The 115,343-nt window shown below is 70.4% G+C and carries 97 protein-coding genes and 1 pseudogene (2 of these 98 cut by a window edge); 59 read left to right on the top strand and 39 right to left on the bottom strand.

The window, feature by feature from the left end; translation table 11 throughout:
- A protein-coding gene (locus QQ657_RS21060) for a CHAT domain-containing tetratricopeptide repeat protein (protein ID WP_284743903.1) crosses the window boundary here: on the top strand, window positions 1-3,424 show its 3' portion. 425 nt of this gene lie to the left of the window's left edge; 3,424 of the gene's 3,849 nt are visible here — the last part of the coding sequence; the start codon falls outside the window, past its left edge; its stop codon occupies window positions 3,422-3,424.
- Window positions 3,425-4,181: 757 nt separating this feature from the next.
- Here the strand turns inward: QQ657_RS21060 and QQ657_RS21055 are convergent.
- Window positions 4,182-5,375 (bottom strand): serine/threonine-protein kinase, encoded by a 1,194-nt coding sequence (locus QQ657_RS21055; RefSeq protein ID WP_284743902.1) that lies wholly within the window; start codon window positions 5,373-5,375, stop codon window positions 4,182-4,184.
- A 225-nt stretch (window positions 5,376-5,600) separates the two neighbouring features.
- Here QQ657_RS21055 and QQ657_RS21050 point away from each other — a divergent pair, with 225 nt between their 5' ends.
- The 4 genes from QQ657_RS21050 to QQ657_RS21035 are packed head-to-tail and all read left to right on the top strand — an operon-like array spanning window position 5,601 to window position 14,431.
- Complete coding sequence (locus tag QQ657_RS21050; RefSeq protein ID WP_284743901.1) at window positions 5,601-7,049, top strand: PD-(D/E)XK nuclease family protein; 1,449 nt, start codon at window positions 5,601-5,603, stop codon at window positions 7,047-7,049.
- Window positions 6,995-8,131, top strand: coding sequence for a pPIWI_RE_Y domain-containing protein (locus QQ657_RS21045; protein ID WP_284743900.1), 1,137 nt, complete (start codon window positions 6,995-6,997; stop codon window positions 8,129-8,131). Before QQ657_RS21050 ends, QQ657_RS21045 begins: the two co-directional genes overlap by 55 nt.
- Entirely contained in the window at window positions 8,124-11,600 is a 3,477-nt protein-coding gene (locus QQ657_RS21040; protein WP_284743899.1) for a pPIWI_RE_Z domain-containing protein, read from the top strand. The genes QQ657_RS21045 and QQ657_RS21040 overlap by 8 nt, the downstream gene beginning before the upstream one ends.
- Before the next feature lie 2 nt (window positions 11,601-11,602).
- Window positions 11,603-14,431: a pPIWI_RE module domain-containing protein gene (locus tag QQ657_RS21035; RefSeq protein ID WP_284743898.1), complete on the top strand. Its 2,829-nt coding sequence runs from the start codon at window positions 11,603-11,605 to the stop codon at window positions 14,429-14,431.
- Window positions 14,432-14,436: 5 nt separating this feature from the next.
- Here QQ657_RS21035 and QQ657_RS21030 read toward each other — a convergent pair whose 3' ends face one another.
- Window positions 14,437-17,175 carry an NB-ARC domain-containing protein gene (locus tag QQ657_RS21030; RefSeq protein ID WP_284743897.1) on the bottom strand — a complete coding sequence of 913 codons (2,739 nt, stop codon included), beginning with the start codon at window positions 17,173-17,175 and terminating at the stop codon, window positions 14,437-14,439.
- A gap of 129 nt (window positions 17,176-17,304) precedes the next feature.
- Between QQ657_RS21030 and QQ657_RS21025 the strand changes: the two genes are divergently transcribed.
- On the top strand, window positions 17,305-18,429 hold the full coding sequence (locus QQ657_RS21025; protein WP_284743896.1) for a hypothetical protein: 1,125 nt from the start codon (window positions 17,305-17,307) through the stop codon (window positions 18,427-18,429).
- Window positions 18,430-18,781: 352 nt separating this feature from the next.
- Here QQ657_RS21025 and QQ657_RS21020 read toward each other — a convergent pair whose 3' ends face one another.
- From QQ657_RS21020 to QQ657_RS21010, 3 genes are read right to left on the bottom strand one after another with little or no spacing between them, the layout of a single operon-like run.
- Complete coding sequence (locus QQ657_RS21020; protein ID WP_284743895.1) at window positions 18,782-18,985, bottom strand: hypothetical protein; 204 nt, start codon at window positions 18,983-18,985, stop codon at window positions 18,782-18,784.
- A gap of 36 nt (window positions 18,986-19,021) precedes the next feature.
- Entirely contained in the window at window positions 19,022-20,239 is a 1,218-nt protein-coding gene (locus QQ657_RS21015) for a sensor histidine kinase (RefSeq protein ID WP_284743894.1), read from the bottom strand.
- Window positions 20,236-20,892, bottom strand: a complete 657-nt coding sequence (locus tag QQ657_RS21010) for a response regulator transcription factor (RefSeq protein ID WP_284743893.1) — start codon at window positions 20,890-20,892, stop codon at window positions 20,236-20,238. Before QQ657_RS21010 ends, QQ657_RS21015 begins: the two co-directional genes overlap by 4 nt.
- 86 nt (window positions 20,893-20,978) lie before the next feature.
- Here QQ657_RS21010 and QQ657_RS21005 point away from each other — a divergent pair, with 86 nt between their 5' ends.
- A complete protein-coding gene (locus QQ657_RS21005) occupies window positions 20,979-22,118 on the top strand; it encodes a serine hydrolase domain-containing protein (protein WP_284743892.1) in 1,140 nt (379 codons plus the stop codon).
- A gap of 79 nt (window positions 22,119-22,197) precedes the next feature.
- Here QQ657_RS21005 and QQ657_RS21000 read toward each other — a convergent pair whose 3' ends face one another.
- Entirely contained in the window at window positions 22,198-23,109 is a 912-nt protein-coding gene (locus QQ657_RS21000; RefSeq protein ID WP_284743891.1) for a LysR family transcriptional regulator, read from the bottom strand.
- Window positions 23,110-23,231: 122 nt separating this feature from the next.
- Here QQ657_RS21000 and QQ657_RS20995 point away from each other — a divergent pair, with 122 nt between their 5' ends.
- Genes QQ657_RS20995 through QQ657_RS20985 form a run of 3 tightly spaced genes read left to right on the top strand, consistent with a single transcriptional unit; the run spans window position 23,232 to window position 25,512 of the window.
- Window positions 23,232-23,852, top strand: coding sequence for an NADPH-dependent F420 reductase (locus QQ657_RS20995; protein ID WP_284743890.1), 621 nt, complete (start codon window positions 23,232-23,234; stop codon window positions 23,850-23,852).
- 35 nt (window positions 23,853-23,887) lie between these two features.
- Window positions 23,888-24,829 (top strand): SDR family oxidoreductase, encoded by a 942-nt coding sequence (locus QQ657_RS20990; protein ID WP_284743889.1) that lies wholly within the window; start codon window positions 23,888-23,890, stop codon window positions 24,827-24,829.
- Window positions 24,763-25,512: an NADPH-dependent F420 reductase gene (locus QQ657_RS20985; RefSeq protein WP_284743965.1), complete on the top strand. Its 750-nt coding sequence runs from the start codon at window positions 24,763-24,765 to the stop codon at window positions 25,510-25,512. Before QQ657_RS20990 ends, QQ657_RS20985 begins: the two co-directional genes overlap by 67 nt.
- Before the next feature lie 40 nt (window positions 25,513-25,552).
- Here the strand turns inward: QQ657_RS20985 and QQ657_RS20980 are convergent, their stop codons facing one another.
- Window positions 25,553-26,146: a TetR/AcrR family transcriptional regulator gene (locus QQ657_RS20980; protein WP_284743888.1), complete on the bottom strand. Its 594-nt coding sequence runs from the start codon at window positions 26,144-26,146 to the stop codon at window positions 25,553-25,555.
- Between the two features lie 116 nt (window positions 26,147-26,262).
- Here QQ657_RS20980 and QQ657_RS20975 point away from each other — a divergent pair, with 116 nt between their 5' ends.
- Together QQ657_RS20975 and QQ657_RS20970 are read left to right on the top strand one after the other, a co-directional pair.
- Complete coding sequence (locus tag QQ657_RS20975) at window positions 26,263-26,997, top strand: SDR family NAD(P)-dependent oxidoreductase (protein WP_284743887.1); 735 nt, start codon at window positions 26,263-26,265, stop codon at window positions 26,995-26,997.
- A 29-nt stretch (window positions 26,998-27,026) separates the two neighbouring features.
- Window positions 27,027-27,650, top strand: coding sequence for an NADPH-dependent F420 reductase (locus QQ657_RS20970; protein ID WP_284743886.1), 624 nt, complete (start codon window positions 27,027-27,029; stop codon window positions 27,648-27,650).
- Window positions 27,651-27,655: 5 nt separating this feature from the next.
- Here QQ657_RS20970 and QQ657_RS20965 read toward each other — a convergent pair whose 3' ends face one another.
- The gene (locus QQ657_RS20965; protein WP_284743885.1) at window positions 27,656-28,606 is read right to left on the bottom strand and encodes a quinone oxidoreductase family protein; all 951 of its coding nucleotides are present in this window, start codon (window positions 28,604-28,606) and stop codon (window positions 27,656-27,658) included.
- Between the two features lie 130 nt (window positions 28,607-28,736).
- Here QQ657_RS20965 and QQ657_RS20960 point away from each other — a divergent pair, with 130 nt between their 5' ends.
- The gene (locus QQ657_RS20960) at window positions 28,737-29,585 is read left to right on the top strand and encodes a helix-turn-helix transcriptional regulator (RefSeq protein ID WP_284743884.1); all 849 of its coding nucleotides are present in this window, start codon (window positions 28,737-28,739) and stop codon (window positions 29,583-29,585) included.
- Window positions 29,586-29,892: 307 nt separating this feature from the next.
- A complete protein-coding gene (locus QQ657_RS20955; RefSeq protein ID WP_284743883.1) occupies window positions 29,893-30,891 on the top strand; it encodes an ABC transporter substrate-binding protein in 999 nt (332 codons plus the stop codon).
- A gap of 78 nt (window positions 30,892-30,969) precedes the next feature.
- Here the strand turns inward: QQ657_RS20955 and QQ657_RS20950 are convergent, their stop codons facing one another.
- Window positions 30,970-31,749: a class I SAM-dependent methyltransferase gene (locus QQ657_RS20950; protein ID WP_284743882.1), complete on the bottom strand. Its 780-nt coding sequence runs from the start codon at window positions 31,747-31,749 to the stop codon at window positions 30,970-30,972.
- Window positions 31,750-32,065: 316 nt separating this feature from the next.
- Between QQ657_RS20950 and QQ657_RS20945 the strand changes: the two genes are divergently transcribed.
- The 3 genes from QQ657_RS20945 to QQ657_RS20935 are packed head-to-tail and all read left to right on the top strand — an operon-like array spanning window position 32,066 to window position 35,690.
- Window positions 32,066-33,808, top strand: a complete 1,743-nt coding sequence (locus tag QQ657_RS20945; RefSeq protein ID WP_284743881.1) for a non-ribosomal peptide synthetase — start codon at window positions 32,066-32,068, stop codon at window positions 33,806-33,808.
- Window positions 33,805-34,512 (top strand): thioesterase II family protein, encoded by a 708-nt coding sequence (locus tag QQ657_RS20940; protein WP_284743880.1) that lies wholly within the window; start codon window positions 33,805-33,807, stop codon window positions 34,510-34,512. The genes QQ657_RS20945 and QQ657_RS20940 overlap by 4 nt, the downstream gene beginning before the upstream one ends.
- The gene (locus QQ657_RS20935) at window positions 34,512-35,690 is read left to right on the top strand and encodes a cytochrome P450 (RefSeq protein WP_284743964.1); all 1,179 of its coding nucleotides are present in this window, start codon (window positions 34,512-34,514) and stop codon (window positions 35,688-35,690) included. Before QQ657_RS20940 ends, QQ657_RS20935 begins: the two co-directional genes overlap by 1 nt.
- 7 nt (window positions 35,691-35,697) lie before the next feature.
- Here QQ657_RS20935 and QQ657_RS20930 read toward each other — a convergent pair whose 3' ends face one another.
- On the bottom strand, window positions 35,698-37,176 hold the full coding sequence (locus tag QQ657_RS20930; RefSeq protein WP_284743879.1) for an MDR family MFS transporter: 1,479 nt from the start codon (window positions 37,174-37,176) through the stop codon (window positions 35,698-35,700).
- An 85-nt stretch (window positions 37,177-37,261) separates the two neighbouring features.
- Here QQ657_RS20930 and QQ657_RS20925 point away from each other — a divergent pair, with 85 nt between their 5' ends.
- Complete coding sequence (locus QQ657_RS20925) at window positions 37,262-37,858, top strand: TetR/AcrR family transcriptional regulator (protein ID WP_284743878.1); 597 nt, start codon at window positions 37,262-37,264, stop codon at window positions 37,856-37,858.
- On the opposite strand, the gene QQ657_RS20920 is transcribed toward QQ657_RS20925, so the two are convergent.
- Complete coding sequence (locus QQ657_RS20920) at window positions 37,842-38,735, bottom strand: helix-turn-helix domain-containing protein (protein ID WP_284743877.1); 894 nt, start codon at window positions 38,733-38,735, stop codon at window positions 37,842-37,844. The genes QQ657_RS20925 and QQ657_RS20920 overlap by 17 nt on opposite strands.
- A gap of 138 nt (window positions 38,736-38,873) precedes the next feature.
- Between QQ657_RS20920 and QQ657_RS20915 the strand changes: the two genes are divergently transcribed.
- Both QQ657_RS20915 and QQ657_RS20910 read left to right on the top strand, forming a co-directional pair.
- Window positions 38,874-39,779: an MBL fold metallo-hydrolase gene (locus tag QQ657_RS20915; RefSeq protein ID WP_284743876.1), complete on the top strand. Its 906-nt coding sequence runs from the start codon at window positions 38,874-38,876 to the stop codon at window positions 39,777-39,779.
- A gap of 34 nt (window positions 39,780-39,813) precedes the next feature.
- Entirely contained in the window at window positions 39,814-41,265 is a 1,452-nt protein-coding gene (locus QQ657_RS20910; RefSeq protein WP_284743875.1) for a carboxylesterase/lipase family protein, read from the top strand.
- Between the two features lie 104 nt (window positions 41,266-41,369).
- Here QQ657_RS20910 and QQ657_RS20905 read toward each other — a convergent pair whose 3' ends face one another.
- On the bottom strand, window positions 41,370-41,933 hold the full coding sequence (locus QQ657_RS20905; RefSeq protein WP_284743874.1) for a TetR/AcrR family transcriptional regulator: 564 nt from the start codon (window positions 41,931-41,933) through the stop codon (window positions 41,370-41,372).
- 110 nt (window positions 41,934-42,043) lie between these two features.
- On the opposite strand from QQ657_RS20905, the gene QQ657_RS20900 reads away from it, so the two are divergent.
- Window positions 42,044-42,400 (top strand): muconolactone Delta-isomerase family protein, encoded by a 357-nt coding sequence (locus QQ657_RS20900; RefSeq protein WP_284743873.1) that lies wholly within the window; start codon window positions 42,044-42,046, stop codon window positions 42,398-42,400.
- A gap of 1 nt (window position 42,401) precedes the next feature.
- The gene (locus QQ657_RS20895; protein ID WP_284743872.1) at window positions 42,402-42,815 is read left to right on the top strand and encodes a DUF6640 family protein; all 414 of its coding nucleotides are present in this window, start codon (window positions 42,402-42,404) and stop codon (window positions 42,813-42,815) included.
- A 210-nt stretch (window positions 42,816-43,025) separates the two neighbouring features.
- Here QQ657_RS20895 and QQ657_RS20890 read toward each other — a convergent pair whose 3' ends face one another.
- Entirely contained in the window at window positions 43,026-43,643 is a 618-nt protein-coding gene (locus QQ657_RS20890) for a stage II sporulation protein M (RefSeq protein WP_284743871.1), read from the bottom strand.
- A gap of 116 nt (window positions 43,644-43,759) precedes the next feature.
- On the opposite strand from QQ657_RS20890, the gene QQ657_RS20885 reads away from it, so the two are divergent.
- The 4 genes from QQ657_RS20885 to QQ657_RS20870 all read left to right on the top strand — a co-directional run bounded on the left by QQ657_RS20885 (window position 43,760) and on the right by QQ657_RS20870 (window position 46,776).
- A complete protein-coding gene (locus QQ657_RS20885; protein ID WP_284743870.1) occupies window positions 43,760-44,365 on the top strand; it encodes a TetR/AcrR family transcriptional regulator in 606 nt (201 codons plus the stop codon).
- Between the two features lie 121 nt (window positions 44,366-44,486).
- Window positions 44,487-45,215 (top strand): dihydrofolate reductase family protein, encoded by a 729-nt coding sequence (locus tag QQ657_RS20880; RefSeq protein WP_284743869.1) that lies wholly within the window; start codon window positions 44,487-44,489, stop codon window positions 45,213-45,215.
- 5 nt (window positions 45,216-45,220) lie between these two features.
- Window positions 45,221-45,574: a YciI family protein gene (locus QQ657_RS20875; RefSeq protein ID WP_284743963.1), complete on the top strand. Its 354-nt coding sequence runs from the start codon at window positions 45,221-45,223 to the stop codon at window positions 45,572-45,574.
- Window positions 45,571-46,776 (top strand): RNA polymerase sigma factor, encoded by a 1,206-nt coding sequence (locus QQ657_RS20870; RefSeq protein WP_284743868.1) that lies wholly within the window; start codon window positions 45,571-45,573, stop codon window positions 46,774-46,776. The genes QQ657_RS20875 and QQ657_RS20870 overlap by 4 nt, the downstream gene beginning before the upstream one ends.
- A 19-nt stretch (window positions 46,777-46,795) precedes the next feature.
- On the opposite strand, the gene QQ657_RS20865 is transcribed toward QQ657_RS20870, so the two are convergent.
- Window positions 46,796-50,704, bottom strand: coding sequence for a family 78 glycoside hydrolase catalytic domain (locus tag QQ657_RS20865; RefSeq protein WP_284743867.1), 3,909 nt, complete (start codon window positions 50,702-50,704; stop codon window positions 46,796-46,798).
- Between the two features lie 236 nt (window positions 50,705-50,940).
- Here QQ657_RS20865 and QQ657_RS20860 point away from each other — a divergent pair, with 236 nt between their 5' ends.
- From QQ657_RS20860 to QQ657_RS20850, 3 genes are all read left to right on the top strand, one after another.
- Window positions 50,941-52,485, top strand: a complete 1,545-nt coding sequence (locus QQ657_RS20860) for a family 43 glycosylhydrolase (protein ID WP_284743866.1) — start codon at window positions 50,941-50,943, stop codon at window positions 52,483-52,485.
- 133 nt (window positions 52,486-52,618) lie between these two features.
- Window positions 52,619-53,275, top strand: coding sequence for a lytic polysaccharide monooxygenase auxiliary activity family 9 protein (locus QQ657_RS20855; protein WP_350310689.1), 657 nt, complete (start codon window positions 52,619-52,621; stop codon window positions 53,273-53,275).
- Window positions 53,276-53,679: 404 nt separating this feature from the next.
- A complete protein-coding gene (locus tag QQ657_RS20850) occupies window positions 53,680-62,004 on the top strand; it encodes a SpvB/TcaC N-terminal domain-containing protein (RefSeq protein ID WP_284743864.1) in 8,325 nt (2,774 codons plus the stop codon).
- Window positions 62,005-62,100: 96 nt separating this feature from the next.
- Here QQ657_RS20850 and QQ657_RS20845 read toward each other — a convergent pair whose 3' ends face one another.
- Window positions 62,101-62,754, bottom strand: coding sequence for an HAD family hydrolase (locus QQ657_RS20845; RefSeq protein ID WP_284743863.1), 654 nt, complete (start codon window positions 62,752-62,754; stop codon window positions 62,101-62,103).
- Complete coding sequence (ribB, locus tag QQ657_RS20840) at window positions 62,754-63,416, bottom strand: 3,4-dihydroxy-2-butanone-4-phosphate synthase (protein WP_284743862.1); 663 nt, start codon at window positions 63,414-63,416, stop codon at window positions 62,754-62,756. The genes QQ657_RS20845 and ribB overlap by 1 nt, the downstream gene beginning before the upstream one ends.
- 293 nt (window positions 63,417-63,709) lie before the next feature.
- On the opposite strand from ribB, the gene QQ657_RS20835 reads away from it, so the two are divergent.
- Complete coding sequence (locus tag QQ657_RS20835) at window positions 63,710-64,465, top strand: ATP-binding protein (protein WP_284743861.1); 756 nt, start codon at window positions 63,710-63,712, stop codon at window positions 64,463-64,465.
- 76 nt (window positions 64,466-64,541) lie between these two features.
- On the opposite strand, the gene QQ657_RS20830 is transcribed toward QQ657_RS20835, so the two are convergent.
- From QQ657_RS20830 to QQ657_RS20800, 7 genes are all read right to left on the bottom strand, one after another.
- The gene (locus QQ657_RS20830) at window positions 64,542-65,981 is read right to left on the bottom strand and encodes an MFS transporter (protein WP_284743860.1); all 1,440 of its coding nucleotides are present in this window, start codon (window positions 65,979-65,981) and stop codon (window positions 64,542-64,544) included.
- 456 nt (window positions 65,982-66,437) lie between these two features.
- Window positions 66,438-67,676 carry an RNA polymerase sigma factor gene (locus QQ657_RS20825; protein ID WP_284743962.1) on the bottom strand — a complete coding sequence of 413 codons (1,239 nt, stop codon included), beginning with the start codon at window positions 67,674-67,676 and terminating at the stop codon, window positions 66,438-66,440.
- A 2-nt stretch (window positions 67,677-67,678) separates the two neighbouring features.
- On the bottom strand, window positions 67,679-68,008 hold the full coding sequence (locus tag QQ657_RS20820; RefSeq protein ID WP_350310692.1) for a YciI family protein: 330 nt from the start codon (window positions 68,006-68,008) through the stop codon (window positions 67,679-67,681).
- Window positions 68,009-68,125: 117 nt separating this feature from the next.
- Window positions 68,126-69,517: a hypothetical protein gene (locus QQ657_RS20815; protein ID WP_284743858.1), complete on the bottom strand. Its 1,392-nt coding sequence runs from the start codon at window positions 69,515-69,517 to the stop codon at window positions 68,126-68,128.
- Between the two features lie 132 nt (window positions 69,518-69,649).
- Complete coding sequence (locus tag QQ657_RS20810) at window positions 69,650-70,780, bottom strand: PrsW family intramembrane metalloprotease (RefSeq protein WP_284743857.1); 1,131 nt, start codon at window positions 70,778-70,780, stop codon at window positions 69,650-69,652.
- The gene (locus QQ657_RS20805) at window positions 70,777-71,418 is read right to left on the bottom strand and encodes a hypothetical protein (protein ID WP_284743856.1); all 642 of its coding nucleotides are present in this window, start codon (window positions 71,416-71,418) and stop codon (window positions 70,777-70,779) included. The genes QQ657_RS20810 and QQ657_RS20805 overlap by 4 nt, the downstream gene beginning before the upstream one ends.
- A gap of 104 nt (window positions 71,419-71,522) precedes the next feature.
- Window positions 71,523-72,203, bottom strand: a complete 681-nt coding sequence (locus QQ657_RS20800) for a TetR/AcrR family transcriptional regulator (protein WP_284743855.1) — start codon at window positions 72,201-72,203, stop codon at window positions 71,523-71,525.
- Between the two features lie 68 nt (window positions 72,204-72,271).
- On the opposite strand from QQ657_RS20800, the gene QQ657_RS20795 reads away from it, so the two are divergent.
- Together QQ657_RS20795 and QQ657_RS20790 are read left to right on the top strand one after the other, a co-directional pair.
- Window positions 72,272-73,381, top strand: coding sequence for an FAD-dependent oxidoreductase (locus QQ657_RS20795; RefSeq protein ID WP_284743854.1), 1,110 nt, complete (start codon window positions 72,272-72,274; stop codon window positions 73,379-73,381).
- Window positions 73,382-73,511: 130 nt separating this feature from the next.
- Window positions 73,512-74,750, top strand: coding sequence for a cytochrome P450 family protein (locus QQ657_RS20790; protein ID WP_284743853.1), 1,239 nt, complete (start codon window positions 73,512-73,514; stop codon window positions 74,748-74,750).
- 10 nt (window positions 74,751-74,760) lie between these two features.
- Here QQ657_RS20790 and QQ657_RS20785 read toward each other — a convergent pair whose 3' ends face one another.
- Window positions 74,761-75,141, bottom strand: coding sequence for a winged helix-turn-helix transcriptional regulator (locus QQ657_RS20785; RefSeq protein ID WP_284743852.1), 381 nt, complete (start codon window positions 75,139-75,141; stop codon window positions 74,761-74,763).
- A gap of 98 nt (window positions 75,142-75,239) precedes the next feature.
- Here QQ657_RS20785 and QQ657_RS20780 point away from each other — a divergent pair, with 98 nt between their 5' ends.
- Window positions 75,240-76,058, top strand: coding sequence for an alpha/beta fold hydrolase (locus QQ657_RS20780; protein ID WP_434056761.1), 819 nt, complete (start codon window positions 75,240-75,242; stop codon window positions 76,056-76,058).
- 110 nt (window positions 76,059-76,168) lie between these two features.
- Here the strand turns inward: QQ657_RS20780 and QQ657_RS20775 are convergent, their stop codons facing one another.
- Entirely contained in the window at window positions 76,169-76,801 is a 633-nt protein-coding gene (locus QQ657_RS20775) for a dihydrofolate reductase family protein (RefSeq protein ID WP_284743850.1), read from the bottom strand.
- Between the two features lie 103 nt (window positions 76,802-76,904).
- Between QQ657_RS20775 and QQ657_RS20770 the strand changes: the two genes are divergently transcribed.
- Entirely contained in the window at window positions 76,905-77,774 is an 870-nt protein-coding gene (locus QQ657_RS20770; protein WP_284743849.1) for a LysR family transcriptional regulator, read from the top strand.
- Window positions 77,775-77,784: 10 nt separating this feature from the next.
- On the opposite strand, the gene QQ657_RS20765 is transcribed toward QQ657_RS20770, so the two are convergent.
- The gene (locus QQ657_RS20765) at window positions 77,785-78,831 is read right to left on the bottom strand and encodes a T6SS phospholipase effector Tle1-like catalytic domain-containing protein (protein ID WP_284743848.1); all 1,047 of its coding nucleotides are present in this window, start codon (window positions 78,829-78,831) and stop codon (window positions 77,785-77,787) included.
- Between the two features lie 221 nt (window positions 78,832-79,052).
- Here QQ657_RS20765 and QQ657_RS20760 point away from each other — a divergent pair, with 221 nt between their 5' ends.
- Entirely contained in the window at window positions 79,053-79,247 is a 195-nt protein-coding gene (locus QQ657_RS20760) for a hypothetical protein (RefSeq protein ID WP_284743847.1), read from the top strand.
- A gap of 135 nt (window positions 79,248-79,382) precedes the next feature.
- On the opposite strand, the gene QQ657_RS20755 is transcribed toward QQ657_RS20760, so the two are convergent.
- Window positions 79,383-79,937 carry a hypothetical protein gene (locus QQ657_RS20755; protein ID WP_284743846.1) on the bottom strand — a complete coding sequence of 185 codons (555 nt, stop codon included), beginning with the start codon at window positions 79,935-79,937 and terminating at the stop codon, window positions 79,383-79,385.
- A 460-nt stretch (window positions 79,938-80,397) separates the two neighbouring features.
- Between QQ657_RS20755 and QQ657_RS20750 the strand changes: the two genes are divergently transcribed.
- The 6 genes and pseudogenes from QQ657_RS20750 to QQ657_RS20725 all read left to right on the top strand — a co-directional run bounded on the left by QQ657_RS20750 (window position 80,398) and on the right by QQ657_RS20725 (window position 84,907).
- Window positions 80,398-81,063 (top strand): DUF4097 family beta strand repeat-containing protein, encoded by a 666-nt coding sequence (locus QQ657_RS20750; protein WP_284743845.1) that lies wholly within the window; start codon window positions 80,398-80,400, stop codon window positions 81,061-81,063.
- A gap of 93 nt (window positions 81,064-81,156) precedes the next feature.
- A pseudogene (locus tag QQ657_RS20745) lies at window positions 81,157-81,492 on the top strand (IclR family transcriptional regulator domain-containing protein); the annotation flags it as partial.
- A gap of 83 nt (window positions 81,493-81,575) precedes the next feature.
- Window positions 81,576-82,607, top strand: coding sequence for an aromatic ring-hydroxylating oxygenase subunit alpha (locus tag QQ657_RS20740; protein WP_284743844.1), 1,032 nt, complete (start codon window positions 81,576-81,578; stop codon window positions 82,605-82,607).
- Window positions 82,604-82,768, top strand: coding sequence for a hypothetical protein (locus QQ657_RS20735; protein ID WP_284743843.1), 165 nt, complete (start codon window positions 82,604-82,606; stop codon window positions 82,766-82,768). Before QQ657_RS20740 ends, QQ657_RS20735 begins: the two co-directional genes overlap by 4 nt.
- Window positions 82,765-83,697, top strand: a complete 933-nt coding sequence (locus QQ657_RS20730; RefSeq protein WP_284743842.1) for a PDR/VanB family oxidoreductase — start codon at window positions 82,765-82,767, stop codon at window positions 83,695-83,697. Before QQ657_RS20735 ends, QQ657_RS20730 begins: the two co-directional genes overlap by 4 nt.
- A 55-nt stretch (window positions 83,698-83,752) precedes the next feature.
- The gene (locus tag QQ657_RS20725) at window positions 83,753-84,907 is read left to right on the top strand and encodes a DMT family transporter (RefSeq protein ID WP_284743841.1); all 1,155 of its coding nucleotides are present in this window, start codon (window positions 83,753-83,755) and stop codon (window positions 84,905-84,907) included.
- On the opposite strand, the gene QQ657_RS20720 is transcribed toward QQ657_RS20725, so the two are convergent.
- Window positions 84,904-85,857: a zinc-binding dehydrogenase gene (locus QQ657_RS20720; RefSeq protein ID WP_284743840.1), complete on the bottom strand. Its 954-nt coding sequence runs from the start codon at window positions 85,855-85,857 to the stop codon at window positions 84,904-84,906. The genes QQ657_RS20725 and QQ657_RS20720 overlap by 4 nt on opposite strands.
- A 52-nt stretch (window positions 85,858-85,909) precedes the next feature.
- Complete coding sequence (locus QQ657_RS20715; RefSeq protein WP_284743839.1) at window positions 85,910-86,527, bottom strand: ScbR family autoregulator-binding transcription factor; 618 nt, start codon at window positions 86,525-86,527, stop codon at window positions 85,910-85,912.
- Between the two features lie 138 nt (window positions 86,528-86,665).
- Here QQ657_RS20715 and QQ657_RS20710 point away from each other — a divergent pair, with 138 nt between their 5' ends.
- From QQ657_RS20710 to QQ657_RS20700, 3 genes are all read left to right on the top strand, one after another.
- The gene (locus QQ657_RS20710; protein WP_284743838.1) at window positions 86,666-87,790 is read left to right on the top strand and encodes a serine hydrolase domain-containing protein; all 1,125 of its coding nucleotides are present in this window, start codon (window positions 86,666-86,668) and stop codon (window positions 87,788-87,790) included.
- A gap of 39 nt (window positions 87,791-87,829) precedes the next feature.
- Window positions 87,830-87,976 (top strand): hypothetical protein, encoded by a 147-nt coding sequence (locus tag QQ657_RS20705; protein ID WP_284743837.1) that lies wholly within the window; start codon window positions 87,830-87,832, stop codon window positions 87,974-87,976.
- A 111-nt stretch (window positions 87,977-88,087) separates the two neighbouring features.
- Entirely contained in the window at window positions 88,088-89,755 is a 1,668-nt protein-coding gene (locus QQ657_RS20700; RefSeq protein ID WP_284743836.1) for an alpha/beta hydrolase, read from the top strand.
- On the opposite strand, the gene QQ657_RS20695 is transcribed toward QQ657_RS20700, so the two are convergent.
- Complete coding sequence (locus QQ657_RS20695) at window positions 89,752-90,645, bottom strand: SDR family oxidoreductase (protein WP_284743835.1); 894 nt, start codon at window positions 90,643-90,645, stop codon at window positions 89,752-89,754. The genes QQ657_RS20700 and QQ657_RS20695 overlap by 4 nt on opposite strands.
- Before the next feature lie 107 nt (window positions 90,646-90,752).
- Between QQ657_RS20695 and QQ657_RS20690 the strand changes: the two genes are divergently transcribed.
- Window positions 90,753-91,340, top strand: coding sequence for a TetR/AcrR family transcriptional regulator (locus QQ657_RS20690; RefSeq protein ID WP_284743834.1), 588 nt, complete (start codon window positions 90,753-90,755; stop codon window positions 91,338-91,340).
- On the opposite strand, the gene QQ657_RS20685 is transcribed toward QQ657_RS20690, so the two are convergent.
- On the bottom strand, window positions 91,316-92,077 hold the full coding sequence (locus tag QQ657_RS20685) for a class I SAM-dependent methyltransferase (protein WP_284743833.1): 762 nt from the start codon (window positions 92,075-92,077) through the stop codon (window positions 91,316-91,318). The genes QQ657_RS20690 and QQ657_RS20685 overlap by 25 nt on opposite strands.
- Before the next feature lie 164 nt (window positions 92,078-92,241).
- On the opposite strand from QQ657_RS20685, the gene QQ657_RS20680 reads away from it, so the two are divergent.
- From QQ657_RS20680 to QQ657_RS20670, 3 genes are all read left to right on the top strand, one after another.
- On the top strand, window positions 92,242-92,631 hold the full coding sequence (locus tag QQ657_RS20680; RefSeq protein ID WP_284743832.1) for an STAS domain-containing protein: 390 nt from the start codon (window positions 92,242-92,244) through the stop codon (window positions 92,629-92,631).
- Complete coding sequence (locus tag QQ657_RS20675) at window positions 92,621-93,409, top strand: GAF and ANTAR domain-containing protein (RefSeq protein WP_284743831.1); 789 nt, start codon at window positions 92,621-92,623, stop codon at window positions 93,407-93,409. Before QQ657_RS20680 ends, QQ657_RS20675 begins: the two co-directional genes overlap by 11 nt.
- A gap of 99 nt (window positions 93,410-93,508) precedes the next feature.
- Window positions 93,509-93,946, top strand: a complete 438-nt coding sequence (locus tag QQ657_RS20670) for an Hsp20/alpha crystallin family protein (RefSeq protein ID WP_284743830.1) — start codon at window positions 93,509-93,511, stop codon at window positions 93,944-93,946.
- Between the two features lie 124 nt (window positions 93,947-94,070).
- On the opposite strand, the gene QQ657_RS20665 is transcribed toward QQ657_RS20670, so the two are convergent.
- Window positions 94,071-94,433 (bottom strand): STAS domain-containing protein, encoded by a 363-nt coding sequence (locus QQ657_RS20665; RefSeq protein WP_284743829.1) that lies wholly within the window; start codon window positions 94,431-94,433, stop codon window positions 94,071-94,073.
- A gap of 165 nt (window positions 94,434-94,598) precedes the next feature.
- Here QQ657_RS20665 and QQ657_RS20660 point away from each other — a divergent pair, with 165 nt between their 5' ends.
- The 4 genes from QQ657_RS20660 (at window position 94,599) to QQ657_RS20645 (ending at window position 102,522) form a co-directional block, all read left to right on the top strand.
- Complete coding sequence (locus tag QQ657_RS20660) at window positions 94,599-96,581, top strand: APC family permease (protein WP_284743828.1); 1,983 nt, start codon at window positions 94,599-94,601, stop codon at window positions 96,579-96,581.
- A 291-nt stretch (window positions 96,582-96,872) separates the two neighbouring features.
- Window positions 96,873-98,375, top strand: a complete 1,503-nt coding sequence (locus QQ657_RS20655; protein ID WP_284743827.1) for a phosphodiester glycosidase family protein — start codon at window positions 96,873-96,875, stop codon at window positions 98,373-98,375.
- Between the two features lie 269 nt (window positions 98,376-98,644).
- Window positions 98,645-101,074 carry an N-6 DNA methylase gene (locus QQ657_RS20650; protein ID WP_284743826.1) on the top strand — a complete coding sequence of 810 codons (2,430 nt, stop codon included), beginning with the start codon at window positions 98,645-98,647 and terminating at the stop codon, window positions 101,072-101,074.
- On the top strand, window positions 101,071-102,522 hold the full coding sequence (locus QQ657_RS20645; RefSeq protein ID WP_284743825.1) for a restriction endonuclease subunit S: 1,452 nt from the start codon (window positions 101,071-101,073) through the stop codon (window positions 102,520-102,522). Before QQ657_RS20650 ends, QQ657_RS20645 begins: the two co-directional genes overlap by 4 nt.
- A gap of 135 nt (window positions 102,523-102,657) precedes the next feature.
- Here QQ657_RS20645 and QQ657_RS20640 read toward each other — a convergent pair whose 3' ends face one another.
- Window positions 102,658-102,852 (bottom strand): hypothetical protein, encoded by a 195-nt coding sequence (locus tag QQ657_RS20640; protein ID WP_284743824.1) that lies wholly within the window; start codon window positions 102,850-102,852, stop codon window positions 102,658-102,660.
- Between the two features lie 18 nt (window positions 102,853-102,870).
- On the opposite strand from QQ657_RS20640, the gene QQ657_RS20635 reads away from it, so the two are divergent.
- The 3 genes from QQ657_RS20635 (at window position 102,871) to infA (ending at window position 104,655) form a co-directional block, all read left to right on the top strand.
- On the top strand, window positions 102,871-103,491 hold the full coding sequence (locus tag QQ657_RS20635; protein WP_284743823.1) for a TMEM175 family protein: 621 nt from the start codon (window positions 102,871-102,873) through the stop codon (window positions 103,489-103,491).
- Window positions 103,492-103,661: 170 nt separating this feature from the next.
- Window positions 103,662-104,444: a GNAT family N-acetyltransferase gene (locus QQ657_RS20630; protein ID WP_284743822.1), complete on the top strand. Its 783-nt coding sequence runs from the start codon at window positions 103,662-103,664 to the stop codon at window positions 104,442-104,444.
- Window positions 104,434-104,655, top strand: a complete 222-nt coding sequence (gene infA / locus QQ657_RS20625) for a translation initiation factor IF-1 (RefSeq protein ID WP_284743821.1) — start codon at window positions 104,434-104,436, stop codon at window positions 104,653-104,655. Before QQ657_RS20630 ends, infA begins: the two co-directional genes overlap by 11 nt.
- Window positions 104,656-104,697: 42 nt before the next feature.
- Here the strand turns inward: infA and QQ657_RS20620 are convergent, their stop codons facing one another.
- From QQ657_RS20620 to QQ657_RS20595, 6 genes are read right to left on the bottom strand one after another with little or no spacing between them, the layout of a single operon-like run.
- Entirely contained in the window at window positions 104,698-106,140 is a 1,443-nt protein-coding gene (locus tag QQ657_RS20620) for a UbiD family decarboxylase (protein ID WP_284743820.1), read from the bottom strand.
- Window positions 106,137-106,907: an alpha/beta fold hydrolase gene (locus tag QQ657_RS20615; RefSeq protein ID WP_284743819.1), complete on the bottom strand. Its 771-nt coding sequence runs from the start codon at window positions 106,905-106,907 to the stop codon at window positions 106,137-106,139. Before QQ657_RS20615 ends, QQ657_RS20620 begins: the two co-directional genes overlap by 4 nt.
- Entirely contained in the window at window positions 106,904-107,383 is a 480-nt protein-coding gene (locus QQ657_RS20610; RefSeq protein WP_284743818.1) for a (2Fe-2S)-binding protein, read from the bottom strand. Before QQ657_RS20610 ends, QQ657_RS20615 begins: the two co-directional genes overlap by 4 nt.
- The gene (locus QQ657_RS20605) at window positions 107,380-109,704 is read right to left on the bottom strand and encodes a xanthine dehydrogenase family protein molybdopterin-binding subunit (protein ID WP_284743817.1); all 2,325 of its coding nucleotides are present in this window, start codon (window positions 109,702-109,704) and stop codon (window positions 107,380-107,382) included. The genes QQ657_RS20610 and QQ657_RS20605 overlap by 4 nt, the downstream gene beginning before the upstream one ends.
- Window positions 109,661-110,545, bottom strand: a complete 885-nt coding sequence (locus QQ657_RS20600) for an FAD binding domain-containing protein (protein WP_284743816.1) — start codon at window positions 110,543-110,545, stop codon at window positions 109,661-109,663. Before QQ657_RS20600 ends, QQ657_RS20605 begins: the two co-directional genes overlap by 44 nt.
- Window positions 110,545-111,114 (bottom strand): SRPBCC family protein, encoded by a 570-nt coding sequence (locus tag QQ657_RS20595; protein WP_284743815.1) that lies wholly within the window; start codon window positions 111,112-111,114, stop codon window positions 110,545-110,547. The genes QQ657_RS20600 and QQ657_RS20595 overlap by 1 nt, the downstream gene beginning before the upstream one ends.
- A gap of 113 nt (window positions 111,115-111,227) precedes the next feature.
- Here QQ657_RS20595 and QQ657_RS20590 point away from each other — a divergent pair, with 113 nt between their 5' ends.
- The 4 genes from QQ657_RS20590 to QQ657_RS56975 all read left to right on the top strand — a co-directional run.
- Entirely contained in the window at window positions 111,228-111,992 is a 765-nt protein-coding gene (locus QQ657_RS20590) for an IclR family transcriptional regulator (protein ID WP_284743814.1), read from the top strand.
- A gap of 149 nt (window positions 111,993-112,141) precedes the next feature.
- Window positions 112,142-113,464 carry an MFS transporter gene (locus QQ657_RS20585; RefSeq protein ID WP_284743813.1) on the top strand — a complete coding sequence of 441 codons (1,323 nt, stop codon included), beginning with the start codon at window positions 112,142-112,144 and terminating at the stop codon, window positions 113,462-113,464.
- 20 nt (window positions 113,465-113,484) lie between these two features.
- Entirely contained in the window at window positions 113,485-114,795 is a 1,311-nt protein-coding gene (locus tag QQ657_RS20580; protein ID WP_284743812.1) for an MFS transporter, read from the top strand.
- Window positions 114,792-115,343, top strand: the 5' portion of a protein-coding gene (locus tag QQ657_RS56975) for a UbiX family flavin prenyltransferase (RefSeq protein WP_284743811.1). The gene runs 441 nt beyond the window's last position; the window shows 552 of its 993 coding nt (coding positions 1-552); it begins with the start codon at window positions 114,792-114,794; its stop codon lies beyond the right edge, outside the window. The genes QQ657_RS20580 and QQ657_RS56975 overlap by 4 nt, the downstream gene beginning before the upstream one ends.

Here is a 115,343-nt window from a genome sequence, read left to right as displayed (position 1 = left end):
ACCCGATCATGGCCGACTGGCACGCTACCTTTCATTCCTGGGGTACGTCCTACTCCTGCATTACAATTACACTGGAGAACCCGCGGACCTGGATGAGACGATCAGGATACGGCGGTCGACGATCAGTGCCGCATCACCCTCGGATGCCGATTGGGCACTGTACCTGAACAACCTCGGCGCGGCCTTGCTGACTCGCGTCGACCAGAGCGCCCGGCAGGCGGATCTGGACGAAGCACTGGGCATTCTGACGAAGTGCCTGAATGTCGAGTCCATTGATGGCACGACCCGAGCGAGGTGCTTGACCAACCTTGGAAACGCACTGGAAATCCAGTTCGCGCGAGAGGGCGACCTTCACGACATCGACCGGTCCGTCGATTACCGGAGGGCCGCGGTCGAGATCGCTCACCATGACGATCGGAGCAACCGTGCCGCCAATATCGGCAACCTCGCGAGCGGCCTCATCGCGCGACTCAACGCGACCGGGTCGCCGGCCGATCTCGACGAAGCCATCGACGTCATGCGGATGGCCGTGGCGGCGACGCCGGTCACACACGACGTACGCATCGAACGCCTGTACACGTTGAGTGGCATCCTGAAGATGCGATACGACCGCAACCACCTTCGTGTCGATGTGGATGAAGCCATCGAGGCCGCGCGCATCGTCAGCAGGGAAACGAAAAGCGATGATCGCCGTCCGTCACGACTGCTAGATCTGGTCCTCCTACTGGAAAGGCGTTTCGAGCGTTTCGGCACACTCGCGGATATCGACGAGATGGTCGACGCGTGCCGTACGGCGCTCGCGCGGAGTCACGAGGAGGCGGACAAGACCGCCGCACTCATCAGTTTGAGCAGCGCGCTCCACACCCGATTCGAGCACAACCGGAACGAGGCGGATCTGAACGAATCGATCGATGCCTGCCGAGCGGCGATCGACGACGCACACGCTGATCAAGCTCGGACGCACGCCAGCAACCTCCTGGGAAACGCGCTGTATTCCCGGTATGAGCATACTGGAGATCTCACGAGCCTCGACCTGGCCATCGATCTGTACATCACTGTGGTCACCGAACACAGCGATCACACCGATCACGCTAAACACCTTTCCAATCTCGGAAACGCGCTGCGGAGTCGGTTCCTTCGGACCGGAGCCCGCTCAGACCTGGACAAGGCCGTCGACTTCGGCCGCGCCGCGGTTGAGGCCACCCCCGAGGGCAACGTGGACCGACCGCTCCGCGTGCTCAACTTGGCAGCTGCACTCCGGAGCCGGGTCGACGAAACCGGCGCACGCACGGATCTGGACGAAGCGATCGACAGCCTGCTCGCTGGACTCGGAGCGATCCCGGATGATCACCGTCTTCGATCCATGTTCCTGAACAATCTCGGAGGTGCGTTGTGGAACCGGTCCTGCATCACCGACGCCAGGGAAGACGAGGACGAGGCTCTCACACACCTACAGGCCGCACTTGACGCCAGCCCCGCCGACGGCGTCACGCGGGCACCGATCATGGCCAATCTCGGTGCCGTACTGCTTTCAATGTACGAGCGTTCCGGCACGCTGGAGGACCTGAACAACGCGATCGAGTTCGGCCGCGCCGCGTTCGCCGCCAGCCCCGCCGACCATCCCAGTTGGTCGACGGCTTCGCGCAACCTGGCCACGCTGCTCCGTACCCGGTTCGAATCCACCGCGAAACACGCAGACCTCGACGACGCGTTGTCCGCCTACGGTCAGGTCCTTGCTTCGGAGTCCGTCGCCGCGTCGAGCCGGGTGGAAGCTGCTCAGGCCGCGGCATCGCTCACCGGCCCGACTGAGCCGAGTCGCTCGGCGGACCTGCTGGAAGCGGCGGTACGGCTCCTACCAGAGGTGGCTCCGCGCCGGCTCGACCTCGCTGACCAGCAGCACGCGCTCGGCGGATATGTCGGACTGGCCGGCGACGCGGCGGCCTTCGCACTCACCGACGATCAGGGTGACGATCACCTCCGAGCGACCAGAGCTCTGCGCTTGTTGGAGGCTGGCAGGACGGTCCTGCTCAATCAGGCTTTGGACACCAGAAGTGACCTGAGCGAACTGGAGACCCGACGTCCGGACCTGGCGGCACAGTTCGCCGAACTCCGTGATCTTCTCGACCAACCGGCGGACACCGCCACGCCGGCGAGCAGCTCGGTCTCTCACACCGTCCAGGACCGACATCGGATCGCCGACCGGTTCACGGCAACGCTACGGGAGATCCGCGCGTTGGACGGGTTGGAGTCCTTCGCACTGCCTCCCACGGCGGACGAGCTTCTCGCCGAGGCCGCGGACGGTCCGATCGTCGTGTTCAACGTCAGCAAGCACCGCAGCGACGCCTTGCTGCTCACCGACTCCGGGATCACCTCGTTGCGGTTGCCCGGACTCGACCACGGGCTGGTCATCGATCAGATCAACGTCTTCTATCAAGCGCTGGCGGCTGCCACCGACCCCGACCCGACTGCAGGCCTGGTACGCCGAGAAGCTCACTCCACGTTGAACACCGTCCTGACCTGGCTGTGGGACGCTGCCGCAGAACCGGTCCTGAACGCCCTCGGCCTTCACCGTCAACCCGCACCTGGCACACAGATCCGTGACTGGCCTCGACTGTGGTGGGTACCCGGGGGTCTGCTGGGCCTGCTGCCGCTCCATGCCGCCGGTCACCACGCTGACCCGCCTGATGACCCGGCCCGTCGCACGGTCATCGACCGGGTCGTCTCCTCGTACACTCCGACGATTCGTGCGCTGCGGCACGCCCGACAACGCGCACGCCAGGCGGGCGAGCCGGACCGGGCACTGATCGTCGCGATGCCCACCACACCCGGGATCGCCGATCAGGGGCGGCTGCACCATGTCGCAACGGAGGTCGCGATGCTCGAAGCCCGGCTACCCCAACCTGTCCTGCTCATCGAGCCCGACGTTCCCGGCGAGCTCGACTCCGTACCCACGAAGGCCAACGTACTCGCGAATCTACCGAACTGCCCGATCGCGCACTTCGCTTGCCACGGCTACAGCGACCGCACCAACCCCTCCGAGAGCCATTTGCTGCTCCACGATCATGTGACCGAGCCACTCACCATCGCGAGCCTCGCCTCTGTCCGGCTCGATCAAGCTCAACTGGCCTACCTGTCAGCTTGCCAGACGGCCTCACACACGACCTACGCCGTCATCGACGAGGCCATCCATCTCACCTCCGCGTTCCAGCTCGCCGGTTTTCCCCACGTCGTCGGCACACTGTGGGAAATCGACGACGAGACCGCCGTCCGTGTCGCCGACAGCTTCTACACGAATCTCCGCACCGCTGACGGAACGCTGTCCGTGAACCGCTCCGCCCATGCCCTGCACGCCGCCGTCCGCGCGGCCCGGGACAACCTTCCCCTTCCTTTTCTGTGGGCCTCCTATCTTCATGCCGGAGCGTGATCGAGGCCGGGCAGCCTCGGCGGGACGTGTTGCAAGTTGAGCAAGAGGCCCGTCCCAGCGAATGTGACGTTTCCAGGGCGGGGATAGGTGCCGGTCTGCTCATGGACCTGACGTCCATCTCGCGGCATGGGCACTTCGACAATCGCGACTCACGTTACGCCCAAAGCCTCATCGAAGGCAGCTTCGCCACGTCATGCGTAAGAGTCAGTATGCAGAGGTTCCCGACTTTTACGCTAGAGATAACTGCAAGAAATTGGGCATCGAAGTCTATGGCTTATGGCCGGTTGGACCGCCAGGCAGTGTTACTGCGTGGCAGCGTCACCTGGGCTGTCGTGTAATGGTCGCAGCTCCATCAGCGCAGTATACTGCTCGACGACGAGCGCGAACTGGTGCCGGAGTTCGACCGGGCAGCTTCCTCGCATTGGCGACGCCTACCGAAAGCGCCGATTACAGTGATTACGTTAACTGGCCCGGCAGAACTTGTCGCCCGGCAGCACACCGCTCAGTTCGAAGTCGCACGGAACCAGTTGATCCTCGCGCAGCACACGAAGGCGGACCGTAAGACGAGAGGGCAGAGTGATCTGACGGCTCACGTCAGGGACCGCTGTGTCTTGGGATTCGCAGACAGCCGCGTCGCCGATGCCGAGTGCGTCGGTCAGGTCGTTCCGATCGTGAAAGTGCTCGAACCGGATGGTTAGCGCGTCGATTAGCCGTGATCGACGAGATGGTGGTCCGCGGATGCCGCCGTCCGCCCGCTTCAGCGGTGCTCGATCCGCGCCCAGGCTTGTTCGATCGGCTCCAGCTTGGGGTTGCCCGCCCCGAAGGTCTCGATCGCCCGGTGGCGCAAGTCGGTCAAGGTACGGGCCGCGGCTTCGCCATTGCCCTTGTCGTGCTCGGCGGCGGCCAGCCGCAGGGTTTCCGTGATGTCGGCTTCGGTCAGGAAGTCGCGTCGCCGCCGGGCCCGGAACGGCCGTACGGAAGCCGGACGGACCCGGGCAGGCGCTTCCGGCGGGCCGACGGCGGCCGGGGTGCGGTACGGGATCGTCACGTCGGGCCGGGACACAGGATTGGGCTCGGGCGCACCGAGCACCGGAAGGTGCGGTCGCAAGACCGCACGCAGCTCCTCGATACCCGGCCGGTCCTCGACGTTCTTCTCCAGCAACGCGAGGGTGAGCTCCTCGAACTCCGGAAGGACGCCGGCAGCGAACCGCGACGGCGGCTCCGGCCGGTCCTCCAGGTGCTGCTTCTCCAATGTTTTTCCACCATCTGCGACGAACGGAGGCCGGTCGGCAAGCAAGTAGTAGAACACGCACCCCAGGCTGTACAGGTCCGACTGCGTGACCAGCTCACCACCCCGGAACCGCTCCGGCGCCGCGTAGGCGTCGGTCCCGACGAAGCTCCTCGTGTACCGCGAGGTGTCCGTGTTCCGCGGCAGCGCGATCCCGAAGTCAATCACGTAGACCGCGCCGTTCTCGCCGACCAGCAGGTTGTCGGGTTTGAGGTCGCGGTGCACGACTTCTTCAGCGTGACAGGCCGACAGCGCGTCCGCCACGGACGTGCCGATCGCCGCGAACTCGGCCGGACGGGGCACGATGGCCTGGCGGTACTGGCCCAGCTTCGATCCGTAGATGTAGGTCATCACCAGGTACGGGACGGAACCGTGCTCCCCCACGCAGACCACCGCGGGGATGTTCCGATGCTCGAGCTTGCCCAGGAGCCGCCCCTCCCGGGCGAACCTCCCCATGACCCGGCGCCGGGCCTCGGGGTCCAGCTCGGCCGTCACCGGCAGCTGCGGGACCTTGACGATCACCCGCTTGCGGGACTCGAGGTCGAGCGCGAGGAAGGCCAACCCCATTCCGCCTTCGCCCGCCGGCCGCTCCACCTGGAACCGCTGACCGAGAACCGCGCCGGGCATCAGCGCGGCACCGGTTCCGTCCGTCGTGCTCGTCACGGCGCGAAGGCTAACCCACCGGATATTGCGACCCCACGCCGCCTCGCGGTTCTTCCCGCGATTAAGATTCGCCGCGGCCGCGATTTCGAAACGGGAGGGGAAACGGGAGACGTGCCAAATACTGGACAGATTGTGCGCGTCGGCCCGACCGACATCGGCTCGGCGGGCTGCCCTCGGGCGCTGGCGCACAAGGTGCGCCGGAACACGGTTCGTCAGGCGGCGACCTTGACCGACTTCACCCTGGGCCCGCTCATGGCCGCCGTGGACCGCGCCGAATTCGACGGCCGGACCGACGACGACGTCGTCGAAGAGCTGCTCCGAACCCGGGGAATCTTCGGACGCGACCGGCCGCCGGCGCACGACGGGCTGCTCCGGTGGTCGATCGAAGCGTTCCGGAACTACCGCGCCGCATGGCGGGCCCACCAGGACGCCGTCGACGGCCCGTGCCCCGTCCCGGTCCGGGCGCCGTGGACGATCTCGCACGAGCGAGACCCGGTGGACCACCGCGGAGTGCACCGGTACGACCAGACCTGCTGGGGACGCCGCTATCGGTCCGAAGACTCTTCCCGCCGGGAAATCTGGCTGCTCGGCTTCACCGCACCGGTGGAACGGCCCGGAATCGTCACGGCGGCGGCCGCCAACGTGGCCGCATTCGGCGCGGCGGAAATCGCGGACCGGGTGCGGGTCGTCCTGTTCGGAGCCACGTCCCCGGTCGCCGGTCCGGTGCGGGAATGGACGTCCGAACAGATCCGCGCACAGGCCGGGGAAAGCGTCACCCCGAGGCTCCTCGAAATCGTCGACGGGACCGCGCGGCACCCGGGCCGCGACTGCGCTTCCTGCGTCGAAAGCCCCTCCTGTGCGGCGCTTCCCGCGGCCGACCTCCTTCCCGGAGTCGCGGCGGTGCCCGGGCCGCGGCGGACCGTCTCGGTCACCGATCTGCGGTACCACCGCGACTGCCCGGCGCGCTATCACCTGCGACGGCAACTGCACCTCCGCGACACCGGGCTCGCCGAGAGCCCGCCGGTCATGATCGGCCGCGCGGTGGACGCCACCTTGCGGGACCGGCACACCGGCCGCCCGCGCCGCTGCCGACCCGGCGATCCGGTGGGCGAAGAGCTCGCCGCGCTCCCGGCGGAGGATCGGCGGACCGCGCAGGCGATGCTGGCCCAGCACACGACGCTCTGCCCGTTCCCGGACGTCGACGAGGTGCGGGCCGAGCGCCACCGGTTCGTCGTCGCGCGCGACTCCCGGCTGGACGTGATTTTCGGCGGCACCCCCGACCTGCTCTACCAGCGGGCCGGCGGCTGGGTGTGGCGGGAGACCAAGACGTCGGGACACAGGGTGCGGCGCGACCGGCCGTTGCTGCGACAGTTCCCTCAGCTGGCGCTGGCGGTCCTGATCCTGTCCGCCGGCGCCGCGAAGCGCACGGCCGTCGCACCCCGGATCGAGCTGGAACACCTTCGATCCGACGGATGCGCCCTCGAAGAGCTGGACCCCGGGGCCCCGGCGGTCATGGCCGAGGCCCGGGAAGTCATCGGCGAGCTGGTGGGCCCGCTGCTGCGTGACACGGCTTGCGCGCCGTCTCCGGGCCGCGACTGCGCGGAGTGCGAGGTCCGCCGATGGTGCACAGCCGGTGCCGAGTACCTCGCCACGGTCCGGCGGCCCGCCTCGTGATGGCCGGTGACGAGGACGAGCAGCTGCTCGGCGTGGTCGCGAGCGCGCTGGTGACCCTCGAAGAACTGCGTGACCTGACCGCCTTCCGGATGCCCTATCCGGCGCCGGTCCAGGGTGCCCTGGACCGGCTGGCCCTGCATTGTCTGCGCCGGGGCGCGCGCCCGCCGTCGTCCGTGCCCGGCCTGGTCCGCTGGGGCTACGAACGCCCGCTGGGCGCCTGGCCCCTGGTGCTTCCCGCCGCCGGCTACTCCCCGGACGACCTGCTGCTCGACGAAGACTCGGGCGCACCGACCGCGCTCTGCCACGAGATCGCGCTCTGCGCGGAAGTCTCGAATCCGTTTCTGGAGGTGTCCCGCCGAATGGCGGCGATGGCGGCGTTCGCCTCCGAACGCAACCGGGCTTCGACGTACCGCGCGATGCGGGATCTGCTGACCACGTACCAGGTCCTCGGCAACGACCGGTACAACGAGGTGCGGTTCGGCGCCAGGATCGGCCCGCTGGACGACTTCCTGGGCGAGTTCTTCGTGCCGATCGGTCCCGGTTACGACGTGGGCGGCGAGATCCACGCGTGCGCCAGCTGCGGTGGTCCGTTGCTGGCAACCGGGGAAAACGCCTGGTGGTGCGAACGGGACGAGTGCAGGGCCGCGGGGGTCGTGGTGCCGGGGGAGCGCTGGGATCACGAAGACCAGGTGAAAGTGCAGGGAGACCGCCGGCACCGGCAGTTCGTCGCCGGTCCCGGGCGGGTGGTCCGGCACTTCGGCACCGCGCTGGAGCGGTCCGGGGCCCAGGTCGGTTACTGGCCGCTCACCGGCCCCGGTGAGCTGCGAGTGACCGTGCCCGAGGGGCGAGCCCGGACGGTGAAGATCGTCGACTGGCACAGCCCCGCCCTACTCGGCCGGGCGATCGCCGCGTCGGTGAGCGGTTCCAGCACCGACGCCGTTTGCTGGGTCGTGGCCCGGTACCGGACCGGCGCCGACCCGGCCTATCTGCGAGTCGCCGAGGAGTACGCGAACTCGCCGATGGTCTTTTCCGAGGACGGGTTCCTCGACCTGATCCGGCGCGAGGTGACCGGCGATGCGTAGCAAGAAGTGGTACGCCGAGCTCACCGAGGAAGTCAGCCGGTCCGGCGAGACTCTGCCCCTCGACGTGCTCTGCCCGGTGGAGCTGGGCTTGACCCTGTTGTCGCGGCTCGACGACACCCAGCCGCCGACGTCGGTCTGGCCGCTGCTGGGCGGATACCCATTCGCCGAGGCGAGCGGCCTGGCGAGTGACCCGGTCCGGAACCGGATGATCACCTGCGTCCGGCACCGCCTCTGGCCGCTGCGCCGGCCCGAAGCCTGGCTCGAGGCCCTGCGCGACTACCGGGACGTGCGTGCCGACCTGTGCGCCTTCCGGATCGAGGAGGACCTCGGGTCGTTCGCCTGGACCGGGACGACCTCCCTCGAGAAGCGGTTCGCGGTGTACGAGCGGGCTCTGGTCACCCTCCCGGACTTCGTCGACGCCGAGCTCGCCCCGGCCGCCGCGGGCCCCCACTTCTACTTCGACCGCGACCAGCGCGTCGAGGTGGAGATCCCCGACGACATCGCGGACCGGGCCCGTGGCCTGCCGGGACACGATCTCGTCGCCCGCACGGTATGGAACGGCGCGCCCCGGGACATCACCTGGGCGGCGCTCGGGGAAACCGCCGCGTGGATGGACGCCTCCGCGGTCGCGGGCGAGCGTACGAACTGGCAAGCCAGTATCGCGTCGACGCGGCTGCTCGTCCGGGACGTCCATGGGCACGACTTCGTGGACGGTGACCGGCTGCGGCTCGACGGGCTCCTCCACGCGGTGGGCGTCGTCGGCGTCGGCAAGAGCACGCTCATGAAGGTGCTCGCGGTCTGGGCCGCACGCCAGGACGAACCGCTGCGGATCACACTCGTCGTGGGGGACGTCGCCGAGCAGCTCGCGATCGCGCGGGAACTGCGGCACTTCCTCGGTGACCGGACGGTGGTGCCGATCATCGGATCGGCCAACCGCGAGCAGCACGTCGAAGGGCTGCACCGCCGGCTCGCCGCGAACGGGCACGTGCGGCTGGTCGGCCACCACGAGGACGAGGGCTTCGCCGACCTCGGCACCCCGTGCCCGATCGATGCCCTGCGGGCGTCGGCCACGCCGGTGCGTGCGGTCGACGCCCCGTGCTCGAACCTGTATTCCGGCGGCGGCCGGGCCGGTGACCGGAAGCGCTGGAGCTGTCCGCTGTGGCACGAGTGCCCGCGGCACGGGAACGCCCGGGCCCAGGTGGACGCGCGCGTGTGGGTCGCCACCATGGCGTCGCTGGTGGCGAGCCCGGTGCCCGGGCAGCTGGGCGGGGTGCGGCTGCGCCAGCTCGAGCTGGCCTGCCTGCGCAGCGATCTCATCGTCGTCGACGAGGCCGACCGCGTGATGATGAACCTGGACATGGTGTTCGCGCCGACGGCCACGCTCGTCTCCCGAGAGCCCCACTCCTGGCTGGACTCCCTGTCCACGCACAACATCCGTGAGCTCTCGCGGGCGGGGCGGCTCCAGCTGTCCGACCGCAACGTGCGGAACTGGGAGGTGGCCCTCTCCGTCGTGACCGGGGCCACGAACCAGCTCTACTCGATGCTGATCGCGGACGAGAAGCTGCGGGACTGGGTCGGAATCGAGTACTTCAACTCCTGGACTTTGCAAGGGAAGCTGCTCACCGAGCTGTACCGGACCGGAGCCGCCGAGCCCGACGTCGAGGAGGACGAGGAAGCCTTGGCGGACGAGCCGGGAGTCCCCCGGACCGCGGCCGAAGCGGTGTTCGACCAGTTCCGGGACGATCCGCTGGGGGACAACGGGCCCTACGGAACGCCGACCGACCGGCTGACTCGGACGACCCAGGACCTGCTGCAGACCCTGAACCGGAAGGCCGTCGCGCGCCGGCTGGCCGCCGTCGTCGGCGAACTCCGCGTGCTCGGCACCCCGGACGAGCCGGGCCGGGTCGCCGAGGACGACCCGCTCGTGCGCAAGCTGGAGTTCGTCCTGCTGCTCTCGGCGCTGCACCACCGGCTGGACCGGCTGACCCGCCTCTGGCCGCTGGTCGAGGACGCGATGCGGCTGGAATCCACCGAAAACGAGCTGATGCGCCGGCCGCCGATGGACTACCTCCCGCTCGTACCCGAGTCGCCGATGGGCAACGTCCTGGGCTTCCAGTACGTCGTCGACGAGAGGGAAGGCGGGCGGGACGGCGTGACCGGCACCCTGCGCTTCTTCCGGTGCACCGGCGTCGGCCGGGAGCTCCTGCTGTCCCTGCCTTCGCTGGGAGCGGACCCCTCGACCGGCCGCAGCGGGCCGCACGTGCTGCTGCTTTCGGGCACCAGCTGGGCCGGCACCTCGACGCGCGCGCACGTGGTCGCGCCGGTCGGCGCGGTCCTGCGGCCGTCGGACAAGGCCGAGCAGCGGGTCCGGGAGACCGTCTTCACGATGCGGTTCTTCCACGACGAGAGCGGAAACCCCATCAGCCTGTCCGGGCAGTCCTCGCGGATCCGGCCGACGCTGCTGCGCACGCTCGTCGACCGGCTCGGCAAGCCGGGGCCGAGCGGAATTTCGCCGCTGGAGGAAGAGATCCGGGCCGTCGGGGACCCGAACCGCCAGCGCGCGCTGCTCCTCGTCGGGAACTACCAGGATGCCCGCGACGTCGCGAACCAGCTGAACAAGGTGCCCGGCTGGCGGGGTCACGTCAAGGCACTGGTCCGGGACAGTGAGGACCTCGACGCAGCCCTCGCCGACGGGACCGACAACCTGGCCGGAACCGTCCGGCGTGGCAACGCGGGCCTGTTCGCCACCGACGCGATGGCCCGGGTGCTCGTCGCGCCGATGCTGGCCATCGAACGCGGGTACAATATCCTGAACCGGGACAACGACGCGGCGCTCGGCGTGGCGCTGTTGCTGACCCGGCCGCACCCGGTGCCCACCGACATCGGGCTGTCCGTGCTCGCCATCAACGCCTGGGAAAGCCGCTACACGCGCGGCCTGCCGACCTCCGAAGACACCGTGCTGGCGTCGTTCGCCGACCTGGTCGCCGCCCACGGCTCACTCGACGCCGCCGGCCGGGCGTTCCGCGCGCTCGCCCGCAGCAAGTGGGGCCGCCTGCTGATCCGCAAGTACGCGTACTCGGTGCTGAGCGACGACGAACGGCGCTCGTTCGCCTGGGATCAGCTGGTCGTGCTCTGGCAGGTGATCGGCAGGCTCGTCCGGGGCGGGGTCGCCGCCCGGGTCGTGTTCGTCGACGCGAAGTTCGCACCGGCGGCAGCCGAAGCACAGTCGCCGAACGCTTCGCAGCGCCCTCGGCGCAGAAAACGCGACAGCGCTCGGTCCAGCCTGCTCCACGGCATCCGGGACGCCCTGCGCCCATACTTCGCCCCGCGGCCGGACGACGAGCCGGTCGCCCCCGCGGACGCCCGGCTCGCGGAACTGCTCTACGAACCCGTCTACTGGGCGTTGTGCCGGATGCTCGACGAAGCCGAGCCCATCGCGCTGGACGCCCCCGGCTCCCGGAGGACCTGACCATGGCGCCGCGCTACACGACGATCCGCCGGGCCGCCTACGAGCCGGCCGATGACGACCTCACAGCCGGCTTCCACACCCTCGAGTTCCCCGAAGCTCTCGCCACCCGGGTGCTCGACCTCGCCAACCTCGGCCGGACGGACCGGAACCGGCTGCAGGCACCGCCGACGTACCGGCTGGACTCCCTGCTCCAGGCGTTGGACGTGCGTCTCGGCGTGCTGCCCCGGCAGGTCGCGGCCGGCGAAGGACCGCGGACGTGGCTGTACTGCCCGGCCGATGGACGTGAGCCACTGCCGGTGCCGATCCTGCAGCGCCTGCTGGAGTTCTGGATCGAGGACATCGGCCGGGAGCATCCGGAAGAGGCGAGCCGGGTGTGCGAGGCGTTGGACGACCACGTCCCCACCTGGCGGCGCCAGGAGGTGTCACTGGCGTGGTGCGACGTCAGCGGCGGCGGAACCGCACGGCCGACGAGCCACAAGTACCTGCTGACGACGCAGCACTTCGCCCGCCGGATCCAGGAAGCGGCGCCGTACGACTCCGGTGGCCAGGTGCTGCACTTCCGGCCCGTCGCGCGCCGAGCGCGTCAGCAGGGTGCGGAGCTGATGTCCCAGCCGCTCTTCCACGACGACGACCACGGCCGGTGGTGGTTCTCGGTCACGGTCGCCGTCACCCTCCACACCGTGCCGTTCCACTCGCGGCCGCGGGTGCACCTGCACTTCGGGGTACGCCGCTGGGCCACGCACCCCGACCCGGACAGCGGGCTGGTGCGGCTGGGCCACCGCCGCGACAGCGCCGTCTACCTGCGTCCGGTCACCGCCTGGCTGCCCGGCGTTCCCGTCAGCGACCGCTACAGCGTGGCGTACGTGACTCGCCGAGGAGACGAGCCCGCGTGGCGGCACGGCGGTCCCGCCCGGCTCATGGCGAAGCTCGCGGGTGCCGCCAGGGCGTTTCCGGAGCCGGCGGACCTGCTCGGCGAACCCGAGCGCTGGTTCACCGGAGAACGCAGCGTCGACGCGCTGATCGCCTACAGCACGCCGATGGGCAAGCACGGCGTGGGCGCTGGCTTCATGTCCCACGAGCGGTCTCGCCTGGTCGAGTGGGCCGAAGCCGCCCTGCCGGGGCTGGCCCGGGTCCCCGATCTCGTCCGATCGGCCCTGCCCGTGAACAAGCCCGCCAACGTCCGGCTGGGCGGCTCCGAGGTCAGGACGGCGGCCGCCAAGGTAGCGCTCCACCACGCCAGGCGTGCCTCGTTGGCCGGGCTGTACGCGGATTGGTCCGGTACGCCGGAGTTCACCGCTCGGCTGCTCTGGCGCACCGAGCTGACCCGCGACGAGGCGATCGTCGCACTCACCGAGGTGCTCGGCCTCGACGGCGACGGCGGCGCCGGTGAGGTGAGCACCGAGGCCCACGAGCGCAGCGGCCGCGGGGAACCCGTGGTGCTCCGCTGGCGGACCCCGGAGCTGGCGGTGACGCTGAGCTGCCTGCGCCTGGACAACGGACTGACGGACAGCCTGGGCGTGCCGTGGGAACCGGCCCGGGACCGGGCGGACCGCGCGGCGCGCGCGCTGGCCAAACGCCGGGCCGACCTGGCCGAGTTCCTTGCCAAGAACGGCGCGGACGCGGCGGTTCCTTCGGTCGCGCTGGTCGAGATCCACGGCCGCACCGTTTTCCGCGGCCGGAACGATCCCAAGTTCGCGCTGCGACTGGGCGCGGCCGACAGCGGGGTGGTCACCCAGTTCATCACGACACCGACTTCGCCGCGGGCGGAGAAGAAGCTGGCCGACGCGGCCGAGTCGTCCTGGGTGGACGCGCTGCGGCAACTGGGCGCGACCGTGGTCCCTCGCACGGACGTCCCGGCCGGCCTGCCCGACGGCGTCCAGTACCTCGCCGTCTGGATGGCGACGAAAGCCCGTGGCGCGACGGCCCGGTCGGCCAAGGGCAAGTTCCAGGTCGCCGTCCTGGTGCGCCCGGGTACCGATGGTCCGGACGAGGTCGTGGCCTGGGACGGCGAGGCGCTCGAAGGTCTGGGAGCGTGGATCGCCTACCCGCGTTACCTGGCCCGGCTGCCCGCGCTCGCGGCGGTCTCCGCGCACGACCTCGCCGACCCAGGCGAAGGTGGCGAATCGGGGTTCGACTGGCCGCGCACCCGGGACGACCAACAGGCCGCCACGGAGGAGTTCCTGCACCGGGCGCTGTCCTCGGCCGAGGTCCGGGGCAAGCCGACCGTTCTCCTGGCCGACGCGCAGAACATCCGGCAGCTCTGGACCTGGGTCCAGGACGGGGAGGTGCACCGGGACCTCATCCGCACGGGCGTCGCTCCCGCCGGGCGGCCGAATCCCTGGCTGCGGTTGGTCCGGGTGCGTACCGGCGATCGACGGGAGACCCCGCAGTGGTGGGGTCTCGCGGAAGGTGACGGAGTGAACGGGCTGCCGGCCAACCTGTGGGAGGTCCCCGAACCGGTGGACGGCCGGGTCTTCTACAGCACCACCCCGAAAGCCTCCACCGCGCAAAGGGCCGCGGTGGAGGCGCACAAGCTTCAGCCTCGCGAACTCCGCAAGGGCAAGCGGGCCGGCGAATCGACGATCGACGTGGACCGGCCCGCGTGGAATCCCAGGCTCGTCGAAATCGCGGTGCTCGCCTGTCACCCCGATGCCGGGGACGAACCACGGGCGCTGGCGATGGCCGTCCACCAGCTGAGGCAAGCGCCCGACTACCGCGACGCGCTGGGCAGGCCGTTACCCCTGCACCTCGCCCGGAAGGCTCAGGAGTACATCCTGCCAATGCGGGACGCCGACGAGGACGACGAACCGGAGGAGCACAGCGGAGGCTGACGGGTTCAGGCGCCCAACGCGGCCAGGCGGCTCTTCACGGCGATGTGCAGCTTCCGGTCTTCGGGTTCTCGTTGCTGCAGCCGGCCGTAGCAGACCGCGAAGTCCTGTAGCGCGCGTAGCTCGTCCTCGGGCCGTCCCGCCGCGGCGTACGCGTCGGCCAGCCCGGCCAGCACCCGGACCTCGTTGGTCGGTGCCCCGGACTCGGCGTAACAGGTGCGCGCGGCCTCCCCATGGATGACCGCTTCGGCGGGTTGCGCCAGCCTCAGGTGACAGTCCATCAGCACGCGGTGCAGTGCCCCGCGGTTGTACTGCGTGCTCGCCCGGGTCATCAGCTCTAGGGCGAACGGTGCACGTTCCAGGGCACGTGCCGGGTCTCCCAGTTCGAGGTGGCAGTGGATTTCGGTGGGCAGCGTCGCTGCCACTCCCCGGTCGTCAGCAAGCGTCTCGTACAGAGCCCCGGCGATCGTCGCGTGGTCCCGCGCGGCCGCCCACTTGCCCTGGTCTTCTTGCAGAACGCTCATCTGCTGGTGCCCGTTCGCCCGATCCAGAGCAGCGCCCGCCTGCTCCGACAAGGCGATCGACCTGGCCAGGTTGCGCTCCGCGACGCCGAACTTCCGCAGCTTCCGCTGGATGTTGCCCAGCACCCGATGGCACACCGCCTGGTACCGCGTACGTTCGGGTTCCGGCAGTTCGTCCTTAGTGATCTCGGCGGCCGAAGCCAGCAGGCGCTCCGCCGTGAGCCAAGGGCCGTTGCGGGTGTGGTAGCAGCACAGCGCCAGCGGCAGCCGCCACCGGTATTTCGCGTACGGCCGGAAATCCGGCGAATCCAGCACCGCGAGCAGGGTCTCGTGCTCCTGCTCGAACCATCGGCGCCCGTCGCCTTCGTCGACCGGGGCGGGCAGCGGCGCGCCCTCGGCCGCCGACAGGTCGTCCGGCAGGTCCCGGCCGGAGCGAAGAGCCGCATCGCACAACCGTGCGGCTGCCAGCAGCCAGCTCAGTAGGCGTTGCCGGACTGCCGCGGATTCCGCGGCGGGCAGCTCCTCGTCCGCACGTTCCCGGGCGAAGGCGCGAACCAGGTCGTGAAGGCGGAACCGGTTCCCGGGCAGCGGATCGAGCAGGCTTCCCCGCAGGAGCTCGTCCACCGCATCCAGAACGGAGGTCACCGGCAACCCGGAGAGGAACGGGATGACGTCGAGGCCGATCTCGGGCCCGGGGTGAAGCGCGCTGACCAGGAGGACCCGGGCGGCTCCAGCGGACAACGGCGCATACGACAACGCAAGTGAGTCACGCACTTCGCTCTCTCCTCCGGGTTTCGCACCGAGCACGGCCGAAGCCGAACCCAGCCGGGCCAGCAGACTTTCCAGGCCGGTACCCGGGTTCAGCCGCGCCTGCGCCACGACCAGCCGGGCCGCCAGCGGTACTCCTCCGCACGCCGCCATCAGCTTTGCCGCCGCGAACGGTTCCGCCGTGATCCGCTCCGAGCCGATGGCGTCGCGCAGGACTTCCAGACTGGCCTCGGCACTGATCGGGGCCAGAGTCAGCACGTGCCCCGCCGCCACCGCCGGCAAGGCCACGGCCGCCCGCGTCGTGATGACCGTGCGGCTGCGCTCCCCCGCGGCTACGAGGTCCGCCGCGTGCCGGTGGTCCCGCACGTTGTCGAGGACGACCAGGATCGCGCGGTTGTTCACCGCCGTGCGGTAGGCGGCCGACAAGGCGGCACCGGACCAGCTGCCGACGCTGATCCCAAGCTGCTTCGCGAAGTCCGCGAGCACGGCCTCGGGCCGAGCCGGGCCGGCCGGGGAGAAGCCCCCCAGGTCGGCGAAGAGGACCCCGTCGGGGAATTGCCCAGCGACGCGGTGTCCCCACTGGACCGCCAGTTCCGTCTTGCCCAGCCCGCCGAGGCCGCAGACCGTGACGACCCGGACTCCGCCGGCCTCGGTGAGGGTGTCGAGGAGCTCCAGCTCGGCATCTCGGCCGTACACCGCCGATTGCACCGCCGGCAGCGAGTACGGCCTTCGTTCCGGGAGCGCCGCCGACGTCTGCCGAGCCCGGGCGATCAGGGCTTCGGCTTCCTTGTGCAGCCGAGCGCGCGAGGGGGAACCGAGCTTCGCCGGCAGAGCCGCGCGACGGTGGCAATCGTCGGTGATCGCACTCGTCTGCCCGTTCAGGGACCACGTCCGCCAGAGCGCGACCCGGATCTCGTCGTCGTCGGGGAAAAGCTCGCCGGCTCGCATCGCGTGCCCCACCGCGCCCTCAGGGCCCACCGCGTCGGTGGCGAGCTCGATCAGCTCGAGAAACGCCCGGCGCCCTTCGCCGCTCAGCTTCGTCACGTCGTCCTGGACCCAACGCGAGTCCAGTCCGCTCAGCGGAGCGCCGTCCCACAGAGCAACGGCTTCGCGCAACAGCGACAGCTTCACGTGCGAAGGTCGGCCGGCCCCGCTGCGGAGTGCAGTGCGGAACCGCCACAGGTCGACCGCTTCCGGCGCGACAGCCAGCCGCAGGGTCGCGTTCTCGGACGTCACCAGGTCCACGCCCGCGCTCTTCCGGATCCGGGCGCGGTGCGACCGCGTCGTCTCGGCGCTCACCCCGAGCCGTGCGGACAGGTCGTCCGTGGTGATCTTGCCGCCCGCCGCGGCGATGATCGCGAGCACGATCGCCTGACGAGGTTCCAGACGTACCTCACGGTCGTTCACCCGCAGCCGCACCTTGCCGAGAATCCGCAGGTCGACCGCAGGTTCGTCCATGACTTTCAGTCAACCAGACCGGCGGCGGCCCGTCCTCGCCCGATCGGGTCGCAACGCCTTTCGCAACGGGTTCCGCAACGCCCGGCCGGGACGTTGGCACCGTTCGGAACACGATTCGAGGAGGCGATCATGGGATCTCCGTTTCCGGTGGAGTTCACCCCCTGGTGGACGGCGGGCCACGGCACACCCACCTGCGCTGTGCGGCGCGTCGTGCTGGTGGTGGTGCACAGCGTGGCGTCGGCCGAACGCTTGCACACGGCGGTACGGGCGATCGAGGAAGTACCGGGGCTCCAGGTCGTCTTCACCCGGCCACCAGGTCCGGCCGAGGTCCCCATCGGAGACTTTCTCGCCACGATCGGTGTGCTCACCACACCGTGGGAGCGTGCGGTCCGCGAACGGTTCGACCTGGTGATCGCCGCGGCCCCGACCGGAGCCGGCTGGCCGAGCGGCGCGTTGCTGCTGCTCCCCGAGGTTTCGGTGGACGGCGAGATAGTCGACCAGTACGGCCGATGCTGCGTCGCCGCGCTCGCCCGGCTGCTCGATCGACGATCGAGCAGCACCGGACCGCTGCTCGTCGGTCTCCCGCACCTCCGCGCGGTAGCCCGGCTCCGGGCCGCAGCGCCGAAACTGGGCCGGCACGCGACCGTCGTCGGCGATCCCGGCTACGACGAGCTGCTCGAGGCCTGCCGCACCGGGGTCCGGACCGTCGGCGGCCGGAAGCTCGGTCTTGTGCTGTCGGCCCGCGGAGCGGAATCGCTCCTCGGCCGGAGCCCCGCCCTCCTGCGGCGGCTCGTGTCGGAACTTCCGGCCCGGGAGGTCCGCCTGGTCTGCCGCCTCGATGCGGAGGTGTGGGCGCGGCACGGCCGGCGGCAGCTGCTCGCCTGGGCCGGGCGGGCGGTGCGCGAGCAGGTGGAGTTCCTGCCACCCGGGCACGGCTGGCAGGATCTCGCCGCGGAAGCCGACTTCATCGTGGGCGACCAGGGTCACGACACGGCCCGCATCGCCGCGACGGGTAAGCCGGTGTATCTGGCCAACCCCGTTCCGGATCCGGTCGCCGGCTCACTGGGCGAAGCCGTCGCCGGCTACGGAACGACCTTGGATCCGGCTTTTCCCCTGGCGCCCCAGTTACGCTGGAAGCCGCGCCCCACCACCCGGATCGCGCGACGGCTCACGTCCGCCCCCGGCCAGTCCACCTCACTGCTGCGCAGGCACTGCTTCCGCCTGATGCGGCTCACCGGTTCGCCCGCTCACTGAACAAAGGAGATGGTCCATGTCCCTCATCCGCCAGCTCATCAACCGTACCCGCGAAGGCGGCGGCACCGGCGACCGCGTTCGACTCGGCCAGGTGGCCGAGTTGAATCCGGGTCCCGCCGCAATCTGCTGAAAGCGCGGCCCATCAACGCCCCTCACCTGCAGGTGGCGTTGATGGGCCCAGCCGATCCTGCACCGTGAATGCCGATGGACGGCGCCGGTTCCGCACCGAAGCGGAGTGCGAGCTCACATTCATGGCGATACGAGGCGTACGCCGCACCGAGTGCGACCACACCTGTGCAGGCGCATTGGATGGACAGGGCAAGGTCTCGAGCAAGCCACTCCTTGCCCCGCCTCACGGCCACACCGCCACATCGATCTGCTCGAGAGCCGCCTCGACCTCGGCGAACGGGTCGCCGTTGGCGGCCTGGAACAGACGCCACGGCTTGGCACTTGCGAGCCCGAGGGGAGCCCGAGAGCGCACGGACGCGACGACAGACCGCGACACCGACAGATACCGTCGCCACCCGACGACCGAGGGAGCGACCTTGTCCGGCATCACTCGACACCATCCGAAACGTCAAGATCACCACTCTTAACCAGCGGGTTCGGGGTTCGAGTCCCTGATGGCGCACCCCACTGAATCGAAGCCCACCTGCGGGTTCCTCCATCGCGAGGATCTTGCTCCTGCCGATACAGACGTCGCCACCGGCGCACAGGGCTCAGACGGTAGACGCACCGTGACGTCCAGTCCACCGGCGGACCGGGCGGCGATGACGATCTCTCCGCGGTGGGCGGTGACTATCGCGTCCACAATTGACAGACCTAGGCCGGGGCTCCGGTTGCTGCGGATTCGCGCGCCCTCACCGCGGACGAATGGTTCTCGCAGCCGCTCGACGGTCTCGGGTGCTATCAGCGCGCCGCTGTTGCCGACGCGGAGGAATGCCCTCCCGTCCGCGATGCCGGTGGCGACCTCGATGTGGCCGCCGGTGTGGTTATGGCGGACGGCGTTCTCGACCAGGTTGCCGCACATGCGTTCCAGCAGGACCGGTTCACCGCTGACCGGCGCCGCTCGCAGGTCGGTCCGTACGGTGAGGTCGCCGGCGTCCAGGTTGTTCGCGACGAGGTCGGCGAGGTCGACGCGGTGCGGAGGCCCGGCGCCGGCCTGGCTGCGGGCCAGTGCCAGGAGCCCGTCGAGGGTGCGCTGGCTCTGCTCGACGGCGGTCCGGACGTCGCCGGTCATGGCCAGCAGTTCCTCGGTACCCGGCCGGCTGTCGAGTGTGACGTCGATGGCCGTGCGCATGGTGGTCAGCGGGGTGCGTAGCTCGTGGGCGGCGTTGGCGGTGAACATGCGCTGGCTCGCGAGAACCCGGTCGCGTTCGGTGACACCCTCCTGGATGCGGTCCAGCATCCCGTTGATGGTGCCCGCCAGGGTGGCGAGCTCGTCGGCCGGCGTGGTGATCGGCACCCGCTCGGACAGGTTCTCCGCCGAGAGACGCCGCGCGGTGGCGGAGATCGTGCGGATCGGTCGCAGTACCCGCCCGGCCACCAGCCAGCCCAGTACCGCGGCGAGCACCGTCACCAACGCGAGCGCGATCGCGGCCTGGGCGACGAAATCGGCGAAGGTGATCTCCTTGACTCCCGGCGGCAGTGGCGGTATCTCGGTGGGCCCGGATGGCGGGCTGAGGACGATGACCGACGTCCGGTGCCCGGCGTTCCGGCGCATCAGCAGGTAGGTGAGGCCGGTGAGGAGGATTCCGGCGGCGAGAACCAGCGCGGTGTACAGGATCGTGAGCCGGGCGCGGGCGGTCATGTGACGATCCGGTAGCCGGCACTCGGCACGGTGTCGACGAGCGGCGGGTCGCCGAGCTTGCGCCGCAACGTGCCGACGGCGATCCGGACCGCGTTGGTGAACGGGTCGGCGTGCTCGTCCCACACCTTGTCCAGCAGGATTTCCGCGCTGACCACGGCACCGCCCGCGGCGAGCAACTGCTCGAGAACACCGAACTCCTTCGGAGTCAGGTGAAGGAGCCGTCCCGCGCGTTCCGCCGTGCGCCGCGCAGGGTCGAGCACCACGTCACCGGCCCGCAGCAGCGGTGGCGTCGCGGGCGCGCTACGCCGGGACAGCGCCCGCACCCTGGCGACCAGCTCGGAAAACGCGAAGGGCTTGCCCAGGTAGTCGTCGGCGCCCAGCGTGAGCCCCTCGACCCGGTCCTCGACCGTGCCGGACGCGGTGAGCATCAGGATCCGCGCCGCGCCGTGCTCCGCCAACTCCCGGCACACCGTGTCCCCGTGCACCACGGGCAGATCCCGGTCCAGGACGACGACGTCGTAGGGCGTGACCACACACTTGTCCAGTGCCGTGCGCCCGTCGAACGCGACGTCGACGGCGAAGCCGTGTTTACGCAGGCCGGCCGCGATGTACTTGGCCAGCGGTTGCTCATCCTCGACCAGCAGCACCCGCATCCGGCCAGTGTCCCCGCCACGACATATGGATCACGTATGGACCGGCCATCGGTCACCGATCGTCCGTGATCGGTAGATCTTCGGCCATGACCACGACACGACGATCCGCACTCGGCCTGATCGGCGCTTCCGGCGCGTTGCTCGCGACAAGTTCTCTTGCCGGCATCGGCACGGCTTCCGCCGCCACCCCCGACGCTCTGCGCGCGTTCGACCAGTTCGTCAAGGAACACGGGTTCTCCGGCAGCCTGCTGCTGATCCACCGGGGACGTCCCGTGCTGACCCGGTCCTACGGCAGGGCCAACGACGCCGCTCTCAACGGCCCGGACACCCTGTTCGCCATGGCCTCGGTGACGAAGCTGTTCACGGCGGTCGCCATTGCCCAGCTCGCCCAGGCGAGGAAGATCGCGTACGACGGCAAGCTGGGCGCCTACGTAGGCGGTTTCCCAGCCGGCATCGCCGACACCGTGACCGTCCATCATCTCCTCACCCACACCTCCGGTTTCGGTGACCTCTTCAAGCTGCCCGGATATCTGGACGAGGCACTTTCCTGGACCAGCACCGACCAGTTGATGAACGGCACGACCGACTACATCCGGCGATCTTCGCTGGAGTTCCAGCCGGGGGCCGGGTTCGAGTACAGCAACTCCGGCTACCACCTGCTCGGGGAGATCGTCGCGCAGGTGTCCGGGCAGTCCTACTACGACTACGTCCGCGAGCACGTGTTCCGTCCGGCCGGCATGACCAGCACGGACTTCTACGCCAGGCCGCAGTGGCACACCGATCCCCGGATAGCCCACCCCTATGCCGTGCAGCCCTCCGGCGAATACGTCGATTCCATCGACCAACGGCTGTTCATCGGCACTCCCTCGGGCGATGCCTTCTCGACCTGTGCCGACATGGCCCGTTTCGCGTGTGCACTGCAAGGTTCGAAGCTGCTCGACCGCGCCTTCACGCCCCTCACGCTCAGCGGCAAGGTGCCACTCGGCCCGCCGGCCGGGCCGCCGCCCGCGGTACCTCCTGTCGGCTTCCAGTGCTACGGCCCCATGACACTGCTGGTCGGCAACCAGTGGGTGACGGGCCACAGCGGCGGCGCCCCCGGCACGTCGACCGACTTCCAGATGTATCCGGACAGCGATTGGGTGTCGGTGATCCTGAGCAACCGCGACTACGGCCAGGGAGGAGTGCCGCCGTGGCCGGCAAGGGCACGCGCCCTCATCACCGCATGACTGCGGGCTTTTCGTACGCCGTGTCGTCAAGTGACCGAGGTCGACTGTCGTGCGCCGCGCGACAGGGCCGCGGCACTGCTCAACCCTGCTTTGCAGCCGATTCGCCGCCGCGCTGCCACATTTCGTAGTTCCCGCACTCTGCCGTGATCTCGGCCGCCTCCTGGGCCGCGGTGAAGAAGTCGTCGACCACCGGGGAGATGCGGGATGCCGCCATCGCCAGGCACACCTGCTCGGGCGCCAGATCCGGGATGGGCACGTAGCTGATGTCCGGGTGGGAGTAGAACACCGTCGCCGATCGGGCCAGGAATGAGATGCCGCGGCCGGCCGCCACGTGCTCGAGCGTTTCTTCCACTCCGCGCACCACGTATCCCGCGTTGGGGTGTGGGCGGCTGGTGGGCTGCGTGCTCGCGTCGGCTTGCCAGAGCAACGGCTCGCCGGCCAGGTCGGCTTCGGTGACTTCCTCCTTGCCCGCCAATCGGTGGCCGGTGGGCAGCACCACCACTCGTGGTTCGGTGTAGAGCGGGGCGACACGCAGGCCAGCTTCGTCGATGGGCAGTCGCACGTAAGCGATGTCGATGCGGCCGTCGAGGAGCATCGGGGCCTGGTCGTCGCTTTCGATCCGTTGCACGTCAACCAGAACGTCCGGATGCCGAGTGGCGAACCGTTGTACCGCCGGGGTTACGGCGATGCCTGCCCGGAAGCCGACCACCAGCCGCCGGCTGCCGTGCGCGGCCGCGGTCACCCGGTGGCGGGCGGCTTGCGCGGAGGCCAGCAGGGGGCCGGCGTCGGCCTGCAGTTGCCGGCCGGCGTCGGTCAGCGCCACGCCGTGACTGTCCCTGGTGAACAGCGGGGTGCCGAGATCCTGTTCCAGTGCGCGGATCTGCCGGCTGAGCACCGGCTGTGCGATGTGCAGCTCGTCGGCGGCGCGGCCGAAGTGCAGCTTGTCGGCGACGGTGACGAAGTAGCGCAGCTTGCGCAGGTCCAGATCCATGGAGCCTCCCGGTCCGGCGATGTCTTCAGGGTATCGCAGCAGCTGAAAGAGGTCTTGGACACGCACTCGGGCCGCTGGCAGCCTCGGAATCAGAGCGCCCGACTCCAGAAAGGCAGCACATCATGAGCACCATCAGCATCATCGGCCTGGGAAGCATGGCCCGCGCCCTCGGAGCGCGCGCGGTCGAGGGCGGCCACGCCGTCGAGGTCATCGGCCGCGACGCGGTCAAGGCCAAGGAGATGGCCGCTGCACTCGGCGGCGCCACGGCAGGCACTTTCGGCGCCACCCCTACTGGCGACCTCGTCATCCTCGCCGTGCCGCACGCCGGCGGCGTGCCGGTCGTCACCCGGTACGGGGACGCGCTGGCCGGCAAGGTCGTCATCGACATCTCCAACACGTTCGCCGGCCCCGACGACGCCGTGCTGGTCACCCCGGAGGGCAGTTCCGGCGCGCAGGAGATCGCCGAGGCCGCCCCGGCGAGCGCGCACGTCGTCAAGGCGTTCAACACCGTCTTCGGTCACGTCCTGACCCAAGGGGGCCCGCTGGACGTGCTCGTCGCCGGCGACGACGCGGGCGCCAAGGCAAGCGTGTCCGCGTTCATCGAGAGCCTCGGGCTGCGCCCGCTGGATGTCGGTGGCCTGGAGATGGCGCACTGGCTGGAGGGTGCCGGCCTGCTGCTGATGGGCCTGGCCCGCAGTGGCGCGGGATTCAACGTCGCGCTCGGCGTCAGCATCCTCGACTGAGCACCAGCTCACCTACCACAAGGAGCATCGGAAGCATGCGCGTTTTCGTCACCGGCGGGACCGGCCACGCCGGCTCGTACCTCGTCCCGGAGCTCATCGCCGCCGGGCACGAGGTCACCGGCCTGGCTCGGTCGGACGCCTCCGCGGCGACGTTGTCCGCACTCGGCGCGAAGGTGCGTCGCGGCAGCCTCGAGGATCTCGACGGGCTCAAGGAGGCGGCTGCCGAGTCCGACGGCGTCGTCCACGTCGCGCACCGGCAGGACCTGCTGCCGACCGGCGGGATGGACGCCGTGGCCGCCGCGGAGCTCCCGGTCGTGCTCGCGTACGGCGAGGCACTCGCGGGAACCGGAAAACCGCTGGTCGCGGCCGGGAGCATCGGCTCGCCGGGGAACGGGAGGAATCTGGACCGGCCGGCCACCGAGGAGGACCCGGCCCTTCCGGTCCGCGATGAGCACAAGGGCACCCTGCGGGCTCGTAACGTCGTGGAAGCCGCCGTGATCGACCTCGCCGAGCGGGGAGTGCAGTCTTCGGTGGTGCGGCTTCCCACCATCATGCACAGCACGACCGATGCGGGTTTCCTCACCACGCTGATCGCCGTCGCGAAGGAGAAGGGCGTCGCCGGCTACCCCGGAGACGGCGCGAACCGGTGGAACGCGGCACACGTCCGCGATGCCGCCTCCGTGTTCCGCCTGGCGCTGGAGAAGGGACCGGCCGGCCGGTACTGGCACGCGGTCGAGAGCGAGGGCATCCCGCTCCGCGAGATCGCGGAGGCCATCGGCAGCCGCCTGGGCCTGCCCGCCGTGAGCATTCCGTCCGACGAGCTGATGCTGCCGGGGTACTTCGGGTTCCTCACGGCCGTGGTCACGCTGGACCTTCCGGTGTCCAGCCTCCTCACCCGCCGGACCCTCGGCTGGGAGCCCGTTCAGCCCGGCCTGCTCGCCGATCTGGACAACGGCCATTACTTCCCCGCCAGCTGACGGCAAGGACTCGAATGACGACTGTGGGATTCATCGGAAGTGGCAACATCGGCACCGCCGTCGCGCGACTGGCGGTCGAGGCCGGTCACGAGGTCGTGCTCAGCAACTCACGCGGTCCCGAAACGCTCGCGGACGCGGTCGCGGAGCTGGGGCCGCGGGCGTCCGCGGCGACGAGCGGGGAGGCCGCGGCGGCCGGTGACATCGTCGTCGTCACGGTGCCGGTCACGGCGTTCCCCGGCTTGCCCGCCACGCCACTGGCCGGGAAGACGGTCATCGACACCTGCAACTACGGCCCCGAGCGGGACGGGCCCATCCCCGAGCTCGACAACAAGTCGCTGACCTCGAGTGAGCTGCTGCTGCGGTACATCCCGGACGCCATGCTCGTGAAGGCGTTCAACAACATCTTCCACAAACACCTGCTGTCACTCGCCCGCCCGGTGGGGGCGGCCGACCGCTCGTCCCTGCCGATCGCCGGGGACTTCGCGCCGGCGAAGGCGGTGGTGACCGAATTCATCGAATCCATCGGGTACGGCGTGGTGGACGCGGGGGCGCTGGCCGACGGCTGGCGGCAGGCCACGGGCACACCGGTCTGGGGAACCCCGTACGGGCCGTTCTCGAACGAGCAGGGCCGGCCGGCCGGCGAGAACGCCATCCGCGCGGCATTGGCCGCGGCGAGCCGCTGAAGACCGATGTGGTTTCCGGCCGACGAGGCTGCTCAGGTCGTCATCGGCCTTCTGCCGCACCGGGAGCCGGGATGGCGTTGTCGATGAGGACGGCGGCGATCGCGGCGGCAGCGGGGAAGCGATCGCTGTCGAGCACCCGGGTGCGGGCCGAAGCGCCGTCGATGAGCAGCGCCAGCTGTTCGCCCAGTTGCTCGGGATCGGCGGCGCCGGCTTCGCGCGCGGTTTCGGCGAGCCGCGCGGCGATGGCTTTCTTGTAGTCGCGTGCGCATTCGGATGCCGGGTGCCCGGGATCGTGGAGTTCGACCGCCGCCCCGATGTACGGGCACAGAGGGGTGGACGCCGGCACGTCGAAGGCGGCGAGCAGTCGTTCGCGGGGCGTGAGGTCGGTGCGGTCGAACACCCCGGGCAAGACGTCGGGATCGAAGCGGCGCAAGTACTCGGCGACCAGTTCGTCCTTGCCGGCGAAGTGCTGGTAGACCGTGTGCTTCGAGACCTGGGCCGTCGCGCAGAGCTGGTCCATGCCGGTGCGGTTGATGCCCTGATCGCGGAACAGCTGCTGTGACGCGCTGAGGATCCGCTCGCGCGCGCCCCTGCCCCGGCGGCGACCTCGAGGCCCCTTCTCCAACTCCGTCATGCCTGCAGCATAGCCGAGTTGAGTACCGACCGGTGTACATAACTTGCGCTCCGGACGAGCCGTCCGCTACGTTAACCACACAGATCGGTATACATAACAGAGGTGAAGGAGCGATCGTGGGAAAGCTCGACGGCAAGGTGGCGGTGATCACCGGTGGATCCACCGGCATGGCTCTGGCCGGTGCCCAGCTGTTCGTGGACGAGGGAGCGCACGTCTTCATCCAGGCCCGGCGGCAGGAAGCACTCGACGACGCCGTGAAGCTGATCGGCCGCAACGTCACCGCCGTGCAGGGTGACGCGGCCGAACTGGACGACCTGGATCGCTTGTACGACACCGTCAAGCGGGAGAAGGGCTCGATCGACGTGCTGTGGGCCAGCGCCGGGATGGGCGAACCCGCCGTCCTCGGCGAGATCACCGAGGAACAGTTCCACCGCGCCTTCTGGCTCAACGCGCGCGGCACCCTGTTCACGGTGCAGAAGGCACTGCCGCTGATCAACGACAACGGCTCGATCCTGATGACCGGATCCAACGCCTCCCTCGGCGCCTTCCCCGGCTGGAGTCTCTACGCGGGAAGCAAAGCCGTCCAGCAGGCCTGGGCCCGCGTCTGGCTCAACGAACTGCGCGACCGCAAGATCCGGGTCAACGTCCTGACCCCCGGCCAGGTCGCCACCGCCAAACAGGAGGAACTGTTCGACGAGGCGACCAAGGCCGCGTTCGAGTCCCTCATCCCCCGCGGAAAGATGGGCCGGCCCGAAGAAATCGCCGCCGTCGCCCTGTTCCTCGCCTCCGAAGACTCCAGCTACGTCAACGGCCTGGAGCTGGTCACCGACGGCGGCACCACCGCCATCTGAACCAAACAACAGGAAAGAGAGCACACCTCATGGGCAGCATCACCCTCATCGGCACGGGGAACATGGCCCGCACCATCGGCACGCTCGCGGTGGCGGGCGGCAACACCGTCGAGGTCATGGGACGCGATCAGGCCAAGGCCGACGACCTCGCCAAGGCTCTGGGCGGCGGCGCGACGACGGGCGAGTGGGGCGCCGTCCCGGCCGGGGACATCGTCATCACGGCCCTGTTGTACGACGGTGTCGTCCCGGTCGTCGCCGAATACGGAGACGCCCTCGCGGGCAAGGTCATCGTCGACATCAGCAACCCCTTCAACGCCACGTTCGACGGACTGGCCCACAGCGAGGAAACCTCGATCGCGCAGGAAGCCGCCAAGGTGGCCCCGGCCGGCGCCAGCGTGGTGAAGGCGTTCAACACCATCTTCCGCAGTGTCCTGGAGAAGGGCCGGCCCAACGTCTTCATCGCCGGCGACAGTGCGCAGGCCAAGACGGGTGTGGCGGCCTTCGTCGAGAGTCTCGGGCTGCGCGCGCTGGACGTCGGCGGCCTGAAGATGGCGCACTGGCTGGAAGGAGTGGGCGTGGTCACGGTCGGCCTCGCCGGCAACGGGGTCGGTCACTGGGACTTCGCCCTCGGCGTCGACGAATTCGCCGGCTGAGCTGTTCAGCCGGCGACGGCGACCACGTGCTTGCCGAGAACCCCGCCGCGTTCGAAACCCTGGTGTGCCACCACGATGTCCGCCAGCGGGTACACGCTGTCCACGACGGGGCGCACCGCACCGGAAGCGACATAGCCGGCCAGATCACGCAGCACCGCCGCATCCGGATTGGCGCTGAACGCCCGGATCCGGCGGGAGCCGTGCACACTCGACGCCGCGATCGCGGCGAACGCAGGGCCTGACAAACCGATCGTGACCATCCGCCCGGTGCGGGTCAGCCGGCTCCGGTAGCAGTTGAGCTCCGAACCGACGGTGTCGAAGATGACGTCGAACGGCCCGATCCGGTCGGAGGTGGTGGTCCCGTAGTCGAAGACCTCGTCGGCACCCAGGTCCCGCAGTGCGGCGGCGTGGCGGTCGCGGGCCAGGGCGGTGACGTGGCCGCCCATCGCGTGGGCCAGCTGCACCGCAGCCGTGCCCACACCGCCGGCCGCGCCTCGCACCAGAACCCGTTCACCGGCAGCCAAGCGCACGGTGTCCCGCAACCCGATCAACGCGGTGGCACCGGCCACGACCAGCGAAGCAGCCTCAATGGACGAAATACCGGCCGGCGCGGCGGCGACGCGGTCGGCGGGGACCACCACGTACTCGGCCGCACCCGCGACGGCGTGCTTCTCCCGGGGATGCACCGTCCCCCAGACGCGATCCCCGACACGATGCCCCCGGACGTCGGCGCCGACCGCGGCGACGACACCCGCGAAGTCCAACCCGAAACCGATCGGGAACCGGCGTCCCGACACCATGCGCAGCCCGCCGGACCGCACGAGGGTGTCGTGCCCGTTCACGCTCGAGGCCTCGACCGCGACGAGGACGTCACCGGCACCGGGAGCCGGGCGATCGACTTCGTTGACGAGCAAGACGTCCGGAGTGCCGAAACCGGTGATCTGAACGGCCTTCATGATGGTGTCCTTCCGCGATCCGATGTGCCGGGACCGATCCTGGGACACCCCCGGGCCCGCGCGGTCGTTCGCGTTATCCCGGGTCCGCCAGACCCACCTTGGCCGGGCGCGACCCGCCTACGATGGCGGCATGACCGACGACCCCCGCCGCGTGCTCGCCGAGTTCCTGCGCACCCGCCGGACCCGGATCACCCCGCGGGAAGTCGGCCTGGAACCCGGCCCCCGGCGGCGCGTCGCCGGGCTGCGACGGGAGGAACTGGCCCTGCTGGCCGGGGTCAGCACGGACTACTACCAGCGCATGGAACAGGGCCGCGACGTCCGGCCCTCCGACCAGGTCCTCGACGCACTGGCCCGTGCCCTCGGCTTCTCCGCCGAAGAGACCCGGCACCTGCACAGCCTCGCGGCCGCCGCGCGTACTCCCGCGCAACCCCCACGCCGCTACGAGCCGGAAGAGGTGCCGCCCACCACCCTGCGGCTGCTGCGCACGATGCCGGGCCCCGCCCTGGTCGTCGGCCGCTTCCTCGACGTGCTGGCCTGGAGCCCGCTGGGCGGCGCGGTGCTGGGCGAGTTCACCCGGCTGCCCCGGAGCGAGCGGAACCTGCTGGCCTTGCTGCTGCACCCCGACGCCGGCGAGGTCTGTCCGGAGCGGACGGCGACCGTCGCCGAGCTGACCGGGATGCTGCGGGCGCAGGTCGCCGCCGAACCGGGCCACCCGCGCGCGGTGGAGCTGGTCGGCGAGCTCGCCGTCTCGAGCGACGAGTTCGCGACGCTGTGGGCGCGCCACGACGTCCTGGAGACCACCCGCGGGCAGATGCGCGTCAACCACCCGATGGTCGGGGAGCTCAACCTGGACTGGGACGCCTACCCGATCCCGGGCTCCCCCGGCCCGTTGCTCATGGCCTTCACCGCCGAAGAAGGCAGTGCGGACGAAGAACGGCTCCGGCTGCTCGCGAGCTTGCTGACCACGCCCGAGGCCTGACCGCCCGGTGACGCGGAAGTCCACAATGTAACGGCCGATTACGGCGAACTGTCCGGGCGCCGACATCTCATATTCACGATCTTGTTCCCACGCTGGGTGAGCGACTACAGCGAGCGGAGCAGTGGGTCTAGACCAGAGGCCGAAAGAGTGACGCGCGTCACCCTCATGAGAACCGATCCTACCCGTTGTGAGCGAGCCGTCACCTTCTCTACAGTGGCCCGCGTACTCCCGAGAATGAGTTTCGTTTCCCCGGGATCGGTCCACCACCGTCAAATCTCCCAAGGAGCAGGTCTTGCTTGGAAACGCCATGAGCAGTGGCCGGGTTCGCACTCGCCGCGCCGCGCTCGGGCTCGCCCTCACCGTCGTGACCGCGACAGCCCTCAGCGGCTGCAGCGCGCTCGACTCGAACGCTTCGGCCACCGGGGGCGGCCTGGAGAAGACCAAGATCAAGGTCGCGATCTTGCCCACCGTCGACACCGCTCCATTGTGGCTCGCCCAGGATGCGGGCTACTTCAAGGCCGAAGGACTCGAAGTAGAGGCCGTCATGGCCGCGAGTGGCCAGGCGGCGCTGACGAAAGCGATTTCCGGCGAGACCGACATCTCGATCTCGAGCTACATGCCGTTCTTCATCGCGAAGAGCACGGGCACGGCCGACTTCCAGCTCGTCGCGGACGCGACCTCGGTCAGCCCGAAGTCCGTCGCGATCGTCACGGCACCGAACTCGCCGGTGAAGACGGTCAACGACCTCGCCGGCAAGCGGATCGCGATGACCGCCAAGAACACGGCGAGCGACCTGCTGGCCAAGTCGCTGATGAAGGACCACGGCGTCCCGATCGACAAGGTGATCTGGGTCCCCAGCCCGTTCCCGAACACGGCGGCGGCACTGGCGCAGGGTCAGGTCGACGCGGCCTTGCTGCCCGAGCCCTTCCTCACGCAGGCCGCCAAGACCGCGGGTGCGATCCCGGTGATCGACGTCAACTCCGGCGCCACCCAGGACTTCCCGCTTTCCGGCTACGGCGCGGTCTCGAAGTGGGTCAAGGAGAACCCGAAGACCCTCGCGGCTTTCCAGCGCGCACTGCAGAGGGCCACCAGCGAAACGAACAAGGACCGGTCCAAGATCGAGCCGCTGCTGGTCAAGTACGCCAAGATCGACGAAGACTCCTCCAAGCTGCTCGGCCTCCCCAGCTTCAGCGCGAAGCTGGACGCCCGGCGCCTGCAGCGGGTGCCCGACCTGATGCTGCAGATGGGCGCGATCACGACCAAGGTCGACGCCGCGGCGATGATCGCTCCGCAGGCGACCGGCTGACGCGAGAAACCGCGACCTGGGCCGGCCTGGCCGGCTTCCTCCCGCTCCGGGAGGTCGTCGGCCAGGCCGGCCTCGTAGTCATCCGCGCCGGCCACGCGCCCCGACGGTCATCCAGCTGTAGTCCACAAAGGACGGATTCTCGTACGTCGCGTACGCTTCGTCGAGCACCTCCCGGGTGATCAGGCCGGTGGCGAGCGCGTGCTCCTCGACCAGCTTCGTCGTGTTCTTGAGCCAGCCCGCCAGCGGCTGCCCGCCCCGCGCCGGCAGGACCACGCCCTCCGCGGCGCAGTCGAGCAAGCCGGCCGCCTCCAGTGGGACCGGCAGGGTGCGGCCCCACTCCGGGGCGGTGCCGACCCGGTCCGCCATGACCCGCGCGAGCGCCGCCATGGTCCGGCGGGTCGCCGGGTGCGAGGACAGCTCGGGCAGCGTGACACCGATCTCGATGAGCAGCCACCCACCGGGCTTGAGCCACGACGCCAGCCGCTTGATCACGGCCTCGCGCCCGGGCAGGTGCTCCAGCACGAACCGGGTGTGGATGACGTCGAACTCCCCGGGGGCGTCGTCCGCGGTGACGTCGTGGTGCAGCACGGTCACCCCGAGGTCGGCGAGCGGGCCGAGGAACGCGAGGCTGAGGTCCGTCGCCACCACGTTCTCCGGGCCGGCCAGCTCGGCCATCCTGGCCGCCACCGAACCCGCCCCGGCGCCGACTTCCAGGCACCGCCACCCCGCCCGCACCCCGAGGTCTTCGAGCTGCCGGAAGCTGAACGGATCGAAGCTCTCCTGCAGCAGGCGGAGCCGGTGGTGCTCGGCCTGCGCCTGGGTGTCGACGAAGTTGTTCCAGCCGATGGTCTGTGACATCCGGTGTTTCCTCATTCGATCAGATCGGGCGACGACGCATCGTACGGCTCACCGCGTCGCGTCCGACAGGGCAAGAAACCCCTTTTTTCTCACAGAGTCACCAAACGACCGGCCATTACACCATCCACATCGGACAGGGGAAGGGAAAGCACGGTGAAATCACGGTAATCCGCAGACTTACGCTGATCGGCTTATCCACCCTGCCACGAACGGTCGCACACCAGAGCTGATCACCTTGGCGCAGTATTGCTTCGGCCGCGATCTCGCCGTAACTTCTCCAGCGATCATCAGCCCTTTCATTGTCGCGTCCGAAAGAATGGATTCCAGCACGATGACGGATCTCGCGTTGCCGGTGAACGCCGCCCGAAGCAGGGGCATCGGGTTGCTGGAGGCCGTCGTCGAGCGGTGGGCGGCCGACCGGCCCACCGCCACGGCGTGCTCCGCGCCGGACGGCGTGCTCGACTTCGCGGGCCTGGCCGAGCGGACGACGGCGATCGCCGGGACGCTGGCGGCCGCCGGGGCGGGGCCGGGCACCGCGGTCGCGCTGACCACCGGCCGGTCCCGGCTGGCCGTGGCGAGCCTGCTCGCCGTGTGGCGCCTCGGCGCGACGGCGGTGCCACTCGACGAGCGGCACCCGGCCGCCCGGACCGCCGAGGTGCTCGACGGCGCCGGCGTGTCGCTGATCCTCGGACCGCGGCCTCCCGGCGCGCCGGCCGACCTGCCCGCGCTCGACCCGGAGAGCGCCCGGGGCGGACCGTTCGCCGCAGCCGGTGGTGAGATCGCCTACCTCATCCACACTTCGGGCAGCGCGGGGCGGCCGAAGGCCGTCGAGGTCACCTACGTGGGCCTGGAAACCGCGCTGGGTGCCATGAGCACCATCCACATCGGACCGGGCGGCCTGGGGATCAACCCGCTCTCGCCCGCGTTCGACGGCTGGCTCTGGTGCGTGCTGCTGCACCTGCTGAACGGCGTCGGCACGGCGATCCTCGACCTCGCCGACGACGGCGAGCACGTCGACCTCGCCGGCCGGATCGCCGCGGTCGCGCCGCGCACGGCCAGCCTCACCCCCTCGCTGCTGGCCTCCTGTGCCGACGCGCTCGCCGACGCCGAGGTCGTCGTAGTCGCCGGAGAACATTGCCCGCGCGGGCTGCTCGAGGTGCTGCTGGCCCGGCACCGGGTGCTGAACGTCTACGGCCCCACCGAGGCCACGATCGCCGCGACCTGCGCCGACAGCGCCCGCGGCGAGGACGTCACGACCATCGGGCGCCCGCTGCCCGGCTACCTGGCCCGGGTGCTCGACGTCGACTTGCGGCCGGTGCCGGTGGGCTCCCGCGGCGAGCTGTGTCTCGGCGGGACGGCACTCGCCAGGGGCTACCGCGGCGACCCGGAGCTCACCGCGCGCCGGTTCGTCACCGTGGACGGGGAGCGGCTGTTCCGCACCGGTGACGAGGTCATCGCCCGCCCGGACGGGCAGCTCGAGTTCCTCGGCCGGCTCGACACCCAGGTCAAGGTGCGCGGGTTCCGGATCGAGCTCGGCGAGCTCGAGCGGGTCGTGGAGCAGCTGCCGGCCGTGCTCGCGGCGACGGCGTTCGTGCGGACCGCGGGCGGCACCCTCGGCGTCGCCGCCGTGCTCGCCGACGGGCACGACCCGGTCGCCGGCGCCCTGCTCGTGCGCGAGCACTGCCGGACGTTCCTGCCCGAGCACCTGCTCCCGTCCACAGTGGACTTCGTGCCCGCGCTGCCCTACGACGACCGCGGCAAGGTCGACCGGGCGGCGCTCGCGCTGGCCGCCGACGTGGCGCGGCCCGCGGGCCGGGCGCCGGCCACCGACCGAGAGCACGAGGTCTGCGCCGTCTTCGCCGAGGTGCTGGACCAGCCGGTGGCCGACGTGGCCGCGGACTTCTTCGAGCTCGGCGGGCACTCGCTGCTCGCCGCCCGGATGGTCGCCGCGCTGCGCAAGCGGACCGGGCTGCGGGCGTCGATCCCGTTGCTGCTGGGCAACCCCAACCCCGCCGCGCTGGCCGCGGAACTGGACCGGCTCGCCGAGGTGTCCGCGTGAGCGGCTGGGTGGTGCCGTGGCACCCGTCCCCCGCCGGCCGCCCGACCCTGGTCTGCGCGCCACCCGGTGGCGCCGGCTGCAGCCGGTTCCGCGGCTGGCAGGCCCGGCTCGGACTGGCCGTTTCGGTGGTCGGCGTGCAGCTGCCCGGGCGGGAGAACCGGTTTGCGGAAGAACATCCGGCGACCTTCGCCGAGGCTGTCACCGCCGTCGCCGCGGACCTTGCCGAGCTTCGGGCCGGTGCGCCGCTCGTCATCGTCGGAGAGAGCTTCGGCGGTCTGCTCGCCTACGAGCTCGCGCGGGCGGTGGGGCCGGACGCGCTCGTGCTCGCCGCGACCGAGCCCCCGGGCACCCGGTCGGCCGCCGAGCACCTGGTCGTCGACGAGCAGATCCTGCGTGACCTGTTCGTCTCCGGCCCGCCCGAACTCCGCGATCTCGACGAGGACAGCCAGGAGTTCCTGCTCGACGTGCTGCGCCGGGACGACAAGCTCGCCGACACCCACGTGCTCGCCGAACGGTTCCGGGTGGACTGCCCGATCCACGCCTGGTCCGGCGACCTGGACACCGTCGTGCCCGGGCACCTGCTCGACGGCTGGGCCGGCTACAGCACCGCCGGCACCACCCGGCGGTCCTTCGCCGGGGGCCACACCTTCCTGACCGACCTCGCCGACGAAACCGTGCCCGCGCTGGGGAGCCTGCTGTGCTGATGGACCTGACCGACGACCTGAGCTTCGCCGGCACCGAGTTCTGGCCGCACTTCGCGTGGCTGCGCGAGCACGACCCGGTGAGCCGGCACCCCGACGAACACGGCGGCTTCTGGGTGGTCACCCGCTATGCCGACGTGCTGTCGGTCTACCGCGACGCGGCCGGGTTCAGCTCCCGGCACGGGATGCGGCTGGGCACCAACCCGACCGCGGTGGACGCCGTGACCGGGCAGATGCTGATCGTCTCCGACCAGCCGGACCACGCGCAGCTGAAAACGGTGCTGGCCAAGGGTTTCTCACCAGCCGCGATCCCGCACGCGGAGGACCTGGTGCGCACCGTGGTGCGCGGCCTGCTCGACGACGCCCTGGCCGCCGGTGAAGTGGACGTCGTGGAGACCGCGCGCCGGCTGCCGACGCGCGTCGTGTGCGCGCTGATGGGCGTGCCGCCCGAGGAGTGGGACTGGCTCGGCGGCACGATGAACGACGCCTTCGAAGGCGAGGACGAACAGAGCAGGCTCGCCGCGCACGCGGAGATCTTCCTGTACTTCTCGGAACTGGTGCTCGACCGCCGGGACCACCCGGGCGACGACTTCGTCAGCCGCATCGCCGCCGACCGGCGGTCCACAGCGGACGGTACGAAGCGGCCGCTGACCGACACCGAGATCGTGGTGAACTGCAACGGTGTCCTCGCGGGTGGCAACGAGACCACGCGCTACTCCGCGGCCGGCGCCGTGCTGGCGCTGATCGAGCACCCGGACCAGTGGGCGGCGCTGCGCACCGACCGCGCGCTCCTGCCGGGCGCCGTCGAGGAGGTCCTGCGCTGGACCACCCCCGGCGTGCACGTGCTGCGCACCGCGACCGCACCCACCACGATCGGCGGCGTCGACATCGCCGAAGGCGACCGGGTGACCCTGTGGAACGTCTCGGCCAACCGCGACGACGCCGAGTTCGGCGATGCGGGACGCTTCCGTGTGGACCGCACTCCCAACCGCCACATCGCCTTCGGCGGCGGCCGCCACCAGTGCCTGGGGGCGCGGCTCGCTCGCCTGGAACTGACGGTGTTCCTGGAGGAACTGCTGAACCGGGTGGCCACTGTGGACATCGTGGGCGAGCCCCGCTACACGGCGTCGAACTTCACTTGGGGCGTGCGCGAACTACCGGTGCGCCTGCACTCCGCCTGATCGCCGGTCACGTGCCGGTGGGCGAAACCGTTGTGGCGACGCCTGTCGGTGCCGCCGCCGCAGCGACAGCGGCGGCGGCACGGACCTGCTTGCGCCCCGGCAGCCAGATGCACAATGCGGTCGCGAGGAGCGAGAAGCCCGTCGCCCACCAGAACGCGACGTGGAAGCCTGCCACGACCGCGCCCGGCCCGTCGCCGGCGATGGCCTGCTCGAGGACAACGGCGAGCACCGCCGTGCCGAACGACCCGCCGACCTGCTGCGCGATCCGCGTCAGGACGCTCGCGTGCCCGATCTCGGCGCGGGCGAGCCCGACGTAGGAGGCCGTCATCACCGGCATGGTGACGGCGCCGAGCCCGACGCCGCGGATCAGCAGCCACAGCGCGAGCAGCCGGCCGTCGCTCGTCGCGTCGACGAACGCGAACGGCACGGTCGCCGCCGCGACGACGACGAACCCGACGATCGCGATCGACTGCGCCCCGATCCGGTCGGTGAGCGGGCCGGCGATCTGACGGCTGAGCAATGCCCCGATGCCTTGCGGCACGAGCATGAGCCCGGCGGCCAGCGCGCTCACGCCGCGGACCTCCTGGTAGTACAGCGGCAGCAACAGCATGGCCCCGAACAGCGAGAAGCCCGACAGGAACAGCACCGCGGTCGACGACCCGACCGAGCGCGCGGCGAGCAGCCGGATGTCCACGAGCGGGTCGCGGTGACGCAGCGCGTAGATCGTGAAGGCGACGAGGAAAGCGGCGCCGAGCGCGAGCGGCGCGAGGACGCCGGGCCTGCCGAAGCCCGCCGCACCGGCGTCGGACAGGCCGAGGAGCACGGCGACGATGCCCGGGACGAGCAGCACGAGGCCGCCGACGTCCAGCCGGGGCCGCACGGCGGCGGCGGCCGGCGTGTCCTCGGCGAGGTAGCGGCCCGCGAGGATCAAGCCGGCGACGCAGAACGGCACGTTGACCCAGAACATGAAGCGCCAGCTGAAGTCCGTGATGATCGCCCCGCCGACGAGCGGGCCGAGGACCGGCCCGAGCAGGCCCGGCAGCGCGACCCAGGTCATCGTGCGACCGAGCGCGCGCCCTCCCGCCGCCTGCATGATCAGCGTCGTCATCACCGGCAGCATCAGCCCGCCGCCGAGCCCCTGCAGGACACGCCAGCCGATGAGCGACCCCGCGTCCCACGCGAGACTCGACCCGACCGAGCCGACCAGGAAGACCGCGAGGGCGAACATCCAGACCCGCTTGCCGCCGAAGCGGGCCAGCGCCCAGGTGCTGAGCGGGACCGCCGCGCCGAGCGCGAGCATGTAGCCGGTCGTCACCCACTGGATCGTCGAAACCGGCACGTCGAGGCTGGCCGAGAGCTGGTGCAGCGCGACGCTGACGATCGTGGTGTCGAAGACGACCGCCAAGGCCCCCACGACCAGGATCAACGCCGTCTTCAGCACTTTCGGGTCGACGCCGTCGCGCGCCGGGGTGTCCGCTGTCATCATGGCCCCAATAAGAGATGGATCATTTCCTTATTGGCGAGAGTAGGAGGACTGGCGAAGGAATGCAAGTCTCTCTTATCCTGGACGCATGCCGACGTCCGATACGGTCAAACGCCGCCGCCGAGGGACCGAGCTGGAGCACGCGCTCCTCGACGCGACCTGGGAGGAGCTGGCCGAGGCCGGGTTCGCGAAGCTGACGATGGAGTCCGTCGCGGACCGCGCGAAGACCGGGATCGCGGTGCTCTACCGCCGCTGGCCGGACAAGAACGCCCTCGTGCTCGCGGCCATCCGGCACTACGGCGACACCCACCCGGTCGAGATCCCGGACACCGGCAACCTCCGCGACGACCTGCTCGCGCTGCTCCGGAACATCAACGCCGGCCGGACCGAGCTCGCGACGCTCGTCGGCGCGACGTTCGCGGGCCTGCGCGACAGCGCCGGCCTCACCCCGGAGGAGGTCCGGCTCACCGTGCTCGGCGACGGTCCGAAGCGGTCCGACCCGGTGTATCAGCGGGCCCACGACCGCGGCGAGATCGACCTCGCGCGCATCCCGCAGGACGTCCTCGACCTGCCGTTCCAGCTCATGCGCCACGACATCCTCATGACCCTGCGCCAGGTCTCCCCCGAGCGGATCCGCTCGATCGTCGACGACATCTTCTGGCCGCTCGTCACGGCGCGCGCCTGACGGGCCGCGGACTTGCCTGGGCTGACCGCGGGCCCACCTGCCGCAGCAACGCCAGAGCCTCCTCCGACGGCGACCCGGCGGGCGTCGTGCACACCACGACGGACTGGCCCGGCGATCGCATGAGGGCAAGGGTCTGCTGGGTGACCGTCACCGTGCCGACGACCGGATGGTGCAGTTCGTAGGTGGCGGCATCGCACGGCGTCACGCGGTGGTCGCCCCACAACGCCACGAATTCGGGGCTCTTCATCGTCAGCTCGCCGATCAGCTCGGCGAGCAACCGGTCCTCCGGATACCGGCCGACGGCGATCCTCAGGTTGCCCACGACGGCGCGCACCTTCCGCCGCCAGTCCCCGTAGAGCTCGCGGCAATGCGGGTCCAGGAACACCATCCGGCTCATGTTCGGCCGGCGCGCGGGGTCGTCGGGGCTCAGCGGGTCCACGTGGCCGGCGAGCAGGGCGTGGCCGAGGGGGTTCCACGCCAGCACGTCCGTGCGCCGGCCGAGGACGAGCGCCGGAACGCCGTCGAAGGAGCGCATCAGGTCCCGCGTCTCCTCGGCGACCTTCTCGGGGCGTGGCCGGCGCACCCGCGGCAGCCGGCGCGAGGCCCCGGCGAGCCGTTCCAGGTGGTCCCGCTCGTGGTCGTCGAGCAGCAGGGCGCCGGCGATCGCCTCGAGCACCTCCGCCGACGCGCCACGGGACAGGCCCTGCTCGAGCCGGGTGTAGTAGGACACGCTGACGCCCGCCAGCTGCGCCAGTTCCTCCCGGCGCAACCCCGCCACCCGCCGGCGCGGCCCGAGGTCGCGGAGACCCACGTCCTCCGGGCGCAGCCTGGCCCGCCGTGCTTGCAGGAAGTCGCCGAGCGGGCTCGATCCGTCCATCACCCCACTATCCCCGCGTGCGGCACCGCTCAGCCACACCCTGCCGGGGGTACGACAACGCAGGACTGGTTGCCCCGCACGGACCCGATCAGGCTCGACCTCGTTCGGGCTGCTGCCCGCGATTCCCGAGGAGTGACCATGGATCAGATCACGCTGGGCGACGTGACCGTCACCCGCGTCAAGGAGTACTACGGCTCGGTCGAGATGGGCCCCGGGGAGTTCTTCCCCGAGAGCCCCGACGGTGCCTGGGACGAACACCGGAACTGGCTCGCCCCGGACTTCCTGAATCCCGAGACCGGCGAGTGCGTCTCGGCGATCCAGACCTGGCTGCTGCGCAGCGAAGGCCGGACGATCCTCGTCGACACCGGGGTGGGCAACCACAAGGACCGTCCCTACGCGCCCGTGTGGAGCCGGCTGGACACGAACTTCCTGGACAACCTCGCCGCCGCCGGTGTCCGGCCCGAAGACGTCGACGTCGTCGTCAACACCCACCTGCACATCGACCACGTCGGCTGGAACACCCACCTCGACGGCCGCACCTGGGTACCGACGTTCCCGAACGCCACGTACCTCATGACGCGGCAGGACTTCGACTTCTGGAACCCCGCCAACAACCACGAACCGTTGCTGGGCCGCGGAAACCAGAACGTCTTCGAAGACAGCGTCGCCCCGGTGCACGAAGCCGGGCTGACCCACCTGTGGGACGGCTCGTACCGGATCGACGAGAACCTCCGGCTGGACCTCGCGCCGGGCCACACCCCCGGGTCGTCCGTGCTGACGCTGGAGTCGGGCGGCGACCGCGCGCTGTTCGTCGGCGACCTGGTGCACACCCCGCTGCAGTTCGTGGAGCCGGAGACGAACTCCTGCTTCTGCGAGGACCCGGCCGAGGCCCGGGCGACGCGGCACAAGCTCCTCGGCCGCGCGGCCGAGGACAACGCGCTCGTCTTCCCCGCACATCTCGGCGGCCAGGGTGGCGCCGAGGTCGAGCGCGCCGGATCGAAGTTCGCCATCAAGGAGTGGGCGGGGTTCTCCCGCATCGCCTGAGCCCGGCAGCAGTCCACGAGAGGAAGCGTTTTCCGTGTCCCAGCAAGCAGATCCGATCGTCGGCACCCCGGCCGGTGCCGTGCGCGGTGTTCGTGACCGGTTCGGCGAGCTTTACCGCGCCGTCCCGTACGCGACGGCCCCGACGGGCGCCGGTCGCTTCGCACCGCCGGTACCCCACCCGGGCTGGTCCGGGGTCCGGGACGCCACCGCGCCCTCGCCGACCGCGCCGCAGCCGGCCCGGGACTTCGGCCGGCTCGACATGACTCCTTACTTCGGCCCGGGCTGGGTGCGGGGCGAGGAGTACCTGACGGTCGACGTCCGGACGCCCGGCACCGGCGGCCGGAAGCGGCCGGTCATGGTCTTCGTGCACGGCGGCGGGTTCGTCACCGGTTCCACCCGCGCCGCGCTCTACGACGGCCGGGCGTTCGCCCGAGACGGCGTCGTGCTGGTCACGGTGAACTACCGCCTCGGCGTCCCCGGCTTCCTCGACCTGGCGGGCGCCCCCGCCAACCGCGGCCTGCTCGACGTAGTCGCCGCGCTCGGCTGGGTGCGGGACACGATCGCCGCGTTCGGCGGCGATCCCGGGAACGTCACGCTGTCCGGCCAGTCCGCGGGTGCCACGATCACCGGAGCCCTGCTGGCGACGCCGGAGGCCAAGGGGCTGTTCCGGCGCGCGATCGTCCAGAGCGGCAGCGGCACCGGCGCATTCACCCCCGAGCAGGCGCGGCGGGTCGCTGCCGCGGCCGCGCGGGCGCTGGGCGTGCGGCCCACCGCGGAGGCCTTCGCCGAGATCCCGGACGAGCGGTTCCTCGGGATCCTGCCGGCCCTCGCGGGGATCGACCTGCGGACCGCGACGGCCACGGACCCACTCGCCGGGCTGAGCCCGTTCGCCCCGGTCTTGCCCGTGCAGCCGGCCGACGCCTTGGCCGAGGGGCCGGCGGGAGAGGTCGATCTGCTCATCGGCACCACCACGGAAGAGGGTCACCTCTACCTGGTACCGCAAGGCAAGCTGGAGTCCACAGTGGACGACGACGTGCTCGCCGTCGCGGCGAAGGTTCACGCGGACCCCGCCGCCGTCGTCGCGGCCCATCGGGCGGCCCGGCCGGGAGCGACCCCGGGCGAACTGCGCTCCGCGGTGCTCGGCGAGGCTCTCTTCGGAGCCGGTACCGCCCGGATGATCGAAGCCCACGCCCGGCTGTCCGGCGGCCGCACCTACGCCTATTCGTTCGGCCACCGCTCGACGGCATTGGCCGGGCGGCTGGGCGCCGCCCACACGGTCGAGCTGCCTTTCGTCTTCGACATCGCCGACGAACCGTGGCTGCACGGCGACGCGGGCCTGCTGGGGCCCGACCCGGCGCCCGCCGGGCTGGCAGTCCGCGTGCACGGCGCTTGGGTCGCGTTCGCAACCCACGGCGACCCCGGTTGGGCGGCGTACGACCCGCAGCGACCACGAAGGGAAGTCTTGGGAGGCTTCGCCGGCGAGTGACCGCCCAGCCGGTGCAGTCGGGGACGTCCGAGCAGGGCTTTCTCATCCACCCCGCACACCAGGCAGCCGCCCACCCGACTGTCGGCGCGGGCCGAGCAGCCGGATCAGTCGGATGCGGTCAGGGTTCGCAGCTGAGCGAACGACTGGTCGATGGCATCGCGCAGGTCGAGGTCGTCGGCGTCGACCCATCGCTGGAAGGCGACCCGGTACACCGCCGAGCCGGTTTCGGCAGCCAGGCTGGCCTCGGCGGCGGCGATACCCCGCCGTCGGAGCCCGTCGGCGAGGGCGGCCGACAGGTGGGCGAGCTTGATCAACTCACGTTCCCGGAGATCGGCGTTGGCCATGATCACCGCGTGCCGCGTCCGGGCGAGGTCACGGTCGTGCCCGATGATCCCGGCCACGGCGTCGAGCGCGGCCGCGACGGCTTCCAGCGGCGAAGCCGTGGCGGGCGCCGCCTCCAGCGCGGCCAGCGACTTCTCCTCCAGCTCGGCCGCGGCGTCGAAGAGGACCTCGCGCTTGTCGGCGAAGTGGCGGAAGAAGGTGCGGGCCGTCACGCCGGCCCGTTCGGCGATGTCGGCCACCATGGTCTGCTCGAAGCCACGTTCGAGATACAGGTTCAGCGCGGCCTCACGCAGTCGGCCACCGGCTCCCGGCTCCCATCGTCCCATCCCCCGAGTTTAGTGCCGTCGCATCCCGGCACCCGCAGTGATGTCATCAGCTGACATCAACATGGTACGGTGATGTCAGCTGATGACATCACTGCGAGGAAGGACAGCCCATGCCACCGACCAGGACCACCGCCGCGGCACCCACGTTCATGGTCGTCGCAACGCTCCGCGACGACACGGACCTCACGGAATTCGCCGCGTTGCGGGACGACGAGCAGAAGCAGCTGGAAGTGCTGCGCTCGGCCGGGCGGATCGGCGCCCACTACATTTCCCCCGCCCGCCGGGCGACGTTCGTCGAAGTCATCGCCGCCGACGAGAAGCAGGTCGCGGAGACACTGGCGACCCTGCCTTTCGCCCGGTTCTTCGACGCCGATGTCTACCCGACCACGCCCCCGGACCCCGCGGAACTCGCCCACCGGGCGCGATCCTCCGCCGAGAATTCACCTCTGCGGACTGCTGGAGAATAGGGTGGGAAAGCTCAAGACGTTCCCGTTCGGCAAGGTGCTCATTTCCTTGTCCGCGGCGGGGACCATGATCGGCTCGTACGTCGCCGACTGGAACGAGACGCACATCCACAATCCCGCGTGGCCGCCCCACGCCAAGTTCCACAACGCCCAAACCATGAGCATGGGCGCCGCACTGTCCCTGGCGGCCCTGTACCACTTGTGGAAACCAGGCGGGTCGCGTGAATCGCTGGACAGCGCGGCCGTCATCGCCAGCCTGTACGGGCTCACCCAGCTTTCCGCCGCACTCTATCCGGGGACCGCCAGCGTCGACCCGCCCCGCGAAGACAATTGGCCGCAGCTCAAATACACCCTGCCCAGCCTCGGGCTGATCCTGCTCGGCTATTCGCTCGATCGCTACCGGATCAGCCGGGCATGACAGTGCCGTGACGAACGAGGGTTCGCGATCGCGGGGCGGACATCACCTCGGCGATCGACGAGGCGTACCGCATCCCCGACGTGCGCACTGGCTGCGTGAGTACGCCGCGGGCAACGTCGCCCAGGACCGCCGGCCGCATGCAGTCGGACAACCCGCAGATCGTCGCCGCGGTGGCCCGGCTCAACGCGTGACCCCCAGGCGCACGCGAAATCAGGATCCGAGCACCAGCGGCACGAGGAAGTAGATCTCGAGGGCCTCGTACACCGCACCGAGGAAGAACAGCGCGAGTGCCGGGAGCCAGAGCCGACCGAGGAGGGCCAGGCCACGCGCGTAACCCTGCCGGCGGGTGGAGGCGTCGACGGTCGCGGGCCGGAGCCAGGACCTGCCGAGCAGGTACGCGCCGAACATCACGAGCGCGTAGGCCTGGAACTCGATGAGCAGCGTCAGGGAATGCGGGATGAGGGTCAGCCGCGAGGTCGCGTCGACCGGGGCGAGCGTGATGCCCAGGTCGATCGTCTTGATCGCGAAAACGGCAAGCCCGGCGAAGGGGACCACGAGCGACGGGAGCGTGATGAGCAGCAGCGCGGTCGGGAACACGTTGACGAGGAAGATGACCGCGCCGAACACCCATCCGTTGCCGACCACCGCGTTGACGAGCGCCCCCTGCTCACCTCCCGCGAACGAGGCGACCCGCGAGGCGTGCAGGTCCGGGAAGAGCACTCCCAGCGCCATCCCGAGGAGCAGCACTCCGTAGACGAAGACATTGAGGAGGAGATACGCCCGGAGGTCGGCGCGGATGATCTGGAACAGCCTGCGGAGGCGATGCATGGTTTACGTCCGTTCGTCGAGGAAACCGCATGTCAACCGCTCTAACACACTGTATTAGTGCAGCGGGCCGCGACAGTAGCACAGCGTGCTAGTACAGTGTGTTAGCGGAGGTGCCGATGGCGGAGCAGGAGACGGGGACCGGCAGCCGGGACCGGATTCTTCAGGCGGCCATGGCGATGTTCGGGGAGAACCAGGGTGCGCGGCTCAGCGTGCGCGCGGTCGCGGCGCGGGCCGGGGTGAGCACCGGCTCGCTCCGGTACCACTTCCCCACGCAGCGCGTGCTGCAGGACGCCGTCCTCGCCGGCATCTACGACGTGATCACCCCCGGCGACCGGATCCACGACCGATCGGCACCGGCACGGGACCGGCTGATCGACTGCCTCCGGCAAGTCCTCGCACTCGCCGGCGTCGGCGAACAAGCACGGGCGGGGTGGGGCGAGATCTTCAAGACGTACATCGAGCCCGAACCGACCGAGGAGAGCCGCGCGGCGTATCTCGCGATCGAGCGGGAAGGCCAACGCCGTGTCGAGTACTGGCTGACCGTCCTGCGAGGCGAAGGCGCACTCGCCGAGGGCGACGACGGCCGGCGTGCCAGATTCCTCGTGACCGTCCTCAACGGACTCTCGATCGCGAGGGCCCTGCCCTCCGAGGAGTCGATCCTGGCCGCCGAAACCGAGACGCTGAACGCGGCCGTCGACCACGTCCTCGGCTCTCGGTTCTGACGGCGCTTCCGCCGGGCGCGAAAATTCCTCGCTGCCGCATGTCGAGAACGAGAGGTCGGCTCCGACTCATGGGCACTCGCGCGGCCGGCAGGGCCGCCGCCCACGAAAGTGAGCTCCGACGATGACCAAGGTGACCGCCCAGATGTCGGTGTCCCTCGACGGCTTCTACACCGGTCCGCGGGCTGCCGACGATGTGACCGGCTGGATGCACGGCCCCGAAGCGCCCGGGTTCTTCCGGGTCACCCGGTGGGCCGTCGACGCCGCCGCCTGGCGGGAGCGGCAGGGCTTTGCCGGGGGTGAACGGTCGGCCGACTCGGAGATTGTCGAGGAGATGTTCGCCTCCGCCGGTGCCTACGTCATGGGACGGCGGATGTTCGACGCCGGCGAGTTCCCCTGGGGTGACGAGCCGCCGTTCCACGCCCCGGTGTTCGTCGTCACCCACCGTCCGCGGGAGGTGCTCGAACGCCAGGGTGGCACCTCCTTCACCTTCGTCACCGAGGGGCTCGAGCGGGCTATCGAGCTGGCGCGGGACGCCGCCGGCGGCAAGGACGTCGCCGTGGCCGGTGGTGGGGAGCTGCTGGGCCAGGTGCTGGCCGCCGGGCTGCTCGAACAGCTCGAGCTGCACGTCGCCCCTGTGCTGCTGGGTGCTGGGCAGCGCCTGTTCGGGCCCGGCCTCGGCCTCGGCACCGACGACGGCATCGAGCTGGTGCCGACCCGGGTCGTCGAGTCGCCCGGGGTCACCCACATCCGCTATACCGTCACCGGGCGGTCGAAACTGGTCTTGGACGATCGCGGGGCCAGCGGTGAGCTGGTCGGACCGGCCCAGGCGGAGCAGAGGAGCGCGCTGTGAAGTACATGCTGCTGATCTACGGCAACGAGGAAGCCTTCACCTCGATCGGCGCGGACGCCCTCGCCGAGCTCATCCGCGAGACCGATGCCCTCAACCAGGAGCTGTTCGAGTCCGGTGAGCTGGTCGGCGCCTACGGGATGGCCGACCAGATGAACTCCAAGATGGTCCGGGTCGCCGAGGGGACGCCGGTGGTGACCGACGGCCCCTACGCCGAGGCCAAGGAGTTCCTGGGCAGCTTCACGATCCTCGACTGCGACAGCCTGGAACGGGCCCTCGAGATCGCGGCCCGCAACCCCTCGGCACGCCACTGGGGTGTCGAGGTCCGGCCGCTCATGCACGAGGCCAACGTCGGGCCGTGAGCGACTGGCAGGCCGTCCGGCGGCTGGTCCCGGAAGTGCTCGGGGTGCTGGTGCGTCGCTACGGCCGGTTCGACGCCTGCGAGGACGCCGTCCAGGAGGCGCTGCTGGCCGCCGCGGCCCAGTGGCCGGTCGAGGGGTGGCCGGAGAGCCCCCGGGCGTGGCTGGTGACCGTGGCCTCGCGCCGCCTCGCCGACCAGGTGCGCAGCGACGCCGCTCGCCGCCGGCGGGAGGAGGCGGACGCGCTCCGCACTCCGCCCGCCGGTGGCGAGGTGCACGCCGACGACGACACCCTCACGCTGCTGTTCCTGTGCTGCCACCCGGCGCTGACCCCGTCGTCGCAGATCGCGCTGACCCTGCGGGCCGTCGGCGGCCTGTCGACCACGGAGATCGCCCGGGCCTTCCTCGTGCCCGAGGCGACCATGGCGCAGCGCATCAGCCGGGCCAAGCAACGCATCAAGGCGGCCGGAGCCGGCTTCGACCTGCCACCGCCGGCGGAGCAGGCGCAGCGGCTCGGCGTCGTGCTCCACGTCGTCTACCTCGTCTTCAACGAGGGCTACACGGCCACGTCGGGGACGCTGCTCGTACGGGCCGAGCTGACGGCCGAGGCCATCCGGCTGGCCCGCGAGCTGCACCGGCTGGTCCCCGGCGACGGCGAGGTGGCCGGGCTCCTGGCCCTGCTGCTGCTGACCGACGCCCGCCGCCGGGCCCGCACCGCCCCGGACGGCTCGCTGGTGCCGCTGAGCGAGCAGGACCGGACGCTCTGGAACACCGAGGCCATCGCCGAGGGCGTGGCGCTCGTGACCAACACCCTGGCCAGCGGCCCCATCGGCTCGTACCAGCTCCAGGCCGCCATCGCCGCCGTCCACGACGAGGCACCCACCGCCGACGTCACCGACTGGCCGCAGATCCTGGCCCTCTACACGGTTCTGGAGCGCGTGGCCCCCAACCCGACGGTGACGCTCAACCGCGCGGTGGCGGTGGCCGAGGTCCACGGCCCCGCGGCCGGGCTGGCCCTGCTCGACGCCGTCTCGGCCGACGAGCGCATCTCCGCCTCCCACCACCTGGTGTCCGTGCGGGCCCACCTGCTGGAGCTGGCCGGCGACCACGACGCGGCGCGCGCCGGCTACCGGGAAGCGGCCCGGCGCACCACCAGCGAGCCCGAGCGGCGCCACCTCCTGACCCGCGCCGCGCGGCTGGGGTGACCGTGCGCTCGACGCCGCGTCACGGCGTCACCTCCGCGATCCTCGAAAAGCTGTTCTGCGCGGCCGCGACGACGATCCGCACCTGGGTCGTCGTCACCGGCGCCGGGAACGGGATCCACCGGTAGACGGCGGTGTTGCCGGTGACGTGGACCTGGTCGGCCCACTGGGCGCCGTCCCAGGTCTGCACGGTGAAGTCGGTCGGGACACCGTCCGGGTTGGACGCGAAGCCGACGCCGGTCAACGCGGTCGCGGCGGGCGCCGTGACGGTGAGGGTGTCCGGGAACCGGCTGTCGGTGTCGTCGTTCCAGAACGTCGCCAGGTCGTGGTCGATCGCGTTCGACGCGAGATAGGTGCGGGTCGCGCCGTTGACGACGTTCGGCGCGTGTTCGCTCGACGCCGACGCCGTCGTGCCGCTCGCCCAGCTGCCGAACACGGGCACGTTCACCGTCGTTTTCGCCTCTGCCCCGCGAGGTGCCTTCACGGTGAGCGTCACCGGGTACAGGCCGCTCTTGGCGCCCGCGGGCACGGTGATCCGCACGGTCGCCGGCGTCTCGGAAGTGGCCGGGGTCAACGGGATTCCGGCCGGGGTGGCCGTCACGGTCCAGCCCGCCGGCACCTCGGCACCGAGCGTCGCCTGCGCGTCCACTGTGGACCGGCCTTCGACGACCACCGGGACGTCACCGCTGCCGCCCGCGGTGATCGCGGCCGGCGTTCCCGTGGTGAGCGCGAGCCGGGTGAACGGCGTGCGCGGCGGCGTCACGGTGAACGTGTAGTCGCCCGAACCGGCGGTCAGGGTGAGCGTCTCGTCGTTGGCCTTGCCGACCGTCAGGCCGGGGTCCGGCTGGGCCGCGTGGCCGTCGGTGAAGATCGTGCGGCCGTTCTCGCGTACGGAGGACTGCTTGCCGCCGAGCAGCGGCAGCCGGATCGTCGTCTTCGCCCCGACCGGAACCGTCGCGTGGTAGGTGAGGGTGCTTCCGTCACGCCGCCAAGAACTCACCACGGTCCCCCGCACGGTCTGCTGCTGCGCCGTCACGTGGGTTAGGTTCCCGGCGACGGCTGGCGCGAGCGTGAACTCGCGCCAGCCCGGCGTGCCGGGCTGGATCCCGGCCAGCTGCTGCTGGAACCACTGGCCGATCGCGCCGCCGAGTCCGATGTGGTCCTTCGACGACGTGCCGTCCGGCGCCGAGGAGTTGTCCCACTTCTCCCAGATCGTCCCCGGGCCCTGGTTCACCATGTAGCCGAAGCTCGGGTAGTCGGTGCGCTGCGCGATGGCCAGCGCGACGTCGTTGCGCTGGTACTTGCCGAGTGCCTGGAACACCAGCGTCGTGCCGACGAAGCCGGTCGTGACGTGGTTCTGGTGCGCCGCGATGTCAGCCACGAGACGGTCCACTGTGGTCTGTTCACGCCCGGCCGAGACGAGCCCGAACACCAGCGGCAGGGCGTAGGACAGCTGCGTCCCGGTGCCGAAGACGCCGGTCTCAGCGGAGTAGAAGCGCTTGAGGAAGCCCGTGGCGATTTGCCCGGCGAGTGCGGTGTACTTCGTGGCGTCGGCCTGCTTTCCCAGGACTCCGGCCATCTTCGCGAGCAGCGTCGCGTCGAAGTAGGAGAAGCCGGTCTGGAAGTAGCCGTGCGGCGTGCTGACCGTCGAAAGCCAGTCGTCGCCCCACGACGTCGGCGGGTTGACGACGACGTGGTCGGCGTCGCTGATCGTGCCGAGGTAGTCGACCCACGCCTTCACGTGGTCGTAGTGGGTCGCGAGCAGCTGCGTGTTCCCGTACTGCGTATAGGAGTCCCAGATGATCTGCGGGTACGCGGTGCCCCACGCCGGGTCGGTGAGCCAGTCCGTGCGGCCGTTGACCGGCGCGACCGAGGGCAGGCTGCCGTCGGCGCCACTGCTGGTGACCATGTCGCCGAGCCACTTCGCGTAGAACGCCTGCATGTCGAAGTTGGCCATCGCCTCCTGGTCGGAGTCGGCGGCGTCGCCCAGCCAGCCGTGCCGCTCGCGGGTCGGGCAGTCCATCTGGATCGACTCGAGGTTGTTCAGCTGCGTCTGCGTGACGGCGGCCTGGATCTTGTCGAGCCCCGGGTCCGAGGTGTCGAACCCGCCCGTCGAGGCGACATCGGTGTGGATCTCCTGCGCGGTCACGGTGACGGCGGCGTCGTCGGGAACCCCGGTCAGCTCGGCGTAACGGAAGCCGGCGTAGTTGAAGTGCGGCAGGTACGTCTCGGTGCCGACGCCGCTGAACGTGTAGTGGTCGGTCTGGCGAGGCGGCTCAGAGCCGTTGAAGCTGATGTTCGCGGTCGTGACGCGGCCGTTCGCGTCGAGGATCTCGCCCTTCTTCAGCGACGCCGTCGTCCCGGCGGGCTGCGCGGCCCGCAGCGTCGCCTGGCCGGTTCGGTTCTGGCCGAAGTCGTAGACGCGCACGCCCGGCGCGGGCCGGGTTTCCTTGACCGGCTGGAAGTTCGCGACGATCCGGGACGGCGGGGTGATGTCGGGCCGCAGCTGCGTGATGCCGCTGTCGACCACCGCCGGGTTCGGGCCGTAGACGCCGATCTCGGCCAGCCGGAAGGTGCAGCTGGTACCGGCGCAGGCGAGCTTGGTCGCGGTCACCCGCACGTACCGGCCGGTGACGTCCGCGGGCAGGGTGACGGCCGCGGTGCCCGGGTTGGGCTGGTCGGCGTCCGTGCGGTCGGCGACGGTGGTCGCGGTGGCGAACGCCGGGTCGTCGCTGACCTGGACCCGGTAGCGCACGGGGAAGCCGGCGCCGGGGAAGTCACCGGCGGGGTCGTTGGTCGGGCGCGCCGGGAACAGCGTCACCGAGCCGAGGTGCTGCGCCGAGCCGAGGTCGACCTGGGCCCACTTCACGGTGTCGGCACCGGCTTCGATGGCGGAGTGGTAGCCCTCCGACGCGTCGCTCGAGCCGTCGATCCCGTCGGTCACGGCCGCCGGGGACCAGCCGCAGCAGGTGGTCGTGTCGAGGGCGGTGACCGGCTTGCCCTGCGCCAGGCTCTGGCGGTGGGAGGCCGGGGCCACGGCGAGCGCGGCGGGCCAGGCGCCGGCGTCGAACCCGGCGGTGTCCCAGCCCGCGATTTCCTTGCGGGCGTCGTAGGTTTCGCCGTAGTAGAAGTCGTCGCCGGTGACCGGGCCTGCGTGGGTCTTCCAGTCGGGGCCGGTGCCGAAGCGCGCGGTCGAGCCGTCGGCGTAGGTGACGTTCAGCTGGGCGACGAGCGCCGGGCGGCCGGTGTACTGCCCCTTCCCGGCCATGAACGCGAGCGCGTTGCGGCCGGGCTTGACGAGGTTCGTGACGTCGAGGTCGCGGTAGAGCACGCGGGCGGCGTAGTCGGTCACCGCGGAGTCGAGCACCCGGTCGGGCTGGACGCGGGCGCCGTTGAGGTGCGGCTCGGCGACGCCCTGGGCGCCGAGGTACAGCCGGGCGCGGGCGACCGGCTTGGTGACGTCGAAGCTGCCACGCACGAGCGCGCCGTCGTCGGCCTGCAGCCACCACGCGGACCAGTCGGCGGGCCGGAGCAGACCGGTGTCGACCTTCGCGGGCGCCGACCACGGCGACGGCCGGCCCTCGCTGTTCCAGGTCCGCACCGACCACTGGTAGGTGCGGTCGCTGTCGAGGGCGGGTCCGGTGTAGGCGACGTCGACCGAGTTCGCCGACGGCACGCGCCCGGAGTCCCAGTGGGACCGCGGTCCGTCGACGCGGATCTCGTACGCCGTCTGGGTTTCCGCGCGTCCGGTGTCGTTCACCGTCCAGGCGAACGTCGGCTGTGGACTGGCCGCCACCGCGTTCGACGCCTGGCCGTCGGCACGCAGCGACGTCGGCGGCAGCGGGCCGCCGTGCGCGGGCTCCGCCGACGCGGTTGTGGGTGCGACCGCCGCGGCGAGCGCGAGCGCGACGACGACAGCCTGCCTCTTCATCGAGGTTCCCGACCGGCGCATGAACGTCTCCTGACGCGTATAAAACGTTTCAATCAGCCGAGGGAGTTTCTACAACCTCCGCGACGGGGAAACAAGGAACGACGTCGATCCTGTCCGGATGACGCGGAACAAGACACCCGATCAGCCGCGAGACCTTGACGACCGTGACCCGCATCACCTACGTTCGTCCGTTGAATCGTTTCATGCAACGGAGATGAGCGAGGCAGGAGACCACCATGAGGACCCTTCGCCCGCTCGTCCTCGCACTCGTGGCGATGCTCGCCATGGCGCTCCCCGCGAGCGCGTCCCCGTTCACCACGACGGTGACCAACTTCGACGCGCAGGGCCACCAGGTCATCCGGTTCGACACCCAGGGCAACTCGGTCGACGCCCACGACGGGGAGATCGCCTTCTTCAACGGGACGTACTACCTCTACGGCACCAGCTACGACTGCGGGTTCGCCTGGCAGGCCACGACTTCGCCGTTCTGCGGGTTCAAGGTCTACACCTCCCCCGACCTCGTCCACTGGACCGACCGAGGCCGGCTCTTCGAGCCCACCGGCGTCTGGCAGACGCGCTGCAACGGGGCGACGTACGGATGCTTCCGGCCGCACGTCGGCTACAACGCGCGGACCCGGCAGTACGTGCTGTGGGTGAACGTCTACGACAACCAGGTCGGCTTCCGGGTGCTCACGAGTCCGTCGCCCGCCGGGCCGTTCACCGAAGCACCGGTGCCGACGCTCGCGGTGAACAACGACGCCCCGGCCGGCGGGGTGAACAACGGTGACCACGACGTCTTCGTCGACACCGACGGCACCGCGTACCTCGCCTACACCGACTGGCGCAGCAACGGCGACCTCGTCGTGGAGCGGCTTTCGGGCGACTACCGCACCGGAACGGGCCACTACACCCGGCTCGGCCAGCAGCAGACCGAAGCGCCGGCCCTGTTCAAGCGCGGCAGCGTCTACTACCTGACCTACTCCGACCCGAACTGCGGGTACTGCGCCGGCACCGGGACGTCGTACCGGACGGCCTCGAGCCCGCTGGGCCCGTGGTCGGCGCCGGCGAAGATCAGCGCGGACTCCTGCGGCGGGCAACCGGCGTTCGTCTCGGCGATCCCGACGACGTCGGGCACGACGTACCTCTACGCCAGCGACCTCTGGAACAACGCGCAACGCAACGAAGCCCTGGCGAACTACTTCTGGGCCCCGCTGTCCTTCACCGCCGCCGGGGCCATCGAGCCGATCAGCTGCCAGAACTCGTTCTCCCTCACCTTGTCGACCGGCGCGCCCGGGCACCAGATCCCGCCGCAAGACGTCGACCAGGCGGACGGCGTGAGCGGGTTCCGCTCGTACTGCGACGTCGGCTCCGGGGTGGCGCGGTTCCAGACGTTCGTGGCCGGCCGGACCGGCAGGCTGTCCGCCGTCTCGTACACGAGCTTCCAGGCCGGCAACCCCGACGCGGGCCTCGAAATCAGCGTCTACCGGGCGACGGACGCGTTCCAGCCGGCCGGTGCCGCACTGAGTTCCACCGTCGTGCCGGCCGGGCAGATCGGCTGGTCGCCGCGCGACGTCACGGTGGCGCCGGGCATCCCCGTCGTGGCCGGGCAACGGTACGGCCTGCTGGTCCGCTCGGCGAACACGACCGGTTGCTACGGCTTGGCGTACAACGACTCCAGCCCGTACCCCGGCGGTGGAGAGGCGTACAGCAACGACAACGGCTCGACGTTCCGCGTCGAGGCCGGCCGCTCGCTCAAGTTCTCGACGAGCGTCAGCGGGTAGGCCCGCGCGGGAACGAGCCACCGTCACCCCGTCCGGTTTGTTGAAGTTTTACCGGATCGCGGCTACTCTGTGTGCCACGCTGGGAGCGCTCCCAATGGATCACCACCACTCATCACGAATGGAGGCCCATTAAATGCGTACACGGACCACTTCCACGGCCCGACGGCGAAGCGTCCTCGCGGTGCTCGTCGCCGCTCTGGCCGGGATGTTCCTCTGGGTGCCGGCAGCTTCGGCGCACGGCACCATCGTCGGCCCCGCCACCCGCGCCTACCAGTGCTGGCAGGACTGGGGCAGCCAGCACACGAACCCGGCCATGCAGCAGCAGGACCCCATGTGCTGGCAGGCTTTCCAGGCCAACGCCGACACCATGTGGAACTGGATGAGCGCACTGCGGGACGGCCTCGGCGGCAACTTCCAGAACGCCACCCCCGACGGCCAGCTCTGCAGCAATGCCCTGTCGCGCAACAACTCCCTGAACACGACCGGACCGTGGAAGACCACCGCCCTCGGCAGCACCTTCTCGATGCACCTGTACGACCAGGCCAGCCACGGCGCCGACTACCTCCGGGTCTACGTCAGCAAGAACGGGTTCGACCCCACCACCCAGCGCCTCGGCTGGGGCAACCTCGACTTCGTCACCCAGACCGGCCGGTACGCCCCGGCCAAGGACATCACCTTCACCGTCCAGACCTCGGGTGCCTACACCGGGCACCACGTCGTCTTCACCATCTGGCAGGCGTCACACCAGGACCAGACCTACATGTGGTGCAGTGACGTGACCTTCGGCTAGCGCGGAGTCCGCCCGGGCCGGTGCCCGCAGCACCGGCCCGGGCGTTCCCGCGGAATCGACGATTTCGAAATAGTACACGGAAAGCCCGTTCAACCCTGCCTCCACCCGGCGTTCACCGGCCGTCGAGGGTATATTCGTCCAGCAGGCTCGACCATTCGGTCGCACGGCCGGCGGCACCAAAATCCGGTACGCCCTTTTGGGTCACGTATTCCTGAGTCCGTCGCCTTAAACCCTTGAGACTGATGGCCGAATTCGCCGAACGGTCTTTCCGGCAAGGCTCGAACGGATTGCGTTCGTATATCCGGTATCGGTACGTTCCACCCCTTACTGATCAAACCACGATCCGCTGATACGACCGATACGAAAGGTCCCGGATCATGAGCCCCTGGGGTCAGCGTCGCCGCGTGCCCGAAATTCCTCGCAACGTCGTGGCACTGGGGGTGGTGCTGACCTTGCTCGCGAGCGTGGTCCCACCGGCCGCGCGCCTCGCCGAGCCGCCGGCCGTGGCCGGTGCCGCGGGTGATGGCCTGGTCGACGTGCCGGCGCACCCGGAAGGCGCGTCGTTCGACGCCAACCAGCTCCAGGGGATCCAAGCCGCCGATCCGGGCGCGAAGGTCAACCTCGTGCAGCCGCCGACGGCGGACTCCACCGGGGACGCCCGGCTGAGCTACCCCATCGAGGTGCCGCCGGGCCGGGGCGACGCCCAGCCGGCCGTCGGGCTGACGTACGACTCGGCGGGGGAAAACGGCTGGACGGGGGTCGGCTGGGGGCTTGCCACGCAGTCGATCACGATCGACACGCGGTGGGGTGTCCCGCGCTACGCCGGTGCCCTGGAAACTGAGACCTACCTGCTCAACGGCCAGCAGCTGACTCCGGTCGCGAATCGCACCGAACTAGTACCACGGACCGCGGAAAAAGTGTTCCACACCCGGGTCGAAGGCCAATTCAGCAGAATCATGCGACACGGTGCCACCCCCCGGGAATACTGGTGGGAGGTGACCGCGAAGAACGGCACGCGGTCGATTTTCGGTGGCCCGGCCGACAGCCCCGGGGAAAGCACCACCCTCACCGACGAGTTCGGCGACATCGCGGTGTGGGCGCTGCGCGAGGTGCGCGACGCCAACGACAACTTCGTGCGCTACCACAACGTCCAGGTCTCGGACGTCGGCGTCACCGGCGGCACGGTGCCCGGCGTCGCCCTCTACCCGAAGCGGATCACCTACACCGGCCAGGGCAAGATCGAGGGCCGGTATTCGATCACCTTCATCCGCGACCGGGAACGCGGTGAGCCGCGGCGCCAGGACGTCGAGATCGACGCGCGCAACGGGTTCAAGGAGGTCACCGCCGACCTGCTGCGCCGGATCGACGTCTACCTCGACGACAAGCCGATCCGCGCCTACGAGCTGAACTACCGCACCGGGGCGTTCGCCAAGACGCTGCTGGAGTCGGTCTCCCAGTACGGCGAAGACCTCAAGCTCTTCACCACCCACACCTTCGGCTACTTCGACGACATCCGCACCGGCGCCGGCGAGTACCGCGGCTTCTCCGACGCCCAGGGCTGGACCACGCCCGGCGACTCGCTCGGCGCGCCGGTGCCCGGCGGGCAGGCCAGCGCCCTCTCGGCCACCACGTCCAGCAGTGCCGGCGGGCACCTCTACGTCGGCTTCAACCCGACGGTGCCCCGCAAGTCCGGGTCCGCCGGCGGCAAGGTCGGCTTCGCAGCCGGCTCGGCCGAGGGCCTGCTCGCGCTGACCGACGTCAACGGCGACTCCCTGCCGGACAAGGTGTTCCGCACCGGCGCCGGCGTGTTCTACCGGCCGAACCTGTCCGGGCCCGGCGGCGAGACCAAGTTCGGCGACACGCCCATCGCGCTGACCAACCTGCCCGGCATCTCCTCGGAGTCGACCCGGTCGGTCACGTCCGGGGTCGAGTCGTTCATCGGCGTGGCCGCGCAGCTCGACCACGTGTCCACCACCACGCGCACCGACCGCTACTTCTCGGACGTCAACGCGGACGGCCTGACCGACCTCGTCAGCAACGGCAGCGTGCTGTTCGGCCACCTCGACGCCAACGGCAACCCCGCCTACAGCGCGAACAGCAAGGACACCCCGGTGCCGATCGGCGCCGGCGGGGTGACCGGCACCGTCGTCGGCGACCAGACCGCCGAGTTCGAACGGCAGGTCGACGCCTTCCCGCTGCTGGACGGCGTGCGCCGGTGGGTCGCGCCTTATGACGGCACCGTCCGGATCGCCGGCGGGGTGCGGCTCATCGGCGACCCCGGTGCCGACCGCGCCGCCGACGGCGTCCGCGTCGCCGTGCAGCACGAGAACGCCGAACTGTGGTCGCAGCGCATCATGCCCGGCGACCCCGCCCAGTACACGCCGTCCGGCGTGGACGCCGTGCCGGTGCACCGCGGCGAGCGGATCTACTTCCGCGTCCAGTCGGTGCTGGACGGGAAGTTCGACCAGGTCGCGTGGGACCCGGACATCACCTACACCAGCGTCCCGGCCGGCACCGACGTCAACGGCCTGGACAACCAGCGCTACCTGGCCTCGCGTGACTTCACCCTCGGCGGCCGGCCGTCGACGGTGACCGCGCCGGTCACCGGCACGCTGCACCTGTCCGGGGACGCGTCCAAGGTCGGGCCGACCACCGACGACGTCGCGGTCGTGATCACGCGCAACGGACGGGACGTCGTCACCGGCACCCTGCCCGCGGCCACGGGCGGGACCGTTCCGATCGACCTGGACATCCCCGTGACGGCGAACGACACGCTGTCGTGGCGGCTGCGGGCGGACTCGCCGATCGACGCCGGCGCCCTGCACTGGGTCCCGTCCGCGCACTACACCGCGGTGGACGGCGACGTGCCGGTCGTCGACCAGGACGGCAACCCCACGATGACCATCAGCCCGCCCTACGACCTCGACATGTACCCGGTCGACACCCTGACCGCACCGCAGCAGTCCTACACCGCGCCCCGCACGGGTCAGCTGACCGTGCAGCCGGAACTGGCCGTGAGCGGCCCGGACACCCGGGTCGTGTTCACCGTCAAGCGCCGCGGCGCGCTGCTGGCCAAGAAGGTCATCGACGTCGCGAGTGGACCGGCGCCGGACCCGGAATCGTTGCGGGTGAACGTGTCCGCGAACGAGGGCGACGAGCTGTTCTTCGATTTCTCCACTTTGGACACGACAGCGCCCGCGCGGATCACCGCGAGCGCGTCGGTCAGCTCCGACGGTGTGACGTTCGACCCGGTGCCCAGCGCCCTGCACGCCTCGGCGGAGCAGGGCGCGTTCGCCCAGCCCTACCGCGGCTGGGCCGCGATCGGCTACCAGGGCAACCGCGACCGCGCCACCGCGCCCATCGTGCAGGGTGACCTGGCGATCGACGCGAACTACCGCGACCGGATCCCGGGCGCTCCCAAGGAAGAGGACGTCCCCGGGTTCGACGGCCGCGTCACCCCGCCCAACGCCGTCGTGCTCGCACCCCAGCCCGCCCAGGGCCGCTGGGGCAGCGACGACGGCAACACCTGGGTCGCCGGCGCCGGTGCCGCCAGTTCCCGGCTCGGCACCGACCGGATCGACGTCGCCCGCGACTCCGACTTCGCCGGCGCGACCGGGGTGTCCCGGGTCGCCGAAAGCAGCCAGGTCTCGACGACGTTCGGCGCGAGCCTGCCCGGCGTGCCGATCGGGGCCGGGGCCAGCGTCGCCCGGGGCAGCAGCAGCGGCCAGGTCGACTTCCTCGACCTCAACGGCGACGGCTTCCCCGACGTGGTCGGCTCGGCCGGGATCCAGTACTCGGACATGACCGGCGGGCTCGGCAGCACCCGTGGCTCCCTGGGCGCCGCCAACGTCCGCGAAAGCGACTCCAGCGCCTTCACCGCGTCGGCCAACGCCGGCAGCCCGGCCCGGACGATGTCCAACGGCCGCGGCCACAGCGGCCCGCCGGCCGACGCGAACGCCGTCACCGCGCAGTCCGGCAGCGAACTGCCGAGCCTCGGCATCGGGGGCAGCGTCGGCGGCGGTGAGTCCGGCGGCCGGTTCGACCTGCTGGACATCAACGGGGACGCACTGCCCGACCGCGTCTACGACAACGGCACGGCCGCGCTCAACCTCGGCTACCGGTTCGCCGCGCCCGAACCGTGGCCGGGTGGCCCGCTCAACGACTCCGACACCCGCAACGCCGCGGCCGACCTCGGCTTCAACACCGACTTCTACGGCTTGGCCGGCGGGGTCTCGGCCTCGACCGGAACGTCCAAAACGGACGCGAGCCTCGCGGACCTGAACGGCGACGGCCTGGCCGACCGGGTCTTCTCCCGGGACGGCGCCCCGATGAGCGTCGCCATCAACACCGGCAACGGCTTCCTCGCGCCCACGCCGTTCCAGGGCGGCTTCGGCGGGATCAACGCCGACAAGAACGCCGGCCTCGGCGCCGGCGCGTACTTCACCTTCGGGTTCTGCCTGGGCATCCTGGCCGGCGCCTGCGTCGTGTTCAACCCCGGTGCCGACACCTCCACCGGCATCGGCCGGTCCGAGCTCGCGCTGCGCGACGTCAACGGCGACGGCTACCCCGACCACGTCCGGTCCACCCGCGACAACGAGCTGGTCGTGGCGGAGAACCAGACCGGCCGCACCAACCTGCTGCGCTCGGTGAGCCGCCCGCTCGGCGGCCGGATCGACCTGGACTACACCCGCGACGGCAACACCACCGACCTGCCGCAGTCGCGCTGGGTGCTGGCGAGCACCCGCGTGTCCGACGGTCACCCCGGGGACGGCCAGGACGTGCAGCTGTCCACCTTCCAGTACCAGAACGGCCGCTACGACCGCCTGGAGCGGCAGTTCCTCGGCTTCGGCCGGGTGGTCACCGAGCAGCGGGACGCCGGCGCCGGCGACGCCCTGTTCCGGACGGTGACGACCGAGTACCGCACCGACAGCTTCTACGTGCGCGGCCTGGTGGCCCGGTCGGTGACCGCCGACGCGGCCGGGAGGGCGTTCACGGAGACGGTGAACACCTACGCGTTGCGCGACATCGCCACCGGCAAGGCGGTCGACCCGCGAAGCACCACCGCCACGGTGTTCCCGTTGCTGTCCCGCGCGGAACAGCGGTTCTACGAAGGCCGCCCGGCCGCGGGCAAGTCGACGTCCTCGGACTTCGAGTACGACGAGTACGGCAACAAGACGCGGGTGCTCGACGCGGCCGACGCCGGGACCGCCGACGACGTCGAGACCCGGATCGGCTACACCGCGACCGACCCCGCCTGCCGGGACCGCAACATCGTCGGCACGGCGAACACCCTCCAGGTCGCCGCCGTCGCCCCGAAGACCGTGCTGCGCAGCCGTCAGTCCACCGTGGACTGCAAGACGGGGAACGTGACGCAGGTCCGCGCGCTGCTGGCCGACGGCACGAAGGCCGTCAGCGACATGGAATACCTCGGCAACGGCAACCTCAAGGCCGTGGTCGGGCCGGTCAACAAGGCCGGCCAGCGGTACCGGCTGGACTACGGCTACGACGCGGTCGTCGGGATCTACGTCGAGACCGTCGTCAACAGCTTCAACCTCCGCTCGGTGAGCACGCACAACTACAAGTACGGCCTGCCCGAGACCACCGTCGACGAGAACTTCCAGCGGGTCGACTTCCACTACGACCGGGTGGGCCGCACCGACTTCGTGGCGGGCCCGAACGAGATCCCCGAGAACCGGGTGACGATCGACTTCGAGTACCACCCGGAAGCCCCGGTGCCCTTCGCGGTCAGCCGGCACATCGACAACACCGCGACCGGGGTGCGCGACGACACGATCGACACCGTGCAGTTCTCCGACGGCCTCGGCCGCGTCGTCCAGACGAAGCAGGACGCCAGCGTGGCGCCCGAGCCCGGCGCGGCACCCGAGCCGGTGATGGTCGTCTCCGGCAAGCACGTGTTCGACTTCCTCGGCCGGGATGCCGAGCAGTACTACCCGGTCACCGAACCCAAGGGTGACGGCAACGTCGCGTTCGACACCGCGGTCGACGCCGTGGCGCCCACGCGGATGAGCTACGACGTGCTCGACCGCCCGACCCGGGTGACGCTGCCGGACGACACCTCCTCGACCGTGGCCTACGGCTTCGGGCCGGACCGGGCCGGGGCGACCCGGTTCGAGACGGTCAGCACCGACGCCAACGGCAAGGAGAAGCGGAACTACACCGACCTGCGCCGGCTGACCACGGCCGTCAAGGAGTTCAACCCCGCAGGCGGCCAGCCCGTGCTCTGGACGAGCTACGGGTACGACCCGCTCGGCCAGATCACCTCCGTGACCGACGACCGCGGCAACACCACGAAGTCGGCCTACGACAACTTCGGCCGCCGCACGGTGATCGACAGCCCGGATTCCGGCAAGACGGAGACGGGGTACGACCTCGCGGACAACGTGATCACCAAGGTGACGCCGAACCTGCGCGCGAAGCACAAGGCGATCGAATACGACTACGACTTCACCCGCGTCACGGCGGTCCGGTACCCGGTCTTCACCGGGAACAACGTCAAGTACACCTACGGCGCGCTCGGTGCCCCGGAGAACGGCGCCGGCCGGATCACCGAGATCCGCGACGCGGCCGGCACCGTCACCCGCGGGTACGGCGCGCTCGGCGAGACCACCCGGGAGACCCGCACCCTCGGCGGCAGCGCCCCGGACGCCGGGTCGTCGTTCACCACCCTCACCCGGTTCGACTCGTTCGCCCGGCTGCTGCAGACGACCTACCCGGACGGTGAGCAGCTCACCTACGGCTACGACACCGGCGGGCAGGTCACCACCGCCGCCGGCGTCAAGGACGGCCGGGACTACCCGTACCTGGCCCGGCAGGACTACGACAAGTTCGGGCAGAAAGTGCTGACGGAGACCGGCTCCGGCGTCCGCACGAGCTACCGCTACGACGCGGCGGACCGGCGGCTGGCCACCCTCGAGGCGCGGCAGCCGGACGGGCGCGAGATCCAGAACCAGTCCTACCGCTACGACGACGTCGGCAACATCACCCAGCTGAGCAACGACGTCGCCGTCCCGCCGGCCAAGAGCATCGGCGGCCCGAGCAAGCAGACCTTCGGCTACGACGACCTGAACCGGCTCACCACGGCCGGTGGCGAATACCGCACCAGCGCGGACAAGCTGAACCGGTACCAGCTGGACCTGTCCTACGACAGCCTCGGCAACACCACGAACAAGGTGCAGCGCAACGACCTGGTGAGCACCAGCGGCTCGGTCACCCCGCAGAACGCCACGACGTACTCGCAGCGCTACACCTACGAAGCCGGCCGGCCGCACGCCCCGGTCAAGATCGGCCAGGACACCGAGAAGTACGACGCCAACGGCAACCTGATCGACGTCGGCACCAAGGACCGCGACGCCGCCCAGGCGCTCAACGTCCTGGCCGCCGAGCCGCTGACCTCCTCGGACGACCACACGCAGTTCGTCTGGGACGAGGAGAACCGGCTCGCGTGCGTCACCGAGGACGAGGACGACCCAGTCAAGCAGGAACCCGGGTCCTGCGACGGGCGCGGCGAGGACCTGGCCGCGAGCTTCGTGTACGACGAGTCCGGGAGCCGGGTGGTCAAGAACGGCGCCGTCAAGGAGATCGCGCCGAGCAAGAACTTCAGCAAGGTCGACGGCCAGTCGTTCAAGCACGTCTTCGTCGGCGACGCCCGTTTGCTGACGAAGAAGGTCGAGAGCAAGCTCGAAGACGAGCAGTTCTACTTCCAGGCCGACCACCTCGGCTCGGCCGGCTTGGTGACGGACAAGAACGGGAAGCTCGTCTCGCACCAGGAGTACTTCCCGTCCGGCGAGACCTGGGCCGGTGAGAGCGCCGAGAAGCCACCGGTGCCCTACCAGTACAACGGCAAGGAGTTCGACAAGGAAACCGGCCTCTACAACTACGGCTCCCGCTACTACAACCCGAGAACCCAGCTGTGGCAGTCACCCGACCCGGCACTGCCGTCCTATCTGGACGGTGAGGGGAACGGCGGCGTGCGGAACCCGGCCAACCTGGGGTCCTACACCTACGCGTACGACAACCCGGTGCGGCTGAACGACCCCGACGGCCGGCTGGCCGAGGTCCCCTGGTCACTCGCCCCCGCCGCGGCACCGATCGCGACGGAAGCCGCGATCGCCGCCGCTCCCGCCGTCATCGGCTGTTTCGCGACGATCGTCTGCGGGGCCGCGGTGACGGTCGGCAGCCTCCTGGCGATCGGCGCCGGGTACCTGGCCTACCAGTACACCACGAGGTCGCCCGCGGTCGCGGACCCGCCACAGACGACAGCACCGCAGGCCGCTCTCGGTCCGGCCCCCGCGATCCGGTCCGCCCCCCGGACCGGTACCACGGTCCGGACGGACGATGACAACCCGGAACGGATGGCGGTGATCGGCCGGCTGCCCGACACCGCGAAGTACAAGAACGACCCGCGCTACGAGGTCCTCGACATCCCCGACCTGCGGAAGCTCTCCCCCAGCGACCCGTTGTACGACCCCACGAACTCCGGCTGGTCCCTGACGGTCAACAACGAGTTCTGGGTGGCGTCGGTGATCGCCCGCAGGATGAAGGTCCTGGTGGCTTCACCGGAGGAGGGCAACCGCTGGGACTACGACAACAACCGCCCGACGGTGATGGGGCTCGAGCTCGACCGCTTCCGCCAGGCCGGGTACCAGCCGTTGAGTGGGATCAGGCCGCTGCAGAGGGGTGAGATCCTCCGCGGGCCGGGCAGGTTCTAGCTGCCGCGCGTCGCAAGTCGTGGCCTTCGGAGTCGCGCCGATGGAGGATTCGGGACGCTGGCCGTCCGGGATCCTCCATCGGCACCTCGCGCCCCTTCAGCCGGCCAGCGTGCCGAGGGTCTTCGCCGCGATCCGGGCATCGGCGGCGTGGTGGTGGGCGAGCTCCAGCGTGGCGAAGTCCTGCGCGGTGGCGGCGTTGGGAATGGCGAGCACGGTCATGCCGGCCGCGTGCGCCGAGCGGATCCCGGACGCGGAGTCCTCCACCGCGACGCAGTCCGCCGGTGCCACGCCGAGCAGCCGCGCGGCGAGCAGGTACGGGTCCGGGGCGGGTTTGCCCCGCTCGACGTCCTCGCCGGCGACCGTCACGCGCAGGTGGGCGACGAGCCCGAACGCGGTGACCGCCGAGTCGAGGTAACGCCGGGGCGACGCCGAGACCAGGCCGGCCGGGCCCAGCGCGGCCGCGGCCGCCACGAGGTCCGCGGCGCCGGGCAGCAGGCCGACGCGACCGTCGCGGATCGCCTCGACCATGCCGTCGACGCACTCGCCCACCACGGCCTCGGGTGTCACGTTCCGGCTGCGTCGAGCGAGGTAGGTGCTCCAGTGGGCGGTGCTGGTGCCCTGGATCGCGGCCCAGTCCGCCGGTGTCCACGCGTAGCCGTGGCGCGCGGCGACGGTGCCGAGGACGCGCTGCCACGACGCGGAGCTGTCGACCAGCGTCTCGTCCAGGTCGAAGACGGTGGCAACCGGCATCAGCCGGCGACCTCGGCCTGGCGGGCGAACGCGGCGATCTGCTCGACGGACACGATCTTCAGCCAGTGCCGGTCGGCCAGGGTACGCAGCTGGGGCAGCCGGGCGACGCCGCCGTCGTCGTCGCAGACCTCGCTGATCACCGCGACCGGCGCCAGGCCGCACAGGCGCATCAGCTCCACCGCCGCCTCGGTGTGCCCGCGCCGCTCGGCGAGGCCGCCGGCGCGGGCCCGCAGCGGGAACACGTGCCCGGGCCGGCGCAGCATCGTCGCGGTGGTGGCGGGCCCGGCGAGCAGCCGCAGCGTGTGCGCGCGGTCGGCCGCCGAAATCCCCGACTCGATGCCGTCGGCCGCGTCCACCGACACCGTGTAGGCCGTGCCTTCCGGATCTTCGTTGTCCTGCACCATCAGCCGCAGCCGCAGCCGGTCGGCCGTCTCCGGGTCCATCGGCGCGCAGATCAGCCCGCTGGTGTGGCGCACGTAGAAGGCGAGCGCGTGGGCCGTGGCGTGTTCGGCGGCCATGATGAGGTCGCCTTCGTTCTCGCGCTCCTCGTCGTCGACCACGATGACCGGCCGCCCCGAACCGATGTCGGTGATCGCGGCCCGCACGGTGTCCAGCTCGGGCATCCGGTCGCGGCGGACCTGTTCGGGCACGGCGAAGGTCATCGTTCGTCCTCTCGGGACAGGAAGGGGTTTCCCCGGCGGCACAGCACTTGCCGGGGCTGGGATCCGGTGCAGTCAACCGTGTCCGGGCCCGGTCTCCCGGCTCGGCGCGCGCCGGTTCGCCCAACCTCACTCGATCTTGTGATCACTCGGCCGTTTTCCGTGATTCTTTATCCACATTCACCGAATCGTGTGGACCTGACGTCTCTCGCTATTGTCGTCGCTCGTCCAGGCGTAATCTCGACCGTTCTGGGCGCGATCCGGGCTCGACCAATCAGAGGCGGCGACCCTTCGGCATGGATGCGGACAGCCCGCTCAGCTGTGAACTGTCCGAACTGCAAGGGGCGACGATCGTCCGGCCGGCAGGCGTACTGGACATTCGCACCTATCCGGAACTGCGTGACGTACTGCTCAAGTGCGCGGCGGACCAGCCTCGCGCGGTGATCGTGGATCTCGGCAGGCTCGAGATCACCAGTGACTACCTCGCCAGCGTCTTCATCACGGTGTGGCTGCGCATCACGCAATGGTCGACGATGCGGCTGGTCGTGGTTCCCGGACCGGCGCACGCGGCGCTGTCGTGGCGTGGTCCGATGCGGCGCTTCGTCGCGGTCGAGCCCACGGTGCTCGCCGCGCTGGACAACCTCGGCGCGCCACCGCCTCGCCGCCGTGCCGAGCTGTGGTTGCCGTCCTCGCCGTTGAGCGTGCGCGCGGCGACGCGGTTCGTCACCGACACCTGCCACAACTGGGGCGTCGAGCCGCTGACGGCGCCGGCCGCCACCGTGGCCGGCGAGCTGGTGGAAAACGCCGCGGAACACGCCCGGTCACCGGCGCGCCTTCGCCTCGAATGGCGGCTGGACCGGCTGACCGTCGCGGTCGCCGATGACGACACCCGAGCCGTCTCGCTGCCCCGGCCGGGCCCGCAGACGCCGGAACCGGGCAGCGGGCTGCAGCTCGTCGCCCACCTCGCGCACGCGACCGGCTGGTCCCGGACGCACTCCGGCGGCAAGGTGGTCTGGGCCGTCCTCCGGCTGCCCCGGGCGCCGACCGCCTGACCCGCCCTCCGGCCACGAAAATGGCCGGCCGGCGGGTGGGCACCACGTCGGCCGGCCTTTTTCCGGAAAAGGTGACTCACTCCGGGGGCGGGGGCGGGCCCGCCGGCGCCTTGCGGGGCATGAGCGTCACGATCGGGATGCTGAGCGCCGTGACCGCGAGGACCACGATCAGCGTCACGTTCATCGCGTGGGCCAGCCCGGTGCCGGCCGACTGGAAGAAGATCGACGTGACCACGGCGGAGCCGATGGCCGACGCCAGCTGCTGGATCGAGCTGAGCGAACCGCTCGCGCTGCCCGCTTCTTCGGGCCTCGCGTCGCCCAGGGCCACCGTCGGGATCGTCGAGAAGCTGAACCCGATGCCGACGCCGATCACGAGCAGCGCCGGGGCCAGCGCCCAGATGCTGACGTCCGTCCCGTAGGCCTCGACCAGCGCCAAGACCGCGGCGCAGCCGACGAACGTGACGGTCAGGCCGATGAAGACGAGCCGGCGGCCGAGCTTGGCGACCATGCCGCCCATGGCCGCGAACCCGGCGGCGATGAGCCCCAGGGTGAGCGGCACCAGGCCGAGCGAAGCCGTCCGGGCACTGGCGTGCAGACCCTCCTGCAGGAACAGCGACAGCACGAAGATCAGGCCGGTACCGGCGGCGAACGCGGCCAGGCCGACGAGCATGCCGGAGGTGAAGCCCCGGTTCTTCATGAGCGACGGCATGATCAGCGGGTCGGCCGCGGTGCGCTGGCGGTAGGCGAAGCCGGCGAAGAACAGGACACCGACGACGATCGAGACGACCGGGATGACGCCCCAGCCGTTGGTCGAGCCCTCGATCAGGCCGTACAGCAGCCCGAGCATCGTCACCGCGAGCAGGCCGGAACCCCAGCCGTCGACGACGGTGGAGCGGTCGCCGTCGTCGTCACGCGGCAGGACCTTGACGGCCACGATCAGCCCGATGACGCCCAGCACGAGGTTCAGGAGGAAAATCGGGCGCCAGGTCAGGCCGAAAATGTCGGCGCTGATGATGAAACCGGCGAGGACCGGGCCGGCCACACTGGAAATACCGAGAACGGGTCCGAACAGACCGAACGCCTTGCCGAGCATTTCACGATCGAAATTCTTCGTCATGATCGCCATGCCCTGCGGAATCAGCAGCGCACCGAACGCTCCCTGCGCGACCCGGGCGACGATGAGCAGAGCCGGGTCGGGCGCGAACCCGGCGACCGCGGACGCCAGGGTGAACCCGGCCACGCCGATCAGGAAAAGCCTGCGCTGGCCGAACTTGTCGCCCAGCCGGCCACCGACCACGAGCAGGACACCCATGGCGAGCATGTACGCCGGGCCCAACCACTTGATCAGGCTCTCCCCACCGCCGAGCTCGGCGGCGATGGTCGGAGCGGCGATGTTCGTAACTGTTGCATCGATCACGTCGAGGGCGTCGGCAAGCAGCACCACCCCCAGGATCGCCCACATCAGGCGGCTGGAGCGGCTTGTGGCGACCGCGCCCGGCTCCTTCACGGTTGTCATGAGGAACGTCCTTCTCGGCTCTGTCGGGGCGCCCCTTCTGGGCGACCTCTCATCCGTACTACGAACACCCCTGGCTCGATCCGACACCGCATTCGAAAAATTTCCGGAACGTCAGGTGCGAGTTCGTCTGACACACTCTCGACAACACCGGCGAGCCAATTGCGACCCGGAGACGTCGACCTCGAGCAGGGCAGGTGTTCATCGTTCCGAAGGACGTCGGGCACTGCACCTTCGAAGTTGCGCAAGTTGTACGCACTGCACTCACCGCGGCGCTGGCTGTAGCCGACATTTCCGGCACTCGCGGGCCGGCAGTGCGCGGATTCCGGTGGGATTCCGGCTAGGCCGGGACCGCCGAGTCCTTCTCCGTCGAGGGCAGCAGCGGCTCGATCACCGCCCAACCCTTGTCCGACTCACCGCGACCAACCACGTCCACAATCCAACCGGACCGCAGCCAGATCACTTGGTGGACAAGCCCAGCTCGTCGCGACGGCGGGTCAGATAGGCGGTCTCGGCGGTGTTGCCGGCCAGTTCGATGGCCCGGTCGTAAGCCGCACGCGCCTGGTCGTTCCGGCCCGCCCGGCGCAGCAGTTCGGCGCGGGTCGTGTGAAAAGCGTGGTAGCCGGCCAAGCTGTCCTCGAGCCCGTCGATGGCCGCCAGCGCGACGTCCGGGCCGTCGAGCTCGGCGACCGCGATCGCGCGGTTGAGGGCGATCGTCGGCGAGGGGTCGAGGCGGACGAGCTGGTCGTAGAGGGCGAGGACCTGTGACCAGTCGGTGTCGCCGATGGTGCGGGCGGACGTGTGCACGGCGTTGATCGCCGCGAGGATCTGGTAGCGGCCCGGAGCAACGCCGGCGGCGAGCCGCTCGCGCACCAGCCGGTGGCCCTCGGCGATCAGCGTCGCGTCCCAGGCCGCCCGGTTCTGCCCGGCCAGGGGAACCAGCTCGCCGTCGGCCGAGACGCGGGCCGGGTGGCGGGCCTCGATGAGCAGCATCAGCGCCAGCAGCCCGGCCGCCTCGCCGTCGTCCGGCAGGAGGACCCGGATCAGGCGGGTGAGCCGGATCGCCTCGGCGGTCAGGTCGTGCCGCACCGGATCGGTGTCGGGGCCGGTGGCCAGGTAGCCCTCGTTGAACACGAGGAACAGGACCGCGAGCACGCCGGAGACGCGTTCCGGGAGGTCCTCGGGAGACGGCACGCGATACGGGATGCCCGCCGCCTTGATCTTGGCTTTCGCGCGGGTGATCCGCTGTCCCATGGTGCTCTCGGCCACCAGGAAGGCGCGGGCGATCTCGGGCATGGTCAAGCCGCCGACCATCCGCAACGTCAGCGCCAGGCGGGATTCCATCGCCAGCGCCGGGTGGCAGCAGGTGAAGATGAGCCGCAGCCGGTCGTCGTCGACGGCGCCGAGCGGCTCGGGCGGGCTGTCGTCGTGCGCCAGCCCGGCTTCCTTCTGCTTGTCGTCGCGCTTGTTCTCGCGCCGGATCCGGTCGATGGCCTTGCGCTGCGCGGTCGTGGTCAGCCAGGCACCGGGGTTGGGCGGCACGCCGTCGGCCGGCCACCGCTCGACGGCCGTCGCGAACGCCTCGGCGGCCGCTTCCTCGGCGATGTCGAGATCGCCGAAGCGCCGGGCCAGTGCGGCGACCACGCGGGCCCATTCCTCGCGGTGGGCGCGGGTGACGGCCTCGCGGGCGTCGAGCACGCTCACTCGTCCAGGAACGGCCGGACCTCGATCTTCCGGTTGCACGCCTCCGACCCCTCGGTCGCGAGCTTGACCGCGACGTCGAACGAGGGTGCTTCGACGATCCAGAAGCCGGCGAGGTACTCCTTCGACTCCACGAACGGGCCGTCGGTGATCACCGCCTGCTTGCCGCGGTTGTCGATGACGGTGGCGTTGTCGGGTGTGCCGAGCCCACCGGCGAAGACCCAGTTGCCGCCGGCCTTGAGCCGGTCGTTGAACTCGTCGATCGCCGCTTCCTCGACCGGGTCGGCGACGCTGGGCCGGTCGTGGACCACGGAAAGCAGGAACTGCATCCGGAACATCTCCTCTGGAGTCGGGACCGCGGTCAGGATGCCACTGCCCGGCACCTGCCGCTCGCCCGCCCCGGTGAGCGTTCCGGACGGTTCAGAGCCGTCCGGAACGCTCACTGATCAGCTGGCGACGAACTGCACGTGCCACTCGCCGCCGCCGTAGGGCGGAGCGAAGACACCGAGGTCGCCCTCGAACGGCGCCGGCTTCCACGGGCCGAGCACCCGCAGCTGGTAGGTGCCGACCGGCATGTTCTTGAAGGTCGCGTAGCCGTTGGCGTCGGTCCTGGCGTAGGCGCGGATGTTCCCGTCCTCGAGCAGCACCAGGTTCCGGTTCGCCAGGCCTTCGTCGGCGTCCAGCGTGCTGTTGCCGTTCTTGTCGAGCCAGACCTGTCCGTGGGAGTCGGCCCGCATGCCAGGCACCTTGGCGGTGGCCAAGACGTACGGGGCACCGCCGGAATGACCGTCACTGGCGGTGCAGTCGAGCCCGGTCGTGCCGGTGTAGGCGGCCTTGTCGGGCACCTTGCCCTGCGCCGTGAGGACGATCCGCTGTCCCGCGGCCAGGGTGCCCTCGTGCCGCCGGTAGTCGAACGCGCCCCACTGGTCGTCGGTCACCGCCAGCTCCGAGCCGAAGGCGCCGGCGTCGCAGCCGAGGTAGAGGCCGGTCAGCGGCTGGGTGCCGGAGTTGGACAGCGTGACCGTCACCTTGCCGGTGTCCCCGGCAGCGTAGGTCGTCTTGTCCAGCGTGATCGTCTCGTGCAGCACGTCGGACAGCGGCCGGACGGCCCGCACTTCGAGCGCCGTGTAGGCCCCGCGCCCGTCCAGGCGCATCTCGCCGACGGGCTGGTCGACCCAGCCGCCGGGCACCTTCTGGAACGACACGTAGGCGTACCGGCTCAGCGGGAGGTTGTCGAAGGAGAAGTGGCCCGTAGTGTCGGTGACGGAGACCATGTCCGACGTCGTCCCGACGCCGATGAAGTGCGCCTCGGCGCCGGCCAGCGCCTCGCCCGCGGACGGCTTGCCGTCGCCGTTCGCGTCCCCGTACAGCACGCCCGCGACCCGCTCGGTGCCCCGCGCCATCGGCAGGGTGACGCGCTGGATGTTGTCGCTGTAGTCGACGTCCTGCCCGGTGGACACCTCGACGTGCACGACCGAATCGCCGGAGAACGTGCCCAGCTGCCCGGTCAGGTGGAAGGTCCGGGTCTCCCCTTGCGCGACGGGCGCGCCGGTGCCGCCGTCCGCGAGGTCACCCCATTGGCTCCGGTCGATCCACAACGGCGTCCCGGACTCCGTGTAGGCGGTACCGATCGTGCCGAAGGCGACGGCGTCCCCGATGTTGCTCACCGTCACGTCGAGCGCGACGGTGTCGCCGGACAGCCAGCGGCCCTGCTGCGCGACGACGGTGACCTTGAGGTTCGGGCCGGAGGCGGCCGACGCGGGCGCGGCGGCCATCCCCGCCATGACGAGTGCCGCGGTCAGCGCGCAGGCCGACCGCACGAATCTGCCAGTAGGCATGGTTTCTTCCCCCTTTTGGGTTGTCCGGACGAATCTAGACCGGCCCGGACGTCCGGGGAGAGCGGAATGTTCCGCGGGAGCGGTACGGCAACCTTTCCCGCGCCTCATGCGTTCTGGAGGCTCGGAGACCCGTCAGCCGAGCCGCGCGACTTCGGCCCGAGCATGCGCGACCCGAGGGGTTTCCCGGCCGCCGGCCCGGGCGATCTCCCGGGCGAGGTCGCCCGCCGCTTCGACGAGGTGCCGCGCCCGGCGGCGGCTGCGCACGTGCTTGCGGAAGGCCTTGCGGTTCCCGCGCAGCCCGCTGACGGCGTCGAGCAGAGCCGGCTCGAGCACGCCGGCTTCGGCCTCCGGCCCGAGCAGGTCCCGCATCCAGCGGCGCTCCAGCCGGGCGGCCCGGCGCAGCACGGCGAACAGCGTGACGAGCTCGACGGCCGCGATCACGAACGGCAGCACCACGGTCAGCGGCCCGTTGCCGCCGAGGCCGTTCATGTCGTCCCAGGCGAAGTGGAACACCATGGCCGTCAGCATGGTCACCAGTCCGAGCACGACCCGGCGCTCCCCGGGGGCCCGGCCCAGCACCCACATCAGGCCCGTGCAGAAGAGGGCGCTGAACAGGGCGTGCGACACGATCCCCGACGCGCCGCGGACCAGGAACACCTGGACGGACGTGACGAGCTGGTCCGCGCCGAAGGTCTGGGCCGCGCCGTTGTAGACGTAGAGGACGTCTTCGAAGACCTGGAAGCCCAGGCCGATGGCGGCGCCGATGATGAAGCCGTCGTAGGCGCTGCGCACCAGCCGTGGCGCGAGCCCGATCAACAGGACGAGCCCGAGCGCCTTGCTCCATTCCTCGTTGATGGGGGCGGTGAGCCCCGCGGCCCAGTTCTGCGCGAACGCGGTGCCGCCCGCCTTCGTCCAGATCTCCAGCAGCGCGGTGTTCGCCGGGAGCGCGATCCAGAACGCCGCCGCGACGCCACCCCAGGCGAACCCGGCCGCGAGCAGCCCGGCGGGCTGCGCGGTGTAGCGGTTCTGCCGGCGCAGCACCAGCGACCACGGCACCAGGTAGAGCCCGAACAGCAGCACGCCGCCGGTCAGCGCGGGCGTGTAGAAGCTGCTGGAACCGAAGTACCGCACGATCGCCAGCGCTCCCCCGCCCACGCCGAGCAGGTACACCCAGAAGGCCAGGTTGTGCGGCTGGAAGAACCGGAAAGGCAGGCCCCAGCCTGATTCTTCGATCGCGGCCAGCTGGGCCGCCTTGCCGGTCACCGGCCCGCGCCCGGGGCGATGCTGCGGACGAACGCCGTCACGGCGTCGCGGTGGTGTTCGAACTGGTCCGGCGCGGTGCGCACCCGCACCAGCAACGCGGGCGCGGCATCGGCGGGCTGCCCGGCCGCGGGCACCTTGAACGCGACGTCGAGCGCGTCCCCGCCCGGCCCGGTGCCGGCCTGCACGACGCCGGTCAGGCCGCTCGTGGTCGTCACCGTGCCCCGCGCCGCGTCGACGCCCGGCGCGTCGCCCTCCGACCGTTCGACCTGGTCGAGGAAGGCCGCCGCCGAACCGGTGTAGGGCGCGCCGCGCAGGTCGATCGTCGCGCCGCCGGTCGCCAGGGTGACCTGCAGGCTCGCCGGGGTCGCCGGTGCGGCGGATCCGGTGAGGGTGCCGTTCTCGAGCTGCCAGCCCACCGGCGGGACGGCGGTCGCGCCGGCGCCGAGGTCCAGCACGTCCCCGGCCCGGATTTCGTTGTGCCACGGGATGGCGGCGTTGAGCGCGGGCAGCCCATAGCCCAGCACCAGCGCGATCCCGAGGGCGATCAGGGCCGGCTTGAACGTCCGCCGGTCGAGACCGAGGAACCGGTGCTCCACCGGGACCCACCCCCGCGGCGGCTCCTGCGTGCTGACGGACACCGGCTGCCCCTCTCTCCTGTGAAGGAGGACTGTAAGCACGCACCTCCGCGATCCGCACCTTTTCGCCGCGCCCGGCCGTCCTCAGTGGACAGCGAGCGGGTGCCTCAGTCCGGGATGCCGGCGCCGATGCCGTCGAGGAGGAAGCCGAGACCGGTCCGGAAGGTCTCCTCGGCGTCCAAGTGGGCCGCGTCGCGGATGACCGTCTCCAGCGCGGGGTAGCGGCCGGTCGCGAAAGTGCGCTCGAGGTAAGGCCCGTAGGCGGCCTGCCACTGCCGCTGGTTCATCCCGGAGGCCCGCTCCGCGCGCCGCTCGGCGATCTCGCGGCGCACCGTGCCGATCACGTACGCGTCGACCGCGGTGACCACCGGCATGACGATGTCCACGTCGACGCCGCCCAGCGCGGCCAATACGGCCTCGCCCCTGGCCAGCGCGTGCGGCCCGAGCTGGGGGCGTCCGCCGATCAGGTCGGCCAGCCACTCGTGCCGGTGCACGGCGCGCCGGGTCAGCTCGGCGACCGAGGTCAGCACCTCCCGCCAGCCGTCGCCGGCCGGCCGGATCTCGGCGTAGACCGCGTCGACCATCAGGTCGAGCAGCTCCTCCTTGGTGGCGATGTAGCCGTAGAGCCGCATCGGCCCGACGTCCAGCGCGGCGGCGACCTTGCGCAGCGACACGGCTTCGAGGCCGTGCGCGTCGGCCAGCCCGATCGCCGCGCGGACGATGCGTTCCCGGCTCAGCGGGGCCGGCGCCGGTCGCTCCGGCGGCTCCGGCCGTTCCCACACCAACATGGCGCTGACAGTACAACGCATCTTTCGATACACTGTATTGAGCAATACACCGTATCGAAGGGGGAATCATGACGATCACCATCGTCGGAGCCGGACTGGGTGGCCTCGCCCTCGCCCGGGTGCTGCACGTCAAGGGCATCGACGCCGTCGTGTACGAACGGGAACCGTCGCGCGAAGCGCGCGGCCAGGGCGGCATGCTCGACATCCACTCCGGGCAGCAGGCGCTGCGCGAGGCCGGGCTGATCGACGAGTTCTTCGCGATCGCCCGTGGTGAGGGCCAGGACATGCGGCTCCTGGAGCCGGACGGGACACTGCTGCTCCAGGAGGACACGCCCGACGACGCCCCGCTCGCCCGTCCCGAGGTGGACCGCGCCGATCTGCGCGATCTGCTGCTCAACTCCCTCCCGGAGGACGTGGTGCGCTGGGGGCACGCGTTCGAGTCCGCCGGCGACGGCCTGGTGCACTTCGCCGACGGCAGCAGCGCGTCGTACGACCTGCTGGTCGGCGCCGACGGCGCGCAGTCCCGGGTCCGCGCGCTGCTCACCGACGCCCGCCCGGAGCACCTCGGCCAGAACGTCGTCGAGGTCGGCATCCCCGACATCGACCGCACGCACCCCGACCTGGCGGCGATGGTCGGGCGCGGCAACTACTGGGTGCTCGGCGAGGGGAAATCCCTTTCGGCGCAGCGCAACGGCGACGGCCGCGTCCGCATCGGCCTCAGCTTCTACAACACCGGCGAGGACTGGCTCGCCGGCAGCGGGATCCCGTTCGACGACCCGGCCGGCGCCCGCGCGCGGCTGATCGAACTGCTCGCCGGCTGGGACCCGCGGTTCACCGCGCTGATCGCGGCCTGCGACGACACGGTCATGCCGCGGTCGCTCACCACGCTCCCGATCGGCCTGACCTGGCCGTCGAAGCCGGACGTCACGCTGGTGGGCGACGCCGCGCACCTGATGCCGCCGGTGGGCGAGGGTGCCAACATGGCGCTGATCGACGGCGCCCTGCTCGGCCTCGCGCTGGCCGCGCACCCGGGCGACTTCCCCGCCGCCGTCGGGGAATACGAGAGCGAAATGTTCGAACGCACCGGCGCCGCCGCCCGGATGTCGGCGAAGATGCAGGAACTGCTGATGTCGCCGGACGCCGCCCGGAGGCTGCTCGCGTTCTTCCAACCCGGCTGACGGCCGGGCTGGGGTCACCCCTATTCGCGACGCCGATTCCCCCGCCACCGTGACGGAATCCCCTGTGCCGCTGGTAAAACCGGAAGGACGGCCTACGGTTCGGGGTGGGCACCGGGTAAGGGGAGGCGAGATGACCAGCGGCAACGTCCTGCGGCTCGACGTGACCGGCCAGGACGTGCACGGCGAGGGCCGGCTCCTGCGTGCCGAAGGCCTGGCCGGGCTCGTCGAACTGCCCGGCGGCGTCCCGGCCTGGGCGGTCGCGGACGCGGCCACCCTGCGCAAGCTCCTCACCGACCCCCGGGTGTCGAAGGATCCCCGAGCACACTGGACCGCCTTGCGCGAAGGGCGGATCGGCGAAGACTGGCCGCTGCTGATCTGGGTGTCGGTGCGCAACATGTTCACCACCTACGGCGCCGACCACCGGCGGCTGCGGGCCCTGGTGTCCAAGGCCTTCACCGTGCGCCAGGTGGAGGCCATGCGGCCGGACGTCGAGCAGATCACGACCGAGCTGCTCGACCGGCTCGAGCGCGCGGGCGGGGAGCCGGTCGACCTGCGCGAGGAGTTCGCCTACCCGTTGCCGGTCGAAGTGATCTGCCGGCTCTTCGGCGTGCCGGCCGACCGCCGGGACGCGGTGCGTTCGGTCGTGGACACCATCTTCGACACGACCGTCACCGCCGAGCAGGCGCAGGCGAACTCACTCGAGCTGTACGAGCTCATGCGCGGCCTGGTCGCCGACAAGACCGCGAACCCCGCCGACGACCTCACGAGCGCTCTGATCACGGCGCGAGCCGAAGACGCCACCCGCCTCGACGCCGACGAGCTGGTCGACACGCTCATCCTGATGCTCACGGCGGGCCACGAAACCACCGTCAACCTGCTCGACCACGCGGTCACGGCCCTGCTGACCCACCCCGAGCAGCTCGCGGCGGTCCTGCGCGGCGACCACACGTGGGCCGAGGTCATCGAGGAAACGCTGCGCTGGCAGGCACCGGTGCCGTACCTGCCGTTGCGCTACGCGGTCGAGGACATCGCCCTGGACGACGGCACGATCATCGCCAAGGGCGAGGCGATCCTCGCGGCCTACGCGGCGGCGGGCCGCGATCCGGCCGAGCACGGCGAAACGGCCGGCGAGTTCGACCTGTCCCGGGAAGACAAGCAGCATCTGGCTTTCGGGCACGGCGTGCACTTCTGCATGGGCGCTCCGCTGGCCCGTCTCGAAGCCGGCATCGCGCTGCCCGCGCTCTTCGCCCGGTTCCCGGGGCTCCGGCTGGCCGTGGATCCGGCGGAGCTGACCACCGTCCCGTCGTTCTTGTCCAACGGGCACACGGCCATTCCGGCTCTGCTCGGTGTGGGAGAGCCGGTGATCTGACGACCGGGTTTCAGTCGCGGGCAGCCGCGTTGGCCCGGTCGATCGCCGGCATGTGTTCCTCCGCCCACATGCGCAGGGCGGCGAGCGGCACCTCGAGCGAGCGACCCAGGTCGGTGAGGCGGTAGTGGACCTTCGGTGGCACTGTCGGCTCGACCCGGCGCGCCACCAGGCCGTCGCGCGTCAGGCTCTGCAGCGTCACCGACAACATCTTCTGGGACACCCCCGGCATCCGGCGCTGCAGCTCCGCGAACCGCACCTCGGCCGGGCCGGCGTCGGCCAGCACCTTGACCGCCATCGACGTCCACTTGGTGCCGATCCGGTCCAGCAGCCGGCGGGTCGGGCACGCGGGGTCGAAGAGGTCGCCGCGCGCGCCCTTGTGCGAGGGGGTCACCTGGAGCTCACCACCTGTCGGGGAAGTGCCGTCTTGCCGGGCCGGGGTCGTTACCTATCGTTAGCCACTAACCAATGGTAACCGCCCCGGGAGGCAGCGTGCGCGAACACCGGATCACCGCGAACGGCATCGACATCACCGTCGCCGTCGGCGGCCGGGGGCCCGCGCTCCTGCTGCTGCACGGCTTCCCGCACACCTGGCGCGTCTGGAGCGCGGTCATCCCGCACCTGACCCCGCACCACCGTGTGATCGCCCCCGACCTGCGCGGCCTCGGCGCGACCACCCGCGCCGACGGCGGTTACGACGCCGCCACCCTCGCCGCGGACGCCGAAGCCCTCCTCGACGCCCTCGGCGAACCGGCCGCGACGGTCGCCGGCATCGACGCGGGTGCGCCGCCCGCGTTCCTGCTCGCCCTGCGCCGGCCCGAGCGGGTCCACCGGCTGGTCCTCATGGAGTCCTTGCTCGGCCGCCTCCCCGGCGCGGAGGACTTCCTCGCCGGCGGGCCGCCGTGGTGGTTCGGGTTCCACGCCGTCCCCGGCCTCGCCGAGACGGTCCTGACCGGGCACGAGGCTGACTACATCGGCTGGTTCCTCGACGTCGGCAGCAGGCGAGGCGTGCCACCCGAGCTCCGGGACCGGTTCATCGCCGCCTACACCGGCCGCGACGCGCTGCGGTGCGCGTTCGCCCACTACCGCGCGATGCCCGAGAGCGCGGCGCAGATCGCGGAGGCGGTGGCGGCGAGCCGGCTGACGGTGCCGACGACGGCGATCGGCGCCCACCCGGTGGGCGACACCCTCGCGCGCCAGCTGCGCCCGGTGGCCGATGTCCTCGAGTCCCACGTCATCGACGACTGCGGCCACATCATCCCGCTGGACCGCCCGGACGCCCTGGTGCCGCTGCTGAGGTCCGGCAGCTGAGCCATAAACGTCACGACGTTCGGTGCCCCCTCGAGAAACCGACTCGTGCCGGCCGGCCGGCTCGTCGCGATCCTCCTCGTCGGCGTTCACCGCGGTGCGCTGACTCCCGCTCAGCCGGCCGTGCGGGTGAAGGTCACGTGCGTGACGCCGCTCGGGGACGACGTCGCCTCCACCTGGTAGTCCTTCTCCACCCCCTCCAGCCCGTCCCACAGGCGCACACCGCGGCCCAGCAGGATCGGGACGATCACCACGTGCAGGTGGTCGACGAGCCCGGCCTTGAGGAACTCGCGGATCGTCGTGGCGCCACCGCCGAGGCGGATGTCCTTGCCCTGGGCGGCTTCGCGGGCGACGTCGAGCGCCTCGGCCGGGGACGCGTCGAGGAAGTGGAACGTCGTGCCGCCCTCCATCTCGATCGGCTGGCGCACGTGGTGGGTCAGCACGAAGACCGGTGTGTGGAACGGCGGGTTCGGGCCCCACGCCCCCTTCCACTCCTGGTCCTCGTGCCACCCGGGGTGGCCGAACTTGCCCGCGCCCATGATCTCGGCGCCGATCCCCGGGTCGTGCTGGCGGACGAAGACGTCGTCGATGCCGCCGCTGCCGCCGGGCTGCCACCAGCGCGTGGTGAACATCCATTCGTGCAGCCGCTCTCCGGCGTGTCCGAAGTGGGCGTCGGCGCTTTGGCCTTCACCGGTGCCGAAACCGTCGAGGGAGACGGCGAAACTGTGGACGCGGACGAGACTCATGGCGCTGCTCCTCAGGTGATCGGGTGGTGCCACCGAGCCTGCAACGGATCGACTCATCCGTCCAATGTCAATGCTGATGCCTTTCCATAGATAAGGTCGATGCATGCTGGACGTCACCCGACTGCGGGTCATCGACGCGCTCGCGCGGACCGGCTCGGTCACCGCCGCGGCGAAGGAGCTGCACTACACGCAGCCGACCGTCAGCCACCACCTCGCCCGGCTCGAAGCCGAGACCGGCGCGCAGCTGCTGCAGCGGGCCGGACGCGGGATCCGGCTCACGCCGGCCGGGCAGCTGCTGGCGTCCCGGGCGGCCGAGATCCTCGGGCGGATCGACGCCGCCGACGCGGAGCTGTCCGCTCACGTCGGGCTGAGCGCCGGGCGGGTGCGCGTGGCCAGCTTTTCGTCCGTGATCGGCTCGCTCATCCCGCGGGCGGTGGCCGCGCTGACGGCGGAGCATCCCGGCCTGCGGGTCGGCCTGACCGACACGGAACCACCCGAAGCGCTGGACCTGCTGCGCACCGGCAAGATCGACGTCGCGATCATCTTCCGCTACGACGACACCGAGCCCGAACCGCCGGACGTCCGCCTGCACCACCTGCTCGACGATCCGCTGTACCTGCTGTCCACCAGCCCCGGGCAGACACTGCCGGCCCTGCGCGACGCCACCTGGATCGCCGGCTGCGACCGGTGCCGCGTCCACCTGCTGTCGCTGTGCGCCGAGCACGGTTTCGAACCGCGGATCGGCTACACCTCCGACGACATGGTCGTCATGCAGGCGCTGGTCGTCGCCGGGCTGGGCGTGACGACCAGCCCCGGGCTGGCCCTGCGTGCGCACCGCGCCGACGGCATCGAGGCCAGCGAGCTGCCCGGATCGCGCCAGCACATCTACGCGGCGACCTACGGCGAACCGCCCGATCCGCCCGCCACCACCGCCCTCCTCGCCGCGCTGACCGAAGCCGCGGCGGCCGTATGAGGAGATTCGCTCAGACCGTGGTGATCTTGGGGCTGCCTTCGAGGTAGGTCGCGAGGTTCGCGGGCGAGTACGCCATCGCCTGGTGCCGGTCGCGAGCGCTGGAGGCCAGCGACTCCGACGGTGCGTCCGCCGCACCGATCGGGCGGTCGGCCGAGCCGAAGAGGCGGAAGAAAGCGTTGAGGGAGTTGTGCAACTCCCCTTCCGCGTTCGCGTCGGCCAGGTCGCCGAACGCGCCCGGGTCGAAGTCGAGGCCGCACCGGCCGGCCCGGTTCGCCAGCCAGCGCAGGGCGATGTCCGCCAGGTCGCGCTCGCGGTACCCGCCGCCGACGTCGGAATGCGCGCCGGCGAACCAGACCTGCTCGCGTTCCTGGTTCTGCTCCGCGGGTTTGGCCGACGGCTGCCAGACGGCCGGGACGTAGGACTTCCGGTGCTCGTCCACCGCCAGCGCCTGGAAGGCCGACTGCACGGTCGAGCTCAGCGTCATGTCGTGGAACTGCCAGCGCCGGTTGAGCTTGTGGAGCAACCGGCCGCCGCTGAGCGGGATGCCCAGCGCGCCGACCGTGTCCCACACCCCGATGAACCGGACGGGCGTCACGTCCTCGTGGGCGTGCTCGTCGCGGAACCGGACGGCCGCGGCGCTGTCCGGCCCGGTCGTCGCGTCGCGGTCCCGGTAGAGCCGGTACGCCTCGCCGACCAGGCCGGCGTGCTCGGGGCGCAGGACGCCGCAGTTGCGGATGAGGCCGACGGTGCTGCGCGCGGTGTAGGCGCCGCGGCTGAAGCCGAAGAAGAACAACTCGTCGCCGGGCACGTAGTTCTCGACGACGAACCGGTAGGCCTCCCGCACGTTGGCCGACAGGCCCACGCCGAACGCCCCGCCGGCGAGGTGCCCCAGCAACGGCAGGCCGGCGCCGACACCCTTGAGGTAACGGGAAATCTGGCGCACGCCGTCCGCGCCCTCGCCGGGCACGGCGTCCCACACCCGCGCGACATTCGTCCGAGCCGGCTGCTTGAGGGAATTCCACGTCCCGTCGCAGCAGATCACCAGTCGTTTCTTCATTTCGCCTCCCGGACACGCGTGAGTCGCATCCGGACGGTCGCCCGTTACGCCGGGGAACGGATTTCCGGGTCGGCACCTTTCCGGTGATCGTCCGGCCGGGACCGACCACGTCGGAAAGAATCCGGTCCCGGCGTTTCAGGTATTCGTCCGCGGAGATCGCGCCCCAGGTCAGTTCCCGGTCGAGTTCGCGCATCACCGGCCGGGACGGGGTGGAGCGGGAGTTGCGCGCACCGCTCGTCGTCGGCGCGGACGGCCGGTACGGCAGGCTGCCCGGCGAGGCGGTCGCACCGGTGCTGCACACCGGCGACCTCGAAACCGTGCTGCTGGAGTGGGAGCGCGGCCGGGAGCGTGACTGCCTGGAGGTCTACCAGTGGACCAACGCGCTCGCTGCGCGGAAAGCCGTTCGGAAGTACTGAAAGCGGTGTTCCGGCAGCTCCGCACCGCGGTTTCCATGCACTGGAACGCCGCAGACTCCGCTGCCACTGACCGCCGACCTCGCGACGGATCGGCCCACCCGAGGGTGAGCCGACCCGTCATCGCGGTGGTCAGTGTCAGCCGCGGAGCAGGGCGAGGATCTGGTTCAGCAGGTCGACCAGCGCCTGCAGGTTGGTCAGCGGGCCCGGGTCGAGCAGGCCGGCGATCGCGCACAGCAGGTTGCCGAGCAGGTTGCCGGGGCCGGACTCGGCCGTGATGTTCAGGTGGACGCGGTCGAGGTGCACGACCAGGCCGAGCAGGTCGAGGTCGAGCGGCCCGAGCACCAGGTCGAGGATCTCGCAGGACGCCACCGCGGCGGCGGCCGGCACGGTGACCGCGCGGGACTCGGTACCGACCTGCTGGCCGGCGGAGTCCGTCAGGGTCACGTCGGCGACGCCGTTGGCCAGCAGATTGCTGCCGTCCGTGGCGAAGTCGGTCGGGGTGAAGGTGCCGACCGCCGTGCCGGTGCCACCCGCCGCGTCGGTGAACGTGCCGGTGATCGGGGTGGACAGCGCCGGGACGGCCGGTGCGGCCGGGGCGGCGGCCGCCGTGCCGGCGCCGGTGAAGAGGGCGACCATCGCGGTCACGAGGATCGCGACGATCGCCGCGATGCCGGTCTTCCGGACTCTCATGGTGAACTCCTTCCGTGGAGGAATGGGACGCTCCAGGGATCCACCAAAACGGCATCGAGAAACACGAAGAGCCGAAAAAACCGGGGTGAGCAATCTCAACTGATCGACATCGGATCCGGCCGTAACCGATCCGGCGCCGGCTCGTTCGCGCCGCGGCGCGCGAGCCGTAATTTTCCTTACTGTAGCACGTTTATCGAGCTCGACAACGCTCCGACCGTGGCAAAAGAACTGTCCACTCAGAACTACTGTGACAGACCGGAAGAAATGTTCCCATGCGCCGGTTCAACCGAATGCACGACCGGCGCCACCCCCGAATGCCGGTACGTGATCACCCGTGATTCCCGCGTCACGCCCCCGCCGTGTCAGCCGCCGTGTCAGGGCGGTGGCCGCCGGGTGTCAGCCCGCCCGGCGACAGTGGTTCTCGTCCCCACCACCGGGGCCACGACCACAGGAGAACACGATGCAGACCTTCGCCACCCCCGCCGCGATCACCGCCACCCTCGACTTCGCCGCCGGCCGCGTCCGGCTCGCCGCGACCGACCGCACCGACACCACCGTCGAGGTCCGCCCCGCCGACCCCGGCAAGAACCGCGACGTCAAGGCCGCCGGGGAGACCACCGTGACCTACGCCGACGGCGTCCTGCGGATCCACACCCCGCAGGGCAGGAACCAGTACTTCGGCCCGTCGGGCTCGATCGAGGTCACCGTCGGGCTGCCCACCGGCTCCCGCGTCGAGGCCACCACCGCGAGCGCCGAGCTCGACGGCACCGGCCGCCTCGGCGAGGTCACCTTCACCGGCGCGTACCGCCACATCAAGCTCGACGAAGCCGCGAGCGTCCACCTCACCGCCACCGACGGCGACGTCGAGGTCGGCCGCCTCGACGGCCCGGCCGAGATCAGCGCCGCCCGCGGCGACATCCGCATCGGCGAAGCCGCCGCCGGCTTGGTCACGCTGACCACGCAGTCCGGCAGCATCACGGTCGGCGCGGCCCCCGGCGTCTCGGCGTCCCTCGACGCCGGCACGACCTACGGCCGCATCGACAACACCCTCAAGAACACCGGCACCGCCGAGCTCTCGATCCGCGCCACGACCAGCCAGGGCGACATCGTCGCCCACAGCCTCTGACGCGGGTGAGCGTGCCGGCGGCGCGGTGTCTTGAATGAGTCATTCAGGGCGTGGGAGGTCCTGAATGACTCATTCAAGACGTTTGCCGGGGCGACCGCGACCGGGGTCGGGCTCGTCCTGCTCGCCCACGCGCCCGCCGACGTGCAGGAGGACGTCCTGCGCAACCCGATCGAGCGGTACACCCCCGAGACCGTCACCGACCCGGACCGCCTGCGGCACATGCTGGCCGACGTGCGCACGCACGGCTTCTCCACCAGCGAGCGCCAGGTGACCCTCGACAGCCTTTCGGTCGGCGCACCGATCCACGACGCGCGCGGCCAGGTCGTCGCCGCCGTGTCGCTCGTCGTGCACTACGGCAGCGCGTCGCCGCACGCGCTGGCTCCGCTGGTCATGACCAGCGCCCGCGCGATCTCGCGCGCGCTCGGCTGATCTTTCCATCTTATGGAAACGCCCTTCGTGGGCGCCGGGGCGTTCCCGCACGCTGTGAGCCCCGCCACGAGAGGACGAAACCGATGAGCGCCATTCCCCGCGACCAGTGGTACGTCGCCGCGTACGGCTCCGAGATCGGCCAGGACCTGTTCAGCCGCACGGTCTGCGGCGAGCCGATCCTGTTCTGGCGGACCCGCGACGGCGGCGTCACCGCGATGGCCGACCGCTGCGTGCACCGCCGGTTCCCGTTGTCGCAGGCGCCGTCCCGGCTCGTCGACGACCAGGTCGTCTGCGGCTACCACGGCTTCACCTACGGCGTCGACGGCAAGTGCGTGTCCGTGCCCGGCCAGACCCGGGTGCCGCGGACCGCGCGGCTGCGAAGCTATCCCTTGGCGGAACAGGACTCCTTCGTCTGGGTGTTCATCGGCGACCCGGACAAGGCGGACGTCACGAAGATCCCGCGGGCGCCCTACCTCGACTCCCCCGGCTACACGACGGTCGCCGGGATGGAGCCGCTGAAGGCGCGCTACTCGCTGCTGGTCGACAACCTCCTGGACCTCTCGCACGAGACCTACCTGCACGGCGGCTACATCGGCACGCCGGAGGTCGCCGAAACCCCGATCACGACGGAGGTCGACGACGAAGCCGGGATCGTCTACGTGTCCCGGCACATGGCCGACGCGGCGTGCCCGCCGTTCTACGCCAAGTCCACCGGACTGCAGGGCCGGATCACGCGCTGGCAGGACATCGAGTACACGCCGCCGTGCCTGTACAAGCTGCACAGCCGCATCGCGCCGGTCGGCTCGGTGCCGCACCCGGACGGCAGCGACCCGGACGCCTTCCACGTCGAGGTCGTCTACGCGATCACGCCCGAGACCGAGCACTCGACGCACGACTTCTGGGCGGTGGCCCGCGACTTCGCCCTCGACGACGACGGCGTTTCGGCGTTCCTCGCGGAGAACAACCGCACGGTCGTCCTGCAGGACGTCGAAGCGCTCGACGTCCTGGAGCGGGTGCTCACCGCCGAACCGGACGGCTACCAGGAGCTGTCGATCAACATCGACACGGGCGGCCTCGCGGCGCGCCGGCTGCTGCAGCGGCTGGTCACGTCGTGACGCGGCCGATGCTCACCGGCGACCGCGTCTACCGGATCCATTGGGTGCTGGGCACCGACCGGCTGCGCGCGGTCTGCCACTGTTCGGCCGAGCGCGAGTTCGACGACCCGGTGCAGCTGTGGGACTGGCTGCTGGCCCATCCCGAGGGGCACGACGCATGACGCTCGACTTGGTGGTGGCGGACAAGGAAAAGCTCGCCGACGGCGTCGTCCGGCTGACGCTCCGGGCGCCGGACGGGCGGCTACTGCCGTCCTGGGAGCCGGGGGCGCACGTCGACCTGCGGCTGCCCGGCAGCGTCGTCCGGCAGTACTCGCTGTGCGGCCGACCTGGCGACACTTCGGCGTACCAGGTGGCGGTCCTGCACGAACCCGGCGGCCGGGGCGGGTCGGCGTACGTGCACGACGAACTCATTGCGGGACAACGGATCTCTCTGGACGGACCACGCAACCACTTCGCACTCGTCGACGCCAAGCGCTACCTGTTCGTCGCCGGTGGCATCGGCATCACGCCGATCCTGCCGATGATCGACGCGGTAGCGGAGACGGGCCGCGAGTGGCAGCTCGTCTACGGCGGCCGGACGCGTTCTTCGATGGCGTTCACTGCCGACCTGAGCCGGCATGGCGACCGGGTGGCGATCCGCCCGCAGGACGAACACGGGCTGCTCGACCTGCCGGCGTTGCTGGCCGAGCCGCGGCCGGACACGGCGGTGTACTGCTGCGGCCCGGAACCACTGCTGACGGCGGTGGAGCGGCAGTGCACCGGCTGGCCCGAGGGCGCGCTGCGCGTCGAGCGGTTCGCCCCCGTCGCGGACGATGGCCCGCGGACCGCGTTCGAGGTGGAGCTCGCCGGTTCGGGCCGGGTCCTGGCGGTCCCGGCCGACCGGTCGATCCTCGAAGTGGTCGAGGACTCGGGGCTTCCCGTGCTTTCGTCGTGCCAGGAAGGCACGTGCGGAACCTGCGAAACCGGCGTGCTGGACGGCACCCCGGACCACCGCGACTCGGTGCTGACCGCCGAGGAACGGCGGGAGGGCGAGGTGATGATGATCTGCGTGTCACGTTCGTGCTCACCCCGGCTGGTGCTCGACCTCTGAGCACGGGAGGCGGTGCCCGTGGACCGCCTCGGAAACGTGCCACAATCTGCGTCTTGTGGGTTTCCTCTGGCTGCTGGTTCCCGGCGTCGCGCTCGGCCTGGCCGCCGTCGTGCTCGCGGCGATGACGTTCTTCGGCTCGCGGATCGCGGTCGCGCGGTACCGGCTGCTGCTGATCGGAAGTGTGCTGGGCGCGGCCGGCGCGCTCCTCGCTGTCACCGGCTGGCTGCTGGGCGACCCCGGCACACCGAGGGGTGACGCACTCAAGACCGGCGGCCTGGCCGGGGGCGCGATCCTCGCCGTCTACGCCCTGTGGATCAACGACCGCAGGCGACGCACGGAGGAAGCCCGGCACGAAGTCGAGCGAGGCCGCGCGCAGCAGGATCGCGAGCGAACGGAGAACGAGCAGTTCGCCAAGGCCGTCGAACTGCTCGGGCACGGCGCGGACCAGGTCCGGGTCGGCGCGTTGCACGCGCTGGCCGGTTTGGCGCGCAGCCGCCCCGCCTACACCCAGACGGTGCTCGACGTGCTCTGTGCGTACCTGCGCCGCCCGTTCACCCATCCCGGCTACGACACCCGGCCGGACAACCCCGACGAGGCCGAGCCGGCGCCCGATTCCACCTGGCCGGCCGAGCGGATCGCCGAAGCCGATCGCGAACAACAGGTCCGCCTCACCGCCCAGCGGCTGATCGCCGCGTTGCTCCCCGGCCCGGCCGACGAGCAGGCCGTCCCCTACGACCTCGACCTGACCGCGGCGAACCTCGAGTACCTCGATCTGACCGGGCGCCGGCTCGGACGGCTCATCGCCCGCCGCGCCCGGCTGCACGGTGTTACTAATCTGACCAAAAGTAGGCCGGCCCTTGCGCGGTACGTGCCATTGCCACGAAAGCCATCCGGCCGTGACTGTGGTCGGATTAGTAACGAACGGCACAGTAACCGGCTCGGCGATGTCCGGATCCAAGGGCCGGCACTGTTCTCCGGTGCCACCTTCCACGGCCGGACCGAGCTGTCCGGCGCCCGGTTCGACGGCGGGTTGTCGTTGCTGAAAGCGGAACTCAAGGGACCCTGGCGAGTATCCGATGCGCAGGTGCGGGAGTTCGCCGACCTGCGTACCCCCGCTCCCGAAGGATCGCTCGGCGCCTTGACGCTCGTCGGAGACGTCGAGCTCAAGGTCGACGAAGGCAGCGGCTGGGCGACTTCGCTGCTCGGCTAGGGAACCACGACCAGCTTCCCGCTGGCCCGGTCCTCCTCCATGTACCGGTGCGCGGCGACGATCTCGTCCAGCCCGAAGACCCGGTCGACGTGAGGCCGGTACACCCCAGCCTCGACCTCGCCGACGATCCGCTGCAGCACGTCCGCGCGGCCCGCCATGTCCTTGCTGTGGAACGCCGTCAGCTTCGTGCCGGACGGGATCATCGCCACCGGCTGGAAGTCCGCGATCGACCAGCCGCTCAGCGACCCCGCCACGCAGACCGTGCCACCGCGGCGGACCAGACCCAGCGAGTCGACCGCCGTGCGCGCGCCGACGAGGTCCAGGACGAAATCGGGCTCCCACGGCAGATCCAGCGGCCCGTCGTCGATCAGCACATGCGAGACACCCGCCGCCGTCACCGCGTCGGCTTTGTCCGCGCGCCGGGTCGTCGACGCGATCTCGACGCCGTGGCCGGCCGCGATCGACGCCGCCGCCAGCCCGACCGACGACGTCCCGCCGCGGATCAACAGCCGCGTTCCCGGCTCGATGCCGAGCGCGTCCAACGCTCCCTGGGCGGTCAGGTACGTCTCGGGCAGCGCCGCCAGGACGTCCCAGGACAACGTCGTCTTGATCGGCATCAGCAGCGCGTCGGGCAGCAACGCGTACTCCGCGTAGCCGCCGTCGAACTCGCGCCCCATCTCGCCCATCACCGCCGCGACGGTCGTCCCCTCCGGCAGCCCGGAAGCCGACTCGGCCACGACGCCCACGCACTCGATGCCGAGCACCCGCGGGAACCGCACGTCCGGCGAATGGCCCTGCCGGGTCCGCAGCTCCGACCGGTTCAGGCCGGCGCCCTTCACCCGGACCAGCGTCCAGCCCTCCCGCACCGCCGGTACCGGCAGGTCACGGACCTCCAGGACCTCCGGGCCACCCGCTCCGACACAGACCGCCGCGCGCATAGTCGTGCTCACGGCGCCACCGTCGCACGGAAAAATACCTTCGGCAACGTATTTTTTCGCGATCTCAGCGCGCGATCGACGGGAAGAGGAGCGCGCTGACCTCGGCCCACCGGCGCGGCAGGTCGGCGCGGCGGTCGAGGACGTCGGAGACGTGCTGCACCCCGAAGAACGTGGACACCAGCGTCTGCGCGAGCGCCTCCGGCTCGAGGCCTTCGCGGAGTTCGCCGGCGTCGCGGGCCTCGGTCAGCAGCGCGGCCAGCGTGGCGATCCACTCGACGTACGGCGCGGGCAGGTCCGGGTCGGCCAGCGACCGCTCGGCCTGCAGGCGCGCGCCGGCCTTGACGACGTCGTCGTTGAAGAAGCTCAGGGACGCGTCGTCCAGCAAGGTCCGGACGGTCCCCAGCGGCGGCAGGCCCGCCGCGCGCGCCCGGTCCACCAGCGCCCGCCAGCGGTCGTACAGCTCGTGGACGACCTCGGCGGCCATGTCGTGCTTGTCGCGGAAGTGGAAGTAGACCGCGCCCTTCGTCATGCCGACCCGCTCGGCGACGTCGGCGATGGACGTGTGCGGGAACCCCCGCTCGGCGAACAGCTCGGCCGCCGCCGCGAGCACCTGGGCCCGGGTGTGCGCGGACCGCGCCTGCCTCGGTGCGCGGCGGGGCGGGCGGCGGGAAGCATCACTCACGAGGCGGTCCGTTTCTGCGCGGGCTGGGACCTGCACGGTAGCGCCGGCACTACCCCGGATCCGGTAGCCCGCGCTACTGATCTTCGTGCCGGATTCGACCAGCATTTCCGGTATCGAACCGGATCAAAGGGAGTACCGATGCGCAAGAGTGCAGTGATCTTGACGGTGGCGGGGCTGCTGGGCGGCCTGACCACGACAGCGGCGGCCACGAACACGAAGCCGCCCGTGCAGGAAAGTCTCGACGCGCTGGTCAGCCAGCAGAAGTTCCCGGCGGCGCTGGCCTGGGTCGGCCGGGACGGCGCCGGCACGTCGCTGGTCGCCGGGTCCGCGCGGCTCGACCGCCGCGTCCCGGTCCCCCGCGACGGCCGGGTCCGGGCGGGCAGCAACACGAAGACGTTCACCGCGGTCGTCGTCCTCCAGCTCGTGGCCGAGGGCAAGGTCGAGCTGGACGCGCCGATCGAGAAGTACCTGCCCGGGCTGGTGCGAGGGGAGGGCATCGACGGGAACGCCATCACCGTCCGGCAGCTGCTGCAGCACACCAGCGGGCTGCCGAACTACACCGAGTACATCGGCGTGGAGAACTTCGAAGACGTCCAGCACAAGTTCTTCCAGCCGCACGACCTGCTCGCCGCGGCGCTGGCCCACCCGGCGAAGTTCGCGCCCGGCGCCAAGTGGGAGTACAGCAACACCAACTACCTGCTGGCCGGGCTGCTCATCGAGCACGTGACCGGGCGGCCGGTGCAGGAGCAGATCACCAAGCGGGTGATCGCGAAGGCGGGCCTGCGCGACACGTACTGGCCGCAGCCGGGCGACGAGACCATCCAGGGGCCGCACCCGCACGGCTACGCGCTCGCGAACAGCACGGGCACGAAGGTCGTCGACGCGACCGAGATGGACCCGTCGTGGGGCGGGGCGGCCGGCCAGCTGATCTCGACGCCGAGCGACCTCGCGAAGCTTTCGCGGGCGCTGCTCGGCGGCGAGCTGCTGCCGCCCGCGCAGCTGGCCGAGATGCGCAAGACCGTCGACGCGCCCCTGTTCCCCGGCTGGCAGTACGGGCTCGGCCTGTTCCGCGTCCCGCTGAGCTGCGGCGGCGCCTACTGGGGCCACGGCGGCGACATCGACGGCTACGAAACCCGCGGCGGCGCCACGGAAGACGGCCGTTCGGTCGGCCTGGCGGTGACCGCGCTGCCGGGCACCTTCGGCGACGGCGAGCAGGCGGCGGTCGCGGTGCTGTCCACTGTGGACACCGCGTTCTGCAAGTGAGGTCCGCTTGAGCCGGCGGCGCCGGGGTAACCACTCCCCATGACCGAAGCCGAGCACGAACCCGTCACCCCCGACGCACCCCGGCCGCCCGGGACCCCGGAGGTCGACCTCGACGTCGACATCCCCGAGGTCGACCGCGAAGTACCCGAGCACCAGGACACCGGTGAGGCGGAACCGCCGAGCTGATCACCGGATCGAGGGAATTCGCGGCGCGAACGGTGGTCTCCGGGCTGCCCGCGCCCGGCCCGCCGTGCTTGGGTGGTCCGGGGTTGCCGGGTCTCGGGGAAGGAAGCTGCGGTGCGCACGTCGCGAGCGGGGTTGGCGGTGGCCGTCGCGGTCCTGGTGGCGGCCACGGCGCCCGCCGCCGCGACCACGCCCGATCCGCTCGCGCCCTACCTGACCCAGAAGGTCGCCTGGGGCGGCTGTCCCTTCAAGGGGGACAAGGCCCAGTGTGCGCGGATCACCGTCCCGCGGGACTGGGCCGCGCCGGCCGCAGGGAAGGACCTCCGGGTCTCGATCAGCCGCGCCGCCTCGACCGGCGAGCGGCGGGGCGCGATCCTGGTGAACCCGGGCGGGCCCGGCGGCCAGGGCACCTCGCTCGCCGGCGCGCTGGCCGGCCTGGAACCGGCGGTGAACGCGCACTACGACTTCGTCGGCATGGACCCGCGCGGCACCGGCCAGGAGGGCGGCGAAGACCAGGGGTTCGTCTGCCGGGTGCCGACCGGGCGGCTCCCGGCCGGCGACGACCTCGACGCGCGCGACCGGTCGGCCGCCAGCATCGCGCGGCACCAACGGACGCCGCGGGCGGTCGCCGAAGCCTGCCAGAGCGACGCGCTCGCGCCTTTCGTCACCACCTGGCAGACCGCGCACGACATGGACCTGATCCGCGCGCTGCTGTCCGACGAGAAGCTGAACTACCTCGGCTACTCCTACGGCACCTGGCTCGGCGCGAAGTACGCGTCGCTGTTCCCGGACCACGCCGGGCGGGTGGTCCTCGACTCCAGCGTCAACTTCGAAGGCCGGCTGCAGGCCGCGTTCGAAGCGTTCCCGAAGATCGACCAGCGGCAGTTCGACCGCGTCTACGCGCCGTGGCTGGCCCGGCGGTTCCCGGACCAGCTGGGCAAGACCGCCGCCGACGTCAAGAAGAACCAGGAGCGCGTGCGGGCCTACTTCCGCAAAGAGGGCTTGTCACCGGACCTCTTCGACCACGTCTTCGTCGGCAACGGCAGCACGAAGCAGTGGCTGCTCGGCGCGCTGATCCTCACCAAAGGCCTGGCCGCCCTCGACGGCACGGCCCCGCCGCCGTCGGCGGACCTCGACCGCATCGCGCGCACGGCGTTCGGGCGCCCGGCGGCCGAGCTGACGGCCGCGGACGTGGCGCCGCCCGAGCCCGACTACGCGGACGTGGGCGGCACCCGCCTGGCCGTGGCGTGCGGCGACCAGCCGACGCGCGCGGCGACCTGGTACAAGCTGCTCAGCGACCTCCAGGGCCCGCAGTACCCGCTGTTCGGCTGGGCGTACGGGCTCAGCGAGGCGTGCGGCTACTGGTCCGACCCACCCCGGCAGCAACTGCCCACGCTGTCGCCGGAAGCGGCGAAGAACGTGCTCGTCGTCCAGGGCGAGTTCGACCCGCAAACCGGCTACGAACAGGCCGAAGCGGCCGCGCGGAAGGCCGGCGTCCCGATGGTCTCGGTGGCGGATTCGCCGTTCCACGGCCAGTACGCGGTCAGCGGCAATTCCTGTGTGGACGCTCTGGTGAACGGCTACTTCCTCGGCGCCGCCCGGCCCGCCGCCACCATCTGCCCCGGCGTCCCGCTGCCCGGCGAGAAGGAGGTCTTCCCGGTGCCGGGCCCGGCGGGCGAACCGACCGGGCAGCCGGCACCGGAGCCCGCCCCGCGGGACGCGCTTTCGTCCACGCGGCAACGGCTCCAGGACGAGATCAGCGCGGTCAACCGCGGCTACTAGCCCGAGTACGCGCCCGTGTCGAGGTCCTCGATCAGCGTCCGCCCGGCCGGCGTCCACCCCAGCAGCTCCTGGGTGGCGGTGCTCGTCGCCGCGAGATCCATCGCGAAGAACCCGCCGATCCAGCCGAAGTGGGCCGGGACGTCGCCGGCGGCGATCGAGGCGACCGGGAGGTCGAACGCGCGGCCGATCGCCTCCGCGATCTCCTTCGTCGGCACGCCTTCCTCGGCGACCGCGTGCAGGCGGCTGCCCGCGGGTGCCTTCTCCAGCCCGAGCACGACCATGCGCGCGGCGTCCGTCACGTGCACCGCCGCCCAGCGGTTCGTGCCGTCGCCGGGGTAGCCGGCCACGCCCTTCTCGCGGGCGATCGCCGACAGGTACGCGATGAACCCGTGGTCGCCGGTGCCGTGCACGGTCGGCGAGAACCGGAGGCTCACCGAGTGCACGCCGCGGTCGACGTACTCGAGCGCGAGGTTCTCGGCGCCGCCGCGCGGGGAGTCCGGACCGTGGAACGGGGACGCGTCGGCTTCGGTGGCCGGCTCGCCCTGGACGAGGCCGGCGACGCCCGACGCCAGCAGGAACGGGCGGCCGCTGCCCGCGAGCGCGTCGCCGATGGTCTGCACGGCGGCCCGCTCGGCCGCGTTCGACGCGGCCTGGTCGGCGAAGTCGTGCTTGTTCGCCAGGTGGATGACCGCGTCGGCCGCCTCGGCGCCGGCCCGGATGCCGTCGAGGTCGTCGAGGTCGCCGCGCCGGACCTCGACACCCTTCGCTTCGAGCTTCGCGGCGGACTCGGCCGACCGGGCCAGCCCGGTGACCTCGTGGCCCGCGGCGAGCAGCTCGCCGACGACGGCGGTGCCGATCCAGCCGGAGGCTCCGGTGACGAAAACGCGCATGGCGTGAACTCCTTCGAGAGAGGCATGATGTCAGTGACCGACGTCAGTCGCTGACATACGCAGCCTACGCCTTTATGTCAGCCGCTGCCATCACTAGACTCGGGAGCATGGTGCGCTGGGAACCGGGGACCGCGGAGCGGCTGCAGAAGGCCGCGCTCGAGCTGTTCGCCACCCGCGGGTACGAGCAGACGACCGCCGCGGAGATCTCGCAGGCCGTCGGCCTGACCGAGCGCACCTTCTTCCGGCACTTCAGCGACAAGCGCGAGGTGCTCTTCCGGGGACAGGAACTGCTGGTCCAGGCGTTCCTCGACGGCATCGACGCCGCCCCGCCGGAGGCGTCACCGTTCGAGGTCGTCGCCTCCGCACTGGGCTCGGCGGCGTCCTTCTTCCCGGACGAGCGCCGCCCGCACTCCCGCACGCGGCAGTCCGTGATCGACCGGAACCCGGCGCTGCAGGAGCGGGAGCAGCACAAGCTGACCACCCTGGCGACGACAGTCGCTGACGCCCTGCGGGCCCGGGGCGTCGACGAGCTCGCGGCCAAGCTGGCGGCGGAGTCGGGCGCGACCGTGTTCGGGATCGCGTTCACCCGGTGGCTGCGGGAGGAGAGGTCATTGGCTGACATCGCGGCGGACGTCCTCGCCGAGCTGCTGACGCTGGCCGAAACGGCCGCTCAGGCCTTGCGCCCCACCAGGTGAAATACCCGGCTTAGCCCGCGATAGGGATCCCGGCGGCCGGCTTCGAACTCGACGGCCGCCACGCGTTCCGCGTCGGCCGGGTCCACCTCGGCGCCACCGAACCCGAGCCAGTCGACGAACAGCCAGACCCCGTACCACCGCACGGGCTCCACACCCCGGCTCCGGAGCAGCTCACCGAGCTCCTCGACGGTGTCCGCGCGGGTCGGGACGCCCAGCACGCCGAGCTCGCTCCGGGATTCGAACGCCGCCAGGGCGTCTTCCCAGCGTTGTTCCAGGGCCGGGCGCACGGCCATCGTGTGGGCGTTGCCGGTCATGATCGACACCACGCCCCCGGTGGCGGCACAGCGGCACAGCTGGTCGACGACGGGATCCGGCCGGTCCAGGTACCCGAGGACGCCGTGGCAGAGGACGGCGTCGAAGCGGCGCCCGTCGACGGCCTCTTCAGCGTGCTGGCCGTCGGCTTCCACGAACGTCACGCGCTCGGAAGTCAGCCGCTGTCGTGCCTTCTCCAGCATCGCGGGCGACGAATCCAGCAGAGTGACGTCGTACCCGGCCCTGGCCAGCGGAAAGGACTGGTGGCCCGTGCCGCCGCCGACGTCGAGCACGGTGGCCGGGGGCGGTGGGAGGTGCTCCAGCAGCTGCCGATGCAGCACGTAGGTGCGCACGCGTCCCTTCACCGACGCGTAGGCGTCATCGGCGAACTGGCCGGCCAGCGCTGCCCAGGTGTCGTCGCTCACGCGCGCCAAGGTACCGGCGTCGTGACTCCGGGGCGGCGCGCGGAGTACTGTCGTCGTCGCTGCGGTTGAGCAGAGCAGCCGCCCCCTGGAACCCATTCGCCCGCGCGATCGCGCGCGCCGGCCGGGACGGCGGGCTCGGCCCGCCTCACCGAGGTGAGGACGCCATGCACGACACCATCACCCGCCCGGGCGTCGCCTTCCTGCTGGGAGCGCCGCCCCGGATCGCGATCACGACGACGGCCGAGCGCGCGGTCGTGGCTGTCACGGGCGAGCTCGACCTATCGGCGACCGGCCGCCTCGCGGCCCTGCTCGGCGAAGAGCTCGACCTCGCGCCGCGGGCGCTGGTCATCGACCTGACACACCTCACGTTCTGCTCGGCACGGGGGCTGGGCGTGGTGCTGGACGCGGTGGCCGAGGCCCGCGCGACGGGGATCCCGGTGGCCGTCGTCGCCGACGGCCGGGCGGTGCTGCGCCCGGTCGAAGCCCTGGGGCTCGAAGACGTGCTGCCGCTGTACCGCACGCTCGCCGACGCGGAGGACCACCATGTCCGATGAGCAGGAGTGGCGGCACGCCAAGGAGACGTTCGTCGCCGGCGAAGACCGGCCCGGCGCCGGCCCGCTGGCCGGGGAGTTCGCCCGGCTGACGAGCCGGCTGCTCACCGCCCCCAGCGTCGAAGCCGTCCTGGAGCGCGTCCTCGAGGCCACCACGCTCATGGTGCCCTCCGCGGACCTGGCCAGCTTCACACTGATCGGCGCCGACGGGCAGTTCCACACGCCCGCGGAGACCGACGAGGTCGCCGTCGAGCTGGACCTGCTGCAGTACCGGTTCCGGGAAGGGCCGTGCGTGGAGTCCGCGGTGCCGGCCGGGCCGGCCGTGGCGATCGCGCCGGACCTGGCCGAAGAGCCCCGCTGGCCGCAGTGGGCACCGGCCGCCGTCGGGCTCGGCGTGGGCGCGGTCCTCTCCACGGCGCTCATCCCCGGCGCCCCGACCGGCCGGTCCGTCGGCGCGCTCAACGTCTACTCGCGCTCGCCCGGCGGGCTGGACGAAGCCGACCGCGACGTGTTGCTGCTGCTGGCCACGCACGCGTCATTGGCCGTCGGGGCGACCGACGCGGTGACGCGCAGCGAGCTGCAGGCGGCCCACCTGCGCCGGGCGATCGACAGCCGGGACGTGATCGGCCAGGCCAAGGGCATCATCATGGCCCGCCGCGGCGTCTCGGCGGACGAGGCGTTCGACGTCCTGCGGCGCACGTCCCAGGACCTGAACGTCAAGCTGGCCGAGCTGGCGCGGACGCTGGCCGAGCGGCACCGGGAGATCGACCCAGCCCGCTGACGTCATCACATGGACGACTTACCTCTTGTCATCGTTTCGACGACATGTTAGAAACGTAGTGCGTGTTGACGACCCCGAACGGCGAACAGGAGGAGAACGATGTTGATGCGCACCGACCCGTTCCGCGAACTGGACCGCTTCGCCCAGCAGGTCTTCGGCGGCCCCGGCACCTGGTCCAAGCCGGCCGCGATGCCGATGGACGCCTACCGCGCCGGCGACGAGTTCGTCGTCTGCTTCGACCTGCCGGGCGTCACCAAGGACGCCATCGAGCTCGACATCGAGCGCAACGTCCTGACCGTCAAGGCCGAACGACGGCCCCTCACCGGCGGTGGCGACGTGCAGATGCAGGTCTCCGAACGCCCCCTCGGCGTCTTCTCCCGCCAGCTGTTCCTCGGCGACACCCTCGACGCCGACCGCATCGCGGCCGACTACGAGGCCGGCGTGCTGACCCTGCGCATCCCGGTCGCCGAGAAGGCCAAGCCGCGCCGCATCGAGATCGCCGGCGAGGACTCCGACCGGAAGCGGATCCCAGCCTGAGGCCGCGGGTCCGCCTTCGAGGACCGATGAAAGAACCGGTCCGGGCGGCGGCGGAGAAGATCTTCGTCGCCGCCGGACTCGGCACCCACCCGCCAAGAGGCAATCGTGGGTGGTCACGGCGGGCTCACCGCCCGGGCTGCCGCCGGATCCACGCGCGGGCGTCGTCCACCGTGGCGTGCAGCGCGACGGCCTCGTCCAGCCGGCTGAGGCGGACCACGCGCACCACCGGGTAGTGGGCGGCGACCAGCGCGAGCGGGATGCCGCCGTCCGCCGTCTCCGCGACCAGTTCCGCCAGCACCTGCAGGCCCGCCGAGCCGCAGAAGCCGACGTCGCCCAGGTCGACGATGAGCGCCTCCGGCCGGTCGGCCAGCACCGCCGCGGCCCGCGCGCGCAGCACCGGTGCCGTCTCCAGGTCCAGGTCGCCGTCGGCCGCCACGACGACGGCTTCGGGCACCGTGCGCACCCGCACCGCCAGCTTGTCGGCCACCACGTCTCCTCCCGCCGGTGCCCGACTTTAAGGGGCTCGCATCGTTTTGTCATCGATTCACCACGCCGGAGCCGCGTGGCGCCGCCGACCGGCCACCTGCGCCGACGGGCCCCACCGGCGTCGGGCATTCTGTGCCCCTGACTGTCCAGGGACGAGGGGACGAGGATGGGTGCTTCACCCGAGGTGACCGTGCCGGCGAGCGTCGACAGCCCGGTGCCGCCGAAGCCGCCGGCCTCCGGGGTGGCCCGCTGGCTGCTGGAGCACCGGGTCGCGCCGGTCGGCCGCCAGGGCGGCGAGGACCACGGCACGCCGCAGGCCTGGTGGAAGGTCATGTGCCTGACCGGGGTCGACTACTTCTCCACCCTCTCCTACCTGCCCGGGATCGCCGCGCTCGCCGCCGGGGCGCTCTCCCCGCTGGCGACGCTGCTGATCGTCGCGCTGACACTGCTCGGCATGCTGCCGATGTACCGCCGCGTCGCCCGCGAAAGCCCGCACGGGCAGGGCTCGGTGGCGATGCTGGAGGACCTGCTGCCGTTCTGGCGCGGGAAGCTCTTCGTCCTCACGCTGCTGGGGTTCGTCGCCACGTCGTGGATCATCACGATCACGCTGTCCTCGGCCGACGCCACCGTGCACATGCTGGAGAACCCGTACCTGCCGGGCTTCCTGCACGGCCACGCCGTGCTCATCACCGTCGTGCTGCTGCTGATCCTCGGCGGGGTGTTCCTGCTGGGCTTCAGCGAGGCGGTCGGCGTCGCCATCCCGCTCGTCGCCGTCTTCCTGCTGCTCAACGCCGTGGTCACGGTCGTCAGCGTGGTGGACCTGCTCGGCGACTCCGCGGACCTCTCCCGCTGGACCGACGCGCTGACCGCGGGCGGCGGCGGGTTCACCGGCATCATCGGGCCGGCCGTCATCGCGTTCCCGCTGCTGGTGCTGGGCCTGTCGGGCTTCGAAACCGGCGTCAGTATGATGCCGCTGGTCGCCGCGGACGGGAAGACCGCCGAAGAGCGGATGGAGTCGCGGGTCCGCAACACGCGCAAGCTGCTGACCGTCGCCGCGCTGATCATGTCGGTGTTCCTGATCGCGACCAGCTTCATCACGACGGTGCTGATCCCGGCGGACGCGTTCAAGGCCGGTGGCGAGGCCAACGGCCGCGCCATGGCCTACCTCGCCCACCACGAGCTGGGCGAGATCTTCGGCACCGCCTACGACATCAGCAGTGTCCTGATCCTGTGGTTCGCCGGCGCGTCGGCGATGGCCGGGCTGATCAACATCGTCCCGCGGTACCTGCCCTCCTACGGCATGGCGCCGGAGTGGGGCCGCGCGGTGCGGCCGGTGGTGATCGTCTACACGGTGATCAGCGTCCTGATCACCGTGGCGTTCGGCGCCGACGTCGACGCGCAGGCCGGCGCGTACGCGACCGGGATCCTCGCGATGATGGTCTCGGGTGCGGTCGCGGTAAGCATCTCGGCGATCCGGCGGCGCCAGCGCGGCGCGGCGATCGGGTTCGTCGTCCTGACGCTGGTGCTGCTGTACGCGCTCGTCGAGAACGTCATCGAAAAGCCGGACGGCATCGCGATCTCGGCCCTGTTCATCCTCGGGATCATCGTGGTGTCCCTGGTTTCGCGGGTCTCGCGGACGACGGAGCTGCGTGCCGAGCGCATCGAGTTCGACGAGGAAGCACGCCGGTTCATCACCGATTCGCTAGCGCACGACGGCAAGCTGCACATCATCGCGAACAAGCGCCAGGGCGGCGACGAAGCCGAGTACTCGGCCAAGGAAGCCGAACAGCGCTCGCTGAACCCGGTCCCCGGCGCCGCCGACATCCTGTTCCTGGAAATCGACGTCGTGGACCCGTCGGAGTTCGCCAACGTGCTGAAGGTGCGCGGCGTGGAGATCGACGGGTACCGGATCCTGCGGGCCGACAGCCCGGCGGCGCCGAACGCGATCGCCGCGGTCCTGCTCGCCCTGCGCGACGTCACGGGCGTCCGGCCGCAGTGCCACTTCGAGTGGTCCGAGGGCAACCCGCTCGGGCACCTGTTCCGCTACCTGATCCTGGGCCGCGGCGACACCGCACCGGTGGTCCGGGAGATCATCCGCACCGCGGAGAAGGACCCGGCCCGCCGGCCGGGCATCCACGTGGGCGGCTGAGCCGGGAGTTCACCCCGGCGTTTCGGTGCCGCCGCAACTTCATCCGAGCCGGCGCGTTCCGCGAGCCGGCCGGACCGAACGGACCCGCCTCGGCACCATCGCGCCGCACCCAGGGCAACCCGCCGGCCCTGCGGCCGGCGAGCGGGCCAGGTTCGAGCAGCCGGCGAGGTCAAAGCTGCGCGCCACTGCGGCGGGCGAGCCGGTGCGCTCCGACGCCGAGGGTCTAGCCGTGGCCCGGGAGTTCATCCGGAACCCGTGCGCCGGCCACCCCGGCTGGGTACGTTGCTTCGCGTGAAGACTCCGGCGCCGCTCGCCCTGGCCCTGTCCGCCGTGCTCACCCTGGCGCTGAGCACGCCGGCCTCGGCCGCCGGTGATCTTCTCGCGCCCGGGCTGACCGTCTCCACCACCGTCACCGGGGACGGCACCGGGCACAACACCTGGACCGTCACCGCGCTCGTGCCCGGTGGGTCGAGCCCCGACCCGGACGCGCCGCCGACCGCGCTCGGCAGCCGTGCGCACGCCGACGCTCTGGTGACCTCCTTGCGGGGCAAGGGTTTCGCGGCCCGCGCCGAGCGGGTCGACTGGCCGGCGTTCAGCGACACTCCGCGTGGTGCCCTCGGCTGGCGGGTGCGGGTCGGCTCCTTCGCCGACCGCGCGCAGGCCGCCGCCACCGCGAGTGCCATGACCGCGAACGGCTTCACCAACGCCGTCGAATGGACCGGGCAGGACGGGCCCGAAGCGCAAGGGCCGCAACGCATCCGCGTCGCCACCGTCGATCCGCGGCGGTTCCGCGGGGACGTCGTCGCGTCGCACGGCGAGACGGTGGCGGGGCGGCGCACGACGTCGGCGCTGTCGGCCGCCGCGGGGGCGCTCGTCGGGACCAACGGCGGCTTCTTCGTCATCGACCCGCGCGATGGCATCCCCGGCGAACCGGCCGGCATCGGCGTCTACCAGGGGCTGCTGCAAAGCGAAGCCACCACCGGGCGGCCCGCGCTGCTGCTCGGGGACCGTCCCTCGATCGGCGTCCCGCGGACCGCGCTCACCGTCGGCGGCCACGAGGTCGACGGCGTCAACCGCAAGCCCGGCGTCATCCGCAACTGCGGCGAGCCCGGCGACGTCCCGACAGACCGGCCGCTGCACGACACGACCTGCACCCACGCGGACGAGCTGGTGCTCTTCACCCCGCAGCTCGGCACGCCCACGCCGGCCGGCAACGGCGTCGAAGCCGTGCTGGACGCTCACGACGTCGTCACGGCGGTGCGTCCCGCGGGCAGCGACGTGCCCGCCGGCGGGCACACCGTGCAGGGCATCGGCACGGCGGCGACGTGGCTGACCGACCGCGCCGCGCCGGGCGCGAAGCTGCCGGTCGGGACCCGGATCTTCGAAGCCGGCCGGCCGATCCACCCTGCCGGCGTCGTCAACGGCGGCCCGTGGCTGGTCCAGGGCGGCCGGATCGCGGTGAACGCGGCGGCGGACGGCATCGTGCACCCGGGCGACCCGTCGTTCGTGTACGGCTGGGGCGTCAAGCGCAACCCGCGCACGATGGTCGGCCTCGACCGCCAAGGCCGGCTGCTGATCGTCACCGCCGACGGCCGTCAGCCGGGGTTCGCCGAAGGGCTTTCGCTGATCGAGGGCGCGCGGCTGATGGCGCGGCTGGGCGCGGTGACCGCGATCAACCTCGACGGCGGCGGCTCGACGGCGATGGCGATCGACGGCAAGCTGGTCAGCTCGCCGTCGGACGCGACGGGCGAGCGCCCGGTCGGTGACGCGCTGCTGGTGCTGCCGCGGGGCTGACTCAGGACAGCGCTGCGACGCCGAGGGCGAGCAGCCTGGCGACTTGAGCATCTCCGGTTGAGCTTGTACCCCTGAGACAAGTTGCCTACAGTAGCCAGTAAACTCGCTTGTAGGTTCTGCAGCCGCTCCTTCGCAGTCGCCACTGAGCCCAGCGTGCCATTCATCGCCTCGATACAGACGACTATCGCCAAAGGGTCAGGCGTCGCGCTAGGTCAGTTCACGGCCAGTCGGTGCCAGCCGCCCAAGGTCACTGTCGTAGCCTTCTGGTCATGGCAAGTAGGCATCCGACCACCCCAGACACGCCGTTCCCCACTACGGGGCTCCACTGGCATGGTCACACAATATGGGTGCCGCTTCGAGGCAGGTGGACCAACGTAGAACACCAGCCCGAGGAGAAGGTTCGGCAAGAGTGGGTGCGTCGACTGTGGGAACACGGCAAGTTCTCGCTGCAGCAGATGGACCAAGAACGTCGAACCCATCACGGCCGGCGATCACCCCGCGCTGACATCGTCGTTTGGCATAGTTCGGCCGACAAAGAAGCGGGACGCGAGCCTGTGCTTGTCGTGGAGACCAAGGCGGATGAAGGACCCGTCCGCCCCGCCGACTTCTGGCAAGGTGAGTCGTATGCGCGCGCCGCTGGCGCACGCTTCCTCGTGCTCGCGAATTCTACCGGACATGTCACGTTCGAGCTGATAACCGGTCTTCCCGGACGTGCGCGACAGATCAACGACTGGCCGACAAGTGAGGATCTTGCGAACAACAGTCGACTTGAGGCACTGATCGGTCGCCTGGAAGTGTTCGATCGCGAGCAGTTCCAGCGCGTGCTGTTTGATTGTCACAGCTTGTTACGCGACAATCATGCAATGAGTCCGGATCGGGCGTTTGATACCATCTCGAAAGTACTGTTCATCAAGTTGCATATCGAGCGCTCGCAAGCTCACGAAACGTTTACCACGAAGTATCTCTCAGAATCTTCGAGGTTTTTCAAAAACCCAAGACTTTCCATCCATGAACAAATGTTTGATCAGACGAAGGCGGCATACTCCGCAGACGACCTGTTTCCAGAAGATGATCGACTAGATATATCCGGAGACACTTTCCGTGATCTCGTATCCAAGCTAGAGCGATTTAACCTTTCGAAAACAGGCGAAGATATCAAGGGGATCGCATTCGAAAGGTTCTTGGGCACCACCTTCCGCGGAAACCTTGGACAGTACTTTACGCCACGGCCTGTCGTCGACTTCATGGTGAGCCTACTGAACCCCAAGGAGGGCGAGCTTATTTGCGACCCGGCAGCTGGATCTGGCGGGTTCCTCATTCGCGTTTTCGATCACATACGCGATGAGATCGCTGCCGATATCGCGAAGCAAAGGCAAGAGATAATCGATTCAATCTCTGCGGAATACCCAGAAGATGCGAACGAAATCAACCTGGTTCACCGTGATCAAAGAATTGAATCCGCCGTTGAAGAACTGAATAAGCAGCTTGCGCCGAGCCGCCCGGACGGCGGCCCAACTGAAACACGCGTCGGCAAGTTGGCATGGAAATGCATTTACGGAGCAGACAAAGAGCCTCGCGCAGCACGTACCGCCAAGATGAACATGATCATGCATGGCGACGGACACGGCGGAATCCACTGGCACGATGGCCTGGTTGACACCAATGGAATATTCGAAGGTCGATTCGATGTTGTAGTGACGAATCCGCCATTTGGCGCAATTGTCAATGCGTCTCAGCGCATTGGCGCATCACCAGAAGTTGACGTATCCGACGACAGGGATTATCGCCGACGACAGCAGGAGCGCTACGGGGCCGAGTGGGTCTCAGCGCATGACCGAGTTGCCGCAGCACGAGGAACCAAGATTCTCGACATGTTCGAGATTGGCGAGAACACCAAGTCTCGCAAGACAGAGCAGATGTTCTTGGAGCGCTGCCTTCGCCTGCTGCACCCCGGCGGACGGCTTGGTATCGTGCTCCCCAACGGCAATCTCAATTCTTCATCTCAGGCCTGGCTTCGACGTTGGGCCGAAGGCAAAGCATTCCTACGCGCAGTCGTCGCACTACCTGCCGAGACATTCAAATTCTCGGGCGCCTCGGTCAATGCCTCTGTGGTCTTCATGCAGAAGTTTACCAAAGAGGACGAAGAGCGGTGGAATCAATGCTGGGACAATGCGCTTGAACTGACCGAAGTTGATTTCGCCCCGAAGCGCACCAATCTTCTCGAGAGGATGACTCCAGACCTCCTTCATTCAGATGATGCCGATCTGATGGCAATTCTCGAGCACCTTGAGCGCCTTGGCATAATTCGCACGTTGCCCGAATTGTCTCGAATTCGCAAGGTCGGTTTGATTCGCAGCGGTCCGGAAACGGTACTTCGAGCGCCCAGGTGGAGTGGGCAACCAAATCAAGAAGCGCGAGCCTTGAAGGTCCAATACAAAGAAAAGGCAGCGCACGTGCCCGGCCTCCAGGCAGCCATGACAACGCTCAGGTCCGAACTGAAGAAGCTTGACATCGAACAGTCCGCTTTGATGTGGGCAACGGTGCGGACAATGTTCGATTATGATGTCTTCATGGCCACCCCAACAAGGGTCGGAATTACAGCAACCGGCGAGACTGGCGACTCGATCACCAATGATCTTCCAGCTATCCTGCACGCATGGCAGGAATTCAAGGCGACCCTCAAGACGGAGGACTGGTGACCGTTCCCAAGTCTTTCATAGTTCACTTTTCAAAGCTTGAGCGCTGGGATTCACCTCAGACTCCCACAAGCGATTCATTTCTGTATCCCGTAGCATGCCTTGGCGATATAGCTGAGATTCGCCTGGGAACCCAGGTCCCCCGAAAAGGCGCACAAGGCAGCGGCACCGACGTTCCGTATCTTCGAGCAGCCAATGTGCAGCGAGGATACCTAAGCCTCGCCAGCGTCAAGAGCATGCGAGTATCACCGGACACAGTCGAGCGCCTAGAACTTTCACCCGACGATGTACTCTTCGTCGAAGGCAATTCTCGAGAAGAGGTCGGCCGCTCCGCAGTGTGGACGGACAGCAACAAGCAAATGATCATTCAAAACTCGATTGTACGCGCGCGCCTCACCAGCGAAAATGTGCTTCCCGAGTTCGTTTCGACATGGTTCAACAGTGACGCGGGCGGGACGTATATCCGAGATCAGGCAACCACAACCACCGGCTCGCTCTGGCACATAGGCGCAGGAAAACTCGCGTCAGCACCCCTGCCGATACCACCAGTCAACATTCAGCGTGAGCTAGTAGCAACATATTCCGAGACACTCAGCCGCTCAGATAAGGCGAAGCAGGCTGCGGCCAGTATCTACAGCGCCAGTTGGAAACAATTTATTTCTCAACTTGTCACCACCAAAGAGGCGTCGATTGCAATCGGTAAGGCCAATGCGGTGCGCTTCTCCTCATTGGAGCGATGGGACACGTTGGAAGCTCCCACGATTCTCAGTAGTGCGTATCCCGTAGCATGCCTTGGCGATATAGCTGAGATTCGCCTGGGAACCCAGGTCCCCCGAAAAGGCGCACAAGGCAGCGGCACCGACGTTCCGTATCTTCGAGCAGCCAATGTGCAGCGAGGATACCTAAGCCTCGCCAGCGTCAAGAGCATGCGAGTATCACCGGACACAGTCGAGCGCCTAGAACTTTCACCCGACGATGTACTCTTCGTCGAAGGCAATTCTCGAGAAGAGGTCGGCCGCTCCGCAGTGTGGACGGACAGCAACAAGCAAATGATCATTCAAAACTCGATTGTACGCGCGCGCCTCACCAGCGAAAATGTGCTTCCCGAGTTCGTTTCGACATGGTTCAACAGTGACGCGGGCGGGACGTATATCCGAGATCAGGCAACCACAACCACCGGCTCGCTCTGGCACATAGGCGCAGGAAAACTCGCGTCAGCACCCCTGCCGATACCACCTCTCGAAGCGCAGCGTTCCCTCGTTCGCGACCTTAAATCTGGCCTTAAGACCGCATCAGCTGCAGAATCCGACTCGATCAAGATTCGAGATGAAGCGGAACTTGACCTGCGCAACGCTCTCATCCAGGCTAGGCCAAATGCAAAACTTCATAATCCTGCAGAATTTAAAGATAGAGCCCGAAGAGGGATCCTGCCTTCGGCAACGCAGCAATGAATGACCTCGCGTTCGGTGCGGATCAGCCCGAAGTCTTTCCAATTACTACAAACGGTGACCGCGTGGCTAGCGCGCAAATTGACCTCAGACACGACCGGCGAATATGCACGCTACTGATCCTGCCGCGACGGTTACTCAGGAGAGCGCCGCAACGCCAAAGGCGGGCAGCGTGGCGACCTTGAGCACATCGGGTCCGATATAGACGAAGTGGGCGCGGCTGCGCCAGCGCCACGACGGCCGCGGAGACGACCACCCACGTCGTCCGGCCCTGCGACCAGGCTTGCGATCGAGCGCCGTGAAACCGCCCGTGATCGTGGCGGCGATGGTCATGAGCCCAGCATCGTAGTGTTGGATGTCCGCGTGGAGCAGAAGAAATCATCCGAGCGGCTGGTGTTCTTCACCGACGCCGTGGTCGCGATCGCGCTGACGTTGCTGGTCCTGCCGCTCACCGACCTCGTGCCGGAGCTGGTCGCGGAGCACAAGCCGGCGCTCGAGGCCGTCACCGACAACTGGTCGAAGATCGTCAGCTTCCTGCTCAGCTTCCTCGTGATCGGCCGGTTCTGGTCCGTCCACCACCGCATCTTCGAGCACGTGCGTGCCTACAGCACCGCGCTCATGCGCGTCAACTTCCTCTGGCTGCTGACGATCGCCCTGCTGCCCTTCCCCACTCAGCTGATCGGCGCGTACCAGTCCGAACGCTTCACCGTCACGTTCTACCTGGGGACGCTCCTGGCCAGCAGCCTGTGCCACACGGCGCTGGTCCTCATCGTCCGCCACGACCCGCAGGTGCGCGGGGACGCCGAGCCGGTGCCGGACGAGATGTTCTGGAACTTCGTGGTGAGTTCGGGCGTGTTCGCGCTCGCGTTCGTGGTGGGGTTCATCAAGCCCGGTTTCGGCTATTTCGTCCTGCTGTTGCTGGCGTTCCCGGCGACGATCGTCCGCCGGGCGCTGGGGCGCGCCGGTAAATGAGTGGGCCGCGCGGCGCGGGCCCGCTATCGTGCCGGTGACCGTGACTCGACGCCGGGAGGTGAGCCCCATGAACGCTGTTTCGATGTGGGTGCTCCCCTCGTCGTCACGGTCGGGCGACTGACGTAGGGGTCGCCGGGAGCGCTTGACGCACTCCCGAAAGGTACAGACCTATGCAAACCACGCATTTCACCTCGGGTGAGCCCGCGGTGGTGATCACGCGGGTCGCGCAGCGGCAGTGGCACGCGCTGGAGGACGACCGGGTGGTCGGCCGCGGCGAGGCGTCGGCCCGGCCCGACGGGCGGATCTTCGTCAGCATCGACGCCTGGCACCGCTCGGTCTTCGACCAGCTCGCCGACGCGATGCTGGCGCAGCTCCCGGCCCCGCTCCACACGATCGTCGACGAGACCGACGTCGAGCTGACGGCCGGCTGGGAACGAGCCGGCTTCACGACCCGGCGTCGCGAGTGGGAGTACGTCGTGCCCACCGGCTCCGGCCTTGTCCTCCCGCCGCAGGGCGTGACGATCGTGCCCCGCGGCTCGGCGTCGGAGGGCCCGCTACGGGCGTTGGACCGCGTGATCCGCGCCGAAGTCGAGTCGACGGTCGGCTGGCAAGAGATGCCGGCCGAGGTGCTGGTCCGGCCGGCCGGGGACACCATCGTCGACCCGGCGTTGTACGCGGCCGCGGCCGAAGGGGATTCCTACGTCGGGCTGGTCCGGGTGGTCCAGGTGACTCGGCTGCCCCGCATCGGCCTGATCGCGGTCCGCGCGGACCGGCACCGCCGCGGCATCGCCCGGGCGCTGCTGGCCGAGGTGCTGGGTTCGTTGCACGCCAGGGGAATCCCCACGGCGACGGCGGAAGTGAACGAAGCCAACCCGGCGGCGACGGCGCTGTTCGAGGGCATCGGAGCTCGGCGGGCGAGCAGCAACCTGGAACTGGTGCGCCATGGCGGATAAGGGCGGCATCGAAGTCGAGGGCACCGTGCTCGAGTGCCTGCGCAACGCCACGTTCAAGGTGGAGCTCCCGAACGGGCACCAGGTGCTGGCGCACATCAGCGGGAAGATCCGGAAGAACTACATCAAGATCCTGCCGTACGACCGGGTATTGGTGGAGCTGAGCCCGTACGACCTGAGCCGAGGCCGGATCCTGTTCCGGTACCGGAACTAGCCCGGGGCGCGGTCCGGGAACCCGCGGGCTCCCGGACCGCGCTCAAGCCAGCTCCGCCCGCCACTTCCGCTCGATTTCCCGCAGAAAAGCGGGATCGCTCTCCGCCACTCGCGGAAAACTCTCCAGCCGCTCATAAGGACGGCAGGCGTCGATGATCGCGCGGCTGTTGAACGGCGGTGCGCCCTCCAGCGACAGCGGGTCCAGCTTGCTGCCCCACGTCCGCTTCATCACCTCGATGTCGACGTCGGGATCACTGCGGGTCGACATCGCCCAGATGACCTGGTCGAGATCCGCCGAGTCGATGTCGTCGTCCACCACGACCACGTACCGGTTCATGTACGCCGCCGCCGGGCACTGCGCGGTCAGGTACGCCACCTGGCGCGCGTGCCCGGCGTAGCGCTGCCTCAGCGACACCGCGATGAACAGCCGTCCGCCGCCGGATTCGTGGGCCCAGGCCTTGACCACACCCGGGACGCCCGAAGCCGCGAGCTCGTCCTGGATCATCGCCGACTTCATCACCGTGCGCATGTACGAATAGTCGTGCGGCGGCTTGCCCGGCGGGGCACCGAGCAGGATCGGGTCGTCGCGGTGGTACAGCCGCGTGATGTCCACGGCGAGGTTCGGCCGGCGGCGGCCCGTGTAGTACCCGGTCCACTCGCCGAACGGTCCCTCCTCGCGCAGGTGGTCCGGCCGCAGCCAGCCCTCGATCGCCAGCTCGCTGCCCGCCGGGATCGGCAGCCCGGTGGCCGGCCCGGTGACGACCGGGACGCGCTCGCCCAGCACCGCCCCGGCGTACTCCAGCTCGGAAATCCCGTGCGGGACCTCCGTGCCGCCCAGCACGAGCAGCAGCGGGTCGTGTCCGAACGAGACGGTCACCGGGGCGCGGCCCTCGCGTTCGAACCAGCGCCGGATGTTCTGGTCGCCGTGCTTGCCCGGCACCACCGCGAGGGTGACGCTCCGCCCCTCATCGGCCACCTCCATCCGGTAGCACCCGCCATTGTGGACGCCGGTGTCCGGGTCGCTGGTGACGACGAAGCAGCCCGTCCCGATGAACCGTCCGCCGTCGTGCTCGTGCCACCGCGGCACCGGGAACGTCAGCAGGTCGACCTTCTCGCCGGGGATCTCGTTGGCCAGCAGCGGCGCGTCCTCGACCGGCCGCACCGGGAAGTCGCGGGCCGCGGCCGCCCAGCGCGACGGCTTCCCGCGCAGGGCCTCGACCACGCCGGCGTCGTCGAGGTCGTCCCCCAGGCGCAGCGTCCGCCCGAACCGTCGCGGCGAACCCGTGCTGCCGGTGAGCACGCGCATCCCGGCCGGATACCCGGCGATCTCGTCGAAGAGCACCGCCGGCGCGCCCGGCAGCCGGCAGCTCAGCTCGGCGATCCCGCCCAGCTCGAGGTCCCAGTGCGCGCCCCGCACGGTGCGCAGCTCCCCGAACCCGGCGACGGCGTCGAGGTGCGAACGCAGGCTCAGCAGCGGTTCCGTCACGACTCGTCCCCGGCGAAGTGCGCGGCGACGACCGGCCAGAGGTCGGGCCGTTCCAGCAGGCTCAGGTGCCGCGCGTGGTCGAGCACCTGCAACCGCGCGCCTGCGATCCCAGCGGCCAGCTCCTGGGACATCGATGGCGGCGTCGCGTAGTCCTCGGCGCCGACGAGGACCAGCGTTTCGGCTCGGACGTCGCCGAGCCGGTCCCGCGCGTCCAGCGCGCCGAGGGCCCGGCACGCGGCCGCGTGGGCCTTCGATTCGGTCGCAACGAAGAGGTCACACACCCGCTCGACCTCGTCCGGATGCGATGCGCGGAAGGCGTCGGCGAACCACCGGTCCCGCTGGAACTCCAGCTGCGCGACCCGGTCCAGGCCCACCGCGCGCTCGGCCCGCTGCGCCCATTCGGCGACGCTGTCCGGGCCGTACCACGCGGTCGCGTCGGCGAGGACGAGCCGGTGCACGAGGTCCGGCCGGCTCGCGGCGAGCACCAGCGCGGTGCTGCCGCCCATCGACAGCCCGATGACGTCCGCCGAGCCCGCGCCGAAGTCCTCGATGACGGCGGCCGCGTCGGCGGCCATGTCGTCCACAGTGAACTCCGAACCGTCCCAAGAGGACTCGCCGTGCCCGCGGGTGTCGATCGCCAGCACCCGGTGCGACGTGCCGAGGTACTCGGCCACCGGGTCCCAGACCGCGCCGCTGAGCGCGAGGGGGTGCAGCAGCACGACCGGGCGGCCGTGCGTCCCGGTGCGGTGGACGTGCAGTTCTTTCACGCGCTCTTCCTTCCCTCGCGGGCTTCGCGGCGGGCGGCCGCGGCCTTGATCGCGGTGCGGATCTCGCCGTAGGTGCCGCAGCGGCAGATGTTGCCCTCCAGGTGCTCGCTGACGTCGTCGTCGGTCGGCCGCGGGTTCTCCGCCAGGAGCTCGTGGGCCATCAGTACGAACCCGGGAATGCAGTAGCCGCACTGCATCGCGCGGGCCGCGACGAACTCCTCGACCACCTCGTCGTCGTCCGGGAGGCCGTCGGCCGTCGTGATCCCGGCGCCGTCGTACCGCGCGGCGCGGGCCAGGCAGCTCGACACGCTCTGCCCGCCGGCCAGCACCGTGCAGGCCCCGCACGCACCGACGCCGCAGCCTTCGCGGGCGCTCGTCACGCCGAACTCGCGGCGCAGCACGTCGAGCAGCAGCTCGTCATCGGCGACGGCGAGGCGGCGGCGCCGTCCGTTGACGGTCAGCTGGATCTCCCTCATGACTGCTCCTGCTCGGTGATCGCGGTGAGGATCCGTTCCGGGGTGAGCGGCAGCTCGGTCAGCCGCACGCCGGTCGCGTCGCGCACGGCGTTGGCGATCGCCGGGGCCAGCGGGATGATCGCGGTCTCGCCGACGCCCTTGGCGCCGAACGGGCCGGTCCGATGTGGACTCTCGATGACGATCGGCGTCAGCTTGTCCGGCATGTCCTTGATGGACGGCAGCTGGTAGTCCAGCAGGGTGCCGTTGACGATCTGGCCCTCGTCGAACACGAGCTGGTCGAACAGCGCGTGCCCGACGCCCATGATCGCCGCGCCGGAGAGCTGCTGCTCGACCATGGCCGGGTTGATCGCCCGGCCGACGTCGCCGGCGACCGCGAGGTGCTCGATGTGCACCCGCCCGGTCGCGGTGTCCACGGTGAGCTGGACGGCGGCGGCGCCGGCGAACCAGTGCTCGGTGACCTGCGGCGACTGCCCGGTCTCGTGGTCGTACGGCTGCCACGACGTGCTGAAGTTCGCCTCCGCGGTGAGCGTGGTGCCTCGCGCGCCGAAGTGGGCGAGCAGCAGGTCCGGGATGCTCACGGTGGCCTGGCTCTGGGCGCTGACGAGCCCGTCGCCGGTGATCTTGAGGTCGGTCGCCTCGACGTCGAAGTGCTTGGCCGCAAGGGCGATCAGCTTGTCCCGCATGGACTCCGCGGCGAGCCGGACGGCGTTGCCCGTGTGGTAGGTCGAGCGCGAGCCGGCGGTGATCGTGTCGTACGGCGTGACGTCGGTGTCCGCGCCGATGACGCGCACCCGCCCCTCGCCGAGGCACAGCACCTCGGCGGCGATCTGCGCCATGATCGTGTCGCTGCCCTGGCCCATGTCGACGGTGCTGATCAGCACGGTCGCCGAGCCGTCCTGGTTGAGCTGGACGGTGGCGTTGGAGATCGTCGGGGTGAGCACAGCCTTGATCCCGACCGCGACCCCGCGGCCACGCAGGAACCGCCCCTCGGCCGGCGGCAGCGGCTCGGACCAGCCGATGGCCTCGGTGACGGCGTCGAGGCAGCCGACGAAGTCCGCGCTGTGCATCGGCGTGCCGACCGGGGCGATGTCGCCTTCCCGCAGCAGGTTGCGCCGCCGGAACTCGGCCGGGTCCTCGCCGCGTTCGCGCGCGAGTTCGTCCACAAGGGACTCGTGGGACCACGTCACCTGCGGCACCCCGAAGCCGCGGAACGGCCCGGCGGACGGCTTGTTCGTGTAGACGCACCGGGAGCGCACGCGCACGCTGTCCACTTTGTACGGTCCGGTCGCGACCATGCCCGACTTGGCCGTGATGCGCGGCCCGACGTCGGCGTAGGCGCCGGTGTCGTAGCGGACGTCGGCGGTGGCGGCGACGATCCGGCCGTCCTCGCCGGCGGTCATGCTCCCGGACACCGCGGCGCCGTGACGCGTGGTGAGCAGGAACGCCTCTTCCCGTGTGGCGGTGATGCGCACGGCCTTGCGCTGCGTCCAGGCCAGGGCCGCGACCAGCGGCTCCAGCCGGTCGTACATCTTGGCGCCGAAGCTGCCGCCGAGCGGCGCGGTCCGCACCCGGACCCGGTTGAGCGGCAGGTCGAGCAGGTCGGCGAGGCTCTGCCGGACGTACGACGGCGTCTGCGTCGTCGCTAGCAGTTCGACCCGATCGCCCTCGGGCCACGCGGCCGCGTACGGCAGCTCGATCGGCACGTGGTGGGTGGGCGGCGCCCAGAACTCCGCGCTCACCGTGGTTCCTTGCGCCGCGTCCGGGTCGCCGCGGCGGAGGGTGAACTCGTAGTTGACGTTGGTGTCGCGCTTGCCGCGCAAGTGCTTCAGGTCGCCGAACACCGCCGACGGCCGGAGTTCTTCGTGCACGAAGGAGCTCCCGGTGATGGCGTCGTCGACGTCGTACACCGGGTCCAGCTCGTCGTACTCGACCTGGATCTCTTCGGCCGCGTACCGGGCCTGCGCGACGCTGTGCGCGAGGACCGCCGCGACGGGCTCGCCGACGTACCGGACCTTGCCCACGGCGAGGCACGGCTGGTCGGAGAACGCGGGGCCGGTCATCATCCGCTCGCCGAGCAGGGCGAACAGATCCGCGCCGGTGACGACCGCGACGACGCCCTCGGCCGCGAGCGCCCGGGACGTGTCGACCGCGACGATCTTCGCGTGCGGCCGGGTGCTGCGGTGGACGGCGACGTCGAGGCACGGCCGGACCGGCTGCTCGGCGGCGTACCGGAACTCGCCGCGGACCTTGGCGCGCCCGTCGGTGCGGGCCCACCGCTCACCGACGGCGGCGCCGCCCGAGGAACGGGATCCGTCGCTCATCGTCTCGCTCCTTCCAGGAACCTCGCACGGCTTCTTCGACGGCCACCAAGCCGAGCCGCGTCTTGTAAGCGCTTCCCCCGCGCACGTCCGGCAGCGGGTCGATCAGCGGCCCGGCGACCTCTTTCGCCGTCGCGACGACGTCGTCGACCGGGGTGTCGCCGGGGATTTCGAACTGGGTGAACACGGGCACGTGCGCCAGCGCGCCGAGCCCGAGCCGGACCTGTCGGCGGCCGCGCGAGGCGGGCACCACCAGCGCTGCGGCGGACGCGGCCGGCCAGTCGTTGACCGCGAGGCTCGACAGCTTGGCGAAGTGCGCGCCCGCGTCTTCGGGCTGCCGCGGGATCTCGACCGCCGTGATGATCTCGCCGGGCCGCAAGGCCGTCTGCTGGAAGTCGACGAAGAACTCCCGCGCGGGCACGGTCCGCTTCCCCCGCGACGACGTGAGCTCGACGCGCGCGTCGAGCACCATCAGCGCGGTCGGCGGGTCGAGCCGGTAGTCACCGTGCGCGAGGTTGCCGCCGACGCTCGCGGTGTTGCGGACGCGGGGGTTGGCGACCCGGCCGTAGACCTCGGCGGCCAGCGGCGCGACCTCCCGCACGAGCGGACTGGTTTCCATCTGCCGCAGGGTGACCAGCGGGCCGGCGCGCAGGCCGTCCTTCGTGCGGGTGAGCTCGCCGAGGCCCGGGACGGCGCCGATGTCGACCAGATCGGACGCGAAGAGCACGCCCTGCTTGAGCAGGATCTGGACGGCGGTGCCGCCGCCGTAGACCATCGCGTCTTCACCGGCCGCCATGAGCGAGCACGCTTCGCCGAGCGTGTCCGGGTAGTGGTAGACGGGCATCAGCCCTGCTTCCCGAACAGGCGCGCCAGCAGGCGGCGCCACCACGAGACGCGCTCGGGTGCGGCCGGGCCGTTGCGCCGCTCGAGGACGCTGCGCAAACCCGGGTTGTCCGGCCCCGGCGGGCCGGCGGCGCAGATCTCGGAGAAGGCCGCGACGAACTCCTTCTCGACCTCCTGCGAGCGCCGGCGCACGAGCGACTCGCCGAGGCGGCCGATCCGGCCCCAGATCGCGATGTCGAGGTCGTAGTCCACTTTGGACGACTCCGGTCCGTCGGGCTGGACGCCGAGCCGAGCGTCGATCTTGATGGAGCTGCCGAGCTTGTGGTCCTCGCCCTTGAGCAGCGCCCGCACCAGTTCCGGCTCGCGCAGCTCGGTGATCTCCGCGGAGAACCCGGCGCTGAACCGGACGTGCGCGATCTCGTTCACCAGCCGGCCGCGGTAGTGCGCGGCGTCCGCCCGGTCCAGTTCGGTGCAGCCGGGCACGCTGACCCGCATCGAGTCGGGATCGAGGAAGTGCGCGAACACGCGATCGTGCCCCGCGGGGACGAGGAAGGAGGATCCGAGCTTCATATATGACCACCAGAGAGGACTAGGTGTCTAATATAGAGGACACTAACACGGTCCTGGCGACACGCAAACCCGCTCGGCTACCGTGCGCGAAGGAAGAACGACGAGGGGCGAGGATGACGAGCGACGTACCAGCGGTGCTGAGCGCCGTGCGGCTCCTGGAGCGGATCGCCCGGGACTGGCCGGAACCGGTGGCCTCCGGGGTGCTGATCGAGGAACTGGGCCTCAACCGCAGCACCTGCTACAACATCCTCGGCACCCTGCAGCGCGCCGGCTGGACCACCAGCCGCGACGGCTGGTCGCTCGGCCCGCGGCTGCTCGCGATGGCCCGCCTCTCCGAAGACTGGATGACGGAGATCGTCCAGCAGGAACTCGACGATCTCAACCAGCGGATAAACTTCGTCGTCTTCGCCGTGCAGCCGCACGGGAAGGGCGAGTACTCGGTACTGGCCAAGGGCGACCGCGGCAAGGGCGTGCGGATCACCGTCGGCGTCGGCGACACGTTCCCGTTCTCCGCGCCGGCCATCATGCGCGCGTTCCACGCCTGGTCCGAGCCGGCCGAAGTCGACCGGCTGAGCGACCGGTTCGACGTCGAGGCGTTCACGGCCGAGACGGTCACCGACCCCGGCGAACTGCGCGGCATCCTCGACGACACCCGTGAACGCGGGTACGCCCGGAGCATCCGCGAGTACGACCTCGGCCAGTCCGGCGTCGCGGCACCGGTGTTCGACGCGCAAGGCCGCGTCTGCATGGTCGTCTGCTCGCTGGCGTTCGCTTCGGAGCTCAACGAGTCCACTGTGGATCATTACGGTGACCTGATCCGCGAATGCGGGCTGCGCATCACCGAACGCACCGGCGGTGCGGCGAAAACAGCGGAATAGCTCCGCATCTGCGGAGGATGCGCGATCCAGCGGCCTGGATCGCGCCTTGACCTCTGCCCTCCGGCTCGCTTACGGTTCCGCATGCAGGACTCGATGTCCTAGATAGAGGACAAGACTTCCGGCCCACGGCGGCCCGGAAAGGAGATCCCGTGTCCGAGGTCGCGCTCGCCCGGAAGCCCTGGGCCAAGACACTGAACCGCACGCAGTGGCGGTCGCTGCTCGCCGCGAACCTCGGCTGGCTCTTCGACGGCTTCGAGACCTACGCGCTGATCCTGACCGCGAGTCTCGTCCTGAGGACACTCGAACCCACCGCACCGGCGACGCAGGTGGCGTTCCTGACCGGCGCCACGATCGCCGTCACGCTGCTCGGCTGGGGTTTCGGCGGGATCGTCGGCGGGGTGTTCGCCGACTACTTCGGCCGGCGCAAAGCCCTTCTGACGTCGATGGTGCTCTACGCGGCGTTCACCGGTCTCACCGCGGTTTCCTGGTCGTGGACGTCGTTCCTCGTTCTCCGGTTCATCACCGGGTTCGCGCTCGGTTCGGAGTGGGGCACCGGCACGTCGCTGGTCGCCGAGACCTGGCCCGCGCACGCCCGCGCCAAGGCCGCCGGCCTCATGCAGTGCGGGCTCGGGCTCGGGTTCTTCCTCGCCTCGGCGTGCTGGTACTTCATCGCGCCACTCGGGCCGGACTCCTGGCGGTACATGTTCCTCATCGGCGTGCTGCCCGCGCTGTTCGCGTTGTGGTTGCGCCGCAAGGTGCCCGAGTCCGACTCCTGGACCAGCGCGCACCGCCGCCGCCGGGAGCTGAAGGAGCGGGGCGGCGAGCTGACCGCTCACGAAAAGTCGTTCACCCGGCTGACCCTGCGCCAGATCATGGTCGACCCCAAGCTGCGCAGGCTGACCATCCTCGGTTCGCTGATGTCCCTGGTCACCACCCTCGGCTGGTGGGGCATCTCGACGTGGGTCCCCGCCTACGTCGCCTCGCGCGCCGCCGGCGAGGGGCATTCGGCGACCGCGTGGGCGAGCGGTGCCGGGATGATCTACAACGCCGGCGCGATCGCCGGGTACATCGCCTTCGGCTTCATCGCCGACCGCGTCGGCCGGAAACCCGCGGTACTGCTGTACTTCGCCGCGTCGCTGGTCCTCACCCCGGTGCTGTTCCTGTGGACCCACAGCCTCGGCCTGATCGTGGTCGTGCTCGTCGTCAACGGCTTCTTCACGCTCGGCCAGTACACGTGGATGCCGGTGTGGCTGCCCGAGTTCTACCCCACCCACCTGCGCGCCACCGGCGCGGCGTTCGTGTTCAACGCCGCGCGGTTCATCGCCTTCCTCGGCCCGCTCACCGCCGGCGCGATCATCTCGAAGCTCGGCGGGTACGGCGTCGCCGCGACCGCCGTCGGGTCGATCTACGTGCTGGGCCTGGTCGTCGCCCCGTTCTGCCCCGAGACCCGGGGCCAAAAGCTGCCTGACTGATCCCGCGAAAGGGAACTTCCTTGTCGACCCTCCAGACGCCCACCGGGACCGGTGGGCTCACCCCCGCGCGCTCGTACACCGGCCGAATCCTGTTCTTCGCGTTCCTAGGCACGCTCTTCGACGGCGCGGAGCTCAACCTCGTCGGCTACCCGCTGTCCTACCTCGCGGAAAGCTTCCACGTCAGCACCATCCAGATCATCCAGGTCGCCACGCTGCAGGGGTTCGCCTCGATCGCGGGCGGGATCCTGTGCGGCTGGCTCGGCGACCTCTACGGCAGGCGGTGGACCTACACCGGGTCCGTGCTGGCGTTCGGCGTCGCCGCGCTGCTCGGCGGGCTCGCGCCGAACTACTTCCTGTTCCTGCTGACCCGGTTGCTCGCCGGAGTCGGGATGGGCGGGTTGTTCGGGCTGTCGTTCTCGATGTTCGCCGAGTGCTGGAAGACGCGCAAGCGCGGCATGATGGGCGGCTCGATCCAGGCGATGTACTTCGTCGGCCAGATCCTGACCGAAGGCGTGGTGTACGTGTGCCTCGTCGAGTTCGGCGAAGAGCGCGGCTGGCGCACGGGGTACGTCCTGATCGGCGTCACGACGCTGGTGATCGGCATCGCCGCGGCCGTGCTGCTGCCGGAGTCCGAGCAGTGGCAGGAGTACCAGCGCGAGCTGAAGGCGGGCCGGGTGCCGGAGAAGCTGCGCCGCACGAAGGTGCCGCTGCTGGACGTGTTCCGCGGCGGGTACGCGGGCGGCACGATCCTGTTCATGGGGCTGGCGACGGCGTTGTTCCTGACCACGAACTCGCTCATCTCGTACCTGTCGACGTTCCTGATCAAGGTGGAGAAGGTGCCGCTGGGCACCGCGAGCCTGATCGTCCTCTTGGGACTGGTCGTCACCGGGATCACCTATCCGCTGACCGGGATCCTGTCCGACGTCCTGAAGCGCAAGTGGGCGATGTTCGCGTCGGCGCTGTTCGGCGTGCTCGGGTTCGGCTGGTTCCTGGCCCTGGTGCTGAGCGGTTCGGCCAAGATCGGCACGGACTTCTGGGCGTCGCCGACGTTCTGGGCGCTGATGATGTGCGCCGGCGGCAGCGGCGGGTTCGGCGTGCTCGGCATCTGGATGGCCGAGTTCTTCCCGACGCGCGTGCGGTCGAGCGGCTCGAACCTCAGCTACTACGCCGGACGCGGCTTCGGCGCCGGGCTGTTCCCGCTCGTGGCGCTGTCGCTCGCGGGGACGGTGCCGCTCGCGCTGGCGCTCGGCATCGTCGGCCCGGTGGCCGCGGCGGTCCTGGCGGTGGTGGCGCCGGATTCCACGGGCCGGCGCATCGAGGCAATCGAATGAAGGTCGTCGTCGCGATCACCGGGGCCAGCGGCGCTGCCTACGGGGTCCGGATCCTGGAGCTGCTGGCCTATCGGCCGGACGTCGAGGTGCACCTGGTGCTGTCGAAGGCCGGCGCGGTGACCGTGCGGCACGAGTGCGGGCTTTCCCCGGCGGACCTGGGAAAGCTCGTGACGGTGCACCACCGGCCGGGCGAGATCGGCGCGTCGATCGCCTCGGGCTCGTTCCCGGTGGACGCGATGCTGGTGGCGCCGTGCTCGATCAAGACACTGTCGGCGATCGCGTGGAGCTACACCGACGACCTGGTCAGCCGCGCGGCGGACGTGTGCCTGAAGGAAGGGCGCCCGCTGCTGCTGATGGTGCGCGAGACGCCGTTGCACGTGGGCCACCTGCGGGCGATGACCGCGGCCGCCGAAGCGGGCGCGATCATCGCCCCACCGGTCCCGGCGTTCTACCCGCACCCGGCGACGGTGGACGACCTCGTGGACCACACGGCCCGGCGCGCACTGGCCCGCGTCGGGCTGCGTGAGCCGGCTCCCCTGCGCGGCAAG

Origin of the sequence: Amycolatopsis ponsaeliensis (assembly GCF_030182635.1) — a bacterium.
Classification (GTDB): Bacteria; Actinomycetota; Actinomycetes; order Mycobacteriales; family Pseudonocardiaceae; genus Amycolatopsis; species Amycolatopsis ponsaeliensis.
Note: the sequence above shows the minus strand (reverse complement) of the source record. Positions and strands in the feature narration are given on the sequence as shown.

Bases quoted from the DNA above. Each gene is read 5' to 3' on its own strand.
- QQ657_RS21045 (WP_284743900.1), top strand. From the start codon at position 6,995: ATGGTGCACAGCCGGTGCCGAGTACCTCGCCACGGTCCGGCGGCCCGC.
- QQ657_RS21040 (WP_284743899.1), top strand. From the start codon at position 8,124: ATGCGTAGCAAGAAGTGGTACGCCGAGCTCACCGAGGAAGTCAGCCGG.
- QQ657_RS21035 (WP_284743898.1), top strand. From the start codon at position 11,603: ATGGCGCCGCGCTACACGACGATCCGCCGGGCCGCCTACGAGCCGGCC.
- QQ657_RS21030 (WP_284743897.1), bottom strand. From the start codon at position 17,175: ATGGACGAACCTGCGGTCGACCTGCGGATTCTCGGCAAGGTGCGGCTG.
- QQ657_RS21025 (WP_284743896.1), top strand. From the start codon at position 17,305: ATGGGATCTCCGTTTCCGGTGGAGTTCACCCCCTGGTGGACGGCGGGC.
- QQ657_RS21020 (WP_284743895.1), bottom strand. From the start codon at position 18,985: ATGCCGGACAAGGTCGCTCCCTCGGTCGTCGGGTGGCGACGGTATCTG.
- QQ657_RS21015 (WP_284743894.1), bottom strand. From the start codon at position 20,239: ATGACCGCCCGCGCCCGGCTCACGATCCTGTACACCGCGCTGGTTCTC.
- QQ657_RS21010 (WP_284743893.1), bottom strand. From the start codon at position 20,892: ATGCGGGTGCTGCTGGTCGAGGATGAGCAACCGCTGGCCAAGTACATC.
- QQ657_RS21005 (WP_284743892.1), top strand. From the start codon at position 20,979: ATGACCACGACACGACGATCCGCACTCGGCCTGATCGGCGCTTCCGGC.
- QQ657_RS21000 (WP_284743891.1), bottom strand. From the start codon at position 23,109: ATGGATCTGGACCTGCGCAAGCTGCGCTACTTCGTCACCGTCGCCGAC.
- QQ657_RS20995 (WP_284743890.1), top strand. From the start codon at position 23,232: ATGAGCACCATCAGCATCATCGGCCTGGGAAGCATGGCCCGCGCCCTC.
- QQ657_RS20990 (WP_284743889.1), top strand. From the start codon at position 23,888: ATGCGCGTTTTCGTCACCGGCGGGACCGGCCACGCCGGCTCGTACCTC.
- QQ657_RS20980 (WP_284743888.1), bottom strand. From the start codon at position 26,146: ATGACGGAGTTGGAGAAGGGGCCTCGAGGTCGCCGCCGGGGCAGGGGC.
- QQ657_RS20970 (WP_284743886.1), top strand. From the start codon at position 27,027: ATGGGCAGCATCACCCTCATCGGCACGGGGAACATGGCCCGCACCATC.
- QQ657_RS20965 (WP_284743885.1), bottom strand. From the start codon at position 28,606: ATGAAGGCCGTTCAGATCACCGGTTTCGGCACTCCGGACGTCTTGCTC.
- QQ657_RS20960 (WP_284743884.1), top strand. From the start codon at position 28,737: ATGACCGACGACCCCCGCCGCGTGCTCGCCGAGTTCCTGCGCACCCGC.
- QQ657_RS20955 (WP_284743883.1), top strand. From the start codon at position 29,893: ATGAGCAGTGGCCGGGTTCGCACTCGCCGCGCCGCGCTCGGGCTCGCC.
- QQ657_RS20950 (WP_284743882.1), bottom strand. From the start codon at position 31,749: ATGTCACAGACCATCGGCTGGAACAACTTCGTCGACACCCAGGCGCAG.
- QQ657_RS20945 (WP_284743881.1), top strand. From the start codon at position 32,066: ATGGATTCCAGCACGATGACGGATCTCGCGTTGCCGGTGAACGCCGCC.
- QQ657_RS20935 (WP_284743964.1), top strand. From the start codon at position 34,512: ATGGACCTGACCGACGACCTGAGCTTCGCCGGCACCGAGTTCTGGCCG.
- QQ657_RS20930 (WP_284743879.1), bottom strand. From the start codon at position 37,176: ATGATGACAGCGGACACCCCGGCGCGCGACGGCGTCGACCCGAAAGTG.
- QQ657_RS20925 (WP_284743878.1), top strand. From the start codon at position 37,262: ATGCCGACGTCCGATACGGTCAAACGCCGCCGCCGAGGGACCGAGCTG.
- QQ657_RS20920 (WP_284743877.1), bottom strand. From the start codon at position 38,735: ATGGACGGATCGAGCCCGCTCGGCGACTTCCTGCAAGCACGGCGGGCC.
- QQ657_RS20915 (WP_284743876.1), top strand. From the start codon at position 38,874: ATGGATCAGATCACGCTGGGCGACGTGACCGTCACCCGCGTCAAGGAG.
- QQ657_RS20905 (WP_284743874.1), bottom strand. From the start codon at position 41,933: ATGGGACGATGGGAGCCGGGAGCCGGTGGCCGACTGCGTGAGGCCGCG.
- QQ657_RS20900 (WP_284743873.1), top strand. From the start codon at position 42,044: ATGCCACCGACCAGGACCACCGCCGCGGCACCCACGTTCATGGTCGTC.
- QQ657_RS20890 (WP_284743871.1), bottom strand. From the start codon at position 43,643: ATGCATCGCCTCCGCAGGCTGTTCCAGATCATCCGCGCCGACCTCCGG.
- QQ657_RS20885 (WP_284743870.1), top strand. From the start codon at position 43,760: ATGGCGGAGCAGGAGACGGGGACCGGCAGCCGGGACCGGATTCTTCAG.
- QQ657_RS20880 (WP_284743869.1), top strand. From the start codon at position 44,487: ATGACCAAGGTGACCGCCCAGATGTCGGTGTCCCTCGACGGCTTCTAC.
- QQ657_RS20875 (WP_284743963.1), top strand. From the start codon at position 45,221: ATGCTGCTGATCTACGGCAACGAGGAAGCCTTCACCTCGATCGGCGCG.
- QQ657_RS20865 (WP_284743867.1), bottom strand. From the start codon at position 50,704: ATGAAGAGGCAGGCTGTCGTCGTCGCGCTCGCGCTCGCCGCGGCGGTC.
- QQ657_RS20860 (WP_284743866.1), top strand. From the start codon at position 50,941: ATGAGGACCCTTCGCCCGCTCGTCCTCGCACTCGTGGCGATGCTCGCC.
- QQ657_RS20855 (WP_350310689.1), top strand. From the start codon at position 52,619: ATGCGTACACGGACCACTTCCACGGCCCGACGGCGAAGCGTCCTCGCG.
- QQ657_RS20845 (WP_284743863.1), bottom strand. From the start codon at position 62,754: ATGCCGGTTGCCACCGTCTTCGACCTGGACGAGACGCTGGTCGACAGC.
- ribB (WP_284743862.1), bottom strand. From the start codon at position 63,416: ATGACCTTCGCCGTGCCCGAACAGGTCCGCCGCGACCGGATGCCCGAG.
- QQ657_RS20835 (WP_284743861.1), top strand. From the start codon at position 63,710: ATGGATGCGGACAGCCCGCTCAGCTGTGAACTGTCCGAACTGCAAGGG.
- QQ657_RS20830 (WP_284743860.1), bottom strand. From the start codon at position 65,981: ATGACAACCGTGAAGGAGCCGGGCGCGGTCGCCACAAGCCGCTCCAGC.
- QQ657_RS20820 (WP_350310692.1), bottom strand. From the start codon at position 68,008: ATGCAGTTCCTGCTTTCCGTGGTCCACGACCGGCCCAGCGTCGCCGAC.
- QQ657_RS20815 (WP_284743858.1), bottom strand. From the start codon at position 69,517: ATGCCTACTGGCAGATTCGTGCGGTCGGCCTGCGCGCTGACCGCGGCA.
- QQ657_RS20800 (WP_284743855.1), bottom strand. From the start codon at position 72,203: ATGTTGGTGTGGGAACGGCCGGAGCCGCCGGAGCGACCGGCGCCGGCC.
- QQ657_RS20795 (WP_284743854.1), top strand. From the start codon at position 72,272: ATGACGATCACCATCGTCGGAGCCGGACTGGGTGGCCTCGCCCTCGCC.
- QQ657_RS20790 (WP_284743853.1), top strand. From the start codon at position 73,512: ATGACCAGCGGCAACGTCCTGCGGCTCGACGTGACCGGCCAGGACGTG.
- QQ657_RS20775 (WP_284743850.1), bottom strand. From the start codon at position 76,801: ATGAGTCTCGTCCGCGTCCACAGTTTCGCCGTCTCCCTCGACGGTTTC.
- QQ657_RS20770 (WP_284743849.1), top strand. From the start codon at position 76,905: ATGCTGGACGTCACCCGACTGCGGGTCATCGACGCGCTCGCGCGGACC.
- QQ657_RS20765 (WP_284743848.1), bottom strand. From the start codon at position 78,831: ATGAAGAAACGACTGGTGATCTGCTGCGACGGGACGTGGAATTCCCTC.
- QQ657_RS20755 (WP_284743846.1), bottom strand. From the start codon at position 79,937: ATGAGAGTCCGGAAGACCGGCATCGCGGCGATCGTCGCGATCCTCGTG.
- QQ657_RS20750 (WP_284743845.1), top strand. From the start codon at position 80,398: ATGCAGACCTTCGCCACCCCCGCCGCGATCACCGCCACCCTCGACTTC.
- QQ657_RS20740 (WP_284743844.1), top strand. From the start codon at position 81,576: ATGAGCGCCATTCCCCGCGACCAGTGGTACGTCGCCGCGTACGGCTCC.
- QQ657_RS20730 (WP_284743842.1), top strand. From the start codon at position 82,765: ATGACGCTCGACTTGGTGGTGGCGGACAAGGAAAAGCTCGCCGACGGC.
- QQ657_RS20710 (WP_284743838.1), top strand. From the start codon at position 86,666: ATGCGCAAGAGTGCAGTGATCTTGACGGTGGCGGGGCTGCTGGGCGGC.
- QQ657_RS20705 (WP_284743837.1), top strand. From the start codon at position 87,830: ATGACCGAAGCCGAGCACGAACCCGTCACCCCCGACGCACCCCGGCCG.
- QQ657_RS20695 (WP_284743835.1), bottom strand. From the start codon at position 90,645: ATGCGCGTTTTCGTCACCGGAGCCTCCGGCTGGATCGGCACCGCCGTC.
- QQ657_RS20690 (WP_284743834.1), top strand. From the start codon at position 90,753: ATGGTGCGCTGGGAACCGGGGACCGCGGAGCGGCTGCAGAAGGCCGCG.
- QQ657_RS20680 (WP_284743832.1), top strand. From the start codon at position 92,242: ATGCACGACACCATCACCCGCCCGGGCGTCGCCTTCCTGCTGGGAGCG.
- QQ657_RS20675 (WP_284743831.1), top strand. From the start codon at position 92,621: ATGTCCGATGAGCAGGAGTGGCGGCACGCCAAGGAGACGTTCGTCGCC.
- QQ657_RS20670 (WP_284743830.1), top strand. From the start codon at position 93,509: ATGTTGATGCGCACCGACCCGTTCCGCGAACTGGACCGCTTCGCCCAG.
- QQ657_RS20660 (WP_284743828.1), top strand. From the start codon at position 94,599: ATGGGTGCTTCACCCGAGGTGACCGTGCCGGCGAGCGTCGACAGCCCG.
- QQ657_RS20650 (WP_284743826.1), top strand. From the start codon at position 98,645: ATGGCAAGTAGGCATCCGACCACCCCAGACACGCCGTTCCCCACTACG.
- QQ657_RS20640 (WP_284743824.1), bottom strand. From the start codon at position 102,852: ATGACCATCGCCGCCACGATCACGGGCGGTTTCACGGCGCTCGATCGC.
- QQ657_RS20630 (WP_284743822.1), top strand. From the start codon at position 103,662: ATGCAAACCACGCATTTCACCTCGGGTGAGCCCGCGGTGGTGATCACG.
- infA (WP_284743821.1), top strand. From the start codon at position 104,434: ATGGCGGATAAGGGCGGCATCGAAGTCGAGGGCACCGTGCTCGAGTGC.
- QQ657_RS20610 (WP_284743818.1), bottom strand. From the start codon at position 107,383: ATGAGGGAGATCCAGCTGACCGTCAACGGACGGCGCCGCCGCCTCGCC.
- QQ657_RS20605 (WP_284743817.1), bottom strand. From the start codon at position 109,704: ATGAGCGACGGATCCCGTTCCTCGGGCGGCGCCGCCGTCGGTGAGCGG.
- QQ657_RS20600 (WP_284743816.1), bottom strand. From the start codon at position 110,545: ATGCCCGTCTACCACTACCCGGACACGCTCGGCGAAGCGTGCTCGCTC.
- QQ657_RS20595 (WP_284743815.1), bottom strand. From the start codon at position 111,114: ATGAAGCTCGGATCCTCCTTCCTCGTCCCCGCGGGGCACGATCGCGTG.
- QQ657_RS20590 (WP_284743814.1), top strand. From the start codon at position 111,228: ATGACGAGCGACGTACCAGCGGTGCTGAGCGCCGTGCGGCTCCTGGAG.